The organism is Deltaproteobacteria bacterium HGW-Deltaproteobacteria-6, assembly GCA_002840435.1.
In the GTDB taxonomy this organism is placed as follows: domain Bacteria; phylum Desulfobacterota; class Syntrophia; order Syntrophales; family Smithellaceae; genus UBA8904.
The window spans coordinates 118,300-233,642 of sequence record PHAT01000001.1; the positions used below are offsets into that span (position 1 = coordinate 118,300).

Here is a 115,343-nt window from a genome sequence, read left to right on the forward strand (position 1 = left end):
ATTGGTGCCCGATGCAACCATCAGAACTGGAGTTCCCGGGGTAAGCTGTGACCACGCAGTACCATTATACCGATAGATGCCTTTTCCGGTAAAGGATGCATATAAGTTCGCACCTGAAATCACCATATTTGTCGGAGTGTCGGAGGTAATCCGCGCCCAGGTAGTGCCGTTATGCATATAGATGCCGCTTCCGGTATAGGATGCATACAAATTGGTGCCCGATGCAACCATCATAACTGGAGTTCCCGAGGTAAGCTGTGACCACGCAGTGCCGTTATGCATATAGATGCCATTTCCGGTAAAGGATGCGTATAGGTTTGAACCTGATGTCACCATCATAATCGGATTACCAGGAGAAAGGCGTGACCAGGTTGTACCGTTATATTGATAGATGCCGGCACCGGTAAACGTTGCATATAGCATGGATGATGTAGTGGATGTAGTGGTAACAATAACTGTCGCAGTTGCGCTAACGGAAACATTGCCTGCTGCATCTTTAGCCCAGGCATAAAGAGTTTTGCTTCCTGCACTGACAAAGGTATAGCTGGTCGGTGCTGGCAGGGTCCAACCTGCGCTCCCCGGAGACGGTACGGTAGGAGTCTCGGTCAGCAGATAACCTGTTACACCTACGTTGTCTGTTGCGATGAAGCTGGTAATGGGAACAACAAGCGTAATAGCTGTTGCCGGAACGACAAAAACTGTTACGGTAGGAGCCATTGAGTCTGCCACCGGGAAACTTGCCGGATCACCGGGTAAAGTCCTCGCGTTGATTTCTTGAATATTAGTAAAACCGTCACCATCGGAATCGAGATTTTGAATAGCTGTGTAACTGTAGCCGTTTAGTACATAGTCATTAGCGAAATCATTAAGATTTCCTGCGGTATTCGTACCTCCAGGATGACAGAGCCCACAGGTGTTTAGTGGGGTTGCCGATGTTCCATACTGATTGTTGAAGTCTGTTAAATAGCTCCTGAGAGCCAAGGCTGAGCTTGCCATTATGACTATCAACATTGTTACAAACAATGCTCCCCCGCTTACTTTCTTCATGTTATTTTCCTTTCTGTTTCTTGCTTTGGTTTATCTTTTTCTCTCATATCCACAATCCTTTATCTTGAACTTTGCTCTCGCTTAACTAAGCAAAGGATGTGCCAGAAAAGAAATAATAAGTGTATGCATATGATATTATTGTATAATTATGTAAATAATCCCGAAGCGAGGCAGGATGGAAAAACATAAAGTGTATGGATTATCCTTCGGAAATAATCATTACAATGGTGGAAGACAGCGGTAATATTGATATATTTTATGAATGGTTTTTCCTTCAATCCTTGCAATAAGCCAAACGGATTCAATTGGTATTGCACCAGCAGAGCATAGAGAGCGGTGCGGCACTTAGAGTTATAAACAAAAGTTGTGTTCAGGAAAATATAGGTGTGTCCCCATCGGTTGATGGGAAATCGAGATTGAGACGGTTTAAATCAATATAGATTTAAAAGATCAGCCTTCCGCAAGGAACGGCAGCGGTTTGTCCATCCGGTAAACCAGCGACTGGCAGGTTGCCAGAAGTTTTCCTGAATCATCCGTGGCGCGGATATCGTAGGCGGCGGTTCTTTTTGTTTTGTTGATTTCCCGGGCTTCGGCCGTCAGCTTGGCCCCTTTGGCCGGCGACGCCAGATAATTGATGTTCATGCTCAACGCGACGGCCATCGTGCCGTGTGAATTGGAGGCGACTTCAAAGGCCGCATCCATCAGAGAGAAGATTGCTCCGCCATGAGCCATACCGAACATGTTTTCCATGTCGGGGGTAAAACACATTTCAACTCTGGCGTAACCTTCCTCTACATCAACCAATGTCAATCCGAATTTTTTACCGAAGGGTTCCTGCTCAATCTGCGCGAATATCGCCTGTTTTACTTTTTCATCCATGGCGGTCTCCCGAAACAGAGTATTTAAATTGTATATATATGATTATTGACGTTCGTGTCAAAAAAGAAAAGGGCTTCTTTCAGGAAGCCTTTCATTAAATAATGCTGATGAATATTATCATTAATATAAATTTGTATTTATCGATAAAAGTTCGTATAAGGCATGTATTGCCGGGGCGGCAATACAAGAAGTGCTTTATGCCGATGAGAGAAGGAAATCATGAGTTCACTGATCATTAAATGGGAAAAAATTGTCAGAGGGTCCAGTCCCGTCATCAACGGATTGCTTTTGGCCATCGGCGTCGCCGTGATTGCCCGGTTGCTCCACTCGTTGATTCCCGGGCCGGTCAATAAGGCGGTCAGCGATATCGTTATCGCGGTTCTGCTGGGTCTTTTCATCCGCAACGTCGTTGGTGTTTCCGGGACCTGTGAATCCGGAATCAAGTTCGCCTTGACGCACGTATTGCGTCTGGGCATCATTCTGCTCGGCTTAAGACTGAGCCTGCAGGATATCGCTGATACCGGCGGTGCTGCGATGTTGCTGGTTTTCACCTGCATTGCCATTGCGCTCGCGACGGCCTATGTCGTCGGCCGTCTGTTCCGGATCCCGCCCCGTCTTGCCACACTTATCGGGGTGGGAACCGCCATCTGCGGCAATACAGCCATCATTGCGACGGCGCCAGTCATCGGGGCGAAGGAGGAAGAAGTCAGCTTTGCGGTAGCCGTTATCACACTCTTCGGACTGATTGCCGTTATTTTTTACCCGATCATCGGGCAGTACCTGGGCCTGAGCAACACAGCCTTCGGCTTGTGGGCGGGCACCGCCGTCAATGACACGTCCCAGGTCGTGGCAGTGGGGGCAGCGCACAGTCCGATTGCCTTAAGTGTTGCAACGGTCGTAAAACTGATGCGCAACACCATCATGGCGCCCCTGATCATCCTGGTGGGGCTGCTCTTGAGGCATCAGGTGCCCTCGGATGATTCTCCGCAATCGGTCATTCCAAGCGGTGGAATTCTCATTCCCTGGTTTGTTGTCGGCTTTCTGATGATGTCGCTTATCCGCACAACAGGCATCAGTGCCGGAGTATTACCGCGGAATGTCGCCGTGCCGGGCGCATTGCAGACGGCCGCGTCGGTGCTCAACACCTTTGATGCGATAGCCAAGTTCGCGATTCTTACGGCTCTGGCGGGTGTTGGTTTAGGCACACGGCTGCAGATTGTGCTCAGCATCGGCATGAAGCCTTTTACACTGGGTTTGTGCGTTTCAGCCGTGCTGTCGCTGGCGAGTCTGGGTCTTATTATGCTGTTCAGAATGGGATAAAGATCTCTTAGAGCGCTATGAACTGCGCAGTCCGTTCAGAAATCGATCAACAATTTCCATATAGAGGGATTGATATTCATCCTTTGCCAGAATAGTGTTTTGCAGTTTTTTCAATTGGATCATGCCATTGAAGGCGCTCCAGAGGATGATCGCCTGCCGTCTCGGATCAACCGCTTTAAAGTGTCCTTTGTCCATGCCTTCCCGGATCGCATCCGTAAGTGTGGCAATGCTCGCATTGCCGCGCTCATCGATCTCATTTTTCAACTCCGGGGGGAAAATAGTTGCGGGCGACGTCAGAAAATAATTAATGATATCGAAATAATTTTTATGTTCTTCGCTGAACCGGAGATAAGCCCGGGCGATCGAACTGATTTTATTCTCCGGTGTAGATTTTTTATTCACGGCCTGACTGATGGCCTGGTGGAGCAGCTCCAGCCCTTCCACCTGAAGCGCCGCAAAGAGCTCTTCTTTATCCTTAAAATAAAAATAAATGGCGCCGACGCTTAATTCAGAGCGTTTCGCAATCTGATTGATCGACGTGGCGTTCATTCCCTTTTCCAGAAGAAGCGCTCTGGCCGTATCCAGGATATGGTTTTTGCGTTGTTCTCTTTCTCTTTCCCGTCTTTCTTTCGCACCCATAGAGCTCTTCCCTGCTTTTTTGTCGACCTTTCAGCGATGAAATTTTCCGGTTACTATCATCTGAGCGCAATTAAATCAAAGAGTTCTTGTCATCAATATTTTGATTAACTAAAACGGTTCGATCTCATGACGCGCCATATCAAACCATGCTTGCTGCTTCTTGAAGGGGCACCAGGAAGCCCGGCAATAGCGAATCGGATCGTCGGGCGGTATTTTCATCCTGGGAGCAATGCCTTCCCGATGATTCCGTACCCAGGCTTCGGCTTCCTCCCGGGTATCCACGTATCCGGCGGAATAAGTTGTTTTTCCGCGACAGTGGACGAAGCCATAGAGGAGTTCAAATTTTTCTTTCATGTCAGACTGCCCGCGGAAGCCTCCGTCGAAAGCCCGGTTACCTCGCGCTTCGCCACTAGAATTCATCACCGATCCGCAGCAGGACTTTGATGGCCCGGCCCGTGTCGATTCTTTCCCGATAAACGACCGGCAGGCGCTCAAGCGGCTCGTCATCGGAGATGAGCAATCGCGCGTCCAGTTTTCCTTCCGCCATCCAATTCAGACACTGGATGTTTTCCTCGTGCGTATTGGAAATGGAAGCCGTCAAACGAATTTCCTTGAAGTTGATGAGATAGGGTGCGGTGATTTCTAAAGGCGAAAAAATCACACTCACCATGCAAACCTCTCCGTTATCCGCCGCCAGAATAAGCGCGCGGTCAATATTGGCCTTGACGCCGGAACATTCAAACGTCTTTTGAAATCCGCCCGGAGCCATGGAGAGGGCCTGCTGATCCGCATCTTTTTCCCGCGGGTCGAAGACATGGTCCGCGCCATAGCAAAGGGCGATGTCCCTCTTTTCCTTTACCGGCTCATAGAGCGCAATCGGGCCATAACCGAGAATCTTGAGGATTCTGACGGTGCAGAGTCCGATGGGGCCGCCTCCCATCACCAGAACGGACCCCGCCTGGTTTGCCGTGCAATGAACGGCGTGCAGGGCGGAGGCAAAGGTTTCCGCAAGAGCGGCATTGCGGGAATCGACGCCTTCGGGGATGGGAATCAGCATCTGCGGATAGACTTTGACATATTCGGCAAAACCGCCCGGTAAATCGCCGATCCCGGTGGTTCGCCTGTGAACCCGGCAAAGATGCGGTTTGCCGCCCCGGCAATTGGCGCATTGTCCGCAATAAGTGGGACGAATGCAGACTCTGGTCCCTATGGAAGGACCGCCGGCCTTTGCGCCTTTTTCGACGACCACACCGCTGATTTCATGTCCGATGATATAACCGTCGGCCAGAAGTCCGCCGGCCACTAAAGAATGATCGGAACCGCAAAACCCCGTATTGGCCACTTTGACCAATACCTCATCGGCCGTGAGCTGGTAATCGGGAACCTCTTCATAAACCAGTCCCTTGTCTTTTCGAAATACAACAGCTTTCATAATTTTCACTTTCCTAAAAGGACTTTCCTTTTCCGCCTTGCCCCTTGAACCTCGTGCCACCCGCAGGGTGGTGATCCTTCTTTTGTTTTAATCCTCGCATTCCAGCGTAATCTTTTCCACCTTGTTCAGATCTCTTTTGTAAAAGAAAGATCCGGCAAAAAACAACAGGGCGGAGACTACAAGAAAAACGGGCAGGATCGACATGGCTGTCTGGATACCATAGAGATCGGAGATCTTTCCGATCACAATGGGAGCCAGGGAGGCTCCGAAGAGATTCTGAACAACGACGCATACGGAGTAGGAGGTTGCCCGAAGCCCGGGATGGATCACCTCCTGTGTGGCGGTGATGGCGGCCGGGGCAAATGCGGAAGCCAGGATGCCCATTCCCAGCAGCGTCAGATATTGTGCCTGCCCTTGAAGGAAGGAAATAGCCGTAAAGATGCAGATGGCATTGAGGGCTGTCGTAATCGCAGGAAACAGCAGCCGTGCATTGACCCGTTTTTTAAACCACATATCGGCCAGCCATCCCCCCAGCGGCAGGCCGATGAGCGCCAGAATCATGAGCACACTCGTTTTCACGCCCGCCTCACTGATGGAGACGCCTGTCGTCCGGTGAAAATACGTGGGAAGCCAGAAGATGACCGCATTGTTGGCGAAGATACAGCCGATGAACCCGAGATTGGTAAAAATCAGAGAAGGGGTGTGAATAAATTCACGGAAAATGTCCATCTTGCTCATCTTGATCTTGCCCGGGCCGGTTTTGCAGGACTCGTCTGTTTTTATCAGTTCGACGGTTTTATAATCCTTGACGAAGAAAAAAAGGATGGCCACAACCGCCCCGGGAATGGCCACCAGGCCGAAGGCATGCCGCCAGCCCCAATGGGTGGCAATGAAACCGCCCAGGCCAATGCCGACGGCGATACCGAGAGGAATGGATATGTTCCACAAGCCCATCATGCGGGAACGTTTTTCCGGAGGGAACAACCCGGAGAGCATGGCCGTGCCGGCGGGGGCGTATCCGGCCTCTCCGATCCCGATGGCGGCGCGGGCCGCGAGCAACTGGGGAAAGGTTTTAGTGAAAGCGCAGACTACCGTCGCGGCAGTCCAGAGAAGGGCCATGACGCCAATGGTCTTTTTCCTGCTCCAGCGATCCACGAGGATCGAAACGGGAAAGACAAAGGCAACAATGGACCAGTAAACGACTGACATGAGCAGACCGGACTGCGTGTCCGTGAGGCCCCACTCTTTTTGGATAAAGGGAGCAAGGGAGGTTACGATCGTCCGATCCATGTAATCGAAGAAATACAGCAGAAACAGCAGCGTGAAGATGTAATAGGCGCTTCGCGTGGATAACTTGTATTCCTTTGGTGCTGTCACGTTATTCATAGGAACTCCTTGTCTTGTTTTCAGCAACAACCGGTCAAAGGCTGCTACTTAAAGCGACGATGTAAAAAAATGTACCTCAATTACATTTATATCCTCCAAGATTGGCCAGGGCTACACTGCCGGGGCTGATGATGGCCGGATCTACCTTAACATTGATGCAGGCCGTCTTGCCGGAAGCAAAAGCAGCTTCCAACGCCGGCCGGATATCTTCCGTTTTTTCGACACAGCAGCCGAAACCGCCCAGAACTTCCACCATTTTATGGTAATCGACCCAGCCCAGCTCGGTTCCGTTGGGAATGTTATGCCCCATGCGCAACTGCTGGCTGTGCATGATCATCCCCCAGGACTGATCGTTGGCGATGACCACGACAATGGGAAGCTTCTTGCGGATGGCCGTATGAAATTCCATAAAGTTAAAGCCGGCCGATCCGTCGCCCATGATGAGGAGAACACGTTTGTCCGGATGTTTTAATTTGGCGGCGTTGGCGTAAGGAATGCCGACGGCCAGACAGCCGTAAAGGCCGTAATCCAGGTAAGTCCCGCCTTTTTTGACGGTCCTGGTCATGCCCATCCAGGTGGATGTGTCGCCGCCGTCGGCAACGACAATGTCATCTTCCCGATCCATGAATTTATTGATCTCATTGGCCAGGCGCATGGGATGCATGGGCAGGGTCTCGCATTCCCACATGGCTTTGGCGTCTTTTTTGCCGCCGTCATGCGCGGCGCGGACGGTTTCCAGCCAGGGCTGATATTGCGCTTTCAGCGTGTCGCCGATTTTTTGTTCATCGAGGTCGCTGTTGATCTCTTTGAGGAATGATTTGATGTCGCTGACGATGCCGAGATCAATCGTCCGGTTGCGTCCTATCTCATCCGGGGCGATGTCCACCTGAATAAATTTGGCCGTCGCCGGGAAAATTTCGCCGAAGATATAGAAAAGGCTCAGGCGGCCGCCCAGGAAGAGCACCAGGTCGGTGGTCATGAGCGTGATCATGGCCGAACCGGGCCGGATGGCCAGAGAGCCTTCAAAGCAAAGAGGATGCGTGTCCGGGATGACGCCGCGGCCCGCGCCCGCCGTGTAAATCGGAATGCCGATTTTTTCCACGAATTCGATGATTTCCTTTTCGGCATCCGAATACCAAAGGCCGCTTCCGCCGATCACAATCGGATTCTTGGCCGCCTTGAGCAAATCGACGACCTTGCGGGTGTTTTCCCGGTCGACGGGCTTGGAGGCGAGCGTGGTGTGGGGTTTCTTGACCATGGACATATCAACCTTGGCGTTCAGAACGTTGCAGGGAAATTCCAGGTAAACGGGGCCCGGCCGGCCGCTCATCGCCGCGCGGAAAGCCATGTCAATATATTCGGGAATGCGCTCCGGGATATGGCAGACGAATGCTTTCTTCACCATGGGTTCGATGACGGGGAGCTGCGTCATGTCCTGAAGGTCCAGCTTTTCCGTGGATTCGGTTCCCACGCAGCCGGCAATCAGGATAACCGGCGCGTTGGAAAGACGCGCGCTCGCTATACCGGAGAGGGCATTGGTAAACCCCGGTCCCGCCGTGACCATCGCCACCGCCGGTTTGCGGTTCATCCGGGCTGAGGCTTCGGCCATGAAGACGGCCGCCTGTTCATGGCGCACGTCAAAAATCGTGATGGGTGTGTTTTCAAGATGCTGGTAAATGGGCGTAATATGCCCGCCGCTCAATGAATAAATGTAATCGACGCCCCGATCAACCAGAGCGTCAGCAACAAGCTTGCCGCCAATAACGTTACTCATAATATGTCCTCCTGAGACAAATTCATTTTTTATAGTTCCATGCACTGACCGCCATCGAGATTGATGGCCTGTCCTGTTATATATCGTGACGCGTCGGAAGCGAGATACGCAACGAGGTCTCCTGCATCGCGGGGAAGACCGATATATCCCAGGGGAATGGTCTTGCACATTTCCTTTTCCCGTTCTTCAATCGTCGTGCCGAAGAACGAGGCTTCCAGACCGAAACGCCATTTTTCCAGATCCGTCGCGATCTGTCCCGGGCAGATCGCATTGACGCGGATGCCGTTTCCTCCCAGTTCCTTGGCCATGGTTTTGGTCAGCATGATGACGCCTGCCTTGGCCACGGCATAAGCGCTGTTGAAAAGGGGAGGGACCTTGCCCGCCCGTGATGCCGTATTGATGATCGTGGCGGGTTTCCCGGCCATCAGGGGAATGACAGCCCGCGAGATGCGGAAGACGGAAAACAGATTCACGTCAATCGTCCGGATCCAGGCCGCTTCGTCATAACTCAGAACCGTGTTGGGCACGCCGAAGGATGCCCCCGCATTGTTGCAAAGAATGTCAATGTGGTCGAAGGTTCCTTTGATCGTTTCCACCATGGCGCCGATGGCATCGTTGTTGGTAATATCAACGGCTACCGCCAGTGTCCGGACGCCATACGTTTTGGCAAGCGCTGAAGCGATGGCCTCCATCTCTTCACCCGTGGCGGATTTCAGGGATTCGCCCGGAACGGGCGGTTTGCCCAGGTCGGCAATGATAATGTTGCAGCCGCAGGAGGCCAGTTTTTCCGCAATCGCGTAGCCGATGCCGGTTTTTTTACCGGAGCCGGTGACCATGGCTGTTTTTCCTTCCAGGTCTTTATAAATCATCGATGCCTCCTTTGTACCAGTTATGATGATCCAGATGGGCATACTTGGGCAAAAAGCGCGTCGGCAGAGCCAGTGCATCTTTCCGGAAAGGCGGCGCCAGTTGTTTGCCGTCCACCAGGAATTCCAGAACAGTGGGTTTGCGACTCTTCAAACAGGAATCGAAAGCCTCCCGGATATCTTCGGGCCGGCTGACCTGCATACTGTTGGCGCCCATCGCCTTGGCGACAGGAACAAAGCTTTTCGGCGTGGGGATATCGACGCCGACGAAACGGTTGTTGTAAAAGTCCACCTGGTTTTTGGCTTCCGCGCCCCACCACATGTTCCGGAAAACACAGGCCACGACGGGCAGGTTATGCTCCACCGCCGTGCTGACTTCGTGAAGGCTCATGCCCCAGGCGCCGTCGCCGATGATCGCAATGACCGGCGCTTTGGGTTTGGCAATCTGGGCCCCCAGGGCCGCGGGATACGCAAAACCCGTATTGCCGAAAGTGAGCGCCGCGATATGCCGTCGTGACTGGTTAAATTTGAGGTAACTGTTGGCTGTCGAGGCGACGTTTCCGATATCCGTGCTCACAATCGCATCGTCCGGAAGCGCTTTGGATATCTCCAGTAAAACGCGGCGGGGATTCATCGGATTGCCGTCGACCATGGCTAAATCAACAATCTCTTTTTCCCATTTCTTTTTTTCCCTCGCGACCGCGGCCAGGCGTTTGTCATCAGGCTTGCGTTTCCCGTCGGCGGATTTCAGGCGCTTCAGAATTTCCATCGTGGCTTCCTTTGCATCGCCGATGATGCCGACCTCAATGGGGTGGGTTCTCGCGATGTGCTTCGGATTGATGTCGATCTGAATAATTTTGGCATTATCCGGGAAGTAATTGATGTCGTACTGGGGCAGGGTCCCGAAGACGGAAAGTCTTGTCCCGATAGCCAGCATGACATCAGCCTTGGCCAGCGTCTTCATGGCTGCCTTGGAACCCATGTAGCCGATGGGGCCGACGGACAAGGGATGATTCCCGTAAAAGGCATCATTGTGCAGATAGGTGACCGCGACAGGCGCGGTCAGGTGCTCGGCAATCGCCTTGACAATATCCAGTGCATCGGCATCAACCACACCGCGCCCGGAAACAATGACGGGGTTCTTCGCTTTGGACAGAAGCTCGGCTGCGCGATCCAGCTGTTCATGAGAACCGCAGCCCCGGGCATCCACCCGGTATTGAGATGGTTTCAGAATCGTCTCTTCCAGCTCGCCATAGAAATAGTCACGGGGAATGTCATACAAAACAGCGCCCCGGTCCGCATAGGCAATGCGGAAGGCCGTTCTCAGGCAATCGGCGGCCCGTTTCGGATGAGGAACGCGGACGACGGCTTTGGTGATGGATTTGAAGACGGACATCTGGTCGCATTCCTGAAAGCCGTCCCAGCCGATGGTCGGCGTTCCGGCGGAAGGAGAGATGATCACCAGCGGCGTATGACCCATGTTGGCTGCCGCCACCGATGTGACCATATTGGTGATGCCGGGGCCGTTCTGACCTGTTACGACGCCGCACCGTCCCGACACGCGGCAATAGGCGTCTTCCATGTGCGCTGCGCTTTGTTCATGACGGACGGGAATGAATTTGATTCCCGCCGCGGGGAAGAGATCGAGCATATCCATAAATGCCGATCCCACGATGCCGCAAACATGATCCACGCCTTCGGCCAGCAGGGTTTCCACGATTGCTTCGCTGGGTGTCATCTTTACTTTTTTCATTTTTAAACCTCCCATGTATCAATTCGTAAGTTATTTTAAATTGAAAACGCTCTTCTGATTATTTTGCAAAACCGCCTGCGTTTCCCGGGCGATCATCTTTTCTTCATTTGTCGGAACCACAAAAACTTTTACCTTTGTCGAAGGTCGTGAGATTTCACCTTCGACGGCATTCTCCGTGTTTTTATTGTCATCCAGATAAATCCCCAGCCAGGAAAGAAAGGCACAGATCCGCAGACGCATCTGCGGCGAGTGTTCGCCGATCCCGGCGGTAAAAACCAGGACGTCGAGTCCGCCAGCGGCCGGAATCAGAGAACCGATCCCCCTGGCTACACTGTATGCGTATACGGTCAGAGCCAGCCGGGCCCGTTCATTGCCTGAGCCTGCCTCTTTTTCGAGGTCCCGAAAATCGGGGGAAATGCCGGAGATGCCGAAAACGCCGCTTTCACGATTCAGCATGTCCATCACCTGTGCCAGGGACTTTCCTTCCTTTTGGGCCAGGAAAGAAACGACCGCCGGATCAATATCACCGCACCTGGTTGCCATGACGAGACCGGAAAGAGGCGTAAAGCCCATGGATGTGTCGAACGATTTTCCCTGTGCCACGGCGCAGAGGCTGGAACCGGCGCCCAGATGGCAGGTAATGATTTTCAAATCTTCGATATTTTTTTCGAGAATTTCCGCCGTCCGGTACGCGACATACCGGTGGGAAATGCCGTGGAAGCCATATCGGCGCACATGGTCCTGTGCGTAATAACGATAAGGGATCGCGTAGGTATAGGCATAAGGCGGCATGGTCTGATGAAATGCCGTGTCGAAGACCGCTACCTGCGGTACACCCGGCATGAGTCTGGTGCAGACATCAATCCCCATCAGGTTCGGCGGATTATGCAGCGGCGCCATGTTTTTGGTGCCCTCAAGGGTTTGCCGTATGGCCGGATCGACGGCGACCGGGGTGCGGAAATGCTCCCCGCCGTGGACGACGCGATGACCGACGCCGCTGATTTCGTTGATATCCGTCAGGATGCCCCGCCTGCCGTCCACAAGATGGGTCAGAAGGGCATGCACCGCTTCATGATGATTGCGCAGAGGCATTTCACAAAGCAGGGTTTCGTGCCTCCGTGCATCATGTTGAAACACGGCATCGGCGAGGCCGATGCGGTCCGCCTGACCCCGGGCCAGAACCTCATTTGTTTCCATCTCGAAGAGTTTGTATTTGAGCGATGAGCTGCCGCAATTCAGGACCAGTATCTTCATGGCTTCACCCTGTCGGCGGGCCGGTGATGATGGCCGCCCTCGATATCATTTCGTACGCTGACAAAAATTTTGTAGAATAATGTCAGGATCATCAATCCAACCGCCCAAATGCCGAAGGTAATGGCGATTTCCGTTCCCGTCGGGTGATATTCGGTTATCGTATCGAGCGGCGACGGAATAAAACCGGTAACCACCAGACCAAGGCCTTTCTCAATCCAGAGCGAAATAAAAACGGCTATGCAGGCGACAGCCAGCAAGCCTTCCTTTCGGCGGATGGGCGGGATGATCAGCATCGCCAGAGCCGCAAAGGCCAATACGGCGGACGTCCACATCCAGGGCACAAGGTTCTGGTGGCCGTCAAGCCCGGCGAAGAGGTATTGGAAGTGCCGGGCGTGCTCCGGAATCTGACTGTAAAAGGCGGTGAACAATTCCACGAGGACAAAGAAGATGCTTGCCGCCAGCGCATAAGCCACGATTTTGGAAAGAGCCTGAATTGCTTTTTCTCCCGCGTCAAATCGTCCGAAACGCTTCAGGATCAGGCAGAAGATAATCAGCAGAGCGGGGCCGGAGGCAAAAGCGGAAGCCAGAAACCGGGGGGCCATAATCGCTGTCAGCCAGAAACTCCGTCCCGGAAGGCCGGCATAGATGAAAGCCGTTACCGTGTGGATGCTGACGGCCCAGGGAATGGAAAGGTAGATCAGCGGTTTGACCCAGCCGGGCGGCGGGACTTCCTTGCGGTTGCAAGACAGGATGACCCAGCCGGTAAAAATGTTGATCACCAGATAACCGGAGAGGACGATCATGTCCCAGAAAAGAATGGAGGTTGGCTGCGGATACAGGAGAACATTCATCACGCGGGAAGGCTGGCCGAGATCGACAAAGATAAAAAGCACGCACATGATGACAGCGGACACGGCTAGAAACTCGCCCAGCACGGTGATTCTGCCGAAAGCCTTGTAGTCATGAAGGTAGTAAGGCAAAACCAGCATGACGGCCGAAGCGGCAACGCCGACCAGGAAGGTGAACTGGGCGATATAAAGCCCCCAGGAGACGTCCCGGCTCATGCCCGTGACGCCCAGACCGTACTCCAACTGGCGCAGGTAGAAGAAAAATCCGACCGCGGCGACCATGACTAAAAAAACAATCCATGTCCAGTATCCGCGGTTGCCTTTCAAAGCTTTTTCCAGCATAGCAACCTCATAAGATATAATAAACCTGCGGGGCGGTTCCCAAGCCCGCTCTTCGGCGCAGGTTAAAACGTTTTTCCAGGAGAAGACGGATCTCGGATCGGGGGTTGTCCATATCCCCGAATACCAGCGATCTTTCTTTACAGGCCATGACGCAGGCAGGCTTTATGCCTTTGGCCAGCCTCTCTTCGCAGAAATTGCACTTTTCCACGACGCCTTTGGTGCGCGTCGGAAAGTCCGGATTGATTTTGGCAATAAACGGCCGGGGGTCCCGATAGTTCATGCTCCGCGCGCCATAGGGGCAGCCGGCCATGCAAAGCCTGCAGCCGATGCAGCGGTGATAGTCCATCATGACGATGCCGTCCGGCCTCCGGAAGGTGGCCTTTGTGGGGCAGACCCGCACACAGGGCGGGTTCGCGCAGTGGTTGCATAAAACGGGCAGCTGCATTTTCCGGATGGCCGCTCCATGATAGGCGTGGCTTTCATCGGGGAAGGCGGCGGTAAGGGGCGCGCTCCAGATCCATTTGACGGCATCCTTGGCATTGCCGAACTCGGGAACATTGTGCACCCTGTGGCAGGCGGTGATGCAATCCGTGCAATCCGGTCTGCATTGCGACGGGTCCACAGCCATGCCCCAGCGTTTGGCGGTGAGGGCCTGTCCGGAAGTCATCATCTTTTCTTTGGCCAGGGCAGGACAGATGCCCGCCGGTACAAGGAGGGACAGGGCGGATAACCCCGTTATTTTCAAAAAGTCTCTGCGGTTCGTCGTCATTTATTTACCTCCCCGGGAACAATATGGCAGCCAAAACAGGTCGGCCTGGCGCCCAGATAATTATGACAACGATCGCAGAACTGTTCTTTGTTGCTGTGACACTTCAGGCACGTGCCGGTCAGGCTTTTTTCAAACGTGCGGCCGTCTTTCGCCGTGTAAAGACGATTCCCCTCGCGGACGGCTTCATCACGCCAGGCATTAAGCAGTTTCATGTGGCTTTTGCGCATGGACGGCGTATCCTCCACGCAGCGCTTTTCCTGCAATTGGGCAATGGCGGGCGTATCCAGGCTGAGGGCCGGCGGTCGGGATGTTTTCCCTTTGCCGTACCAAAAGGGAAAGGTGATCAGCGCCGCAAAGATCACGAGTCCTAATGTTATCATGCACCACTTCTGTTGTTTCATTTTCCGTTACCCGTCGTCTGTAAAAATATTAACAGCCTGCCAGCGGTTCTCCGCGCAGGTCGATGGTCCTTGACTTCTCGCCCTTCATAACAAGAGCGTTGGCTAAAAGCTCATGAACGCCCATGACCGATACACCCGGCACCCAGTAGTCCATCAGCGTGGTCAGGGTGGCCCGGTCGATGGCGCACATGCAGGCCAGGCGATTGACGCCGTATTTCTGCACAACGGCTTTCACGGCCATGGCTCTCGGCATGCCGCCGCGCATCCGCATTTCCAGGTTTTCATCGTTGCCCAGACCAGCGCCTGCACCGCAGCAGAAGGTTTTTTCCCGAATGGTGTCTTCCGCCATTTCATGAAAATGGTTGCAGGCATGGTTGATGATATAACGGGGCTCTTCAAAAAGCCCCATGGCGCGGGCGGGGTTGCAGGAATCGTGAAAAGTAATTTTCAGGTGATCATTACGCCCCGGGTCGAGCTTCAGCTTGTTGTTCCGGATCAGGTCGGCGGTGAATTCGGCGATGTGAACCATTTTTGTGGAACGGGCGTTTTCAAAACGGGTGCCGGTAATGGGAGAGACGGGCTCTTCCAAAAAATCGGCGGGGCCGTTCATGGTGTCCATGTACTGGTGGATTACCCGCCACATGTGGCCGCATTCGCCACCCAGGATCCACTTGACGCCGAGCCGCTTCGCCTCGGCGTAGATCTTGGCATTGAGGCGCTTGACCATATCAGCGGAGGTGAACAAGCCGAAATTACCGCCTTCGGAGGCGTAGGTGCTGAATGTATAATTCAGGCCGATCTCGTGGAAGAGCATCAGGTAACCCATGCAGGTAAATGTTCCCGGATCGGCGAAGTAATCGCCCGACGGCGTGACAAAAAGAATGTCGGCCCCTTTTTTGTTGAGCGGAACGTCCACGCGGACTCCTGTACGGTCTTCAATATCGTCGGCCATGAATTCGAGCATGTCCTTGATGCCGCCCGGTTGGATGCCCAGATGGTTGCCGGTGCGGAAGCAGTTGGCGGCCGGTTCGATGACCCAGTTGATGTTGCACCCGACGAGGTTCAGGAGTTCGCGGCCCATCATAGTGATTTCCGCCTGATCAATGCCGTAGGGGCAGAAGACGGAACAGCGGCGGCACTCGGTGCACTGGTAGAAATAGTAAAACCATTCTTTCAGAACATCGACAGTGAGGTCGCGCGCCCCGGAAAGCCTGCCGAACCGCTTTCCCGCCGCCGTGAAATAACGACGATAGACGGACCGGAGGAGTTCGGCCCGCAGGACCGGCATGTTTTTGGGGTCGCCTGTGCCGATGTAGAAATGGCATTTGTCGGCGCAGGCGCCGCAACGGACGCAGATGTCCATGAACAGGCGGAAGGAGCGGTACTTTTCCAGTCGCTCCCGCAGGCCTTCGATGATGATGGTTTTCCAGTTATCCGGCAGTTTCCAGTCGAAATCGGTTGGCTGCCACACCCGCGGGTTCGGGAGATCCAGCAGCGTCAGGCTTTTTGCCCCGCCGCTGTAGCTCCAGGTTCCCGGCCGGAAATCAACGGGGGTTTCCATCCACGCAGTCGCGGGCGGCGCATAGTTGATTTTGATCAGTTCATCAGGTTTTGGAATCTTCACGTGCGCCACGGCTACTCCTTTTCCACGGGTAATCCCGCGGCCTTCATCTTATCGCGGAACTCATCTTCATATTCTTCATAAGTATGGACCGGGACAGGCCCGTTCCACGGATTGATATGTCTTAGACTCCGGCTGTTGTTGGCGAGATTGCGGGTCGGGCTGAGAAAGATGCCGCCCGCGTGCATGAGTTTGCTGAAGGGAAACCAGGCCAGCAGAACACAGATCAAAAACAAATGAATAAAAAAGACTACACCCACACTTTGCGGCGAGTAAGGAGACAGGGTCACCCATCCCATGACCAGCGCCTTAACCTGTTCGAGATCCGTGGGCTGAATATGACGCATCCAGAGGCCCGTTGCGGCAATGGCCGCAATCAGCAGCAGGGCAAAATAATCCGGGACCTGCGAAATATAACGAAGCTGCGCATTGACGATCCGTCTGACGAACAGAAAGATGACTGCCGCAAGCAGCAGGACATCGCTAAGATAGAGGGTCGGCACGGCCAGTTCAAAGAAACCATCCACCGCGGAGAGGGCCGCAATGCCGGGAAGAATCGGTTCGGTGAAGAAGCGCAGATGGCGCAGGATGATCACCAGCAGCGAACCATGAAAAATTAAACCGAAGAACCACAGCCAGCCGGTACTGCCGTAAACCGGCCGTCTGTCGATAATTTCCACATCGCTATTCCGGAAAAGAGACCGGAAAAGCAATATCTCCAGTGCCATTCTGCCGATGACTCCCGGAATGCCTGACGGATTTTCGAAAGGAGCAGACTTGATCCAGGGAAGAGATTTTTCCTGGCCGCACGTTGTAGGAATGCGGAAAGGAACCGGCGATTTGGCCCAAAGGAGAATCCGCCGGATGAACCCGATAACAAAGATGGCCAGGGCAACGCCGGGCACAACGGTGGTAAGTCCGCCGGTCCAGTCCGTCGCATACAGCGCCGCGGGCAGCGCCATAATGGCGATAACAATGATCAGGGAGATGCTGATGTTACTTTCTGCTTTCAATGCCATTCCCACTGAATAAAAGGTTTCTTGAGGTCGGTCATGGCATTGACAATCAGCTCCACAAGCCCGCCGTAGAAAATGCCCGACTTTTCCCATACACCATAATAGTTAAACAGCTCGCGATACTGCCCCTTGCAGTTGGAGCAGGGCGCACACACATACTTTTTGATCTCCGGTGATGGAACATCCCCGAAGGCCTCCAGGGTTTGTTTGAGTTTCATCCGTCCGGAAATCGAGGAGCGCCAGTCCGGAAAGTTGGTCGACTGGGTGACGGCAAATCCGCTTCCGCCGCCGCAGCAGTAGTTCTCAACGCCGTGGGGCGTCATTTCCCGGAACTGCGGAGCTATTTTTCGCAAAATTCTTCTCTGGGGTTCAACAATGCCCATCAGCCTCACCATGTTGCACGGATCATGCAGCGTGACGGGAAAATCATTCCGGCTGGGATCCAGTTTGATTTTGCCGCTCATGACGATTTCTTCCATCAGCGGGATGGAGCTTTCCCGGGGGATGTTGAGGTCTCTGGTCAGGATCCGGTCGGCAATGACAATCATAGCCTTGTGGGCATGTCCGCATTCGCCCAGGGAAATCTTCTTCACCCCCAGATTCTTGGCCGCCTGAGCGTGCAGCAAAGCGATGCGGGCAAACTGGACATCGTCGTACCAGACGCCGTAATTGACCGCGTCGTAGCCGGCGATTTCACTGGAGAGCGTCCAGTCGATGCCGGCTGCGTCAAACAGGATGGCAAAGGCCTCCAGGTTTTCCGGCCAGGCGATGAATTCGCCCGCATTATGCAGCAGCAATATGTCGGCGCCTTTTTTGTCCACGGGGATTTTAATTTTCTTCCCGGTTTTTTCTTCAATTTCTTCTTCGATAAATTCGAGGATATCCGTCAGCGCCGGAGGCGTCATGCCGGTGCTGGAGCCCACCTTGAGCTGCTGCACGGTGCCTTTTTCATGGATTTCTTTCGGGGCAATGCCCATTTGCTGGCTGAAAAGCTTGCGGATTTCCCGGCTGATCAGGGCATTGTCGACTCCCAGCGGGCAAACCTGGGCGCAGCGCCGGCAAAGGGTGCAGCGATAAGCGAGTTCCCCCAGGCGGGCAAGCGTCTGCCAGTTGAGATCGATATCGGTTCCCCTGAATTTTCTCAAAAGGGGATGGCTCTTTTTGATGTATTTGCCGATGATGCGGCGCAGGATTTCGGGACGCATGGTCGGGCGGTAAATTTCCTCGCGGCCGGAGGCGACATAGGCCGGGCACATATCGGAGCAAATCTGACATTTGACGCAATAATCGAGGCTGTGGACGAGCGGCTGCAAAAATGTCCAGTTATCACCGGAGGTGAACAGTTTGGCGAGGCCTGCCAGAAATTTTTCGATGAAAGCGCGTTCTTCTTCGTGACTTGCCGGGGGGGCAAGCCCGAGGATAGAAATGCCGTCCAGAGAAGCGTCCATGCGCGATCTTTGTTCAGGGGTCAGCGCCTTGATGGGTTTATCCAATTTGTCATAAGGCGCAGGCAGAGGCATCAGGTTCGCCGGGTTGATAACGGCGAGTTGATCTCCGGATTGGCTGAAATCAGAGATGGTCATCTTCTTTTTCATGGGTTGTCCTTTTTCTTTGGATTCGGAGAATCCAGCCGGGTTGCCGCTTCCGCCCAGGTGGCGCCTGATGGAATATGTTTTCCCTCCCAGGAAATCTTCTGGGACAGCAGGCCGGAAATCTGCTTTTCGAGTTTTGATCCCCGTCTGTTCGGTTCGTCATCCCAGCGGATGCGGTACAGGGCGAAAATTCGCGTTATATAATGCAGCGAGCGGGTGAACGGCAGATAGATGAGAAAGAGATCAAACAGAATAATGTGCAGCACTGTCATCGGATGAAGATGCGGCGGCGAAAGCGTGATGAGGCCCAGCCAGTAAGTCCGGTATTCGGCAAGCGTCGGATCGAGAACAATCCAGGCATACAGGCCGCTTAAATAAACGAGAAAGAAGAAGGCGTAGTTGAAAAAATTAAACGGCGTGGCGTAAGTCCTGAGCCCCCGATCAGCCAGGCGGACAATCGGCATGCCGATGCAGCCGAAGGTGCCGCCGATGAAGGCGATGCCGCCCGTTGCCAGCAGGAGATAGTAAAAGATCTGCCCCGCCGGCTGTTCCGACGCAGCCGAAATATTTATTCCGAAAACGATGGCGCAGGCGGCAAAGAAGCAGAGAATATGAAAGGTGATAATGAAAATGAAACCGAGGTGCCAAGGCAGCAGAACCGCCCAATAGAAGCGGTTGCGCTTGAAATATTCGCCCATGTAAAAATTATCTTTGAGCGCGTAGAAAAGGCTTCGCAAGCGGTGCTTGGGCCTGGGCTTTGTCCACCACTCGGGCTGTTCGTAGTATGAACCCCCGTACTGGTAATGTTCCTCATGAATCACCGGATAAAGATCCCAGCGGATATGAGGCGGCATGGCAAGCCATGCCCGGGCTTTAATGGTGTACATGGCGACGATGAAAACATACGCCACATATGTCAAAACGATGACCAGAGTTTCCATTTCATCCATTTCCTTTTATCTTACGGACTGTTCAGAACACCCGGCGCGCCGTAAAAATTCGCCTCGTGAGTCATGCCGGGGATTACACCGGGAAATGACTGGCGATTGGCAAAGCGGCAGGAGGTTCCGGCAACTTGTCTAAACGCAACCCGTAGGCTTCGAGAGGCCGGCCAGTTTGCAGGCTCCTTTGGCAGGTCCCGTGGGGAAAAGTTCGTAGAGCTTTTTCATGTCGATCCCCAGATCTTTGCAGATTTTCCGGATCATGGGGGCAATGCCGAACTGCTGATAGTAATTGCGCAGGTAATTGATCACTTTCCAATGTTCTTCGGTCAACTTGCCTTCGATATCTTCCACATGGGCATAAGCTTCTGCAAATTCTTCGTTCCACTTGTCGAGTTCCTGAAGAAACCCGTCTTCATCCACTTCATAAATTTTACCTGCCAATTCGATTTGCGGCATATTGAGAACCTCCTGAAAATATTTTTATTCAATCATCAATTTCTGTGTGCGAACGTCCCGATCTTGAGGGCGCGCCGGTATGCTTATTAAAATCCTCCTGCATCACGCTTCCGGAGGGAAGGAGAAATGATTTTACTTTGTCTTTCCGCCCGATGCTGTCTGGCTTTGCCAATGATCGCCTGCGCCCACCCGGCTGCGCCGAGCGCATGCAGATGCGTGAATCCGGCAAAAATATTATACCGGCACAGGCCTTCCCGCTTACCGTCCATCCCCGTTCCCCGGAGAACGCGGCACGCTGTGAAGCTTTCACTTTCGTGCAGGGTCAGGACCCGGCAGTAATGAAACTCATGCCCGGTGACCTTTGTGCCCACGGGGAAGAAGGGGTTTTGCCGATCAACTTCCAGGGTGATGTAGCCATGCCCCTGTGGCCGGTGCTCCATGCTGAAGGAAACCGGCAGCGCGCCGGACATGGGATAGTGTGCATCACCGATGGTCAGTGATTCTCCCAGGTAGATGAATCCTCCGCATTCCGCATAAATCGGCAGGCCCCGCTCAGCGGCTGCTTTCAGGGAAAGACGGAAGGACGCGTTTTCGGCAAGGCGCCCGGCTTGCGTTTCAGGGAAGCCTCCGCCGATGTATAAGGCATCCACGTCCGGGAGGCTCTTTTCCGCAAGCGCGCTGATCTCCACAATTTTGGCGCCCCGATCACTCAGGGCCTCCAGATTTTCGGAATAATAAAACTGAAAGGCGCTATCTTTGATCACGCCGATGGTGATTGGCTCATTACCCCTCTCGTCCTGTTCGGGATTGGGGAAGGCATCCACACTCCAGGGCGCCGCACTTTCGGCAACCGCCAGCAGGTTCGGAATGTCAAGGCAGTCTTCGGCAATCATTCCCGCTCTGTCCAGCGCATGCTGGGCAGCATCATGTTCCGGAGGAGGAATTAATCCCAGGTGCCTCTGCGTAAAGGGAAGATCGGTCATGCGCGGTACGGTGCCCAGAACCGGAAGACCGGCATATTCTTCGATGGCTTGACGGATGACAGTCGCATGGCGGCTGCCGCTCACCCGGCTGAGGATGACGCCCCGGATGTTGAGTTGGGGGTCAAGATTCCTGCAGCCCAGGACCATTGCCGCTGCAGTGCGCGTGACTTTATCGCAGTCGACAACCAGAATCACTGGCGCATTAAGAAGCTTGGCAAGCTCTCCCGTGCTGAACTCGCCTGCGGCATTAACGCCGTCGAAGAGTCCCCGGTTGCCTTCGATAATCGAAACAGCGCCTGCTGCCGCATGGCGTGAAAACGATCGGACGGTCTGTTCGGTGCCCATGAGAAATGTGTCCAGGTTGTAACAGGGCCGTGATGCCGCAAGCGCAAGCCACGCCGCATCAATATAGTCCGGTCCCTTCTTAAAAGGGACAACCGGGATGCCCCGCTTTTGCAGGGCAACGGTCAGAGCGACCGAAAGGGTTGTTTTTCCCGCGCCGCCCCGGAGGGCGGCCATAATCAGACGTGGACAGGATTGGTTCATCTTTCAATACCTGATTAAGAACAGGATTCCTCCTTCGGGAAGAATTCAGCCAGGATGAGGTAAGTAGAACTTCCGCTCGACCAGTATTTCAAAACTTCCTCATCGAGCAGCACTTTTACGGCATCCTGAACGGCGTGCCGGTCTTCATCGGGCAGCCATTTGGTGACGTCGCGGATGTAAAACATCTTCTTGTCACCCCTGGATTTTTCATGGAAAAGGTCTACGATCTTTTTCTTCAGCTCGTCACTCATGTTCACCCCCATTTGAACTGTGTCGATGTCCGGAATGTTTCCGTGGCCATATCAAAGTCATCGATATGCTTGTCCGTGAAGGGAATGCCGGTCAGCGTAAAGAACCTCTCCCAGCCAACGCGTTCGATCCATTCCCCGACGCGTTCGTGCTTGCGCGCATGGGTTGCATAGACCTCGATGATATTCTTGACCGCATCAACCACTTCAGGCCAGCGCGGCGGGTTGTTGGGGAGGAAGGGAATGGCCAGCTTGGAGAATTTGGGAGCGCTCCGGGCATTGGAAACTTTACCTCCGACCCAGATTGAAATTCCGTCGTTTTCGGGATCGGCAATCGGCAGGGCCGGACAAACGGTGTAGCAGTTGCCGCAATACATGCACTTCTCCGGATTGACGGTGACGGTTTTGTTCTTCATGTCGCCGCGAATCGCGCCCGTGGGGCAGGAGGCAACGGTGGAAGGAATTTCACAAATGTTCGGCACGCGTGTGTTATCCGGGATGGGAACGGTGCGGTGAATTCCCAGAATGGCGATGTCCGAGCAATGCACGGCGCCGCACATATTCAGGCAGCAGGCCAGGGCAATCCGTACGTGGTTGGGCAGGGTCGCCGTTACGAAATGTTCATAGATCTCATCCATCAGGGCCTTGACGGGACCGGATGCGTCGGTGGCCGGCGTGTGGCAGTGGACCCAGCCCTGGGTATGGACGATATTCGAGATGGCATGCCCTGTGCCGCCGACCGGGTAATTGCGTTTGGCCAGTTCCGCAATCAGGGGCTCGACTTTGTCCTTATCGTCCAGGAGGAATTCGATATTGTGGCGGCTGGTGAAGCGCAGATAGCCGTCGCAGAACTGATCCGCCATGTCGCAGATTTCCCGGATGTGTTCCGTAGAAACAAGCCTGGGGGAGCCTGCGCGCACAGTGTAGAGTGCCTCTCCCGATTCCGCGATGTGCATCAGCACACCCGGTTTGAGAATTTCATGATAACGCCACTTCCCGTAATTTCTTGCGATGACGGGCGGCAGCATGGTTTTATAATCAGGGGGTCCGATATCTGTTTTAGCCATTTTACTTTACCTCCTTTTTGATTTCTTCGGGCCAGAAGAAGACATAGGGATTGGTCCGCGGCGCCTTGACCATTTGCGGAACGGCCGGCAGGCCAACGGCCCTGAGGAATACCCTCATGCCCAGACGTTTGATTAACTCACCCAGGCGTTCCCGGGATTTGCCGTATTCATCCCACCAGTCCTGGATGCGTTCGATTAAATCCTTGAGTTCCGTGTAAGGCGGCTCCATCTTCATAAAAGGCACAATGACCCAGGAAAGAAGCGCTCCCTGTAAAATGGGCGCCTTGCCGCCGATGAGGATGGTTGCGCCTCTTTCTTTGCCGGGGCGCAGGGCTTTCGGCATGAGGTTGATGCAGTGCATGCAACGGGTGCAGTCTTCATCGTAAATCTTTAATTCTTTGCCGTTCCATTCCATGCACTTCGTCGGACAAAGGTCGCAGACTTCCTTTTGGATGTCGATGGCCGGCGCATAGGCCAGAACTTCCTTCTGATCAATTTGAATGTTGTCTTTCCAGGTGCCGATGATGGACAGGTCGGAGCGCGCGATGGATGCCACACAGTCATTGGAACAGGCAGCGACTTTAATCTTGAACTTGTAGGGGAACATGGGGCGGTGAATCTTATCCTGGTAACTCATGGTGATGTTATAGCAGATATCCAGGCTGTCGACGCAGGCCCATTCGCATCGGCCGGGTCCGACACAGGCGGAAGGCGTACGCAGGGCCGATCCGGAGCCGCCGAGGTCAAAACCCGCATCGGAAAGATCGTCAAAACAGGACTGGAGATGCTCGGTTCTTGTGCCCAGCAGAATGACATCTCCCGTTGCGCCGTGCATGTTGGTGAGGCCGCTGCCGTGCTTGTCCCAGACATCGCAGAGTTTGCGCAGCGCATCCGTTTTGTAGAACCAGCCGGTAGGATGATTAACGCGCATCGTGTGAAAAGCCTGGACATTCGGGAAAAGATCCGGACGATCTGAATAGCGCCCGATGACACCGGCGCCGTAACCCTTGACGCCGACAATACCTCCATGTTTCCAGTGGCCGATTTTATCCTTGTAGGATAGCTCCAGTTGATGGAGCAGGTCTTTGGCCATGGGATTTTTCTCCGCCGCTTGCTTCATGTCTTTCACAAAGCTGGGCCATTTGCCCCCTTCCAGTTCATCGAGCAGGGGTGTGTCTGATTTCGCCATGATATTTGCCTCCTTTTCTAACCATTCTTCCGGCTGGATGTCGGTTGAATGCATTATGTGTAGAATGCATCACTTTTACTGAATGGTACTCAGTTTATTAAAGCGTGTCAAGATATTTCTCTCTAATGAGAGTCTACGAGTGATTATTGTTGACTAATTCTCAGGAGTTTCCGGTCTCTATTTTTTTCTTCGCAATGTGTTTCAAACCGATCAATCATCACATTTACCAGAGGTCTAAAACCAATTACCGGCCAACTCAGATCTTGGACCAGTGATCCACAAACACAACGGTGGATAAGAAAATCCCCAAGGGGACATTGATAATGACCCGCAAGTGAAGGCCCAGAAAGGCTTCATGCCGAAGGTGAGCATTTCAGCAAAGCGGGTGGAAAGACCGATGCAGAGGAAGTGATACCGGTTTTGATATAATATTCCGTGCGGAGCGATGTCTTCAGCCAGTCCGGAATTTTAATAACATTGGAAATGATCAGTCCGACGATCAACGCCAGCAGGGGTGCCTCAATATTATAATCATTTATAAATTTTGTTCCGGCCACATAAAAGATCACGAGTGATCCGGCAAACAGGATGATGAAACCGGGAATAAAGTATTTTAATTTGTGTGCCATGAGCTTCATGGAGACGCAGAAGACCGCGCCGAGGACCAAAAAGATAGTGAGATACCCGCCGGCATTCTTTGCCAGGTCTGCGCCGACACTGCTGAAGTTCGCTATCTTACTTGGCAGAACCGCCCATCCCTTGATGGAGGTGCCCATCCAGAGGGCAACGATGGCCAGGATGACGATGCCGAGCCCCAGCCAAACCGGCCACCAGTCTTCTGTCTTCCAGAGTTTATCAAAACCACTGCCCTTCATTGCTGATACTCCTTTCCAGACGAAAAATGTCTTAAAGAGGGGGTGCTTACATCCGGGTTAAAGGTTCTGACGCATGGAGGAACGCTAAAATGGAAAGAACGACAAGAGCGCCATGACAAAATGGCATATATTTCATATTACAGGAGAGCATTTAAAAAAGCAATTTACTTTAACATTGGGTAGTGGGTCAGTTTTAAACTGACCCACTACCCAACATGCTTGGATAATATAATTTTTAATCAGCCGATATCGAAATTTCATGGATTGTTTACTTTGAGGTTGGAAAATCGCACCAAAGCCGCTATAGTCCATGCTGGATGTAGATAACGCAATTGATAAAGGTTTCCGGCAAGCGATGAATCCCAATCAGATGGAAAGAGAAAATTATAGAGACGGGGGGAAACCCTGCGCCCTTCTTTGGGATGAATCCTTCCTCTGGGGGCTGATGGCCCGGCGGGCGCTGACGGAAGCGGGATTGTCCTTTGACCTTGTCCGGTCGGGTGATATCCGGTCGGGCGTCCTTCCCCGTTATGCGATGCTCTTTGTTCCGGGCGGTTGGGCGCAGGCTAAGCTCGGTTCCCTGGGGGTGAAGGGACAGACTGAAATTCGTTCTTTTGTGGAGAACGGCGGCAGCTACCTGGGCATTTGCGGAGGAGCGGGGCTCGCGACTCAAAGCGACATCGGCCTTTTGCCTGTTTCGCGGAAATCCGCTCAGGAAAGGGTTCCCAGTTTCAGTGGACCCGTTCGCCTGGCGCTTGCTCCGCACGCTGCCTGGGAGAACATCACGTCACCTGTCTTTTCGGTCTGGTGGCCCTTTCAGTTTCACCTTGCGTCAAGAAGTGAAATTCGCGTTCTGGCGGTATATGAAGAGGCGCAGCCGGATGCCATGAGCGCCGATATCAAGGTGGGAGATGGGCAAATTACAGGCTGGTCTGGACTGGAAGAACGCTACGGGATATTATTGGATCCCCGGCGTTTGAAAGATGAGCCGGCTGTTGTGGAAGGTCGTTTGGGGCGGGGGAAGGTGATTCTGTCGCTTGTTCATTTCGATACCCCCGGAGATCGAAACGGCATCGCTGTCTTGCGCAATCTCTGGCGATACCTGATAACTGATCCCGAATGTCCAGTTTACGAAAGCACGCTGCCCGGGAAAAACCGGTTTGTTGCGGACGACTTCCCTGAATGTAATAAAATGCTTGCGGACTTTCGGTCCGCCATTGCCGGTTTGATGGCTATGGGCGAGAAAGATTCTCTCTGGCGTCGGCGTAATCCCTGGTTTCTTCAGTGGCGGCGGGGCATACGGGGAATGGAATATTCCACACTGGCCGTAATGATCGACGAAATTGCGGCGCAATTTCGCCATAATCAATCGGCTGCTCATAAAAAAGAAAAAGCTCTTCCCGTGCTTCCTGAGCAACTGCGGGAGGATATGTCGGTTATCAGGGAACGCATGATGCCTTTTGTGGAAAAAGCAAAATTACTTCTTGCCCGGGAGAAGTTATTTCTCACAACGGACTCTTTTTCGCCGGTAAACTGTCCGGATGGAGAGGTTAACCGCCTCAGGGAGGAACTGTTTGGCAGTTCGATTCGTTATGGGGGAGAGTTTAAGCAGGTTATTGACGCAGTTGACCAACTTCTTTATAAACTGATCAAAGTCTGCCGTTAACCCACCAATGAATTGTCCGCAGACAAAATGCCATTTAGGCTTTACCCGGGTAATTCCAAGCCTAATATTCATTGGTTACTGTTGTTGATTACAGGAAGGTTATCGGATAAAATTGTAAGATGAATATATTCAATCATATGCTTTTTGGTGCAAAGAAAAAATCAAATGGGAATGCTGCGGAAACTGTTATTATTTCAATAACGATTCCGCAATGCTGGAAGATTATTTTAAGGGCATAAACAGCCTCAGCTCCGTGCGGGGCTGTGCCAGAGGGGATGGTGGTATCTGCAAAGTCCATGATCGGTATTTTTTGCCTGTGCGCGGCTGTTCGGATTTTGTGCGCAGGCCTTAACCCATTTTCCAAATGTTAATCAATAATCATCAGAAACAGGGGCTGCCCAACGGCGCCTTCGACAATCAACCTTTAACGACAGAGAACGGCAAAACAAAATGGCAGATGTTAACAAGGACAATTTGAACGAGTCGCTTTCAGGGTATAAGCAAAGCATTAATCCGATAGTAAAGACAACCCTGACCTGGGACCGGGATCTGGTATTCACCGGGACCACACAGCAGGGATACGAGATTGAATTTGACGGCCAGGCACAGTGGGGATGCAAGCCAACGGAATCTCTTCTTCTGAGTCTGGCAGGCTGCATGGGGATTGATGTGGTGACGATTCTGACGAAGATGCGGATCGCGCTCACGGGATTCCGGATGGAGATTGCCGGTGAACGAAATCCGGCGCCGCCGCAGTATTACAGGGTGGTGGAGATGGTTTTACACATCGCCGGGGAAAACCTGGATCCGGGAAAAGTGGAACGCGCCATTGCCTTGTCCAAGGACAAGTACTGTTCCGTTTATAACTCTCTGCGTCCGGATATGGTTTTTAATGTGCGCTACGTTCTCGAGGAAAAGAATACTCAGAGGGCTCTATAAAAAAAGGGTGAGAAATGGCCGCGGGGATTACATCGGTGCAATCCCGGGAGACGCATTTTTACGCATCAGGAAATATTATACTCCCTGAATTTGCGATATAACGTCGGTCTGGATATCCCCATTTTTCGCGCGATCTCGGCTTTCTTAAGTTTGTTACTCAGCATCTTCTGAATAGCCTGACGCTCAAATTCCCTGGACGTCATAATCGGTTCCAAACGATGACCTGCCGATGTTGGCCTTATTTCTTCGGGAATAAGATCAGCGGTTAGCTCATCGGAACGGGCGAAATTCAACATTCTCTCCATTACATTTTGCAATTCACGGATGTTGCCCGGCCAGTTGTATTGCTGGAAGGCATCGATGACCTGAGGGCTCACTGTACATGGTTTCCTTTTGGAATATTGCGCATGTTTTTGAACAAAATTATCGACAAGCAAAGGAATATCATCCGGGCGTTCGCTCAATGGAAGCAAGTGAATGGAAAACACGCTCAGCCGGTAATACAGATCCTTCCTGAAAGTCCCTTTGCGGATCTCGCCCATGATATCCCTGTTGGTTGCGGCGATAATGCGAACATCTACCGGCCGGACCCGGCTTCCACCGATCCGGACGATCGATTTATCCTCGATCACCCGAAGCAGCACGGCTTGCAGTTCCAGCGGGGTTTCGGCTATTTCATCCAGAAAAATTGTGCCGCCGTCAGCCAGTTCAAATTTCCCCTGATTTCCGCCGCGGCGCGATCCCGTGTAGGCGCCTTCAGAATATCCAAACAGTTCACTGGTGATCAGATCCCGCGGAATGGCCGCGCAGTTGATGGCCACATACGGTCCGTTTTTCCGGTCGCCTGCGTTGTGAATGGCCTGGGCAAAAACGTCTTTTCCCGTCCCGCTTTCTCCCAGCAGCAGCACATTGGAACTGTTTTGCGAAACGACGCGCGCCTGTTCGAGTGTGGTCAGAAAACGCGGACTTCTCCCGCAAACATCCTCAAAAGAGAACTTTGCCTTGGCGCCGATCATCTTGGTCACCATCGTTTTTGCCCGTTTGATTTCATTGAGGATGATGATTTTTCCGATGGTCTTTCCATCCGCGTCTGAAATCGTATTGCAGGTCATGGTGTAGTCATAGCCTGTACTCCTCGTAAATATTCTGATCTCGGCATCCGTGAGGGTTTCGTAATCCCTGATGATGGAAAGAAATCGATGATTCTCCTTGCCGAAGACCTTGTGCACCGGTTGTCCCACAACATTGTTTTCATCGGGAAACAGCAGCTTTTTAGCATTATCATTGATGAGGGAAATGAGGCCCTGATTGTCGATGGTAATCAACGCTTCAGGAATGGAGGTAATGACGGTTTTTTGAAATCTGTAGGCGACTTGCAGTTCGCGGGCGGCTTTGCGCGTCTGCATTTCATTTTCGATGGCCGAAGCTGCGGCGATGACCATACCCAGTGTGTCCGGCGTTGCCCGGAAATAATGGCCCGTCAGACAGATTCCGCCGATAAGTTTGCCTTCAGGATCGTAGATCGGCGCACTCGAGTCCGTTTCGTTGTGGAAAAAACGATGGTAGTGCTGTGCGGCAAAAATCTGGATGGGTTTTTTCAGCCTGAGAACCGTGCCGACATTGTTATTTCCTGAGCTTTCCTCCGTCCACAGAGAGCCGACTACAAACTCGCCGCGGCGCGCGTGATTGACGGCATTTTCATCTCCGATGACTTCCAGCACATATCCGTCCTTGTCGTAAAGGGCGACCAGAAATCCGGAGCCCGCCAGGAATTTATGAAGGTTCTGCATGAAGGGGCGGCTGATGTCGATGAAAGATGCGTGATACCCCAGAAGTTTTTTCAGATCCGATCCGGCAAGGATTTCATGATGCGGGATGCGGATGGGATCGACCCCCAGTTTCTGGCACCGGACCCAGGAATCGAAAACCTCGGCTGTGATCACCTGGCGGTCAATATCAGTATTTCCCGTAATGAATTTCTCCCATTCCTTTTTTGTCGCCTGGAATTTATCGTAATAGTCGGGGCCTTGCTGCTCTCTGCGGCTGACAAAAGGTTTTCGTTCCAGACGGCCTTTTTCACTGTCGGAGGATGTGTTTCGGTTCGAAGCGTTATTTTTCATGGGGTCACCTTGTTTCCTTTACAGATGTTACATAATATTACACAAGACGTATCAAAAGATTACATATTCTATTACCACAGATTCGTCAATAAATAAAATAATCTTGTATATCAATGCGATAGAACAAGGCTCTATCTGGCATACATCATGCTCTGATCTATGGTGTAAATATAATTCGGAGGAGGACCATTGTGGATTTCAGATTATCAGATGATCAAATGATGTTGAGGGATACGGTACGGCGAATCGCGACGGAACAGTTCGCCCCGCACGCGGCGGGGATCGATGAAAAAGAAGAATTTCCCTGGGGGAATTTTAAAACCCTGTCGGAAAACGGTCTGCTGGGTATTCAGATTCCCGAAGCCTACGGCGGGACCGAAGCGGGAATGCTTTCCATGATTCTGACGGTGGAAGAAGTGGCCCGATGCTGTGCGGCAACGTCCGTCATGCTGACGACGCAGGCGCTCACCAGCGACCCGATTCTGATCGGCGGGACGGAAGAACAGAAAAAATCCTATCTCTACATGCTGGCTTCCGGCCAATGCCTGGGCGCCACGGGCATTACCGAGCCCGGAGCAGGCTCCGATGTGTCAGGGATGAAAACGATGGCAACCCGGGTGGACGGCGGCTATCTGCTCAACGGGTCAAAAATTTTCATTACCAACGGCGGGGTGTCGGAGATTATTGTTGTGGTCTGCTACACCGATAAGTCCAAGGGCAACAAGGGAATCAGCATGATGATCGTGGAAAAAGGCGACCAGGGTTTTTCAGTGGGCAAAGAGGAGCACAAGATGGGCATCCACGGTTCCGAAACACGCGAACTGGTTTTTGACAATGTTTTCTTGCCGGAAGACCGGCTGCTGGGCGGCGCGGAAGGCAACGGATTTAAAGTGCTGATGAAGACCTTTAACTATACCCGTCCGGCCGTTGGCGCTCAGGCCTTGGGCATTGCACAAGGCGCGCTGGATGCCGTAATCAGCTATACGAAAGAACGCTGCCAGTTCGGCCAGTCCCTGGCCTCATTTCAGGGCATGCGCTGGATGATCGCCGAAATGGCGCTGGCGGTGGAGACAGCCCGCACCATGGTTTATCGGGCGGCGTCGCTCATCGACACCGATCCGGGGTCGCCGGATATTCCGAAACTTTCCTCGATGGCCAAATGGTACGCCTCGGACGTGGCCATGAAAGTTACCACCGATGCCGTTCAATGCCTGGGCGGATACGGATATACCAGAGAGTATCCCGTCGAGCGCATGATGCGGGACGCCAAGATTACGCAGATTTATGAAGGGACCAACCAGGTGCAGCGCATCATTATTGCCAATCAGTTGCTGGCGTAAAAGGTTTTGGCGATCCAATATCAACCGTCACTTGACATAAGGAGAAAAAGATGAGTGAGAAAATTGTTGTAATAGGCGCCGGAACCATGGGTGCCGGAATCGCGCAGGTTGCGGCAGAAGGGGGATTCAATGTTGTTCTTGTCGACACAACCAGGGGATTTCTTGACCGTGGAATCGGCAATATCAATAACTTCATCAGCCGCAAAGTTGCTAAAGGCACGCTGACGCATGCACAGGGTGGTGAGATTCTGTCGCGGCTGACCGCGACGACGGATATGAATGAGGCGGTTAAAAACGCCGTGATGGTGGTGGAAGCGGTGTTTGAAAATCTTGAACTCAAACAGGATATTTTCAGAAAACTGGATGCTGTCTGTCCCGCCAGTGTCATCCTGGCTAGCAACACATCCACCATTCGCATTTCCAGCCTTGCTTCCGTTACCGCTCATCCTGAGCGGTTATCGGGACGCATTTTTTCAGCCCCGTCCCCGTGATGAAACTGGTGGAAGTCATCAGCAGTGATCAGACGGGCAGGGAGATAGAGAAAACCGCCATCGACATCTGCCGGAACTTCGGCAAGACGCCGATTGTGGTCAAGGATATACCCGGATTCATCGTTAATCGTTTCCTGTGCCTGATTTATAATGAATCCTGTAATATGATTTTAAACGGCTCCGCCTCCGCCGAAGATATTGACCAGGCCATGAAGCTTGGCTGTAACTGGCCTATGGGGCCCAATGAAATTATGGATCTGGCGGGTGTCGACGTTTGCGGCAATGCCATGAAGGCCATGTTTGAGATGACCGGCGAAGAGCGCTATAAGCCGTCCGGGCTGTTTAAAACAATGATCGATGGAAACCAGCTGGGCAGAAAGACCGGCAAAGGCTTCTATGACTATGGCAGGAAGTAACAACTGAGCACCGGAATACTAAAGCAGTTATAAGAAAAAGGAGAAAATCGAAATGGGAAAAAAAGAAGTGGTTTTTGTGGACGGCGTGCGTACCGCCTTTGGTAAGATTGGCGGAAGCTTAAAAGACTACACGGCCGAGGAACTTGCCGGCATCGGACTGAAGGGGCTTGTCGAAAAAACAAAAATCTGTGAACGCTCGCGTGTCGACAATGTTTATATGGGAATGGCTTTCCATCCCGCCTGTGCAATTAATCCTTCCCGCTGGGCGCTTTTGTATGCAGGCCTGCCCGAATCGACTTCGGCATCCGCCGTGGAGTTGCAGTGCGGCTCCGCCATCGACTCCATTAATCACGCGGCCTGGAAAATTCTTGCGGGCATGGCGGACATCGTCATTGCCGGCGGCATGGAATCGTTCAGCCAGCTGCCCCGGAAATATTCCACAAGCGTGGAACCTTACCGGCTCAATACCATCAAGCTTCTCGACTTCCAGCTTCAGCCCCCGTCCAAAGAAAAGACGACTTACCTTCCTTTCGACATGGGTTTAACGGCGGAAAATCTGGCGGACCTGTATAAAATATCCCGCGAAGAACAGGATGAATTTGCCTTCCGCAGCCAGGCGCTGGCCAGGAAGGCGATTGAGGCAGGATATTTTGCCGATGAGATCATCTCCGTCCCCGTGCCGCAGGGAAAGAAGAAGCCGCCGCTGGATTTCAAAGTGGACGAGTTCCCGCGGCTTACCCCCATGGACGGGCTTGCCGCTTTGCCTCCCGCGTTCAAAAAAGGCGGCTCCGTGACAGCCGGCAACTCCTCCGGATTAAACGACGGCAGCGCCTTTGTGTTGATGATGACGCGGGAAAAAGCGTTGGAGCTGGGCTATGAGCCGCAGGCGAGATGGGTCGGCAGCGCCGAGTGGGGCGTTGATCCGGGCATCATGGGCGTCGCACCGGCGTATGCATTGCCCATTGCCATGAAGAGAGCCGGCATTGAAAAGCTTTCGGATTTCGATGTGGTCGAATGCAACGAAGCCTTTGCGGCCCAGAACCTGGCCGTGATCCGGGAGCTGGAAAAGCAGACGGGGCAAAAGGTCATCATGGACAACTGGAATCCCAATGGCGGCGCCATCGCCTACGGTCACGCCAACGGAGCATCGGGCGCCCGCATTGCCATGCTCTGCATGAAGGAGCTGATTCGCAGGGGAGGGCGCTTTGGAACCTTTGGCGCCTGCTGCGGCGGCGGCCAGGGCGTTGTGACGATTATTGAGAATCTCAAAAGGTAAGACGAATATCCGCCGCAGCGGCTTTTGAATGCCCGGCTGATATTTTTAAAGACGTTTGTGAATTGACAGGGCAGGGAGAACAGCTCCGAAATATCTGCAGAGGCCAGAAGAAATATACAGTTTAATTTATTAAATATCACGATAGTGACTTGCCCGCTTATTTCATGGAGGTTAGCAATGCACGTAAAAGACTTATTCAATATCCGGGGAAAAATTGCCCTGGTGACGGGTGGTTCAGTTGGCCTGGGGGAGCAGATGGCCACAGCCCTTGCCGAGGCGGGGGCAAACGTCGTACTGTCCGCACGTAAGGTAGAACGTTGCGAAATAACCGCCGAACGGATCCGCACGGAATGCGGTGTCAAGACCATGGCTCTCCAATGCGATGTTGCCCGGGAGTCCGGTATTCAGGATATGGTCGACGCCGTTCTAAATGAATTCGGCCGAATCGATATTCTGATCAATAATGCCGGCACAAGTTGGGGCGGACCCGCAGTAGACTATCCGGTTAAAGGATGGGACAAGGTTATGGACGTCAACGTTAAAGGAACTTTTTTCAGCTGTCAGCATGCTGGCCGCGCCATGATCAAACAGGGAGGCGGCAAGATTATCAACATCGCTTCGGTTACCGGCCTGATCGGTTGCGAGCCGGAAAAGATGGATGCAGTGGCCTACCAGGCAAGTAAGGGAGCGGTCATTGCTCTGACCAGGGACCTTGCCGCCAAATGGGCAAGGCATAACATCAATGTTAACGCCATCGCGCCAGGCTGGTTTCCAACAGACATGACAGCCTGGGTAATGGAAGATCGTGGCGATCTTTTGATCAAAGGAATTCCAATGAGGCGATTTGGACGTGATGATGAATTAAAAGGCGCCGTCTTGTTTTTAGCCTCCGAAGCATCCAGTTATATCACGGGCCACACACTTTCCGTGGACGGAGGAGAAGCGATTATTTGAATTGCTTTCAATGGCAAAGGTAGTCACCGGTCTATCGATAACCTGCGGAGCCGGAAACCGATAAAAGATAAAATGGATGGTTTCGTTCTTTACGCGGGAAGAGTAAAAAAGGCGGCTACGGGTGAATTGGCAGGGAGAAACAGTTGCAGCGCGCAGGGATTACGAGAACGGTGTGTGCATTAATAAGAAGTGCCTGGACAGTCAGCCCAGGCACTTTTTTTGATCCATGGAGAACACTCCGGAGGTATTCTTAAAGCATTCTGACCCCGAGCACTCCTTCAGTCGATCCGATCTTTTTGACCAGGTCTTCGCTGATAGCGCTGTCGAGATCAATGATGTTATAGGCGACATTGCCTCTGCTTTTGTTAATCATGTCGGCTATGTTGATCTTATTGTCGGCCATGAAGTGCGTGATCTTTTCGATCATGCCCGGCGCGTTCTGATTCGAGATGGTCAGCCGCTGTTTGCCCGATCTGTCAAGAGAGCACTCGGGGAAGTTGACCGAATTTTTGATGTTCCCGTTCTCGAGGAAGTCCATGAGCTGCATGGCTGCCATGATGGCGCAGTTTTCTTCAGATTCTTCGGTGGAGGCTCCCAGATGCGGAATGGCGATGACCTTGTCCGTCTTGATGACCTCTTCATCGGGGAAATCTGTCACATAGCATCCCACGATACCGTCGGCGACAGCCTTCTTCAGGGACGGAGTATCCACAAGCCCGCCTCTGGCGAAGTTCAGGATGACCACACCCTTCTTCATGACCGCGAATTTATCGCTATTGATGAATCCCTTGGTGTCTTTATTTTGCGGAACATGCAGCGAGATGAAATCGCACTCGGACAGAAGTTTGTCCAGGCTTGCCGCCTTTTTGGTATTGCGGGACAGTCTCCAGGCTGCCTCGATGGACAGGAATGGATCATATCCCCAGACTTCCATACCCAGATTTTCGGCGGTATTGGCCACCATGGTGCCGATGGCTCCCAGACCCACCACGCCGAGCTTCTTGCCCAGGATTTCGGTGCCGCCGAACTTGGATTTGCCTTTTTCGATCAGGTCCGGTACCTTGTCGCCTTCACCCACCAGGCCTTTGGCCCAGCCGATCCCTTCCACCACTTTGCGGGAAGCCAGGAGCATGCCCAGAATCACCAGTTCCTTCACGCCGTTGGCGTTCGCACCCGGCGTATTGAACACCACAATGCCTTTCTCTGAGCATTTTTCGATGGGAATATTGTTCACGCCGGCGCCGGCGCGGGCAATTGCTTTCAGGCTCGACGGCAGGATCATTTCTTTCATTTCCTTGCTTCTTACGAGAATGCCGTCAGGATCGGGAATGTCAGTACGATACTCATACTTCTCAGTAAAAAGGCTGAGCCCCTTTTCCGAAATATTATTTAACAGATCAATCCGATACATAAAATACCTCCTATTCCTTTCCATATCTTTTTATTAGAGAGTACTCCGATAACATAGAATACTTACTTTGCGCCGTTAGTGTCCAAAACAAATTGTTCTTATGATATTTTTTGATAAGAACGACCGTTTTGAATGGCAAAGTATAGAATGGGCGTTTTTTTGTGTCAAGGAAATCTTGGCCGCAAAATGCGGGTGTGCGGTTTTATCTCACCGATTGAGATATAAGATCATTTTTTGAAATCATTGGTTTGTCTGTTTCAGAAAGAACACATCAATCGGGTAAAACATTATTGCCATCCGATGGGATCATACCCCCTCTCCTGCAGGCACCGGTTAACAAAATTTTTAAAAAGGGGGGTCGGTTCTGATGCCTTTATGACGCCTCTGACCAGACCGACAGCGGCGCCGGTGGCAGCACCGACACCAATGCCCCGGCCTAAATGGCCCGTTACGGCGCCCGCGGCGCCTCCGATGACGGAGCCTCCCGCCGCTCCAATGGCCGTGTCTTTGGCCGCCGCGATCCCGGCATCGGACTTGATATACTGATCGGCCAGGGCTTCGCACTCCGCAATATCCTTATGGGTCTGTGCTTCGCCTGCTTGCTGGAGGTGTGTGTTGGGATAAAGCACTGGCCCTGTGGTGCAGCCCGCTAAAAAGAGGATCAATATTACCACCGGCATTTTCTTCATTTTTCCCTGCCTCCTTATCCGACGCTCAAAGCTTCCTGATTTTTACCATAACGAAGGGGAAAAGGCCATGCGCACCATCACCAAAACATACTGGTTAAATTACCGGATGCTTCAGTTCAGTACTGATTTCATAAAGTCAATTCGTGACGTCTTCTTGAGAACAGGAAGGAGTGCTTGCCGGTTTCGGATTTTGATTCAAAAATGTATTTCATGAAACATCAATGCAACTGCTGGATACCGTGTGATTAAATAATAATTATTGATTTTATGAATTAGAAGATTATACTGAATAAAGATATCTAAATATAAGTGCCTTAATATAATTATATTATTAATTGGAAAGGAGATGTTATTTAATAAGTAAATATATGTTATTTACATAAATCAATTAAAAAGGTTTGGTTATGGACATAAATGAGCTGAAACGTCATAACTTATTAAGATTAAGTAAGCAACGCAATGTGGATGAACCTGCCCGTCTGGCCAGAGTGCTTGGTGTGTCAACGCAGCACGCATCTCAATTATTGCTTGGCAAAAGTTCGATCGGGCAAAGGACGATTCAACGGCTGTGTTTGATCTGGAGTATAGATGAAACTGAATTTGTTTCAGCCGGGAATGAAAATACGGAAATAAAAGGGCCGGCGCCGTCATGGGAAATGAAGATGATTGTGGAAGCGATGAATAAACGGATGGACGACCAGGAAACCCGGATCACAGAGCTGGTGAAAGATATGGAACGGTATCGGAGCGATAATCAAAAGACTACGGAAATCATAAACCTCCTGAGTGCCGCTGTGGCAGGCATAAACAGCATGCTCGATAATATCAACGGCGTCGTTGCAAATATGGAATCACGATTGATTGACGCGATAGAAAGTGGTGATCTTAAAGCGAGGCATTGAAAACCCGAAGTGTAAGTCCCGCGTTGGTAGCTTGTTATATCTATTTTTTATTCCACTCGCATTTCTTTTCAGTCCAGGCGTCTGTGTCTTCTTCGAATTTAAAAAGCTTGCCGTCCTTTTTGCGAATGTATCGAAATTCGTTTATGCGTGCACCCTGGGTAACAACAATGTATTTTCCACCGGTACCCTCTGAAGTAATCTCTTCCCATTGAGCCTCAAATTCCGACGGTCCTCCGCCCTTTACCCGACGCACTTCCCGTTCTTTTATCAGCTTTACGGTGATAGGGCCGCTGCCGTTCTGGTAGAGAACATACCCCTTATCAGGCTTGTCAGTCTGGAACACAAACTGAAGCTTGAGAGGCGTCTTGACGCCAATTGATTTAAGGCATCTAAAATCGTTTTCAGCCGCCGCGGCGGAAGTACAAACCAGGATTACCATCAAGACGCCAAACAGTTTATTCATTTTCCCTCCGGCACGATTTGTTGCGGAACAATTTTTTTCGTGCAGAGAGTATATGAAGAAAAGATGTTATTCGTCAATTTAATATTGATTGCCGATTGACAGAAGGTTGGTTCTGAAATTTCTGTGGATATCAGGGATATCAAAAAAAAGGTTCCCTTTCGGGAACCCTTGATTCTGGTGGGCCGTGCGGGGATTGAACCCGCGGCCAACGGATTAAAAGTCCGCTGCTCTACCGCTGAGCTAACGGCCCACTGTTTCTGGCGTTATTTAAGAACAAGGCTCTCTAACAGCTAGTCAGGTGTGTGTCAAGAAGAAACTGAATTATTTTTCAAACGGATTTTCCATCTGAATGGTCTCTTCACGCCCGGCGCCGACGGATACAAGCGCCAGATCGGCTCCCGATAATTCTTTCAAGCGCTGGAGGTATTTCTGTGCGTTGGCGGGAAGGTCGCTGATTTTTTGCGCGCCGGCAATATCTTCCTTCCATCCGTCAAGTTCTTCATAAACCGGAACGCAGGATGAAAAAATGTTCATGCTGGCGGGAGCGGCCTCGGTAAATTCACCCTGGTCCGACTGGTAGCCGACGCAGATTTTGAGCTTGTCCAAACCCGTTAAAACATCCAGCTTTGTGATGGCAAGCCAAGCAATTCCGGATACTCGAACGGCTTGACGCACCAGAACCATATCCAGCCAGCCGCAGCGACGCTTGCGGCCCGTGGTTGCGCCGAATTCCTGGCCGACTTTCTGCAGATGTTCGCCGATGCCGTCTTTTAATTCCGTCGGGAAAGGGCCTTCTCCGACGCGGGTCGTGTAAGCTTTGCAGATGCCTACCACGGCGGAAATCGTATTGGGACCGATCCCGCTGCCGCAGGCGGCGTTGCCGGAAACCGTATTGGATGAGGTAACGTAAGGATAGGTTCCGTGATCAATATCCAAATGGCAGCCCTGTGCGCCCTCGAAGAGGACTTTCTTGCCTTTTTTAATTTCATGATCCAGAATCAGTGATGTGTCCGCGACGTAGGGTTTAATCTTTTCAGCGAAAGCCAGATATTCATCGGCAATGGCTTCCGGATCCAGCGGTTCAGCACCGAAATAATTTTTCAGCAGGAAATTTTTTTCTTCAAGGCTTTGGATCAATTTCTCCCGGAACAGATTTGTTTCATAAAGGTCGCACACGCGGATGCCCGTGCGGGCGACCTTGTCTTCGTAAGCCGGGCCGATGCCACGACCGGTTGTGCCGATTTTTTTGCCCGCGCTGCGGGCTTCACGTGCCTGATCGATGCTGCGGTGATAGGGCATAATGACATGCGTTTTTTCACTGATATAAAGCTTTGTTGAAGCGGGCAACAGACCGCCTTCGTTCAGCTCATCAATTTCCTGAAGAAAAACTTTCGGGTCAAAGACAACGCCGTTGCCGATAATGCAGATCTTATGGTCATGCAAAATCCCCGAAGGAATTAAATGCAGAATCGTTTTTCTGCCGCGAACGACAAGCGTGTGACCGGCGTTGTTGCCGCCCTGGAAGCGGGCGACAACATCCGCTTCACTTGTGTAAAGATCAACAATTTTTCCTTTTCCTTCATCACCCCATTGAGTGCCTACAACCGCAACATTGGCCATAATTCATTTCCTACATTTTTATGGGTTTGATGGACAATACATGCGGTAATTTACGCAGTATCTCCAGTACATCGGTTCCTACAGCGGAGTCCGTATTCAGAATAACCAGCGCCTTTTTCGCCTGAGCGTCGCGGCTCAGATGCAGACGGGCGATGTTGACATTATGGTTGCCCAGCGTGGTTCCAAGATTGCCGATGACGCCCGGCTGATCGTCGTTGGAAACAGCCAACAGATAACCTTCGGGTATGATTTCCAAGGAGAATTCATTGACCCGGACGATGCGCAAATCATTTTTACCGAAAACTGCGCCGGCAGTGCGGCTGGTTTCCTTTGAGGTCTTGATGGTCACCTCAATCATGTTGTTGAAGTCTTTGGTTTCAGAGCTCTTCACTTCGACAATCTTGATCCCTCTTTCTTTGGCGATAATCGGCGCGTTGATATAGTTGACGGTTTCATAGAGAATCGATTCCAGAAGTCCCTTGATCAGTGAAATAGTAATGGGCGCTACGTTGTGATTGATAATTTCACCGCTGTATTCAATGGTCACTTCCTGAACTGCGCCGGTCAGTAACTGTGCCTGGAAGGTGCCCAGCTTTTCCGCCAGATCCAGGTAGGGATGAATAACAGCCATAACGTCCGCGCTCACCGAGGGGAAGTTGACCGCGCCTTTAATTTCGCCGGTAACGAAGTAAGCGGCAATCTGATGGGCGATGGCAATGGCCACATTGGTCTGCGCCTCATCGGTTGAGGCGCCCAGATGCGGTGTGCAGATGACATTGTCCAGTCCAATCAGATCCATGTTTTTGGTCGGTTCTTCTTCAAAAACGTCAAGGGCCGCCCCTGCTACTTTGCCGGACTGCAATGCGTCGTAAAGCGCTTTTTCATTGACGATGCCGCCACGGGCGCAGTGAATCAGGAAAACACCCTGCTTCATTCTGGCAAAAGAATCGGCATTGACCAGATCTTTTGTTTCCGGCATCAGGGGCGAATGGATGGTAATGAAATCGGCATTGGCATAGAGTTCATCCATGCTGACCAGCTTTACACCCATTTGTTCCGCCACTTCCGGAGAAATAAACGGATCACAGGCAATGACGTTCATCTTCAGTCCCATGGCGCGGTCGGCCACGGCGGCGCCGACACGCCCGAGGCCGATGATGCCCAGGGTTTTGTTGCAATACTCGTTGCCCATGAATTTGCTTTTTTCCCAAAGGCCTGCTTTCATGGATGCCGTGGCTTGGGGGATTTTGCGGGCCAGTGACAGCATCATGGCAACAGCGTGTTCGCCGGTGGTGACGGTGTTGCCGCCCGGCGTGTTCATGACAACGATGCCGCGTTTACTGGCGGCGGGAATGTCGATGTTGTCGACTCCCGCGCCGGCGCGGCCGATGGCGGAAAGTTTCACGGCCGCTTCGATAATTTCGGCCGTGACTTTCGTGGATGAACGAACGATCAGCGCATCATAATCTTTAATGACCGCTTTTAATTCATCCGGCTTCATGCCGGTTTTTACATCCACTTTGATGCCCGGCGCATTCCCCAGAATCTCTGCGACTTCGGAAGCCATGGAATCACTGACTAACACTCGTTTCATAACATTTTCCAAAATGTTTTAAGTTAAAGGTTTTTCACCTTTTCATTGAAGACTTTTTCGAGCTCGGCCAGCGCCACTTTGAGATCAGACTCTTCAATGGTGGGGCCGCACCAGAAACGGTAACCGGCGGGTGCATCCTTGTAAGAGTTGATATCGTGTGCGATATTTTTCTTGCTCAGGTCTGACGTAATGCTTTTCAGGAATTTGCCCTTTTCATCGGCGCCCATCGCCTGCACTTTGGGATGCGTTACGGAAAGGCAAACGGACGTGTTGGAGCGTACTTTAGGATCATCGGCCAGAAATTCAACCCAGTCTGTTTTTGCAACCCAGTCTTCGACCACTTTCAGGTTGGTCTGGCTTCTTTTGATCAAGCCGTCAAGCCCGATTTTACCCGCCCAATCCAGAGCATCCAGATAATCTTCCACACAGATCATCGACGGTGTGTTGATGACGTCGCCATCGAAGATCGCCTTATTGATTTTGTCGCCTTTTTTCAGGCGGAATATTTTCGGCATCGGCCAGGGCGGTGTGTAGGATTCGAGACGCGCAACGGCTCTGGGGCTCATCACCATCATGCCGTGTGCGGCTTCGCCACCCAGACATTTCTGCCATGAGAAGGTTAGAATATCGATTTTGCTCCAATCGATTTCCATGGCAAACGCGGCGCTGGTCGCATCGCACAGGGACAATCCTTCACGATCGGCGGGAATCCAGTTGTAGTCGGGAACTTTCACGCCGCTCGTGGTGCCGTTGGCGACAAATACCACATCGCTTTTCCAGTCGACTTTGCTGAGGTCAGGAATCTTGCCGTAGTCGGCCTTAATGATCGTGGGATTGAGTTTAAGCTGCTTATTGACATCCGTTGCCCAGCCTTCGGAAAAACTTTCCCAGACCAATACGGTAACCGGTTTGGGGCCTAACAGTGACCACATGGCACATTCAAAAGCGCCGGTATCGGAAGCCGGCAGAATGCCCACAAGGTAATCTGACGGAATGTTTAATATTTTTCGTGTTTCATTTGTTGCTTTGACGATTCTTTCTTTTCCCAACGCGGAACGGTGTGAGCGGCCGGTAGGCGCGCTCTTCAGCGCGTCGATATTCCACGCTGGCCTCTTGCTGCAAGGGCCGGAACTAAAATTGGGGTTTGACATAAGTAACCATCCTTAAAATAAATTTTCTAAATTTTGGCACTTTCATACCAGTATTAAGCTCTTTTCTCAAGAAATTTAAACTGTAATGACCATCGAATGACCGACGGTCGAGACGGATACAACCTATATATTCGATAAATCAACATAATAACAAATTTTGACTTAAATCAATTACAATATTGGAGATTTGTTTTATGAAAATATTAAAAAATGGCATGATGAAATATTAATATTCGTGCATATAATCATCAATAGTCCGGTTCCGAAACGAAAGGAGAAAAATATGCCTGAAAAATTAGCACAAATTGGAGATCTGACCCAAGCTTTTGTACTCAAAGATATGGCTGTCTGGCAGGAGCATTCCGTTGTCAGCCGGGAAATTATCCGGAAACCGTCCGGGACGATAACGGTTTTTGCGTTCGACAAGGGTGAGGGATTGAGCGAACACACGGCGCCATTTGACGCGGTTGTGCATATCCTGGAAGGTGAAGCTGAAATTCGAATTGAAGGCAAACCCTATTTGGTCAAAGCAGGAGAAATGATCATTATGCCGGCTGCCAAGCCGCACGCGCTTCATGCCGTAACAAAATTTAAGATGTTATTGATCATGATCAAATAAAAAGGAGGGATGATATGAAATTTGAAATCACGCCAAACGTTCACTGGGTCGGTAAGATTGACTGGGAACTTCGCAAATTTCATGGCGAGGAGTACTCCACGCATCGCGGTTCGTCTTACAACGCCTATCTGGTCAAAGATGAAAAGATCGCGCTGATTGACACCGTCTGGCGGCCCTTTGCGAAAGAATTTGTTGATAACCTGGCGAAGGAAATGGATCTGAACAAAATCGATTACGTGATTGCCAATCACGCAGAGATGGATCACTCAGGGGCGCTGCCGGAATTGATGCGCCGTATTCCCGATAAGCCGGTTTACTGCACGGCCAACGCCGTGAAGTCCCTCCGGGGACATTACCATCAGAACTGGAATTTTCAGGTGGTAAAAACCGGCGACAGACTAAGTCTGGGCGGGAAGGAACTGATCTTTATCGAAGCGCCCATGCTGCACTGGCCGGATACCATGATGGAGTATCTCACAGGCGACGCGATATTATTTTCCAATGACGCGTTTGGCCAGCATATTGCGAGCGAGCATATGTTCAATGATCTGGTCATACCGTCCGAACTTTTCGAAGAGGCGACAAAATATTACGCCAATATCCTCACACCGTTTTCACCGCTCGTGACGAAGAAGATCAATGAAGTGGTCGCATTGAATCTTCCGCTGAATGCCATCTGTCCAAGCCATGGCGTGATCTGGCGGGTTAATCCGCTGCAGATTGCGCAGAAATATCTCCAGTGGGCGGCGGACTACCGGGAAAACCAGATTACGATCATTTACGACACCATGTGGGACGGCACACGGACCCTGGCGGAAAACATCGCCAAAGGCATCAAGCAGGAAGACGACAAGGTGACGGTGAAGCTCTACAACATCGCCCGCAGTGACATCAATGATGTGGTGACTGAAGTCTTTAAGTCCAAAGCGATTCTGCTGGGTTCACCGACCATCAACAAAGGGATTCTTAACGCGATGGCGGCGCTTCTGGAAATGATCACCGGGTTGAAATTCAAAAACAAAAAGGCAGCGGCGTTCGGCTGTTATGGCTGGAGCGGCGAGAGTGTCAGGCTTTTAAGTGATCACCTGGTTCACGCGGGGTTTGAAGTCGTTGGTGGCGGTCTGAAAACCATGTGGCAACCGGGCGAGGAGGAACAGTTGCAGGCGCTGGCTTTCGGGAAGGACTTTGCGGGAAAGGTGTGAACATCAGGTTCTGAATGCTGAAAGATATAAATGCAGGGGCGGGGGCTTGCCATTCTTTTGTGGTGGCAAGACCCCGCCCCTTTGATTGCGGAACATTGATCTTTGAAAAATTATTTAATGCAAACCCGGCGAACTTGTTTGAAATCCGTGATGCCTTTGAGCGATTTTTGGATTCCGTCCTGGAGAAGCGTTGTCATGCCTTCCTCCATGGATTTGGCTCGAAGAACTTCCACAGGTTCTTTTTTCATGATCAGCTTTTTGATCGTATCGGTGGCTATGACCAGTTCGTGAATGCCCATTCTGCCTTTGTAGCCGCTCTTATCGCAGGCATCGCATCCTTTGGAGCGGTAAAGTTTAAAATCAGCGTTATACGAAACGCCGAGTTTAGCGAAATCTTCAGCGCCGTATGCCAGAACAATTTCATCGTATTCCTCTTTTGACGGATGATATTCTTCTTTGCAGCTTTTGCAGAGCGTACGAACAAGGCGCTGGGCGAGAATACCCAGCAAAGCATCGGCGAAGTTCAGCGGATCGATGCCCATGTCCAGCAGACGGACGATGGTTTCCGGAGCGCTGTTGGTATGCAGTGTGCTGAAAACAAGATGCCCGGTAAGTGACGCTTCGACGCCCGTTTTTGCCGTTTCATAATCGCGCATTTCACCAACCATGATGACATCAGGGTCGGCACGAAGGAAAGCGCGCATGGCTGCCGCAAAATCAAAACCGATTTTGGCTTGCACCTGCACCTGGCGCAGTCCGTATTGTGTGATTTCCACCGGGTCTTCAGCGGTCCAGATTTTTCTATCCGGCGTGTTAATATGGTGGAGAGCTGAATGGAGCGTAGTTGTTTTACCGGAACCGGTCGGACCGACGACTAAAATCATTCCATAGGGTTTGGTGATCACATCCACCATTCCGTCATAATTGCGTTTCAGGAGACCCATGCCGTCCAGAGGGAGCATGGTGTCACTTTTGGCCAGAAGGCGCATGACGATGTCTTCCACACCGCCCTGAGTGGGAATGGTGGCTACGCGCAGCTCCAGGTCATCGCCGGAGGCTCGCCGGAATTTGATTTTGCCGTCCTGCGGTTTTCTTTTTTCGGTAATATCCAGGTTCGACATGATCTTGACACGCGAGATCAGCGCCTGCCGGTAACTGAAAGGAAGCGCCTGGTAGATGGCACAGTCACCGTCAACGCGGAAACGGATTTCCACATTTTTTTTACCGATATTGGGTTCGATATGAATATCAGACACCCGTCGGGCGGAAGCATCGTTAATAATCTTATTGACAAGCTGCATGATGACGCTGTCGGATTCCATGACCGCTTCGCCGCCTTCATCATCCGCCACACCCTGATCCTGGTCATCCATCTGCCCCAGCAGTTCCGTGAAAGAATGCTCGTCTTCGGGGGAATGAAAAAAGAGGTTAATGTATTTTAAAATATCTTCAGGCAGGGCGACGTCATACTTCACTTTTTTTGTTTTCAAAAGGTTTTCAATGGTGTCTCTTTTCAGGACATTGTTGGGATCATCGACAATGACGTGAATATTGGTGTCAATTTTTTCCAGAGGCACCCACAGTTCACGCTGGAGGTAGTCTTTCTTCAGGTTCAGAATTAAATCGCCGGGGATAATTATTTTATCGTTATAATCAATAAACCGGCAGCGGTAAAATTCTTCAAAGGAGTGGCCGATATCGTCCTTGGAAATTTTGTACTTCCGCATCAGATATCGCTCGACGGATTCCTTTTCATTGCGCGCCTCCTCCCAGGCCGCTTCCAGTTCTTCCTCTTTGAGCAGACCGCGGGTAATCAGAAAATCGAAGCGTGTCTTACGGCGGCGTTCCAAACGTTGCTGATTATAAAAGGCAACGCCTAAAACTTCGACGATTTCCATAACCAGTCCGACTTCTTCTTCGGTGAATTTGCTGTCTCCCTTTTTTTTGTTGAGGATCTGGATAACGCCCATGAGCTGATCTTCGTAAAAAATCGGAGCGGCAAAAATCTGTTTGGTTTTGAACCCCGATTTTTTATCCCAGCTGGAATCGAAAGTCAGCTCAAAATCAATGGCCTTGAGTTCCGCCTGATTGTAGGCATCCTTGATATTAACAACATTGAAGGTATTGGCGACATATCCGGCAATGCTTTGATTGCTGATCGGGACGCGAATTTCCTTAAGCTGAGAACCCGCCATGAACATGGAATATATTTCGTTGCGGGGTTTGTCGACAACATAAAGTGTAATGGAGTATGCGTTGAATAAGTTCAGGATGCCGTCTTTTAAATCAACCAGTATCTGCCGGAAGTTCTTGGCCGCATGGATGCGGTTGGTGATTTCCTGAAGACTTTTACGCAATCGCAGCTTTTCATCCATGCTGGTTATTGTGTCGGTTTTATCCAGAGGACTCATGTGGAAGATTCTCCGTAATTCTTTATTCTATGTTGAAAACGCCGTTATCTTAGCAAGCACTTAAATGAATGTCAATCAAACTGATATTTGCGTTATGTGCCCGAAAAACTTGCGATAAACCTGTCAATCAATCAGCCGGCGGTTACAATTTTCGAAAAATCAGCAATTTTATGAAACAGCGCCGATATCTCCGAAAGAAGTGATAAACGATTGAAACGGATTTTTTCATCTTTGTCCATAACCATAACGTGATCAAAAAATGCATCCACGGAAGGACGCAGTGCGGCAAGTTTGTTCAATGCGGCGTTGAAGTCTTTTTCAGCGATGCCTTTTTCTACACGCAGTTTAATATTTTCCAGTGCCGAAAATAATTTGATTTCCGCGTCATGGGAAAGCAGGTTGACGTCAACCTGACCCTCGTGAAAGTCCTTGAGAATATTATCCACCCGTTTGAAGGCGACCGAGACAGGTTCAAATTCCGGATTCTGCCGGAAAGCCGCGAGCGCCTGGATTCTTTCGATAACCGAGACAAGATCGTCGATGTCCGTGGACAGAACCGCGTCCACTGTATCGTAAGCACAACCCTGGGCGATCAGTTGATTTTGCAAACGGCCCCTGAAAAAATCCAGAACGTCTCTTCTAATATCTTCGGCCGGTTTTTTGAGAACGTCTTTCATTGCCGCCAGACTCTCATCAACCAGAAAGTTAAGACTCAGAGCATAGCGGCGCGATAAAATAATATTAATAACACCCAGCGCCTGACGACGCAGAGCATAGGGGTCCGCTGTTCCGGTTGGAGGCATTCCCACGGCGAAAAAGCCGACAATGGTATCGATTTTATCGGCAATGCCGACAATGGCGCCTTCATCCGTCCGGGGCAGGTCGCCGCCGGCGACAATCGGTAAATAATGTTCATAGATGGCGTTGGCAATCTCTGGTTTTTCGCCGGCTAACAGCGCGTACTCGCGGCCCATAATGCCCTGGAGCTCCGAAAATTCACCCACCATGAGTGATTCCAGATCAGCCTTGGCTAAAAGCGCGGCACGGTCCACATTCTTCTTGACGGCCGGCTTGACTTTGGCGGCAATCTTGACCGCCAGCTTGCGGAAGCGCATCACTTTCTTATGCGACGTTCCCAGCAGCGTGTGAAAGACGACTTTCTTAAGAGATTCCACCCTGTCTTCCAGAGGAACTTTCTTGTCTTCCTCAAAGAAAAACGAAGCGTCGGCCAGGCGCGCCCGCAGCACTCTTTCATTTCCGCTGGCTACCACAGCGATGTCACGGGCTTGGGTGTTGCTGACTGCGATGAAGTAGGGCAACAGTTTGCCCTCGTCATTGATGACGGGAAAATATTTCTGATGGGAGATCATCGTGGTGGTGAGAACTTCTTTAGGGATATTTAAATATTTTTCATCGAAGTGCCCGCGCACAATGACCGGATATTCGACAATGAAGCTGATGGTTTCCAGCAGGTCTTCCGTATAGAAAAGTTTTCCGCCGATTTCAGCTGCCGCCTTCCGGGCTTCTTCGAGAATTAATTTTTTTCTTTCAGCGGGATCAACGATCACGAAATTTTCTCTGGCTTTGTTCAGATAATCTTCAAATCCTGAAACAGCAAAAGGAGCGGGACTCATGAAACGATGACCGCAGGAGGTATTTCCGCTTTCAATATCTTCAATTTTCAGGGGAACAATTTTGCCGCCGTAAAGAGCCAGCAGCCAGTGAACAGGGCGGGCAAAACGCAAGTCGTAAGCAGCCCAGCGCATGGATTTTCGAAAAGGGATGGTGACAAGAAAGTTTTTGAGAATGTCCGGAAGCAGTGTCTCAGTCGGCTGGCCTGCGATGGTTTTACGTGAACCCAGATACTCGCCCTTGTCGGTGACGATGGTTTCCAACTGAGAGACTTCCATGCCCTGGCCCCTGGCGAATCCCAGCGCGGCTTTTGTCGGTTGGCCGCTTTCATCAAACGCCGCCTTTTTGGACGGTCCCAGCTTCTCGATAGTCTGATCTTCCTGTTTCGGCGCTAAATCCGTGATCGTGAGCAGCAGACGTCTCGGCGTGGCCAGGCAGCGGACGCCTTCAAAGGCGATGCGTTTTTCCGTAAGTGTTTTGCGGATGATGTCATCCATATCAATGACGGCCTTGGATAAAAACGCGGCGGGAATTTCTTCGGTACCAATTTCAAACAGCAGTTCGTTACTCATTTTGTCTCCAGATATTTTATGAGTTCTTTAAAAGGGGATATCCCAGTTCTTCACGTTGTTTCATGTAGAGTTCTGCGCTCAGGCGCGCCAGATTTCTGACCCGGCCGATGTAGCTTGTGCGTTCGGCCACGCTGATTGCGCCGCGGGCGTTGAGCAGATTGAACGTGTGCGAGCATTTCAAACAGTAGTCATAGGCGGGCAGCGCCAGATTTTTTTCGGCGATGCGTAAGGCCTCTTCCTCATACATGTCAAAGAGTTTGCGCAGCATGGGAATGTCGGCTACTTCAAAGTTATAGGTGGAAAACTCCACTTCGCCCTTGTGGTGGACATCGCCGTACTTGACTTTATCGGTCCACTGCAAATCATAGACATTGTTGATGCCCTGAATATACATGGCGATGCGTTCCGTTCCATAAGTCAGTTCCGCGCAGACGGGGTTGCAGTCGAAGCCTCCTACCTGCTGGAAATACGTGAACTGCGAGATTTCCATGCCGTCCAGCCAGACTTCCCATCCCAGTCCCCAGGCGCCCAGTGTCGGAGATTCCCAGTCGTCCTCAACGAAACGGATGTCGTGTTCCAGCGGATCAATGCCGAAGCTTTTAAGCGAGTTGAGGTAAAGCTCCTGGATATTGACAGGCGAGGGTTTCATGATCACCTGATATTGGTAATAGTGTTGAAGCCGGTTGGGATTTTCGCCGTAACGGCCGTCGGTCGGCCGCCTTGACGGCTGCACATAAGCCACGTTCCATGGTTCCGGTCCCAGCGCGCGAAGGCAGGTAGCGGGATGAAACGTTCCCGCGCCGACTTCCATATCATAAGGCTGCTGGATGACGCAGCCCTGAGAATGCCAGTATTGTTCAAGTGCAAATATTAATTCCTGAAAAGTCACAATGTCCTCCTTAAAGGGTTGCCAGAAAGAAGCTCAGACCCGTCAAGCGGATCCGCCTCTCAAATAATCCTAGGCTACCTAGCACGAAAGGGCGATGGGGTCAATATTAAAGGGCAAAAGACCACACAGCTTTCGGTGTATTCCGGCGTTTCAATGAGTCTTGACGAATGTGAAGATAAGACGCCACCGTTTTTTTATTGACATCGCTAGGCAACTTTTCTATGAATGAGCAAGTGCGGCAAGAAATAAAAAAAATCCTTGAAGACAATCAAAGGGTAAACATGTTTAATTTTATATTTCACAATCCCACCCGGGTTTTATTTGGTAAAGGCAGCGTTAATCAGATTTCCGGCGAAATACCGAAAGACGCCAGAGTCCTGATTACCTATGGCGGAGATAGCGCCAGACGCTATGGCGTACTGGAACAGGTGAAGGCTGTTTTGTCCGGTTATGACATCACCGAATTCGGCGGTATCGAACCGAATCCGGAATATGAAACGCTTCTGCAAGGGGTGTCCATTGCCCGCGAGAGGAAGATTGATTTTCTGCTGGCGATCGGCGGCGGTTCTGTGATTGACGGAACCAAGTTCATGTCAGCCGCCATTCCTTTCAATCTTGATCCGTATCTTTTGCTGGATAATGCGGGAAGCGCCATTACAAAGTCTTTGCCTGTTGGTGCCGTGACGACACTACCGGCCAGCGGTTCGGAAATGAATAACCGGGCGATTATTACGCGCAAAGCGGTTATGATGAAACGGGGCATCATGAATCCATTTTTGTTTCCCCAGTTTGCCGTGCTGGATCCCACGTTCACGTATACGCTGCCGGCAAGGCAAATCGGCAACGGGGTGGTGGATACCTTTGTTCATGTGCTGGAGCAGTACATGACCTACCCGGTTTCCGGGCATGTTCAGGATCGCCTGGCGGAAGGACTGCTGCTGCTTCTTCTTGAAGAGGGACCCAAGGCGCTTGCGGAACCTGAAAATTATGATGTGCGCGCCAATCTCATGTGGGCTGCCACCCTGGGGCTCAACGGTCTCATTGGTGCGGGCGTTCCTCAGGACTGGTCCGCTCATCGATTGGGGTATGAGTTGACGGTTTTATACGGGATGGATCATGCCCGGACACTGGCGGTACTGGTGCCGGCCATGCTCAAAGTCCGTGCACGTGGAAAAAGGCAAAAACTGTTGCAGTATGCAGAGCGCGTCTGGGGAATCGATTCGGGAAATGAATTGTCGCGAATGGATGCTGCGATTGATAAAACCCGCCTGTTTTTTGAGAGCATGGGTTTGCCGACATCTCTCAGCGGTTATGGTGTTGTGAATGTTGACATTGAACAAGTGATGGAGTTGCTTGCGGCGCATGGCATGGTCAACATGGGTGAAAACAGGGATGTCACACTGGACATGATGCGTGAAATACTGAGACGCTGTTCATAAATAAGCGGACGCGTTTGAAGTAATCCATCAAAGCGTTTTCGATAATGCATGGTATTCTTCCGGACATTGGCATTGCTGTTCTGGCTGCGACGCTATGAGGATTCATCTTCCAGCCATGCCGGCAGCGATCGGTTCATCTTCCGTGTTCTGATCGGTTTGGGTTTTTTTGCGCTGCTGGGCTATCCCCCTCAGCGGCGGTATCGCAAAAGCAGCTAAAGATTCATCAGGCTGCCGCGCATCATCAACATGCAAACTCGGAAATGATGTTCTGATCGTATTTGCTGTTAAAAAGATATTGACACACCCTGCGGAATTGATTATAGTTTCGCGGACTAAAACATATTTGTAAACATTGTATTTTATTGATTTTCAAGGGTGATTGACTTTTCTTTGTATCTTAAGAGAGCCGATTGTAAGTACAAAATATTCGGAAAAGGAGAAAAAAATGAAAAAAATTATTTCATTGGTTGCAATTCTGCTCGTGACGTTTGTTGTCTCAACAGGATACGCGCAAGTAAAGGCAGGATCGGTTAATATTACACCCACTATCGGTGGTTATTGGTTTGAAGGAAACCAGGACTTGAATCAAAATGTGAGTTATGGCCTGCGCGCCGGATACTTTTTTACCAAGTATGTTGGACTGGAAGGTTTTGTCCATTATGTTCCAACAAGAGTCAATACTGATCCCGGTGGGAACATCAATTTTTTTGGTTATGGAGCTGAAGCAATTGTCAATATTCTGCCGGACGGCAAGTTAGTGCCTTTCTTAGCCGTTGGCGCCGGTGGTGTCAACTATTCCGAGTCTGCAGAGAAAATCAATGAAAGCAGAAGAGATAAGATTGCCGTAGATTACGGCGCCGGACTGAAGTATTTCCTGACGGAGAATATTGCGCTGCGCGGCGATGTTCGCCACGTCATTCCTTTCGATGCCATCCATAGCGATATGCTCTATACGGTAGGTGTAACTTTTGCTTTTGGCGGTGCGAAGAAGGTTGTTCAGGCGCCTGCAGCGGTTGTTGAGGAGGCGAAGCCCCAGGCAGCCGCGGCTCCGGTGGTTGAATCAAAACCCGCGCCGGCGGCTCCTGTGTCAGCTCCGGCGGTTGTCGAAGAAGTAAAACGCCCCGCAGCGGCAGCTCCGGAAATTATTGAGAAGGGCAGAACAACCCTGAATGTATTATTTGATACCAATAAGGCGATCATCAAGAAAAATTCCTTCAAGGACGTAGATAATCTGGTTTCCGTTATGAAACAGTATCCGGAACTCAATGTAGTGATCGAGGGACATACGGATAATGTGGGCAGCGCCGCTTACAATAAGAAACTTTCCCAGAAGCGCGCCAATGCCGTAAAGGCCTACATGGTCAAAAAGGGTATTGATGCCAAACGATTGACGGCAGAAGGTTTCGGTTTGGAGAAGCCCATTGCTGATAATAAGACAAAAGCAGGGAAAGCCAAGAACCGCCGTGTGGAAGCGGCAACTGCTGAATATGCCGTTAAAAAGTAATAAGGCTTTAGGCTAACAGACTTTTCAGTTGAACCCCCGCGGTGCGCCGCGGGGGTTTTGTTTTACTTAAAATCCTGCGGTCTGATAAAAGCTTTCAGCCGATAGTCTGCTTGCCTGTCGTGATTGCTTTGCGCAAAAGAGCGCCGGACGGCGCCGGGGACGGCAGCGGAAGCCGGATCTGATTGCCTGCATGGGCTTGATCGATGCTGTTTCCGCTTTCATCCAGAAGGATTCGCGTATCGATTTTAATTGTTTCATGAGCAAGCAACAACTCCACGGCTTCTCCCGCTTTCAGATGGTTGCGGACGGAAATGAGCATTTCTTTCCGGACTTCATCATAGCCTGAAACAATTCCCGCTGGTTCATGCGTCTGAATATTTTTAATGTGAGGGCTGCATTCGTTTATTTTTTCTTCAGCAAAAGCAAAGCCGGTTGTATAGCCGCGATGAGATATTTTGTGGAGCTCCTCCCGCCATTGCGGGTCGCAGTGGTATTTTTCTTTTTGTCGGATTAATGTGTCGAGCGCCTGCCGATAGGTTCGGGTAACAACCGCCACATAATAAGATGATTTCATCCGGCCTTCAATTTTTACGCTGGTGATGCCGGATGCCAAGACATCGGACAGATATTCGATCAGACATAAGTCTTTTGAACTCAGCAAATAGCTGAAGCGTTCATCTTCTTCCAGAATGACAGGGTCGCCGGGGCGCGTTGCTTCCGATAGCCTGTATTCCCAGCGGCAGGGCTGGGTGCAATCTCCCTGGTTGGCGCTGCGCCTGTTGCGCCAGGCCGAAAGATAACAGCGTCCGGAATAAGCCATGCACATGGCGCCATGGACGAATATTTCCAGTTCCATGCCGGGGACCGCCGCGGCAATTTCCCCAATTTCACGTAAATTAAGCTCCCTCGCCAGAATGATCCTCTGGATGCCCTGATCCTGCCAGAAACGAACGGCTTCGATATTGGTCGTATTGGCCTGTGTACTGAGATGCAGGGTGGTCTGCGGGGCGATTTGACGGATTAATCGAACCAAACCGGGATCGCTGACAATCAGAGCGTCCACACCCGCCGCCGTTAATCCGGGGATAATTCTTCGCGCAGTTTCCAGATCGGTGTTGCGGGCGAATGTATTGAGGGCGCCGTAAACCTTGACGCCTTGAGCGTGCGCTTCGGCAATGCCTGCCGCCAGATCATCGAAAGACATTTCGGCCTGCGCCGCGCGCAAACTCAAACCCGGAACGCCGACATAAACAGCATCGGCGCCATAGAGCAAGGCGGTGCGTAATTTTTCCGGATTGCCGGCGGGGATGAGTAATTCCGGTCGGCGCATATGAACCTCCGTTAAGGGCAATACCTGCGCACCTGTTCCATGACTTTCAGGGATTTGACTTCTTTGCCCAGCACGTGAGTAATGAAACCGCAGAGGATATTACGGGATTCGCAGGCAAGGCTCTCCGGCATGCTGACCATTTTCATTTTTTCAATGTCCATGTCTTTTCCCAAAAGCAGTGTACGGACGGTGCCGGCGGAGACGCTTTGATCGTATCGCTCCGGCCGGGCGCACGCGGCGCAGGTAATGCCGCCTTCTTTCGGAAAAAAGTAGTAAATCTTGCCGTTGGTCACGGGCGTTTTACAGTTTACGCAGGCTGTGAGCGACGGTTCGAATCCGGTAATTTTCAAAAGGCGCATTTCAAAAAACCGTATCGCCGCGTCTGAAACGTTTTCCCGCACCAGCAAAGTCAGAAAATCCGCCAGCAGCATAAACAGATCATCGTTGGATTTTCCTTCCGGACTGAAGTGATCGGTCAGATCAATGAAATAGGAGGCGGTCAGGGTTTTTTCCAGATCCTGACGGATGGGTGAATAATGATCGATAATGTCGCAGGATTCAATAAAGGCCAGAGCGTCGCGATTTTTTCGCGAGAAAATAATATTGGTCAGCGAAAACGGTTCGAAGACGTTGGCAAAACGTTTTTTGCTTCTTTTGGCGCCTTTGGCGATTCCCTTGATCTTGCCGAACTCTCGGCTGTAAAAGGTGATGATGAGGTCCGATTCACCGTAGCTTAAACTTTTCAAAACAAAACCGGCGGCTTTATGGCTTTCTCTGGTGCTCATGATTTTGACGCAAGTCCGTCGTATTTAATATCGCCGCCCACGATGGTCAGGACCGCCCGTCCTTTCATCGGGCGCCCGTGAAACGGCGAGTTCTTCCCGCGTGATTGGAAGGCTTTAACATCCACGGTCCAGGGCAGTTCAGGGTTGATGACGGTGATGTCCGCGTCAGAGCCCGGCGCGAGCGTTCCTTTGCGCAGATTTAGAATGCGCGAGGGATTGCAGCTCATGACAGCAATAAGTGCAGGCCAGGTCAAAACGCCGTCATGCACCAGATTCAAGCTCAGCCCCAGAGACGTTTCCAGACCGCTGATTCCGTTTAGCGCGTATTCGAATTCCACTTCCTTATCCGTGCGTCCGTGCGGCGCATGATCGCAGGCGATGGCGTCGAGCGTGCCGTCAGCGAGGCCTTCTTTAATGGCGGCCGCATCAGCCGGGCTGCGAAGCGGCGGACTGACTTTGTAGTTGGTATTATAATCCTGGAGCGATTCATCGGTTAAGATGAAATAGTGCGGGGCGGTTTCCGCCGTTACGTTCAGGCCTCTTGCTTTAGCGTCGCGAATCAGACGCACCGCACCTTTCGTGCTGACATGTGCGATGTGAATCCGTGTGCGGGTATATTCGGCAATCAGAATGTCGCGCGCCACCATGACATCTTCGGCAATGGCGGGGATACCCGGCAGCCCGAGGATGGTAGAAAAATAGCCTTCGTTCATCAGGCCGCCTGCGGAAAGATTTTTGTCTTCACAGTGTTGAATAACCGGCAGGTTCAGGGAACAGGCGTATTCCATCGTCCTGCGCATCAGAGCCGCATCCATGACGGGTTTTCCGTCGTCGGACAACGCGATGATTCCCGCTTCCTGAAGGTCCCAGAATTCCGTTAACTGCTTGCCGTCCGATCCCACACTGATCGCGCCAATAGGATAAACATTGGCCAGATTTGCTTCGGCAGCTTTGCGGCGGATGAATTCGGTGATGGAGCGATTGTCGTTAACCGGTTGGGTGTTGGGCATGCAGGCAATCGACGTGAAACCGCCGGCTACGGCCGCGGCCGAGCCCGTGGCAATGGTTTCTTTATATTCCAGGCCCGGTTCGCGCAGATGCGTGTGCATGTCGATTAAACCGGGCGCAACAATCATTCCGGCAAGGTCGATGACTTTTGCGTCCGGTCCGGCCTTAATATTTGCACCGCAGCCGGTAATTTTTCCTTCTTCAATCAAAATATCCGTCAGGCCGTCTATTTTCTGAGCCGGGTCAATCACCCGGGCGCCTTTTAATAACAGTTTCATTCGTTTCCTCCGGTAAGCAGATAAAGCAGGGCCATTCTGACAGCGACGCCCTTATTGACTTGATCGAGAATGACGGAGCAGGCGGGATCATCGGCAATGTCAGGGGAAATTTCCACACCGCGGTTGATGGGGCCCGGGTGCATGACGATAGCGTCATTCTTAGCCAGTTTGATGTTCTTGCGGTTCAGGCAGTAGTGCTGGGCATATTCCCGAAGCGAAGGAAAGATGTTTTGCTTCTGCCGTTCCAGTTGAATGCGCAGCATCATCACGACGTCCGCATCCGGAATCGCATCTTCCAGTCTGGTATAAGCCTTGACGCCCATCTGTTCGACATCGCGGGGCAGCATGGTGGCAGGTCCGGCAATGACCACCCGGGCGCCCATTTTGGATAAACCATAAATATTAGAACGTGCCACCCGGCTGTGCAGAATGTCACCCACGATGGCCACTTTTAAACCGTCGATTCTGCCTTTTTTTTCTTTAATCGTCATCATGTCGAGCAGGGCCTGAGTGGGATGCTCATGCGCGCCGTCACCGGCATTGATGATCGATTGCGAGACAAGCGAGGCCAGGAGATGGGGAGCGCCGGCAGCGCTGTGCCGGATGACAATAATGTCCGGGTTCATGGCTTCAAGCGTGCGGGCCGTGTCGATCAGTGTTTCTCCCTTAACGACGGAACTGGTCGATGCGGAAATATTTATGGTATCGGCGCTGAGTCGCTTTCCTGCGATTTCAAAGGATGTGCGGGTGCGCGTACTGGCTTCATAAAACAGGTTGATCACGCTTTTACCGCGCAATGTGGGTACTTTTTTAATGTCTCGTGTCGATATTTCCAGGAAGGATTCGGCTGTTTCCAAAATCAGGTTGATCTCGTCAACGGTCATTTCCTGGATGCCGAGGATGTCTTTTTTTCCAAGTTTCATCATAGGTTTGCCTTGTGGGTATTTTAAAAATTACGTTTCTTCTTCAATAACAACTTCGTCTTTACCGCTTTTTTCCAGGAGATCGACGCTGACTGCTTCCCACAGGGAAGAAGGGAGATTTTTCCCGACATAGTCGGCGCGAATGGGCAGCTCACGATGTCCGCGGTCGATTAAAACGGCCAGTTGAATCATTTTGGGGCGGCCGAAGTCTATTAAAGCATCCATGGCGGCGCGGATGGTTCGGCCGGTAAAAAGAACATCATCCACCAGGATGACTTTTTTATCCGTGAGATCGAAGGGAATTTTTGTCTTTCCCAGAGGCGCTTTCTTTTTTGATTTGGTGATATCGTCACGGTAGAGTGTGATATCCAGAATGCCCAGAGGGATTTCCCGATCCTCAATGGCCGATATTTTTTTCTGAAGCCTTTCGGCCAGATAAATACCGCCGGTGCGGATGCCGACCAGCACAAGGTCATCCATGCCTTTGTTTTTTTCCAGAATTTCATAAGCGATCCGCGTCAGACATCGTTCAATGCCGTCGCTGTCCATCACGATTTTGGTGCTCGTCTTTTTAGTCATATTCTGTTCCTTACCGTTTAGGAAGTTACCGTCTTTAGCGAAGATAAAATCATTTGAGCCGGTCGGAGCCGAGGCTACTCAACGATACGTCAACGGGCATAAAAAAAGCCTTTCCCCTTGCGGAGAAAGGCCTGAATAAACTTTGTGCTCACTTTTTTCATCTTGGATTGTCCTTTTTCAATCTCGCCGGATCAAATTAAAAGGTTACGTTATGAGCGCTCATTACAACACCGCTTGTTTCATGTCAAGGTAAAAAAGTCGAAAATACTTTCCTTTAAAAATCATAAATGATATAGGTCTGCGACCTGGAGGAAGATAACTATGGCGATTAATCGCGAACCTCAGGTTTTTTTGTTTTTAAGCAAAATCCTGGGGAGAAGTATTGTGGGCGCCACGGGCGAAACGTTAGGCCGTGTTTATGATTTAACCGCTGAATTTGTTGAGCCTTATCCCGTTGTGACCGGTATAATCTTTCGTTCCGCCCGAAAAAAGAATCCGGTCGTCCTTCCCTGGAAGGATGTTGTGGATATGGATCAAACCATATCGGTTGCTGTGGAATCCACCCGGGAGTTATCTGCGCTCCATTTAAGGGAGGGGGAAGTCCTGCTTAAAGATGCCTTGCTGGATAAGCAGGTGGTTGATACGGACGGCGCCAAGATCAGACGGGTAAATGATCTCCAGTTTTTAAAAACAAGGCATGGTCTGCATCTGGTTCATGTGGATGTGGGCTTTCGCGGTTTGATTCGTCGTGTCGGGTTAATCAGAGTTTTCGACGCCGTTTTTCAGGGGCTGTTTGATTACAAACTGACCAATCATTTTATTCCTTGGAAGTTTACCCAGCCGCTCAGTTCGCCTGATCTTTTGCAGTTAAACATAGCGCAAAACCGTTTGAGTCAAATTCATCCGGCCGACCTGGCGGATATTCTGGAAGAGCTTGACATTAAACAGCGTTCCGCAGTGTTTCAGGCTCTTGATGTCGAAACAGCGGCGGAAACACTGGAAGAAACGGACCCTAAAATTCAGGTCAGTTTGATTAATGATCTCAACTCGGAGAAAGCTTCCGATATTATTGAGGAAATGTCTCTTTCTGAGGCTGCCGACCTCATCGGAGATCTGCCGAAATCCAAGGCGGAAGGCATCTTGAATGAAATGGAAAAGGATATTGCCGATGACGTCAAGGAACTAATGGCCCATCCGGAGCAGGAAGCAGGCGGCATGATGACAACATCTTACCTGAGTTTCAGTCCGCAAACGACGGTTCGGGAAGCGCTGGAGGAATTTCGCCGGGAGGCGGCCGATGTAGATCTCGTCTACTATGTTTATGTAACGGATGAAGATGAGCGTCTCCTGGGGGTGATCAGCCTGAGGGATTTGATTCTAGCCGATGCGGATCAAATATTGGAAGACATCATGGATGAACGTGTTGTGTCGGTAAAACTCGATGATAAACATGATGTCATTGCCGAACAGTTTGCTAAATATGCCGTAACCGCCATACCGGTTGTGGATGAACAGGAAAAGATGCACGGCACCATTATTTTTAAGAATCTTCTGGAAGTTGTGGCGCCGCACTTGGGCAAATGAATCCTGACCTGCTGTTGATAGTGATTTATGGAAAAAATTAAATTTTTCTGGAAAAAAATATTGCAAACCGGTTTATGGAAGCTGGGGCTGTTTTTTGCCTTGATTGGTCCGGGCATTATTACATCCAATGTCGATAATGATGCCGGTGGAATCACCACCTATTCTCTGGCCGGCGCTCACTATGGGTTAAGCCTTATCTGGATTCTGATTCCCGTGACCGTGGCGTTGATCATCATTCAGGAAATGTGCGCCCGGATGGGAGTGGTTTCCGGTAAGGGGCTTTCCGATCTGATCCGGGAACGTTTCGGCGCCAAGATCACTTTTTACCTGATGATTATTCTGCTTTTTGCCAATCTGGGAAACACGCTCTGCGAGTTTGCCGGTATTGCCGCCAGTATGGAAATATTCGGCGTCAGCAAATACATTTCCGTGCCGGCAGGCGCTGTTTTTGTCTGGTGGCTGGTAGTTAAGGGCAATTACAAGTCTGTGGAAAAAGTATTTCTTGTGGCTTGTGTATTTTATCTTTCCTATATTGTATCGGGATTTATGATTCATCCCGACTGGTCGGCTATCAGCAAGGCGGCGATAACACCCAGTTTGAATTTTGATGCAGGCATGCTGACAATGGCTATCGGCATCATCGGAACAACCATTGCGCCCTGGATGCAGTTCTACCTGCAGTCGTCGATTGTGGACAAAGGTCTGAAGGCGGAGAGTTATAAGTATTCCCGGATGGATGTTATCTTCGGCTCCATCACCGTCAATGTTGTCGCTTTTTTTATTATCATGCTTTGCGCCGTGACTTTATTTCAAAACGGGCTCAAGATTGAAACGGCAAAAGACGCCGCGCTGGCGCTGGCGCCGCTGGCTGGATCCTATGCTTCCATGCTGTTTGCTTTCGGTTTGCTCAATGCTTCGCTGTTTGCCGCCTCGATCCTTCCGCTTTCCACGGCCTATACCATTTGTGAGGCTTTCGGCTGGGAATCCAGCCTGAATACGAAATTTGTCGAAGCACCGCAGTTTTACGGCCTTTACTCGCTGATGATCTTTTTAGGCGCGGGTATTATTTTGCTGCCGGGTGTGCCGCTCATTTCCATCATGTTTTATTCTCAGGTGATCAACGGTATTTTGCTGCCGTTTGTCCTGATTTTCATGCTGCTCTTGATTAATGACAAACGGATTATGGGAGATTTTGTCAATGGCCGGCTGATGAATGTTGTTTCCTGGGTGACCGTCATGATTCTAATAGGCTTGTCGGTTGTGATGGTCGTATCGGCTATCTGGGAATAATCGTCCGTACCCGTATTGATTTAGTTCAGTGCAGCAGATTTCCCAGGCGGTCCCAGCGGATTTTCTTCAGAAGATTGTCCTGTTCTTCACTGTTCCATGACCAGTAAATAACGAGCGCTTTGCCTTCCACATCTCTTAAGTCCACAAAACCCCAGAAGCGGCTGTCGGCGCTTTCATCGCGGTTGTCGCCCATCACAAAAAGCGACCCCTTCGGAACGACGACCGGTCCAAAGTTATCGCGCGGCTGCATCATCGCCGGGTAGGTGACATGGTCGGAATAAATGCCGAAAGCGTCTTTGTAGGGCCGGTCATTGATAAAGATATTTTTATTCTTAATCTCGATTTTATCGCCACTGACGCCGATAACGCGCTTGATATAATCTTTAGAACGGTCATGAGGGTAAATAAATACGATAATATCCCCTTTTTGGGGATCGGTGACGGGGATTAAAATTCTTCTGATCACCGGTATTTTAACGCCGTATATGAATTTGTTGACCAGCAGATGATCGCCGACAAGCAGTGCCGGCACCATCGACCGGGAAGGAATTTTATAAGCCTGGATGATAAAAGTACGAATAACAACGGCGATTAAAATAGCGATGATAATCGCTTCAATGTATTCCTGAACTTTTGATTTATCTGTTTCCTTATTTGCCTTCTTCGACTTTTCCTGAACGATGTTTTTTGAATGATTATTTTCCGTCATAACGGGGGGCGAACTCCTAAGAGTAAATATTCAATAGAGAAACAAAAATCATAATCAGGGCGAGAAAACCTTTTACCATTTTCTGCCCGATCATGGCGAAGAAAGCACGGTTGGATGCCTGATGGGGACTTCTTAATTTTGTTTGACGGAGCAATTCTACGATCAGCAGCCCCGCCAGTCCTCCGAGGAAAAACCCTCCCCAGATGCCGATACCCCAGAGAACGGGTGTTAAAAGAATCATGCCCGCCACGGCGCCTATGGCCGAGGCCCAGAGGGATTTCCTGATCACAGGGGCTTTATGCGCGTCCGTCAATCTTGCCAGAAAATCAAGAGATTCGGCGAGAATGGCAAAGATGAGTAGGAGCAGAAGGACTTTCCAGCCGACTTGTGCAAAGCCGGTTAAAAGGGCGTAGAGCAACACGTCCAGGAATATAATGATTGTTCCGGGCAATCCGAACAGGGTCAGATAAATTCCGACGAACAATATTAAAATAAAAAAAACAAATCCTACCGCTGCCAGGGACGACAATGTGATTACTTCCTCTTCATTCTCGAAGGTTGCAGCTTTTCAAAAAGCATCACGCTGGTGCACGCGATATAAACTGTGGAATACGTGCCAACGACGGTGCCGACCAACATGGCAAAAGCAAAATCACGAATGACCGGTCCGCCGAAAATATACAGGGCTAAAACCGTGAAGAAAACAGTCAGAGACGTCAAGATGGTTCTGCTGAGTGTTTCATTGATGGCCAGATTAATGATGTCGCCCAGCTTCTGCCTGGGATTCCGTTTTACAATTTCACGAATTCTGTCGAGTGTTACAATCGTGTCATTAATCGAAAAACCGATAACAAAGATGAGGACCGCGAGAATGTTGATGGTGAATTCCATGTTCATCACAGAAACCGCCCCGATCACAATCAGGGTGTCATGAACCAATGCGAGAATTCCACCTGCCGCATAACGGAACTCAAAGCGCCAGGTGACATAAATCAGAATAGCCAGCCAGGAAAAAATAACAGCAATAATGGCCTTTCGCGTAAAATCCGCACTGACTTTAGATCCGACGACTTCCACCCGCCGGATTTCATAATCCTTGTTGAAAGCGGCAGTGAGCGGTTGTTCCACATTGGCGGCCAGTATCTTTTGATCGGAGAAAGATTCCGATGTGCGAATCAAAAATTCATTGACGCCGAACTGTTGAATCGTGCTGTTTGCCAGCTTCGTTGATTGGAGAGACGCACGAATTTGATCGGCGGTTATATTCTTTGAAAATTTAACCTGAATGATTGAGCCGCCGGCGAAGTCAATACCAAGATTAAAACCGCCATGAAAGATAATCGATCCAATGCCGATAATGATCAGGATGGCTGATAGAACCATCGCATACTTCATTTTTCCGACAAAATCTACGTTAACACCTGGTTTTATCAACTCCATGCTCATACTATATCTCCTGCGTGCGCTTGAATTTTAAATACTAATTTTTTTAATGTTATAGTTCTGTGTGACATAATCGAAGATAACCCTGGTAACAAAAATGGCGGTAAAAAGACTGGCCAGCAGGCCAATGATTGTTGTTACCGCGAATCCTTTGATCGGGCCTGTTCCGAAAAACATCAAAACAAGGGCAGCGATGATGCCTGTAATATGCGTGTCAATGATGGTAATAAAAGCCCTGTCGTAACCCATATCGAGAGCCATGCGAGGTGTTTTTCCCGTCCGCAACTCTTCACGGATTCTTTCAAAAATCAGAATGTTCGCATCCACGGCTACGCCGACCGTGAGGAGCATGCCGGCAATGCCCGGTAATGTCAGGGTTGCCCGGAAAGCTGCAAGAGCCGCCAAAATCAGAAATATATTGATAATGAGGGCAATATCGGCAACCGCGCCGGAAAGACGGTAATAAACAACCATGAAGAGAATAACCAGAAGCGAACCGATGATGGTTGCCAGAACACCCTGCCGGATCGAATCGCTGCCCAACGACGGACCGACCGTTCTTTCTTCCAGAATGTTGACCGGGGCGGGCAGGGCGCCGGCGCGCAGGACAATAGCCAGATCGCGCGCTTCATCCATGGTAAAGTTGCCGGTAATCTGCGCCTGGCCGCCGGAAATTCTTTCCTGGATGACCGGTGCCGAATGGACAACGCCGTCGAGAACAATCGCCAGATGTTTACGGACGTTTTCATTGGTAATGCGGTCGAAGTCCGCAGCGCCCTGAGCGTTGAATTTGATGGAGACGTGAGGTTCGCCGAAACGGTCGGAAATCTGGACCTTGGCGGTTTCCAGAGACGCTCCGGTCAGGAGCGTTTTGTTTTTTAATAAATAGGGCACCTGGCCCCTCTGACCGCTGGATTTGTCTGTACGCGAACCGTAAGCGATGACTGATCCCTCGGGAACGCTCCCGCGAAGAGCTTCATCCAGAGAATGTTCTTCATCGACGATTTTGAATTCCAGAAGCGCCGTTTTACCGATCAGATTTTTCGCTCTTTCCGGATCTTTGACCCCGGGGAGCTGAATCAATATCCGGTTGTCGCCTTCCGGTATAATTTCAGGTTCCGCGACGCCGAACTGGTCCACGCGGTTGCGGATTGTTTCCAGGGAATGTTCGATGGTCAATTTTTTCAGATCGACCGCTCTTTTGTCATTGATTCTTAATGTTACCAATTGTCCTCCGTCGCGAGGAGTGGTTGAGGCTATTTCCAGATCAGGAAACTGGTCTTTCAATACTTTTTCCAGAGTCGTTTTGCCTGCCGATTCGGTCAGTTCCAGTGAAATTGTGGCACCCTTGGATTTTTCCACATTCCGGAAACGGACTTTGCTTTCCATCAACGATTCTTTCAAATCATTGGATGTTCGCTCCATCATGGATTCCAGAGCTTTGTCCGTATCAATTTCCATCAGAAGATGCATGCCGCCCTGCAAATCCAGGCCCAGATGAATCTTCTCCTTGGGCAGATATTGATCCAATGGCGACGGAATATTACTGACGAAGGTCGGTATCAAAAAGTATAAAGCAGCAAGGCACACAACTGCAGTGATCGCTATCCTGATTTTTAAAGATTTGAACATGAAATGCCCCTTTCTATACTATACGATTACTTTGTCGTCGCCGGAGTGGGAGAACCCGATTTCTGAAGAACAGCGCCGACCGCACTTCGGGAAACTTTGATTCTGACCTTGTCGGCAATTTCCAGAGTGACGACCGCATCGGCCAGGCCGGTGACTTTGCCGTAAATGCCGCCGCTGGTTATAACCGTATCCCCGTAAGCGAGATTATCCAACATGGCTTTAAGTTCTTTTTGCTTCTTCTGCTGGGGGCGGATCATTAAGAAATAAAAGATACCGAAGATCACCACCATCATGACGATAAAACTCCAATCACCGACGCCGCCTGCTCCCGCTGCCGGTGCTCCCTGATTGCCACCCATTGCGTATGCTGTTGATATCAATTTTAGTTCCTCCTTGTAAGTTGCCTTTTATCAGAATATTTTATTATTTCACCCTATTTTATTAAAGAAAATCTTTTTTAAATTCTAAAAAACGATTTTCACGTATAGCCGCCCGTATTTTTTCCATAAGAAGCATATAATGGCGAATGTTATGAATCGTATTCAATATCATCGCCAGTATCTCACCGGCAACATAGAGGTGCCTTAAATATGCCCGGGAATAATTCCGGCAGGTGTAGCAATCGCATGTTTCATCAATGGGTTTATGATCTTCCCGCCAGCGGGCGTTTTTTATAACAATCTTTTCGGAATTTGTAAACAATAATCCGTGCCGGGCGCATCGGGTCGGCATGACGCAGTCAAACATATCGATGCCGCATGAAACGCCGTAAACAATATCCGCCGGTGTGCCGACTCCCATCAGATAACGGGGTTTCGAGGCAGGCAGCAGCGGGGCAATTTCGTCCGTAATGGCATACATCAATTCCTTGGGTTCGCCTACGCTCACACCGCCTAACGCGTAGCCGTCAAAATCGACCGGGACGATTTGTTCGACCGCCTGACGGCGCAGGTCCAGATATGTGCCGCCCTGGACAATGCCGAAAAGCGCCTGGTCAGAGTTTGTTTTTGCCTCTTTGCATAATTTTGCCCATTTCGTGGTGAGCGCCAGAGAATCCTGCGTTTGTTTGAGCGTGGCGGGGTAGGGTGTGCACTCATCGAGGCACATCATAATGTCCGAGCCCAGCGCTTCCTGGATTTCGACGGCTTTTTGCGGAGTCAGGAGGTGTTTGGAGCCATCGATGTGGGACCGGAATATCACGCCGTCCGGCATAATTTTGCGCAGGGCACCCAGAGAGTAAACCTGAAATCCACCGCTGTCCGTAAGGATCGGCCCCGGCCAGTTCATGAAGGAATGGAGACCGCCCAGCTTGCGTACCGTTTCATGGCCGGGACGCAGATACAAATGGTACGTGTTGCCCAGGATAATCTGAGCGCCGCAGTTTTGAAGATCTTCAGGGCGCAGGGATTTGACGGTGCCTTGCGTACCGACCGGCATAAACGCGGGTGTGTCCACGGTGCCGTGGGAGGTGATCATTTTTCCCAGGCGTGCGGAAGTTTGGATATCTTTCTTGATCAATTCAAATGAAAAAGACATGGACCCATCCTATAAAATCAGCATGCAATCGCCGTAACTGTAAAATAAATAGCGTTTATCAATGGCCCGGGCGTAGGCTTCCCTGATAAAATCCGTGCCGGCAAAGGCGCAGACCAGCAAAAATAAAGATGACTGGGGCAGATGAAAATTAGTCAAGAGCCCATTCACTATTTTGAATGAATAGCCCGGATAAATATAAAGACAGGTTTCACCGGATTGAGGCGAAACCGTTCTATCTTTATCGGCCGCGCTTTCCAGGGTTCGGGTTGACGTTGTGCCTACGGCAATGACCCGCCGGGCATTATTGATTTTCTCCGCCGTACCGGGGCTTATTTCAAAAAATTCCGTTTGCATGATGTGATCTTCGACAGTTTCTGCTTCGATAGGTAAAAAGGTGCCAATGCCGACATGCAGCGTTATCGGAGCGATCTGGATGCCTTTGGCTTGCAGGGCGGCGAGGACGTCTGCTGAAAAATGAAGACCGGCGGTCGGGGCGGCAATGGAGCCCGCGGATTTTGCATATATGGTTTGATAGCGTTCGCGGTCATCCGTGTTGTCCGGTGCCACGCTTTTTTTTCGTTTGATGTAAGGAGGCAGCGGGGCGCGCCCAAAGCGCGCCAGGTAATTTTCAAAGCCGTCGGCTGCGCTGAACCGCATCAGCCATTTTTTTTCGTTGACTCTGGCGATGATCTTTGCCTCGCAGGAGTGTCCGAGATCGATTGTGTCATTTTCACTGAGCCTTTTTCCGGGGCGTGCCAGCACTTCCCACAGCTCAGAACCGTCTTTTTTCTCTTTGCAGGTCAGAAGCAGTATTTCGAGAATCGCCCCGGTGGATTTTTTGCCGTAAATTCTGGCTGGAATGACGCGGGAGTCGTTGATAACCAGCACATCGCCCCGTTCAAGACATTCCGGCAATAAGGAGAATTGGCCGTCCTCAATGGCCTTTTCCCGGCGGTGAAGCCTCATCATGCGAGAGGCATCCCTTTGCGGACGGGCGTGTTGCGCGATCAGCTCCTCGGGCAGACTATATGAAAAATCCGTTAACTTCATCGTTGCTCCGGCAAAAGTGAAAAAGTTTAGGCAAATAATCAGAATAAGATGCGGCTGTCAATCAAAACCGTCAGCGCCGCCCGAAATAAAGCAGGATCAGACCGGCAATAACGGCGCAAATGCCGAGAATCCGCAGCGTGGAATCCGGCAGAGTCGTGATTTTAAGCAGATAGGGTTTCAATTTTTCGGGAAAAACCAGGTAGGGAAGGCCTTCAACAATAAAAACCATGCCCATTACACAAAGGAAATAATCCATGGAGCTATATCCTCTTTTCCTTGGCGTCGTTCCAGAGCGCGTCCATATCGCTTTGCGTCGCGTCCGCGGGCGATTGGCCGCGGGTGGACAGCTGCTTCGTGATATAGGCAAAACGCCGTAAAAATTTATCAATAGCGCCTGTTGCCGCCGTTTCGGCGTCCACGGAAAGAAAGCGGCTGAGATTCACCAGGGTGAAAAAGATGTCGCCCACTTCTTCTTCTATTGCTTGCGCATCAGCTTTTTGCCGCGCCTGGGCAAGTTCTTCAAGCTCTTCGTGCAGTTTTTTCAGGACATCATCGGTATTTTGCCAGTCAAAACCGCAGCCGGCGGCAACGGTCGTGATTTTTTGCGCTCTTTTCAACGCGGGCAGCGAACGCGGGATGTTACCGAAGAGATCATTGTCCAGAGCCTTGCCGCCTCGCTCTTTCTTTTTAATTTCCTGCCAGTTTTCTTTTACTTCCCGGACGGAGTTGACTTTGACATCTCCGAAAACATGCGGATGGCGACGGATCATTTTTTCTTTAATGGCCGCCATCACGTCGGCCAGCGAAAATTCTCCGGATTCGGACGCGATTTCAGTGATAAACAGGATTTGAAACAACAGATCTCCCAGCTCTTCCTGAATGTGCCCTGGATTGTTTTCGGCAAGGGCGTCTTGCACTTCATAGGATTCGTCCAGAAGATATCTGCCGATGTCCTGCTTGGTCTGCTTCTGGTCCCAGGGGCACCCGTCCGGCGCTCGCAGTTTTTTAATCAGCGCGATCAGTTCCTGCAATTCTTCTTGAGCATTGTTTGTGGAATTCATTTTATATCATCATCCTCATTTACGAGTCGGGCAGGTAATTAGCACAATAAGGAAATGCTGACAATAATTTATCTATAGAAATCGTTTGGATTTTTCCCGTGCCATAGGACAGGCGCCATTTGCCGAATAACCCTGTTGACATGAAAGGCAGACTTTCTTATAGTTCGTCCATGTTGAAAACCGCTCACCTCTATAAAGGCATTATTTTTATAATGCTTTCGGAATTATTTTTTACCATAGCAACCATCTTTTCCAAGCTGCTCACCAACTCATCGGATGTATCCGCACTGGAAGTAACGTTTTCCCGTTTTTTTCTGGGATTGATTGTTGCCGCGGTAATTGTTTACAAGAATTCGCTGTCGCTTGTGCCGAATAAATTATCCCTGCTGATCTGGCGGGGCGTGCTCAACACCGTTGCCGTCATTTTATTTTTCCTGGCGTCGCAATACACGACGATCACGAACACCCACATGCTCAATATGACCTATCCCTTTTTTATCTTTCTTTTCGCACCGCTTTTTTTCCGTGAGGAAAAAATATCGCCTTTTATGTACTTGATTTTGATTGCCGCCCTTGCCGGCATCTGGCTGGTGATCAATCCCGATCTGAATGCCGTCAACAAGGGGGATGTTTTCGGCTTGCTGTCGGGGATCGTTTCAGCCTTCGCCATTATCACGCTGAACATGGCCCGGAAAAACGATTCAACGCCGGTCATTCTTTTTTATCTAATGTCCATCGGGACGGTGTTGAACGGTCTGGCGATGCTGCCGGTTTTTGTCTGGCCGCAAGGCGGTCAGTGGTTGCTTTTGCTGGCATCGGCTGCGGTGGGTGTTCTGGGTCAGATTTGCATTACCTACGGTTATAAATTCATTACCGCACGCGCCGGATCGCTGATTTCCTCATCCCGGATTTTCTATGCCGTTGTGCTGGGCATGATGATTTTCAGCGAAGACCTGACGCTGCGTATCGCCATGGGTGGTTTGCTGATTCTTCTTTCGATTGTGGCTGTAACCTGGCTTCACAAACCGGATAACGACGTTCAATCAAACCCGTAACGGACAAAACAGCATGAATGTCCTTCTGTCGAAAACATACAAGTGGTTTGAAAAGTCTGCCGGTAAAGAACGGCTCAGTCCAACGCATTTATGTCAATGCATTGGGCGAAAGTCATCAATCCTGGTGATGATTCCGGGCGTTCTTTTTTTTTAGTTTACCCTGAACAACGGACTGTCTTTCCCGAAGTCGATAATAAACGGCGTCTGGGGATGCCCCAGCCTGCCTGAAATTTCCGTTGTTTTGTCCTTCGAATACCGTCCCAGCTTGGTCACCGTTACCGTGCCGTCTTTTTCACGATCCACCTCACTGCCATTGGCAATTCCCTGCAGCAACGTATGCGTGTATAAACCATTGCCCTGATAGCCGTCGAGCGCAGTCTGCACGCTTCCCGCCGATGCAAAAATGTGCAACCCCATTTTTTTTGCCAATACGGACATCCGGGCATCGTACAGGCCGCTTACGATGGTGTCGACCCCTCCGGCATGGCAGGTATCAAAGACAAACAGCTGAGACAGAGATTTTATCTTCTTCGAGATTTCAACAATTTCATTGGAACTGATCAGGCTGGCCGTATTTAAGATCTTCCCGTCAAAACTGCTGGTAACGATGTAGTACTGACCCTGCAGCAACAGACCATGAGAAGCGTCAAAAAATATGAAGCGGTCTCCATGTTTTATCTTCTTGGACAGGCTGTCAATTGTGGACAGGATGTTTTGTTTACTGGCCTGCTGATTCACGAGTCTGATCAGATGAATATTTTCAGGCTTGTAAAGAGTGCGAGCCTTTGCGGACAGCCGGTTTGAAAAATCCGCGGCATCCTTGGCGGCATACTTGAGATTGATGGAGGCGTCACGATATTTGTCGATGCCAACAGACAGAATGTATAAATGGGGCTCGTCTTGTTTTACCGTGGATGTAAACTTGGCTGTTTCCAAAAAGCTCTGTACGGTATTTGAGGCATTAAAAGCCGTCAGGCTGATTTCATTCTCTCCTGCGATCGTTTCAACTTCAACACAATTTTCAACGAGGTTGCCTTTCGGCGAAGCAAGTTGATTCTCGGATAATTTCTTCTCCTTAACCACCAGCGAACGCATGTCCTGATAGACCGTTCTGCTATTGAGTGAGGCCAGCTGCATCTTTGCCGTAGTTTCGTTTTTGACCACTTCGCGGTAAAACCCGTCGGATTTGATCAGCTTGCCGTTCTGGAAGATCCGGATTTCGCCGATTCCACCGCCTGCACTTTTGACGTGGTAGCAGATTTTTGCAGAAGGCAGGTTGGTTTCCCCGGGCAATGAACCGAAGCTGACTCTCGGCGGCGGGTTTCTGATGGCATCGCTCAGCGTCAACGTAACCAGGTCTACAATATTTTCCCCGTTGAGTTTTGCCGTCACAATATCGGGACGGTAAAAGAGGTCATAAAACTGGTCAATCCCGTACACCTTGGTATTGACAAGAATGTTTAATGATTTATGACCGTTTTGCGATGAATTGTAATAGCCTTCCTGGGTGACAACGATCCACTCGCCGTCATTCAAATCAACAAACTTGATAAATTCTTTCCCGGTATCGCCGTTCCATAAGCGTATCGTGCCGTCCGCTCCGCCGGATATAACCATATTTCGTGCGCTGGAGAAAGCGATGGATTTGACTTCACCCGTGTGTCCGGCAAGTGTCTGGAGTTCCCGTCCCGTGGCAACATCCCAGATTTTCACCATATTGTCCCGGGCCGCCGACACGATGCGTCCGCCGTCGGATGAAAACGCCAGAGCGTTAATTCTCCCTTTGTGTCCTGAAAAAGTTTTTATCTTTTGAGCCGTGGAAACGTCCCACAGACTGATGGCGCTGCCCCAGTTTCCAGAAAGCAGATATTTACCGTCGGGTGAAAAGATAACCGTGCTGATGCGATTATCGAAAGCACGTAAATTCAAGGCCATTTTTTCAGCCATTCTCACAACGACTGCAGGAGGAGCATCCGCTGCAACGGGCGCGGCTGGAGCAGCTGGAGCGGGACGTGCGGCACCGCCTCGTCCTCTTCCGCCTGCGAATCGCGCGTTCTCTCTGGCAGCTTGATAGTCAGCTGCCGGCTTGTTCTCTTTAAAAGGTCCGACTTCGGTTGCCGTGGATACATCCCAAAGCTTGATTTTACCATCCCAGCTTCCGGAAACCACGTATTTGCCGTCCGGTGAAAAACTTACAGAGTTCACCCAGGCTGTGTGTCCGGTGAATTTAAGTATTTCCTGTCCGGAGGCTATGTCCCAAAGCCTGATGATTTTATCACTGCCCGAGGTCAGCACAGTGCGGCCGTCGGGAGAGAAGGCTACTGAATCCAGCAGGTCATCTTTAGTATTTCCAATAAACGACTTTATTGCTTTTCCTGTTTCCACATCCCAGAGGATAGCTTTGTGGTTTGCACAGCCGGTGAGGACAAATTTGTCATCCGGCGAGAATGTGACGGAAAAAATGGCATCCTTAACATCTGCAAATGTGCGGATTTCTCTGCCTGTTGATGCATCCCAAAGCCTGAGCGATGTTCCACCTGCCGAAACAATCATCTTGCCGTTACGGGAATAATTCAGAGTTTCAATTTCATTATGTCCCGGCGGCGCATAAATTTTAGCGGTGATGTCTGTAGCCGCAGGACCCGGACTTTCATCGACAGCTTTTGTTGTCCGTTCCTGCCCGCCGGCGTCAGGTGATTGTCCCATTCTTCCGACAACAGTCCTGATGGTGGGAGACAGACGAAATATGGACAAGACGATTCTGTCACCGGGGCTGGATCCGGAAACGGCGTGCTCCAGTTCACTGGTGCTTTTAATGGGCTGATAATTAAAGCCCACAATGATGTCATTGGGTTTTATGCCCATTTGCTCCGCGGTGCCGCCTTTTGTTACGCCGGCAACCAGGACACCATCCTCCAGGCTTGTTAATCTTGAAAGCATCCTTTTATAGCCGCCTTCCAGCGTCTTTGACTGTAGCCCGAGCCAGGCCTGTTCATCGGCAAGTACATTACCGGGAATAGAAATGGATACGGCCAGGAGACAGGTGATCAGCGCGCAGATAGATATAAACGAAGTTAAAGAAAAAGACGGATTTATTGATCCGATCTTAGAGCCATCTCTTTTATTATTTAAAGCCATCATTCCTGAACCTCCTGAGTATTTGAATCGGGTACAATCTTTTTTGAATCTAAAGGTTGACTTTTGTTTTCTCTGTTTACAATCCGGCAACCAGACCGCACCATCTAAATTATTTAAATAGCATAAATACCGGGAAAACAATATTAATGATTATGCCGCAAAACCTTAACTGTTTTCCGTTGAAGAGGGTTGCAGATTACAGTTGTATTAAATTCAATGATTACGGAATGGGAGCGGCAAATGCTTATGCTTTTACCGGTCAAAAAAAGCAGGATTTTGCTTTATGTATTTTTGTGCGTGGATCAGGCTTGATCAATGCTATTTGCCCATGTTTCATGGGCTTTTTGTTATTTCTTTCCGGAGTTGACGGTTCACAGTATCGCTAATGGTTATTTCACGATAAAGACATCCCTTTGCCTGTCCTGAAAATAAATGTGGTTATATTGCGATCCGTTGATCCGGTCGAAAAAAGCCTCGCCGCTCTGCCGGCATTCCGGGCAGCAGGAATTAGGCAGAATCACCGCGAAGATCTTCTTGCCCGTATCGGCGGCAGATTCAATCATAACCAGACCACCGCAATCGTTGCAGACGCGGACGGTTTCAATTTGTTTTTCCGTGATGTCATCGGTGTCGTAATAGATATGCTTTTCACGGCGGATATACGCGGCGGAGCCGGTAATTTGTTTTTTTAGATTCTTCTTTTTCTTCCACAGCGTCATCACATTCTTCACCTCTTCTTCGATGAGCCTGGTTACTTCCGGCGATTGACGGATGCGTTGGGCGTCGTAATCCGGTTCCCTTACCTGGCTGTAGTCCAGGCCGGCCATGGCCAGGATAATGCCGACATTGACGTAGGGAAGAGCTTTTTCAATCGAGTAACCGCCTTCCAGGACGGCAATGTGGGGTGCGAGTTTTTCATTTAAGAGTGCATATCCCTGGGCGCTGAAGTTCATATTGGTGATCGGATCGCTGTAGTGATTGTCCTGTCCGGCAGAATTGATGATAATGTCGGGCTTGAATTCATCCAGGATCGGAAGAATGACGTTGTCGAGAGCAAACAGAAAACCTTCGTCCGATGTGCGGGGGGGCAGGGGGATATTGATGGTTGCACCCAGTGCATTGGGACCGCCGAAGTCATCGATAAAACCTGTCCCCGGATACAGCGTCCGCCCGTCCTGGTGCATGGAGATACACAGGACATCGGGATCGTTCCAGTAGATATCCTGGGTGCCGTCACCGTGATGACAGTCCGTATCCACGACGGCAATTCTCTTGACACCGAATTTATGACGGATATATTCGATCATTACAGCTTCGATATTGATATTGCAGAAGCCGCGAGCGCCGTGGGCAACGAGCATGGAATGATGACCGGGCGGCCGAACCAGGGCAAAGGCGTTGTCGACGGCGCCTGTCAGAACTTTTTCGGCGGCGGTGATCGCGCCTCCGGCTGAAATCAGGTGGGAATTCGTTGTGAGGTTTTGCGGGTTCGGAACACAAATATGGCAGCGGTTGATATCGGCATAAGTGGCGATACCCGGTTTATATTCTGCAATATTGGGAAAATCCAACAGGCCTTCTTCAAAAACCTGATCCTGTGTATAGAGCAGTCTTTCTTCGCGCTCCGGGTGGTTGGCGGATATGGCCCAGTCAAATGCCGGGAAAAATATGAGACCTGTTTTATTTTCTTTTTTAGGCATGTTTTTACCTTTCAGTGCTGGCAGAGATCAGTCCGGGTTTTATCTGAACTTTAACGCGGATATTTTTTCCCGTTGTGTAAAAGTCTCGAATCATATTAAATTCCTGTGATTCGGTCACTTCCATGATAATATCCGCAGGCATGGCGCCCATCCGGGCGGCTTTTTCCCGGAGGGTTTTTCGGCCGACCTCGACTACATCGTCAAGCGAAAAATTGTGGGGAATGCTTTGCACACAGCCTTCTTCGCTGATGATGAGTTCTCTTTTTTCCGTATCCGCCAGGATCGTTATTTCAGCTGTTGTTCGGGCAATGGCCACGCCTAAGGCATTGGACACTTCGGAATGTTCAGGGATGGAGTAGGGATAGCCCAGTTTTTTGGCAATGAAGGGGGCTACCGCAGCGGGGCCCCCCGCAACGTAGATTATTTTGGGTTGAATAATCTTTCCTTCCAGAAGCTCATGGATGGTATATACCGGTTTATTGTTGATCTCAGCCAGGATCTGACGGACATTGTCCGCAATCATGGTGGACATTTTCTCAACAATGGCATGCGCCGCATCCTGAACACTCAAGTGAAGTTTTTTGGCGATTACTGCAATCGCGTTATGGGCTTTTTGTTGATCGCCGAAAGTTACAATTCCTTCCACGATCATGGCATCCGTTGGTGTGGGGAATGGTCCGTCCAGTGCTGCGGCCGGTCCTTCCCTTTGCGGTCCGATCAAAATATCGCCTTTTTCAATTTTTATGACACTGTCGCCGCCCACACCGATGGATTTTGTGTAAAGGCCACGAATAAGTGTTTTGCGTCCGTTGATGGCCACGCCGGATGGTTCCAGGAGAGGAACTCCGTCGGCAAAGACGGAAATGTCCGTTGTGGTGCCGCCGATGTCCAGAGCCACTGCGTCTTCTTTTATGCAGGCCGTTGCCAGTACACCCATAATACCGGCCGCCGGACCGGAGTGAATCGTCTGTACGGGACAGTCCAGTGATTTATCAATCAGGATCGTTCCGCCATCCGCTTTCAAAATATAGACGGGAATATTCGGACCGATCGTCGCGGCGAACTTCTGAACATCCTGCACGAATCCCCGATAAATATCGTGGATAGCGGCATTTAAATACGTTGTGGCAATGCGGCGCGGAAAATTCAGTTGTCCGGACAGCGTATGACCCAGAGAAACGTGCCTGGAATTATTCTGCAGCAATTCGGCTGTATCCAGCTCCTGCTGCGGATTACGGCTGGAAAATTTGCCGACAATTCCAATATGCCCGATTTGGCATGCTGAAATTTCGTTGCTGATATCTTCAATTTCCCGGCAGTTCACGTTTTTAATGGGGATACCGCGGTGATTGACGTAGCCCTGGGCGAAATAAACGTCTTTACCCAGATTCAAAGTGGCCGGCGAGAGACCGGGGCCGCTCAGCAAAACCATCGCCACGCGGTTGGTTTTATGCTGGACAATTGCGTTGGTCGAGATGGTCGTGCTCAAGACGATCCTCTCAATATTATTGATATTATCGTTTGAAATCAGCCGATCGGCTGCTTCCATAAGCGAAGACATGATATTCGCTTGATTCGTGAGCACCTTAGCTTTCTTGATCAGTTGGAAATTTTGAACCAGAACGGCGTCTGTATGGGTTCCGCCGACGTCAATACCAAGTATCATTGCAGCGTCCTTTAATATCAATTTTTCTCACTTATATATGTTTAAATATTTCTTGACAAGGCAAAAAAAAAGCGTAATGTCACCCATCGTAAAGCTAGTGTGTTCACACACTAAAATTTTTGAAAGGAGGATTTGTCTAATGAAGAAGGTATTGGCCATTTTTGTTAGCGTGCTTTTATTGGCTTCTTTATCAATCGCAGCAGTAGGCTGCAAGCAGGCACCGAAAGAAGAAGCCCCCAAGGTTGAAGCACCCGCAGCACCGGCAGCACCGGCAGCAGCACCCGCAGCACCGGCAGCACCCGAAGCAGCACCGGCAGCACCGGCAGCACCCGCAGCACCGGCAGCACCCGCAGCACCGGCCCCTGCAACGGCAAAATAATTATATAATCAATTGCAGGATTATAGGACCGGGTAACCTTTGTTAACGCACAGGTTACCCGGTTTTTTTGTGTCTTGACATGCCTGTCTTTAATGTTTAAGTATAGATACATATTTAAAATTAATGAAAAAAATTTTAAGGAGGTGCCGTATGGCGGAAAAAGATTGGGATTTGGTAAAGGGATTGATGATTGGCGGACTGATCGGCGCGGCCATTGGAATTTTGTTCGCTCCTAAAAGTGGCAAAGAAACACGCCAGGACATTGCCGAAAAAGCCGATGAACTTTTAGCTAAAGCAAAGGAAGAGTATGAAAAAGCAGCGGAAAAAAGTAAAGCAGTCTATGATGCAGCCATAATCCGTCTGAAAGACGCCGAAGGAATCGCCAGGGAAAAAGTGGAAGAAATTGAGGAAAAAGTTAGTGAGTTGGCTCATCAAAGCGCCGAGACGCTTGCGGATAATAAAAATCGTTTAAAGAAAGCGTTTGATGCTGGAATGGAAGCATATCGGGAAGAGAAAAAATAATCCGGTCTAAATTATCCGCCATTAGTAATGCTTTTTGCATTTGTGGCTTAAAAACCGTTTGGGAGAAGAATTATGTATCTGGAAATCGGTTTAATTATTTTCGGCATTGCGCTTTTGCTGCTGGTGCTTTTCTGCGTCCCGATTCTGCTGAAACTATGGCGCGCCGCAAGTGATGTCACCATCACGCTTCAGACATTGAATGAGCGATTGCCGGCAATCTTGAAAAACATGGAAGAGATTTCTGCGAATATCAACAATTCTACGACGGCGATCAACAGCGAAGTTCAAAAATATGCCGCTACCTCCGAGAGACTTCGGACGGTGATGTCGGATCTTGTCGGGGGTATCGAATTAATTTCTCCTCTGGCGATGAGATCCCCTGTGTTCCGGAAAGTGACGGATGCCATTGCTATGGCTAAAGGGGTGCGCGTGTTTCTGAATGTGCTGACCGGCAGGCAAAAGGTTTAAGAATGGCAAAGATGACTTTTTCCAGCAAGTGGGGGCGTGTTGCAGTTTCCAAAAAGCCTCAGGGATCCGAAGCGCCAAAATCCGTGGAAGATACCGTGCGGGAGATGAAAAACGCCGCCAAGACCCCTGGCAGCGAGGACTACCGGGAAAAGTCTTTGAGTATTCACGGGCTGGTATGCGCCCGTTGCGCCAGGGAATTTTCAGGTGTGAACCGCCAGCTTTTAACCGTTCATCATAAAGACGGCAATCACCATAATAACCCCGCCGACGGCAGTAACTGGGAAAATCTGTGCGTTTACTGCCATGAGGATGTTCACAGCAGGGAAGTGTTGGCGGAATATGTGGGGAATAATACGCCTGGCCGGGAAGCCAGTCTGGTATACGGAGAAGCCCCGACGTCGTCTTCGGAGTCATCCGGTCTCATGGCGCAAAAATTAATGCAAGCGCTGAAAAAGAAAAAATAAGGTTTCAACGAAGAAGAATATTTGAGTCGGCGTTTTCTTTTACCAGCTTATCGCCCACAGACATTCCGCAGTAGACGCAGCTGTAATCATATTTTTCACCCTCGGATAAAACGAGCAGCAGTCTTTTCCGCACCGGCACAGCCCGCCTGCATTGTGGACAAAATAATTCCGTGGCATCAAAATCCCGATAGGATGATTTCATTCTTTGTCATCCCTGTCTGGAATCTTTTCCCAATTCGTAAGCCAGACGGTCGCTTCACTGTCACTGGGCGCCCGCCAGTCGCCGCGGGGCGAAAGCGACCCTCCCGAACCCACTTTTGGACTGTTGGGAACACAGGAGCGCTTATACTGAGATGTTTTAAAAAATCTGTTTAGATAGACATGCAGCCATTTTTTGATTTCTTTAAGACTGTAACTGTTTTGTTTTTCCGGCGGCACATCCGGCCATGAACCTTGAGTTTTATCTCTCCATGCCAGGTAGGCAAGGAAGGCCACCTTGGTTGGCAAATACCCGAAACGGGTTATGTAGAAGTTGTTAAAGTCCTGTATTTCATAGGGGCCGATGGTCGCTTCCGTTTTTTGCAGCGGCTGATCATTTTCTTCTCCGGGGATGAGCTCTGGTGAAATTTCCGTTGCCAGAACAGCCAGAAGGATGTTGGACACTGTCTCTGAAAACTGATGGGTATGCGCCACCCAGCGGATTAAATACTGAATCAGTGTTTTAGGCACACTGGCATTGACGTTATAATGCGACATATGGTCGCCGATTCCATAAGTGCTCCAACCCAGCGCCAGCTCGCTCAAATCACCCGTGCCGACGACCAATGCGTTTTTCATGTTGGCCAGCCGGAAGAGATGCGCCGAACGCTGGCCCGCCTGGACATTTTCAAAGGCGATATCGTAAACTTTTCTTCCGCGGACAAAAGGATGATCAATATCTTTGAGCATCTGGAGGCAGGCGGGTTTGATATCGACTTCATTTCCCTCTACGCCCAAGGCCCGCATCAGATGGACGGCATTGCGATACGTTTTGTCGGTGGTCCCGAAAGCGGGCATCGTATAGGCTTTAACATGAGTGCGGGGCAAACCCAGCAGATCCATGGTTCTGGCCGCCACAATGAGCGCGTGCGTGGAATCTAGGCCCCCGGAAACGCCGATCACCAGATTGGGAATGCCGGAGGATTTGAGCCTTTGAGCCAAACCCTGAACCTGGATATTGTAGGCTTCATAACAGCGCGAGTCTCTCTTGCCTTGATCGGCGGGGATGTAGGGAAAACGGGGAATTTCGCGATCGGGTAATAAACGTCCCTGCGGGCAGTCCACTTCAAATTCAATATGACGAAATGCGGCAAGATGATTCTTATGATCCGCCGCATTCTGCCCGAAGGTCGTGAGCCGCATCCGATCCTGAACCAGCCGGTCCAGATCAACATCGCCGCAAATCATTTGGGCTGATGTCGAAAAACGTTTGGATTCCGAAAGCAGATTACCGTTTTCATAAATCATGGCGTGACCGTCCCAGGCCATGTCCGTTGTCGATTCGCCGAATCCCGCGGCGGCATAAAGATAAGCTGACACGCAACGTGCCGACTGGTTTGCGGCCAGTTGATGCCGGTATTCGGATTTGCCGATCGTGATATTAGAGGCGGATAAATTGCTAATGAAGGTTGCGCCTGCCATTGCTGCAAAACTTGACGGCGGAACAGGCACCCAGACATCTTCACAGATTTCGAAGAATAAACTGAAATTCTTTACATTGGCGGCTTTAAAGATCAGATTTGCGCCGAAAGGAATATTCTTTTGTCCGGCAAGAGAAATAGTCGAAGCAAGGGCCGCCGAGGCCGGTGAAAATTGTCTGGCCTCGTAATATTCACGGTAATTTGGCAGATAAGATTTGACGGCAACCCCGAGAATTTTCCCCCGGTAAAAAACAACCGCACAGTTAAACAAACGGCTATCCACTTGCAGCGGCGCGCCCACAGCAAGAATAATACTCAACTTCGCGGACGCTTCGGAAATGGCGGCCAGGGATTCTTCAACGCTTTTGAGCAGCGCGTCCTGGTGAAATAAGTCTTCGTTGGAATAGGCGGACAGCCCCAGCTCCGGGAAGAGGGCCAGCACCGCTTTTTGCTGCGCCGCTTTTTTCGCCAGCTCAATTGTTTTTTGAGTATTAAAAGATACATCGGCGACCTTGACTTCAGGAATACAGACGGCGGCACGGATGAATCCTTGATGGTAAAGGTTAAAAAACGTTTTGGCGGCCATTTGTCTATCCTTTCTCGACATAGGCGTAAGCGCTGTGGTTATGGATGCTTTCAAAATTCTCCGCTTCAATGCTATACCAGGTAAAATTATCATCCGAATTTAATTTTACCGCCACGCCGCGAACAAGATCTTCCACAAATTTTGGATTTTCGTAAGCTTTTTCGGTAACAAATTTTTCATCCACGCGCTTCAAGAGGGAATATACCTCACCACTGGCTGAGTCTTCCACTATTTTTATCAAGTCTTCAATCCAGAAAAATTTTTTAAAACGTACTTTAACCGTTACAATACTGCGTTGATTATGTGCGCCAAAGGCGCTGATTTCCTTGGAACAGGGGCACAGTGTGGTCACCGGCACGACTACGCCCACTAAAAAGTCGGTTTGCTCACCATTGTTTTCGCCGGTAAAGAGGCAACGGTATTCCATCATGCTTTTAGCTTTAGAGATAGGCGCTACCTTTTTCAGAAAATAGGGGAATTCAATTTCCATATGAGCAGACTGTGCGCGGAGCTTCTGGCGCATCTTTTCCAGAATAGACTGAAAAGTTTTGATATTAATTTGACCGCGGAAGTCATTGAGTACTTCCACAAACCGGCTCATATGCGTGCCCTTAAAATGATGCGGCAGGTTGACATACATATTGATGGTGGCATTTACCGGCTGAGTGCCGCGAACGCGGTCCAGCACAATGATCGGGTATTTGATGTTTTTCACTCCGACCTTTTTAATATCAATATTGCGAGAATCTTTCTGGTTTTGAATATCAATCATATAAAACAGATTCCATGGTGCAGTGGTTCATGCCTCTGCGCGTCACACGCGGTTCAACAAGGCTTTACCACTTTTTATTCTTCTCTATAGCTGACTGCCGCATTTTCCGATTCCCACACTTTCACGGAAAGTACCCTGACCTCGGCCTCTTTTACTTTATTTTGCATTTCCTGATAAACATAGTAAGCAATATTTTCCGAAGAAGGATTTTTTCCTTCAAAAATGGAAAGTTCGTTCAGATTCTGGTGATCCATCTTGTCGAGAATATCTTTGAGCCATTTTTTGACGAGTCGAAAATCAATAAGAATCCCTTCCGAATTTAAATCCGGAGCGCCGACAGTGATTTCCACTTTGAAATTATGCCCGTGTAATTCCTCGCACTTCCCGCCAATTTCCGCGAGCCAGTGAGCCGCAGAAAATGATTTAATAATTGTCACTTCAAACATGTTTTCCAGCCTTTGTTTTTGCGGTGCGTGCCATCGAGTAGCCTTGTGTAACCTTCAGGTTATTACTGTATTTGGTATTAGAGTATCAGGCACTTGTTCCGCGAATTACGTTTCTTTTATATGCTACTCATAGATTTCCTACCATATTTTCCGGTAAGGGAAAACAGTTTAAATAGAATAGAGCAAATTGACTATGAACTGGTGAAAATAACCTGTTTTTTAGTCTGCCTTTTGATTATTTAAGGAGAATGATATTTCGTAAACTTAGATAAGTTTATGAAATTAATAATTTAAAATAAAATAGTTCCATATGGCACAGCCATTGCTATCAAAAGACCGCAAGATAGCAGGCAGCGTTTATTTAAAAATGCTGGGAGGGTGAAGAGGAGAAATTAGTATTGAAAAAATGAGTTAATTGTGCAAGAAATAGAGCAACAAAAGCAACCCAACAGAAAAACAATTTTAGATGAGGAGGAATGTTATGTTAAAAGTATTTAGTAAAAAAGAAGGACAGAAAGGTTTCACGTTGATTGAGTTGATGATCGTCGTCGCGATCATTGGTATTCTGGCAGCCATCGCTATCCCGCAGTTTGCATCATACAGAACCCGAGGGTACAACACAAAAGCCAAGGCAGAATTAAAGAGCGCATATACCGCCTGCCAGGCTTATTTTGCTGATCAGCCGACCGCAACCAGTTGTTCCAGTGTAACACAGGGAGGATTCAACAATTCTGCTGACGTAACAATTACTATTACCACGACCGGTCCGGCAGCCAGCTGGAATGCAACAGGATATCATTCTGGCGGCAATTCCACATATACCGTGGATCCAGGCGGTAAGATTTAATTTTAACAAACGTTGATTAACGGTAATGTTTTTAAAAAGAGAGGCTGAGGGTTAACCGAGGCCTCTTTTTTGTTTTCAGTTGTAAATGAGAATCAGAAATAGATATGATGAAAATTAACTTGCGATATCGGGAACTCTTGATTTCTCTTTTGTTGACAGGCATGGTGTTGCTTGTTTATGGGCAGGTGGCCCATTTTGATTTTAATAATATTGATGATCAGTTATATGTCACACAGAATTACCATATCCAGAATGGTATAAGCATTGGTGGCATTGTCACGGTTTTCACGTCAAGTCAGATTGCAAACTGGCATCCGTTAACGTTACTGTCGCTGATGATCGACCATGAAGTCTATGGTTTAAATGCCGGCGGCTATCATTTAACTAATCTTCTGTTTCACATTATCAATACGCTATTATTATTTTTTCTTTTAAGCAAAATGACCGGTACTGTCTATCGGAGCCTTCTTGTAGCCGCCTTGTTTGGTTTACATCCCATGCATGTGGAATCGGTTGTCTGGATATCAGAGCGGAAAGATGTTTTAAGCGCTTTTTTCTGGTTATTAACGATATGGGCCTATGCTGTATATGTCAAAAATCCCGGGATTAAGAATTATATTCCCGTTTTTGTCTTTTTTGCTCTGGGATTAATGTCCAAACCGATGGTCGTGACATTGCCGTTTGTGTTACTTTTGCTTGATTACTGGCCTTTGAACCGATTGAAGGTCAAGAAAGTTCTTCTTCTCGAAAAAATTCCTTTATTCATTTTAACGATATTATCCTGTGTTATTACCTATCTGGTGCAAAAACAGGCCGGAGCGGTGGGCACAATAGAAAATTTCCCACTGGATGTCCGCATTTATAATGCGATTGTTTCCTACTATCGATATCTAGAAAAAGCGCTTCTGCCCTTAAATCTGTCGGTTTATTATCCGCATCCGGGGATGTGGCCGATAGAGCAAGTCGTACTCGCAGGTAGCGTAATTGTCTTGTTGAGTATTTTAATCTGGAAGAAAAAGGAATGTTGCCCGTATCTTCCCGTGGGTTGGTTATGGTATCTTGGGACACTGGTACCAGTCATTGGCATTGTTCAGGTTGGCAGCCAGTCCATGGCAGATCGATATTCTTACATACCGCTCATCGGCCTTTTTATCATGGTGGTTTGGGGCGTTCCTGATTTGATTAAAAATCGGCCATATAAACAAATCGTTCTTGGTTTCATCACTGGCCTGATGATTATTGTCTTCTCTTTTCTGAGTTGGCAACGATGCCAGTTATGGGGAGATAACGTAGCTTTATGGACGGATGCTTTAAGCAACTATAAGATTGCCTTTGCCTATAACCTCAGAGGGTTAAGTTATATTGAAAAAGGAAATTACTCACGGGCTATTGAAGATTACAGCGCTGCTCTGGCTATACAGCCTGATGCGGAATTCTACAGTAATCGGGCTACTGCCTATGGAGCATTGAAGCAATATGGACAAGCATTCGATGATATTAATCATGCGCTGAAAATTAAGCCTGCTTATGCAGATGCATATTACAATCGGGGATTGTTTTATTATGAACTCGGAAAGTTTGATCTGGCTGTTCTGGATTTCACATCTGCGGTAAGCATTAAGCCCGATATGTATGATGCCTTTGTGAGTCGAGGCGTTGCTTTTGGTTCCCAGAAACAGTATGAAAAAGCACTTGCCGATTTCAATCAGGCGCTGAATATTCATCCTAATTTTTTGCAAGCCCATTATAATCGAGGCATCGTTTATAATATTTATCAGCAATATAATCTTGCTATTAACGATTTCACAAAAGTCTTGCGAATAAAACCGGATTATGCGGAAGCTCATAACTATATTGGAATGGCCTTGTCAAAGACGGGAAGGTATGAGGAAGCAATGAGCCACTTTAAAGAGGCCTTGCAGATCAAACCTGATTATATGGATGCCGCCAGGAATTTAAGGGACGTTAAAGCCAGAATGAGAAAATGAGCAAACATCCATTAAATATTTCACCTTGCTTTACATTGTTTTAATATAGTAGCTTTTTTTACAAACAAGAAAAATTAAGGAGATTTAATTGAAAGAGGAATCAGCTCAACCAAGGCCTGTGACGATCATAGTATTATGCATATTCATTGCGGGACTGCTTTTGATTGCCCTGCGCGTGATCTCTTACGGATATATCCCATTTGATGATGCAATGCGCCATGCAGCCAAGGCTGTTTCCGGAAAGAACTGGAGTGAGATACTCATTCTTCGGCCGGAGATAACCATGGACAGCCATGTCGGCTGGCATAAGATACTGGAATTTATTTATCAAATGACAGGATGCTCGGTTGATAATCTTGTTGTGTTTTCAATTGTGTTTCTCTTTATTTTGTTTTGCATTGTCCCGATCTTTTTTTTGAAAAGGCCGGAGGCATGGTTGATTACTCTGTTCGCTGTCTGGGTTGCGAATTATTCAGACCTGATGCGCACATTCTTAGGAAGACCATACATCTTTACGATGGCCGTCGTGGTGTTTCTGGGATTTATGTGGCCGCGTTTCAGGTCAAAACACATACCGTGGCCCTCACTTATTATTTTAACTATCCTGATTGCCCTGGCTACGTGGATCCATTGCCTGTGGTACATGTTTGCCCTGCCTGTTTTGTGTTTTTTTATTGCCCGTGAATGGCGCGCCGGTTTTGTTGTATCTCTGTGTACGATTGCGGGTGTCATAATCGGTATGCTCCTGACCGGAAATCCCATCCAGTTTATTTTACAAACTGTCGGCCATTTTTTTCACAGTTTGGGGGACCACACGTTAACTAGGCAGCTTGTTTCCGAATTCCAGCCTTTCGCCGGGGATCAGATGGTGGTCGTTGCGGTTCTGGGCATGCTGGGTTGGCGTGCTCTTCGCAATTCATGGGATGTTAAAGCAATTTATACCCCCATATTTATTCTTGCTGTTACAAGCTGGGTTTTGGGCTTTTTTGTGCTCCGGGTCTGGGTCGATTGGGGAATCCCCGCCGTTTGCATATGGATTGCACTGGAGTTTGAAGAGTATCTGAACACCGCAATGGAATCTTCTTCATGGAAACGCGTAGGACTGACTCTGGCTATAGCTTGTGTCTTATTCATTTCCATAACCAATGATTACGGCAGCCGCTGGACACAATCCATGTCTGTGCAGTATCTTTCCGCGGACAATCCTGAACAAAAAAAATGGCTTCCGGAAAAGGGCGGAATCATTTACAACGATGACATGACGATTTTCTATCAGACATTTTATGCGAATCCTCACGCCCAATGGCGTTACATCCTGGGATTTGAACCGACAATGATGCCTCCTGAAGATCTGGCCATCTTAAGAAAAATTCAATGGAACTACGGGGCCGCCGAAGCATACGAACCATGGGTCAAGAAAATGCGGCCGGAAGACAGACTGATATTAAGAAGACATTCCATGCCTGCAATCAAAGAACTGGAGTGGAATTTAGCCGCGACAGGGATATGGATAGGCCGTTTGCCGAAAAAATGATGATGACGATGAGACAAGTTTATCGAAATATATTGTATTTGATAATGCAGTAAAGAGCTCGAAAACCGTCCTTCCAATTAATTTTTTTGCCTTCATCGTAAGTACGGCCGTAATAGGAGATCCCGACCTCATAGATACGGCACTTTTTCTTCGATATCTTAGCCGTAATTTCCGGTTCAAAACCGAATCTGTTTTCTTCAATGGTGATCGACTGAACGATTTCCCGCCGGAAAGCTTTATAACAGGTTTCGACGTCAGTCAGGTTAAGATTAGTAAACATGTTCGATGTTAAAGTAATCAATCCGTTGCCGACGCGATGCCAAAAATATACAACCCGGTGCGCTTCTCCACCCATAAAACGTGAACCAAAAACGACATCGGCCTTGTCATTGATAATCGGCTCGATCATCTTGGGATATTCAGCAGGATCATACTCCAAATCGGCATCCTGAATAATGATCACATCGCCTGTGGCAATCCGGATCCCCTCCCGCAGGGCGGCTCCTTTACCCTGATTTTTTGATTGATAAACAATCTGGCTTACTTTGGCTGCAATTTTGCTTTGCAGGATTTGCCTTGTCCCGTCAGTTGAATAATCATCCACGATAATTATTTCTTTGTCCGGATAAGGAGCGTTCAATACAGCGTCAATAAGTTTTTCGATGGTTTCGGCTTCATTATAACAGGGTATTACAACGGAAAGTTTCATGCTTTGTCATCCATGATGTTTAAATAGATTTAGATATTGAATTAAATGACACAGAGTAGTGTCGTAAGTCAAAGAAAAAAGATGATTTATTGTGAGAAATGTTCTTGACACAAAAACATCCCCCGCAATACAGTGACCCATCGTAAATGCACCATGATTGTGTGAAGGATTCAATATTGAAGAACTTATCAGTCAGAAATGAATGGTTCATTAAAGTTATTCTCCTTTCGATAATTTTTCTTTTTATCTTAACAGCCTTTTTGTTGGCGCTTATGCCGCCCATTGCCCGTGATGCCCTTATCCATCATCTGGCTATTCCCAAACTTTGGATAAGGCACGGCGGTTTTTATGAAATGCCGTGGGCTGAATATTCTTATTATCCCATGAATGTTGATTTACTCTATTGGATACCGCTTTATTTCGGAAATGACATCATTCCCAATTTTATTCATCTGGGCTTCGGATTAAGCACGGCTGCAATCATTTACTGCTACCTCCGGTGGAGATTCAATGCAATCGCCGGGTTGCTTGGGTTTTTAATCTTTATCAGCACACCGGTCATCAGCAAATTGTCAACAATGGCGTACGTTGATCTTGGGTTGGTATTTTTTGTGACCGTCAGCGTTCTGGCATTCATACGATGGCGTGCTGGTGAATATAAAAAATATTCATGGTTGTTGATCTCTTCCGTTGCTATGGGGCTGGCTTTGGGCACCAAATACAATGGTCTTGTTGCCTGGTTTTTTATGACATTGAGCATCGTCTTCATTTGTTCGAGAGATACAGGCAATTCCGGGAGGGCAGTGGGGTATGGATTAATATTTTTTATTATTTCATTGGCTGTTTTTTCTCCCTGGTTAGTGAAAAACACCGTCCTGACCGGTAATCCTTTATATCCATTGTTTCCCGGCCTTTTCAACAGTCATTCAACAGACGGCGGCGGTTCTAATGCCGCAGCTTTCGGTCATATGAATTATGGCATGTTCAAGATGCGGGAAATGCTCTATGGGGAAAATTTATGGGACATTTTATTGATACCTTTCCGCATGTTCTATCAGGGGCAGGATGATGTCCCGCGCTATTTTGATGGAGTTTTGAACCCCGTATTGATTATTTTCGTTCCTTTTGCTTTTATGAAAAAAGATATGAAAATCGAGAATCTGTTTTTCTTGCTGTTTTCCATTTTTTTTATCCTGATCGCTCTTTTTCTGGATCAGATCAGAATCCGCTATGTTTTGCCGGTTATTCCTTTTCTTGCCATTCTGTCCGTAACGGGTCTGGTAAACATCTTTGTATGGCTGACCGCACGAAAAAACATATTGCGGGAAATGTGTATGGCAGGACTGGTCATCATTTTATTAATCCTGTTCAGCATCAATGTTACATATATACAGAAATATTTCCAAAAAATTGAGCCTGTAAAGTATCTTATCAAAAAGGAATCGAGAGATGATTTTATTGCGCGTCACGTTTCCAGTTACCCGGCGATAATGTACATCAATAGAAATACCCCTGAAGATTCCAAAATCAGACTAATATTATTAGCTGGCCGGGGATATTATCTCAACAGAACTTACCAGGAAGATCGCTCGCTGGGGATGGGGATGGATTTGATCCGCGGCATGGTCGATAGTTCCGGTGATGAAATATTATTTCGACGGTACCTTGCTTCTCTCAACTGTACGCATCTTCTTGTCCGCTATGACCTGTTTCAACAATTTTTACAGGACAATTACGATATGAAAAAAATTGAACAACTGAAAAAACAGATGAGCCGTTCCTTAAAAACGGTTTATGATGATCATCGATATATAGTATTCAGTGTGCTGCGCCAATAACGCAAGCAGGACGCCATGCTGTTGTAAAAAACAAATCAACATTCATCAGGCGCTTGAGGAGAGGAGTGATTGAGGCCAATGAGTTCCCTGACAAGTTTTCAGAAGAAAATTGTCGTTATCGTGGTTTTGATTATTTTGATCCTTGCCGGATACTGGCAGGTGCAAGACTTTGAATTTGTCAATTACGACGATACCATTTATGTGACGCAGAATTTCAAAACTCAAACTGGAATGACCTGGGCGAATATTAAAGGGACTTTCACAGACTTTAGTATGGCAAACTGGCATCCTTTAACGATGTTGTCGCACATGATGGATTGGCAGTTGTTCGGTGTAAAGGCCGGCGGGCATCACTGGAGCAGCCTTATTATCCATATTTTCAATACGGTTTTACTGTTTTTGCTTTTGAACAGTCTGACGGGATCGGTTTGGAGGAGCGCAACAGTTGCAGCTCTGTTTGCTATTCATCCAATCAATGTTGAATCTGTAGCCTGGATTGCAGAACGGAAGAATGTTTTGAGCACTTTCTTCTGGATGCTGACCATGATGTTTTATGTCCGATATGTGAAACGACCGGTTTGGGAAAGGTACCTGCCGGTATTGTTGTGCTTTGCTTTGGGGTTGATGTCAAAGCCAATGCTGGTGACACTCCCTTTTACGTTGCTTCTGCTTGATTATTGGCCTTTACATCGGACGTATTTTAATACGCTGGGTGAAGGTCCTGAAAAATCGTGTGAGATAAAAGGCATGAAGCAAAAAGTATCTTTTCTAATAGCTGAAAAAATACCATTATTTGTCTTATCCATCGTTTTTAGCTGCATAACATTATATGCCCAGCATAATGATGGGACATTATCAGATCTCGATATGGTACCTATAACAGATCGGATCAGTAATGCCATTGTTTCCTATAGCTTGTATATTAAGAAACTATTATGGCCAATGGATTTAGCCGTCCTTTATCCATTAGAGCATATACCGATATGGCAGGTAACGTTCGCCGGCCTGTTTCTATTGATCGTGACCACACTGGTTATTAAATATGTGCGTAAATACCCGTTTATGGCGGTAGGCTGGCTCTGGTATATGGGGACTTTGATTCCTGTTATCGGGATTGTTCAAGCAGGTGTCCAGTCTATGGCAGACCGTTACGCTTATGTTCCTTTTATTGGGCTCTTCGTATTAATTGTATGGGGATTGTTCAGCGTTTCGGCCAGAAAGTGTTCAAAAAAATTGCTTTTAGTAACTATAGCTGCCGGAATTATTGGTTTGACGACAATGACATATGGGCAGATTCAATATTGGGAAAATAATTATACCCTTTATCATCGAGCACTGGAAGTGGCTAAACCAAATTATATACCGCATAAGAATCTGGGTATTCATTTGATTAATCAAAATAGGCCTGAAGAAGCTGTTCAGCATTTACGTAAGGCAATGGAATTTAAGAAAAATGATCCGACACTTTATAATAGCATGGGTGTAGCTTTGTTGATGATGAATGACAGCAGTGGTGCAGAAAAGGCATTCAAAACGGCTTTGACGTTTAATCCAAATAATGCACGGGCGCACAACAATTTAGGTATGGCTTTAATGAATCAGGGAAACTTTGATGAAGCTTTAAAGCATTTTCAAGAGGCAGTAAAGTTAGAACCTCTATTCGCAAACGCCCATTATCGATTGTCCATTATTTTTAAACAAAAAGGAATAAGCGATAAAGCTCTTTACCATTACCATGAAGCAATACGTATTAATCCCAGATTTTCAGAAATGAAATGAATTTAAGGGAATAAAGACCAGCATATGTTAATTTTCGAGGATAAAATCTCTGTCGCTTGTGGCGGCTGAACCAAGGTTCCCATCGAAGAAATCCAGCTGTCTTGAATAACCTGTCCGTGAATTATGAACCCAATCATAATATCCATAGGATGCTTTTAATAATTCCATAAATATATAGATATAATAATATCTTATATGCATTACTCCGGAATATTAATTTGCCTTGACTTTAGTTTCTGTTTGGTTTAATAACGATCATGACCTTTAGTCAGTAGTTGACTTAAACCCATAAGGTAAGGCGGGCTTAAGGTTATCCCTCGGGGTTCAGAGTTTCCCCCCTGAGTGTCAGGAATTGATGCCTGGGTGTGTCCGCGGGGCAAAATCAATTTCAATAATTATTTTTGACTTCTCTTCAAAGTGGAAAGGGAGCCACGGAATGCCTGAAGTCTTTACTTTCATATTTTTCGTTTCATGGCTTCATGAGCGAAAATTAGCATCAAGAGTAAAAGCTTCGTCAAGCTGGTTCAATTGCCTGTTTTTTTATCAAGAATTACATCGTTTTTATCATCACCATAAAAATAATGAAATAAACAAAAAACTCCTCGCTGTATTTTCTACGGCGACGTGTTTTGTGCTGCCGGAAATACAATGGAGAAAGGAAGTGATAAGCTCACCATTATAACTTAAGATGACAAATGAATCGGTGATTGCACGACTCATGAAATATTGAATGAAGTATGAAAGTTAAATGGGGCGTAGCTTGGCCTCAAACAATTTATGAATCGCAAAACAAACTAGCGGCTCATAAGAAAATGAAGGAGGAGAATAATGTCATTAAAGATCAAAAAAGCGGCTGTTTTAGGTGCGGGAGTCATGGGCGCGAACATTGCAGCTCATCTGACAAATGCCGGTATCGAGTGTTATTTGCTCGATATCATTCCATTCGAGTTGACGGATGCTGACAAGAAGAAAGGCCTGACGGAAAAAAGCCCGGCATGGCGCAATCGTTTCGCTGCAAACGGTCTGGCTGGAGCTACAAAATCGAAACCCGCCAGTTTCTTTACCAAGAAAAATGCATCCATGATCAAAATCGGCAACTTTGAGGATAATTTGAAGTGGCTGGCCGATGTCGATTGGGTTTGCGAAGTTGTTGTGGAGAACCTTAAAATCAAGCAGGAACTTTTTGCCAAGGTAGAAAAAGTTGTTAAACCGAACTGCATCGTTTCAACAAATACCTCCGGTATTCCCATAAAAGACATCAGCGCAAAATTCAGCGCCAATCTGAAAAAGCATTTTCTGGGAACCCATTTCTTCAATCCTCCCCGCTACATGAAATTGATGGAAATTATTCCCGGAGTGGAAACGGATAAAGAAATTGTCGACTTTATGTGCAAATTCAGCGAGCAGACCCTGGGCAAGGGCGTTGTTGTTTGTAAAGACAGCCCGAACTTTATCGGTAACCGCATTGGCTCGTTTGATTTAGGCAATGCCCAGCGCATTATGTGGGAGAGAAAATATAAAATTGATGAAGTGGACGCCATTGTCGGTAAGGCTGTCGGCCGTCCGGGCACTGCGATCTTCGGCACAATCGATCTGGTTGGACTGGATATCGGCTCGCATGTACGGGATAATCTTTATAAGGCCGTTCCTGATGATGAAAGCCGCGATATGTTCCTCCCGCTGCCTTTCTCTGAGAAGATGCTCGAAAACAAATGGCTTGGCAATAAAACCAAACAGGGTTTCTATAAGAAAACCAAAGATGCCAAGGGCAAAAACGTCAAGTTAATGATTGATCTCGAGACCATGGAATATGTTCCCGCCGGCAAACCAAAGTTTGATTCCATCAGTGCCGCAAAGAAGAAGGAAACTGTCGCTGAGTCGATGAAGACGGTTTTCTTTGCTGACGACAGAGCCGGAGAATTTATTCGCGAATACTTCTGCAAAAACTTCATCTATTCGGCAAACCGGATTGGTGAAATCTGCGACAACGTCATGGCCATCGATAACGCCATGAAATGGGGCTACAATCAGAAGTTGGGTCCTTTCGAGTCCTGGGATGCCGTGGGCGTCAAAGAAGCCATTGACGTCATGAAGAAGATGAAGCTGAAAGTTCCCAAGAAGATCGACGAAATGCTGAAAAAAGGGTGCGAGTCTTTCTATACCTCCAAACCCGATGGTAAGTATTACTATGACTTTGAGAAGAAAGGTTATGTGAAGATCGAAGAAAATCCCCGCATCATCATTCTGCCTTCTCTCAAAGAACGCAGCAAGGTCGTGAAAGAAAATGGCAGTGCCAGCCTGATCGACATCGGCGATGGCGTGGTTTGCCTGGAATTCCATACCAAGATGAACTCTATTGACGACGGTCTGACCGTTATGCTTCATGAAGCTTGCGATATTGTTGAGAAAGATTTTGCCGGAATGGTTGTTGCCAACCATGATGAACGTGCTTTCTCCGCTGGCGCCAATGTATTCCAGGTACTCACCGCCGCACAGATGGGTCAGTGGGATCTGATTGAAAAAGGCATTGAAGACTTACAGAACGGCAACATGAGAATGAAATACCTCGATAAGCCCGTCGTGACAGCTCCGGCCGGTCTGGCGTTGGGCGGCGGCTGCGAAATGGCCATACACGGCGCGCGTTGTCTGCCGAACGGTGAAACCTACATGGGCCTTGTGGAAGTTGGTGTCGGCTTGATTCCCGCAGGCGGCGGCTGCAAAGAACTTCTGGTTCGCCTGACGGAGGGGATTCCGAGTGGCGTTGTGGAAATGGGTCTGAATATGCAGTATCACATGGGCAAGTGTTTCGAAAATATCGCAATGGCCAAAGTTTCGACCAGTGCTGCGGAAGCCATGGAGCTGGGTTATATTCGCAAATCGGAAACCATCAATATGAGCCGCGATGAGCAGATATTTGAAGCCAAACAACTTGTTCTGTCTCTGGTTATGGCAGGTTACAAACCGCCAAAACCCGCTTTGATTCCGGTCATGGGTGAGAATATGCGCGGTTTCGTCGAAGGCATTATCATGAACATGAGATATGGCAACTTCATTTCCGATTATGATCTGGTTGTATGCAGGAAGATAGCCCAGGTTCTTTCCGGCGGCGACTGTGCCGAAGGAACATTTGTATCGGAGCAGGAGATTCTGGATCTGGAAAAAGAAGCTTTTGTAAGTCTGGTTGGCGAGACAAAGACTCAGGAACGCATTATGTATATGCTGACCAAGGGCAAGCCGCTGCGTAACTAATATTTATGAAATAACAGGCGCGGCGTTTATTTGATTTGCGTTTCGCGCTTTCATTACATGAAGGAGGAAAATCATGAGTGATGCTGTAATTGTTGAAGCCGTAAGAAGTCCAGGCGGCCGTTATAAAAAAGGTGGTCTTGCAAATACAAGGTCGGATGCCTATGGGATTCAAGTACTCAAAGGTTTGATGGCCAGATTGCCGCAAGTGGATCCCGGGGAAATTGATGATTTAATTGTCGGTTGTTCGTTCCCGGAGCACGAGCAGGGCATGAATATGGGAAGAATTTTAGCGATGGGAGCAGGGCTTCCTATTTCCTGTTCAGGCATGACCGTTAATCGTTTTTGCTCATCCGGTGTTCAGGCTATTGCTGACGCCACGGCTAAAATTCGTGCTGGTTGGTCGGAGATCATCATTGCCGGCGGTTGTGAAACCATGAGCCATATTCCGATGGGTGGATCAGCGATGCGTCCGAATCCGGATTGGAAGTTTGACGGCAGTATGCCCAACGTTTATATCAACATGGGCAATACGGCGGAAAATGTAGCCATGAATCATAATGTTTCACGGGCAGACATGGATAAGTTTGCTGTGGAAAGCAATCGCCGGGCTTATGAAGCCATTCAGTCCGGAAAATTCAAGGAAGAAATCATTCCTATTAACGCTTTCAAATACAAGATTAAAAACGGCAAACGTATTCGCGAGACAGTCGTCTTTGATATGGATGACGGCGTCCGTTGGCCGACAACCGTTGAGGATCTCGGCAAACTGAAATCCCCGTTCAAATTGGGCGGTGGTTGTACAGCGGGTAACTCTTCCCAAATGACGGACGGCGCTGCTTTTTGTATGATTATGACCGCCGAAAAAGCAAAAGCATTAAAACTGAAACCCATTGCCAAAATGACCCATTATGCAGTCGCCGGATGTCTGGCGGAAGAAATGGGTGTTGGTCCTGCTTATGCAATTCCCAAGGTTTTAAAAATGGCCGGTTTGACGACGAAGGACGTTGATGTTTTTGAAATTAACGAAGCCTTTGCTTCGCAGGCGATTTATTCCTGCCGCGAAGTCGGCATTGAAGACCGTTATTGGGCAGGCGACATTAACCCCAACGGCGGTGCGATTGCTCTGGGACATCCGCTGGGATGCACCGGCGCCAAGCTGACGGCCCAACTGCTGCATGAGTTGAAACGTCGCGGTGGAAAACGTGGTATTGTTTCCATGTGTATCGGCGGCGGTATGGGCGCAGCCGGTCTTTATGAAATGTTGTAATTAGAAACCCCTCCAGCGCCAAGCTGAAAGCGTCGCCAGAACCCTTCCGCCATGATGGATACACAAATGGCGGAAGGGTCGGCGGCAACGCTTCCTTTCTTGGTTTTATCGTGATTGAAATAAGGAAGTCTTTTTGCTTGAAATGCGGCAATCTTTAAGCTATAGCAAACGGCACTTGGGCGGTTAACTCAGCGGGAGAGTGCTACCTTCACACGGTAGAAGTCGCTGGTTCAATCCCAGCACCGCCTACCATGAATATTCATGGGATTAGCGATTTATCGTTAATCCCATTTTTATTTTAAATCATTCAATAAATCGTTCATGAAAAAATCTGCCATCATTTTGTGGACATGATTTTATATTTACTATATAAAATAGATAATTGGAGTCCTTCAGAATGTTTAAAACTAAAAAAGTCATTGTTGTAATGCCCGCGTATAACGCAGCTCAAACATTGAAAAAGACTTATGATGAGGTTATGGCCCAGGAGATTGTCGATCTGGTTATCCTGGTGGACGATGCAAGTGGCGACGAAACATCATCTATTGCCGCCCGACTTCCCAATACGAGGGTTCATGTCCACGAAAAAAACCGTGGATATGGCGGTAATCAGAAGACCTGTTACAGGATGGCTCTGGAAGAGGGAGCGGATATCATCATTATGGTTCATCCCGATTATCAATACACGCCAAAACTGATTCCGGCCATGGCATCCATGATCGGGAACGGACTTTATCACTGTGTTCTCGGATCGAGAATTCTGGGCGGACATGCGGTGAGATCCGGGATGCCGCTGTGGAAGTACATTGCCAATCGTTTTCTTACCTTATCTGAAAATGTGATGCTGGGAGCGAAGCTTTCGGAATATCATACGGGATATCGCGCCTTTTCCCGGGAGTTGCTTGAAAAGTTGCCTTTGGAATCTAATTCCGATGATTTTGTTTTCGATAATCAAATGCTGGCCCAGATTGTCTGGTTTGGTTATACGATTGCCGAGGTCAGTTGCCCGACGAAATACTTTGCCGAAGCGTCATCGATCAACTTTATGCGCAGCGTTAAATATGGGATAGGATGCCTGGCAACAGCGATGAGCTTTCGTCTGTCAAAATGGGGACTTATCCGGACGTCTCTCTTCCCGGAGATCCACGCATGATGTCGAAAAACGAAAATCGTTTCGATGATTTCTTTGAAAATGAAAAATATGCCTCCCTGAAAAATTACCTGTACAATTATCTTATTAGAAAGCGCGCCGTTGAAAAAGTAATGCAAAACGAGAAGAAGGAACTCGTTTTGGAAATCGGCAGCGGCATTTCTCCCGTTCTGACCTCGTGGGACCGTATTGTATATTCCGATTTATCTTCGTCAGCACTCAGGATGTTGAAGCAAATTCACGGGAAGGGCCAATATGTCGTGGCGGATGCCATGAATCTACCCTTCGAAGCGAATTCATTTTCTCATGTCATCTCCTCTGAAGTCCTGGAACATCTTGAAGACGACCGGAAATCATTAAGAGAGATAGCCAGGGTAACAAAGCCCGACGGCGTATTGATCGTAACGTTTCCCCACCGTCATTTTTATTTTGCACATGATGACCGTTTTGTTCATCATTACCGGCGCTATGAAGTTTCAGAGATGATATCCCGTCTGGAAGAAGCCGGATTTTATCCCGTTTACGTGCGAAAGGTTCTGGGACCTTTAGAGAAGTTGACCATGTTGTCTGTTACCCTTTGCATTTCCGCCTTGCAGAATTTGAGTCAGAAAAAGCGCTTAAAAAAAATGCAAGTTCCGCCCCCGGATATCCTGATCAGCCTCTTCAAGTGGCTCAATAAACTTTATGCCGGTTTCGCATGGATTGATGCGCTGATCATGCCCCGGGCTTTATCAACGGTTTTGTTAATCAAGGCAAAGAAAAAACAAATATTATAAACGCCTTGGATTTATATGGATGAGGGGCTTGTCCAATGTACGAAGCTTACAGAGAGATTCAGCGACGATTAAGTCATATTCTTCATCGTGGCCAGATAGGTTCGGCATAGGTAGCGATAGGCTTCAATGCCGTCTTTTGCGGCTGCTTTATCCTTATCTGTAACATCGCGGGTGATTGTGGCGGGGTTTCCCGCGACAATTTTTCCGGCGGGAATGCGCATGCCCTTGGGAACCAGCGAGCCTACCGAGACAAAAACATCTTCTTCGCAAACAGCATTAAAAAGGACGATGGCGCCGATGCCGATCATGCATCGGTCATGGATGTGGACGTCATGCAGAATTACACCGTGAGCTACAGTGACGTCATCTCCGATGATGGACTGAGATCCCGGATAGACGTGAATGACAGCATTGTCCTGAACGCTGGAACGGTCACCGATAATGACCGGACCGAAGTCTGCGCGGATGGAAACACCGGGCGCGATCAGACATTCATGTCCGATGCGAACATCGCCAATCAAAACGGCGGCCGGATGAACGAAAGAATCGGAGGGAACCTGCGGCCTTTTACCATCAAATTCATAAAGCGCCATAAACGTTCACCTAATAGGTCAATGAAATGTTAACGGAGCCGCCCCTGCCAAAAATGTCATGCAGATGGACATACCCTTTAAGTTTTTTCTTATCATTGATCACGGCCAGTGAGGTAATTTCCTTTTTCTGCATAAACTCCACCGTTTCCGCCAGCGAAGCTTTTTCGCCGATGGTCTTGGGATTGGGCGTCATGACATCGTCTATCGTCAGCCCGGTGAAAGACAGGCCTTTGCTGACCATCCGTCGCACATCACCATCCGTGAGGATGCCGAGCAGGTTGTCTTTTTTGTCCGTGATCAGAACAAAGCCGACATTCTTCTCGTCAATTTCCGAAATGGCCTGCCGGATACCGGTTTTGCTGAACACGCGCGGGATTCTGTCTCCCACTATCATGGCGTCGCTCACTTTTGCTTTGAGTCTTGTGCCCAGAGAGCCGCCGGGATGAAACTTGTAAAAGTCCTGTTCACGGAATTTCCGTTTATCGATCAGCGCGATAGCCAGGGCGTCGCCCATGGCCAGGGCGGCAGTGGAACTGGAGGTCGGCGCAAGACCGAAAGGGCAGGCTTCTTTTTCCACGGATACGTCAATGACGATGTCGCTGTTTTTGGCCAGTGTCGAAGAGAGTACGCCGGTAAAGGAAATGATAGGCGCTCCAATATGCTTAACCGAACTGATGATGGGTATCAGTTCGCGTGTTTCACCGCTGTTGGAAATTGCCAGGAGAACGTCTTTTCTCGTTACAATGCCCAGATCCCCGTGAATGCCTTCTGCGGGATGGAGAAAGAGCGCCTGTGTCCCCGTGCTGGTCAGTGTGGCGACGATTTTTCGACCGATTAATCCGGACTTGCCGATGCCCGTGATAATAACGCGTCCCTTGCATTTAAAGATCAAATCGACCGCGCTGGTAAAATTTCCATCGATCTTATCGACCAGACTCAAAATACTCTGTGCTTCAATTTTCAGAACTTCTTTGGCGCGTTCTATAGCCGCTCTATTATTGCTCATGTTTTTGTCCTGTGCTTTTTTCATTTTCTTCGCCTGTCTGCATACGGTGCAGCAAAACTAGCAAAAAACTCCGGACAAAACAAGAATCAATTGATGAATTCTATTGGACAGAACAAATAAAATTAATCATGGCTTAGCGCTGATTTATCTGCTAAAGAAAAATCGCATTTTGACCGGAAGAGAACGAAAGCATGAAAGCAATTTTTATATCCGATGCTCACTTGAGACGCTCTGCGGACGAGCGATACGGACAGTTTATCAAATTTCTGGCCGATCTGGGGGAATGTAAGGTAAGATCGATCGTCGATGCCGAAGCATTGGAACGCAAACAAACGCCGATTGATGACCTCTACATTCTTGGCGATTTTTTTGATTTCTGGTTTTGCCGGAAGGATCATATCCATCCCGAATTTCAGCTGGTGATCAGTAAACTGGTCGCGTTGCAAAAGAGCGGCGTTCGCATCCATTTATGTGAAGGGAACCATGATTTTTTCATGAAAGAATATTTTCATGATGTCTTAGGGATGGAAGTATTTGAGGAATGGGCCGATATTAAGCTGGATGGCATCAATACATTGGTTGCCCACGGCGATACGGTGGACCGGTCAAATTATTTCTATATTCTGCTGCGGAAGGCATTACGCGCGCGCGCCTTTTATCATTTGCAGCGTTTTGTCCCGTCATCCATTCTCTGGGCAATTGCCGGTATCAGCTCCCATACCAGCAAAACGATGACCGTTGATGATGGAACGGCGCTTGTGGAAAAAATGTTTTCTTTTGCCGCGGGAAAGTTGCGGGAAGAATACGGCGCCGTGATCCTGGGACATTGCCATAAACCTGTGCTGCGTAATTTCGATTTGAATGGCAAAAAGAAGACTTTTGTCACTTTGGGCGACTGGACCAGTCACTACTCGTTTCTCTATTACGAAGACGGAAAATTCTTCATGAGTTACTACCGGCCGCGGTAATCATCCGGCTCCCTTCATTTTTAACCGTGTTTGATCAATGAATTGCTGGACATATTGTTTTCTTTATGCTAGGAAACCCGATCTTTTTTACAAAAAAGACATTTTGTGTATTTCGGGAACGAGATTAAAGCGTTTCCCCAAAATTACGAAAAAGAAGGAAAATTATTATGAATTTTGGCGGAATATATCCCGAATGTTCCATGCGTGACGCTCGATTTGTTGTTGTGCCCGTGCCCTACGATTTGACTTCGACATATCAGCCCGGCAGCCGCCGGGGGCCGGCGGCCATCATCGAAGCTTCAACCAACATGGAGCTTTATGATGAAGAACTGAAGAAAGAAACATATCTGGCCGGCATCCATACAGCCGCGCCGGTCAGCGTGGACGCCCGCGGGCCGAAGCATATGATCAGCGCCGTGCGGAAAAAAATCAGCCGTATCGTCTCATTAAACAAGATTCCGGTGATGCTGGGCGGAGAGCACAGCATCACGCTGGGCGCCGTTCAGGCTGTTGCCGAGCAATATCCCAAATTGACCGTTCTGCAACTGGATGCCCACGCCGATTTGCGTGACAGCTATCAGGGTACGCCTTATAATCACGCCTGTGTAGCCAGACGAATCACCGAGATTTGTTCTCTGGTCCAGGTGGGCATTCGGAGCATGAGCAAGGAAGAGGGGGATTATCTGCCGACTAGTGAAGTCAAGTCCTACAGCGCTGATTATGTTTCGGAAAACAAGAACTGGGCGCAAACAGTTTCTAAGGATCTGCGCGGCGATGTTTTTATTACTATCGATTTAGATGTATTCGATCCGTCGATCATGTCCGCGACCGGTACGCCTGAGCCGGGCGGTCTCTCCTGGCGCGATGTTTTGCAGTTACTGCGTCTGGTTTCCGGTAAATGCAGTATCCGGGGGTTTGACGTTGTTGAATTAGCCCCTTTGCCGGGAGTTGTTGCTCCTGATTTCATGGCGGCTAAACTGATTTATCGTTTAATGGGCTATATAACAAAATAGCTGTGTACGTTTAATTATTTTACCATGGAGATAGAAAATTGAATCCCAGTGTACCCCAAAAAATATTTTTTACCAAAGGTGTCGGCACCCACAAAGAAGAGCTGCATTCATTTGAATTGGCTCTGCGGGATGCCGGTATTGAAAAGTGCAATCTGGTGCAGGTATCCAGCATTTTCCCCCCCGGCTGCAAAGTGATTTCCATGGCACAAGGCGTCAAAGAACTGCAACCGGGAGCGATCACATATTGTGTGATGAGCCGTTGCTGCAGCAACGAACCACGCCGGTTGCTTGCGTCGTCGGTGGGGCTGGCCATTCCCGCTGATAAAAAAGCCTATGGTTACATCAGCGAGCATCACGCCTTTGGCAGAACGGAAAAAGAGGCGGGCGATTACGCGGAAGATCTGGCCGCCGCGATGCTGGCTTCGACGCTGGGTATTGATTTTGATATTGATGAAAGCTGGGACGAGAAAAAAGAAATATTCAAAATCAGCGGCAAAATCGTCAGCACGCGCAACATTACGCAGTCGACCATTGTTAAAAACAATTGGTTTACAACAGTTGTCGCAGCCGCAGTTTTCATTTTCTAGGCGTTAGCCGGAAACGGCCAAATAACTCCTTGACAAACATAGGAGATAATGGTCTAAGGTCCGAATCTTAGATGTCGTCATATCGCGGGGTGGAGCAGCTTGGTAGCTCGTTGGGCTCATAACCCAAAGGTCAGAGGTTCAAATCCTCTCCCCGCTACCAAATAATTGTAAAGGGGTTGGCACGTGGCTAACCCCTTTATTTTTGCATGATGCTCTGCGCTCTCCCACTGCAAAATGTTGTCATGATAGATACATCCAACGTGCACGCAAACCATGATATATAAATAATGATTCTGTCGTATCCCGTGCTCTTGTATGCCATGTGAAGGGGTGTGATAACTAAGTACCGGAAATTGCGATAAGTGACTTACACGATGATTAACAGATGCTTTACAGATGGTTTACGATGGTTCTTAATCAAATGAGTTTTGATTATATTATTCAAAGAAAATTAACTCTCATTTTTTTTGAGTTTATTTTGAATATCTATTTCAATAAAGGAAAACCAGTCCCGAAGATTTAAATACACAAATAACCAATCAATGATAACCAGTGATAACATGCCAGCGGCTAAAGATGGAGCAATGATTTTAATCGCGTATGTGGGGCAAAATCCAATCGTAATTTGAGCAATAGATGTTATAAAGCAAACGATGACGCTGACGACCAAAAGGTATCCTATGTCTTTTAATCCCTGAAAATAGTCAATTTTATGTGGGCCACTGCATTGTTCCTTATAGCGTTTTTGATACTCCTCATGTAGATAAATATCATCTTTCAGGCGTACCAATAAAAAAGCTTTCATTGCGAGCAACAAACTACCCACTGTTAAAAACGCTGTAAAAAAGGCAAATTGAAGGCGGTCGTCATAAATATCAATAAATTTTTCACTATCTAAGCAGTAAAATATTATTATCCATGTAAAGAATGAAACAAAAATGGATATTGCATATGGAAATAGTTTTTTCATGAATTTGGATTTATCCACTTATCTTTTTCAGTAATATTGAATAGACGTTTGACGACGGGTGCATTATCGATACTTCCTTTTACATTACTTGAGTCAAATTCTGTGAGCAGAACAAATTCGTTGAAGTCAAAATGGTCAAGGGTTTCAGGTTCATTATGAAGTTTAAAAGGTCTATCAAAATTATCGTCTGTAACGCCCACACCATGTAGGTCTTGTACCACATCTGCTGTCCCCAGAGCAATCACATCATTTAATATTTCAATACGATGTTCGTATCCTTTAAATGTTAAAGTGTGACGTCGCGTCTTTGCCTTCTCAGCTAACACTCTGAATAATGGTTGATTTGGAATATATTCTTTAAATTGAACCGTAATATTTTTCACGCGTGTGAACTCTTTCATAAACTCTTTGAATGTTTTCCGCAAAAGAACAACTTCAAACTTCAAATATTCATCGTATTTATTTCTAATCGATTTTGGTATTTCATATTGACTGATTTCGGCTTTTTTACATGCTTGATCTATTAAAATATGCTTCAGGTCTCTATATTTACGTTTCAATGTATCACCAAAACTATGTATGGAAGTCGATCCATGATAATATTGAAAATAACCACGCAAATTTTCAGTATTTAGAATGAAAAAATTAAAATGAGCTAACTCTCCATCATTGATGGCTTCTGGACTTATCATAATTTTACCCGGCTTTCTTACGAGCTTGGTAAATGCTTTAATATCCTTTGAAGTCAAAACAATGCCCCGCAGCCATTTTTCACTTTGATCAACATAGATAAAACGCTTATAAATAGGTGTCCCTGATGTGTTACGACAATAATTATAAAAATCTGTTATCGATATACCTTTACCCAATGTTAATTCAAAAGCCATAACTTTCACATCCATGCCATTACCTCCAGATCAATAAAGTAGTTGAACCTCCAAAATAAAAAAAGACCAGCCGGATCATGCCGTGCTGGTCTTTGAAGTAATCGGTTGCTGCATGGGTACATTTCCTTTGAGGAACGTTTTTTTACTGCCATGCTGATTATGATGTTTAATGGTGGAAAACTTGAGAGTTTATACGCCTTTATTTTGCGAAGTTCAAGAAATAATATATTAAAAAATCACTTTGTTATTCGTCGGCTCCATGCCCAGTTTCCGCTCACTGAAATAAATATTTCAGATTTGAATCCACGGGCGGAAAAAGCATTTTCTACTTTATCTGATAAATTATTGCGTATTTGTTCTACACTTTCCCCATTAAATTCCCCTGCAGTGGTTGTCGTCGGTAACCTAACAATACTTCCATCATTGGCCGTGATATCTCTTTTGAAACCGATCTTAACAAGATCATCGTAGGCTTTTTGATAATCTTCATAACCGCAATTCACTAAATCAAAAGTACAAATAGCAAAATAACTCATCTGTCACCTCCCATTTATGATTTTGATTGGTTCTTTAAAAACGAACAGCATGCACTATTTCGCCTATTCATACAGACGAACGTCAAAACAATGAAGACTCGCAAGCTTCTGAATACCGCCATTTAACCATAATATGCATTGCTCTTTATCATGGCCGTCGTCATTAAGACCTGCAATTGAATAGAGGGGGCCTTGCATTTCAGTTATATAAATATTAGCTGCCGCAGGGTTTGGATGGTTGTATTTCGCATCCTCCGATTCTTCTGCCCAAGATTCCAATGCATTTAGTATGTGATCTATCGTCATACATGTGACTACGCATTCATGATCATTCAACTTTGGAAGCATATTAATGAGTTTTTGAAGAGTTCTTAATGTGGATTGTGCAGTCATATAAATAAAATCCTCCTTTACCACGTTAGTTTTTTTACCCTGAATGCTCCTTATGCCTCATCCAATTATCGATATAAAACTTTGCCAGGTCCCTGGACTTGATGATCAGAAGGTTTTCTGCGTTCTTTTGCTCTGCTGCCTTGGTAAAGTTGAATGATCCGGTGATAACGGTTTCCGCATCGATAATCATAACCTTATTGTGGGCGATGGCGTGCGCGGAATCAATGGAAGTGGGGATGCCAGCGTTCTTTAGAAACATGACAGAGGAGTACCCTTCCCGGTCCTGGCTTTTATCCAGGATAACTTTGACGATGATGCCACGCTTATGAGCACGCACCAGGGCCTGGGCGATTGGTGCAGAGGTGAATGAGTATGCCTGGACAAGGATCTCCGATCTGGCCGCATCCAATTCTTTAACGATTGCCGCTGTGCAGTTTCCGCCAGGTGAAAAACAAACATCAATATTGGATATGCTTTTTGCAGAAGTGGGTTCCGCGCTGGAGCAGATGGGGATGAATAGACAGATAATGACCGTAAGAAATATCAAGCGACGCTTCATCTATAATTCCTTAGCCAAGTATTTCTTCTGGAATACGTCATCGCTCATTTTTGCATATTGAAAGGCTTCAATTAATCCGCATATTGCGGGGATAAATGTCCAACAGAACAATAAATATAAAAGTCCGGACCCAGGTTTATCCAAATAAAATTTATGAACTCCAGCGCCGCCTAATAATAGAGACAATATGATTGCAGTACTTCTATTCTTTGATGATTTACTCATGATGTCTTGTAATGGATGTCCACAATGTGGACATGATACGGCTTTTGAAGACACCTTGCTATTGCATGCTGGACAGTTGATTAAAGACATATTTTCCATATTTTTTTCCTTTCTCTAGGGCGTTGTAATTTATTGTAGTGTAACATATCAAATAAGACATAATTCGCGACGTATTTTTTATTTGCGCCGTTGGATGGTGATGCTTTGTATATTTTAAGCGGCTGGATCGCTGCTTTTAATTTTTGGTTTTTAAAAATAATGAAGGTGAAGATTGTTTAAAATCAATGTAAATTATATTGCCTTCTTTTCTGTAACAGCAGTGACGCTTCCGTCGTCTCCATGCGGGGCCTCATAAGTAGATTTCAGTCGATTATTTTCAGTGCGAAGTGCCCGGTTTTCTGATTGTAAAGATTCAAACTTGTTCTTCATGTCTGGAATATCTGCACAAAGCTTTTCCAAATTAGAAATTCTGTTTTGTACTCCTTCGTTTTCTTGTAATGATTCCTGTAGTTTTTTATTTAGCTCTTCCTTTGCCTTTCTATCATCGATAGATAAATCAAAAGCGTGTAAGTTTTCGATGATTGCTTTTTTATGCACCTTGTCATCGAAAATTTTCTTTAGGGTGAAGCAAGCATCTAAAAGTTCTTTATCCCAGGGGGATATAATTGGTGGAAGTTCTTCACCTGATGGTTCTTTCAATGTTAGCTTTCTGACATTTTCTGGTTTCATAACACCATCGCCCGTCATAATCCAAACAAAATCATATCCGAATAAATGCTCAATAGTATAAGCAATTGGGATTGATATTTTAGTGACACCGTTTTCAATTGCAGATAGCGCAGGCCTAGAAATACCTAATTTTTTGGCAAATTCTGCCTGTGTTATATTTTCGTTAGCTCTGATTTGAGCCACTCTGTAGCCAGTTGTTGCATACTTATTCATAATAGATGTCATAAACAAACATTCCTCTTGACAATATGTCAGTATCTGACATATAAATGACCCATGAACGCAAATCAAATAACTAAAATCAACAAAAAAGGGGCGCGCTACATCAGCGCGCTACTGCTTATCCACGGCATCCGACAAGATGAAATCGCCGATAAGGTCGGCGTTTCGCGTCCTCTCGTTTCCCAGGTAGTGACCAGAAAGCGTGGCGGAACAAAAAAAAATGGGCCGAAAATCCGTTTAGTCCGCCAGGCCGTGGCCGAAGCCCTGGGCATGCCGGTGGAAGAACTTTGGCCGGACACCAAGGCCGCATAAAACACAAAGGAGCCGCGCAAATGACACACAGCGTTATTATAAACCGATCCAGCATTTCCACCTACCTTGAAGAAATAGCACCCTACATTGAGGATATGTCGAGCAGCGAACTATGGGACGGGTTTATTCCCTTAGCCTTTGAAGTGGAGATCGATCCCACACCTGGGGCAAACGGAGACCTTTCTGCCGTCTGGGTCCCTACGAATCGTTACAAAGATCTTCTTGCGACAGTTCGGGCAGGTCAGATCACATTCTCCGACCTCATTATCACTCTTTACGATGAGTTCTCCTGCCGAAAACCATTTGATCGTGCCCATATGCGTAAACTCCGCAAAGAAAAATTTAAATCCACGGGTAGAGGGACCATTCAATTTTACCCGCGTTTAAGGCCCAAAGCGGATTAATTTTCAAATGCGGTTTGATCATATCAAAAACAGGAAGGTTTGCAATGGCTAAAATCAAACAAAAAATAGACATCAACCAAGCATCTCTTTTCGACATTCTGAAAAATTACCAGGAAGAAAGTATCAGCGCGCGTCCTGCGGGCAGTTTCGATATTGACCGCCAATTCCGCGAAGCCATCAGCCAGGTGCTAAAAAATTGCCCACTGTCACGCTGGCAAGTGGCAGCACGGATGTCAGAATTGACCGGTCATGAAATAACCAAAACCATGCTGGATAGCTGGACGGCAGAGTCTAAAGAGGCTCACCGCTTTCCGGCTATTTATTTACCAGCCTTCTGTGAGGCAGTCGGATGCAGCGAACCTTTAATGATGTTGGGTAAACTTGTGGGTGTGTTTGTTCTTCCGGGGCCTGAAGCGCTGCGGGCCGAGATTCAGCGCATTGAAGAAGAAATCAACCGTAAGCAGAATGAGAAGCGCAAGCGGTTACTGTTCTTGAAAGAGATGGAAACAAAATAACAGGAGGTGAAGGAATGGCGGCAAAGAGTTGTCGAAAAATTGAAGTACTGGTCGCGGCGGACGCGATCCTTGGATTTATCGGCGCGGCGAAAGAGCCGGTCATGATCTCTGATATGGCGCGGGCAACCGGACTCAGCGTGGATAGTTGTTTCCGGCAGATCGGTACGATGGAAGAACTGCGCTGGGTCACTAAGATTGGCGCGGGGTACATCCTCGGCGGGCGCATTTCCGAACTTCGCGCACGGAAAGTTGCAGCACTGGAGGCGCAGCGCGACGCTATTAATAAACAATTACAGGAATTGGAGGAGGAGTAAATGTCTAAGAGAGAAGCAGAGCTTGTGGCAAAGGCGCAGGATGAATCAGCACGCACAACTGAAGTTATGAGACGGGATCAGGAGAAAAGCGCCGAACAGGTACAGCGCGATAAAGAAGCGGCCATCGCCAATATTTACGAGATGGCCGGAAAAATTAAAGCTACAAACTTTTTCAAGTCACAGGCTGAATTTTTTAACCTGGTAATGCTTAAAAAAGTGAAAGACTCAAAGGAATATCGCGAGCGCTTCGGAATTACGTGGGAACAATTCTGCGAGAGTGTCGGGATTAACAGACGCACAATGGATCGTGCACTGGAAGACCTCGCGCCATTCCGGCAAGAATTTTTGGACACTTTGTCCAATTTCTCCGGAGTCACATATAATAAAATCAAGTATTTAGGAATGGCTGCCAATGAAAAATTGGTCAACTTGTCCGAAAATGCCATCACTTTTAACGGCGAAACCATCCCGGTTGATGCCGAGCATGCCGACGAAATCCAGTCCCTCCTGGAAACCCTCGAAGAAGACCATAAACAAGCAGCAGCCGAAGCCGCCGAGACCATCAAAACAAAAGAGCGCCTGATCAGGGATAAGGACAAGGTCATGGATAAGCTGGCGCGCGATATCGCCCGTCTGGAAAGAACGGTCGGTAAGTCCGAACTCACGGAAGAGGAGCAGGATGCCTGCAATTTGCTGCATCAGGTGCAGCTCGACATCCAGACATGGTTCTCTGACATCAAGAAGAAAATCGAACCACACAAGGCCCCGGAAATTGCGCTTCGTCAATATTACTATCTGCTGATCTTTTTTTCGAAGCTGGCGATGGAAGAACGGCTGGCCCTGCAAGCCCATTACGACGGCGCGGAAGAGGTGCCCTGGGAAATAACAGAAATGGAGATCCCGCCCACGGAAGTGATGATCGATAACCTGCCGCTCACGGCGGGCAAGGACATGGGCAAAAAGGTTGTGGCAAAGATCGAAGAACGGAAAGCGAAGAAGGGAGGAAAGTAATGATCAAATGGAATGCAACCCAAGACGACATGGAGCTTATACAGAAGATTGCAAAGCGCGGATTTTGTCGGAAGCTTTATGCTGATGCGCTGGCGCTCAGCATGGATATTGCGGCCACTCACTTAAACGGATGTCCGCTGAAACTCAAAGAATGGTTGAAGGCGGATGACTTCAACTTTTTCCACGATATTTATGGAATCTACAACAATCTCGACAGAAAAACAGGGCGGTTGAAAAACTGTTTTCTTCCGCGCTTCGCAGCACCAACAAAGAAAAGTTTGGCGGCATAAAAATACTGGATTCCGGCGCAGGCCGGAATGACAAAGGAAAAATCATGGCAGTCTCTGAAAGCATACTGAATCACGTTGCAGCGACATTGCGCGGACTGAATGCATCCGACGCAACACGGAAAACAAGGGAACTGGCGGCGCATTACGGTGTCACAACGGCCACCATCAATCGGTATGCGGCGGCGCGGGGGATTCGATTTCGGAAGGAGCGCAAAACAAAAGGTCAGTCCGGAGCGACCCGAGACATTCTGCTGAATGCCTCCACGCTAATGCTGACATCCAGGCGCATATCCAATGAAATTCCCCTGCCCGCTTGCGACGCTAAAATGATTCTGGAGGATTCAGGGATTGAGACCGGCGGCGTGTCGACAAGCTGGTTTTTGTCACGGCTTCGGCAGGAGCAGATCAGCGCCAAGGATATGCTCCGGCCATCGCCGCATGTTCGCCTGCTTTCCAAGCATCCAAATCACGTCTGGCAATTCGACGTGACCAACTGCCTCCAATACCGTCTTGATACAAAAAAAGGTCTCGATGAGCGCGACACCGAAATGACTATGTACAAAAATAAAATCGTCAAAACCGCAAAACTAATCAAAATGGAATTGCTCCGATATGCCGTTGTGGACCATTGCAGCGGAGCATTCTATTTTCATTATTTTTACGCATCGGGCGAACGCGCGGCGGACGGATCAGAGTTTCTCTTCCGCGCCATGCGCCCGAAAGACGAAATGATTAAAAAAACGTGGAACGGCCAGTCCGGCGAAAAGCTCGGCAAGTTCCGTTTTCATGGCGTACCCTTTATGCTTGTATCCGACAAAGGATCAATCCTGACGGCGAAGGCGAACCAGGCATTGATGGACGCGCTGCGTGTTGATGTTCAGCTTCACATGCCCGGCAACCCACGCGCAAAAGGCGCGATTGAAGGTCTGATGCACTACATCAATCGGTTTGAAGCACGTCTAAAATTTCAGCGGCCAGCCGATCTGGAGGAACTGAATAGATGGGCGCTGGATTGGTGCATCTATGCCAACGGCGCAATCAAGATGCGCAACGTCGCGCCGCGCTCGGTTTTATGGTCCTACATTACAGCCGAGCAACTGCGCCTGTGTCCGGAAGAGTCGCTTTATCGCCTGCTCATTAAAGAACCAACCATCACACGATTAGCAAAAGGCGACCGGACGATCAGCGTGGATGGCCGATTCTACCAGGTGCCCGATTCCCAAGCGGCAGGCCAGACCGTCAGTGTTGTCCGGCATCCCTATGAATACCCGAATGTCGAAGTCCATTTTAACGGCAACATCTGGCTGTGCCAGCCGATTGACGTGGATGTCTATGGTCGCATGACCAACGGCGTGGAATACGGCACTTATAAGGGGATCAAGCACACCGAGACGCAGCAGGCCAAAACAGAAATGGAAAAGAAGTCCCTTGAAATGGGCCTTACCTGGAAGGGCACAGGCGACAAGCGCATGGCCGTCGCGCCTCCGGTCGGCTTTGTATCGCCGCTCACCGTATTCGGCCACCAGGCGGATAAGGTCGGAAATGTCGAATTCATCGAACGCAAAGGCACGCCGCTGGAGATCAAGACAGCGAACGCGCCTATTAATCCGGTTATCGAATCGAGTGCATCGGAAATACCGCGCCCACTGGCAGCGCGGCGCATTTCCTTCACTGAATTTCTGAAACAGTTACGCGCCGAGATTGGCATCATCACACCGGCGATGAACGCCGATCTGCGCGCCAACTATGAGAATGGCATTGAGGTCAAAAAAGCAGAGGAGGTGATCCAGCAGATTCAGGACGGCACATGGCAGCAAGATGTTGGCTGCATCATGCAGTCAACAGGTTAATTAAAACGGAGGTGAAGCGAAGTGGGAAGACCGAAGAGTGACGAAGTACAACCCTACAACATGGCATTTAAACCAATCGTATTAAAAGAATTGTGCGTGGATACCGGCATCAGTCAGACGCGGATCGGCAAGGCTACCGGGCTTAGCCGGGTATCGATCAATCTTGCGCTGAACCGTGGATATATGCCTGTCGGCACGCCAAACTTCAAGGCATTGGTTGAAGCCGAGATCGCAAAAGTCAGCAGAGCCGCGCAGTGGCTCATGGAGCGGCAAATGAAAGTCGAGGACATTTGGAAGCCGCTCGGCAAGGATCTGCGGCACGTATCACCAGCAGCAGATAATCAGAAGATGTGGGCAACAAGAAAAACACCGGCAATGGTACCGGGCAACCCCGAACAACTAATCAATAACATGGAGGCAGAGATGATCAATCCCGAAGCAATGAAGCATTTTAAAATTTTCAGGAATCCCTTTATCGATGACATTCAAAAGGACAGCGACATTTACATGAGCGAAGAACACCGCTACATCTACGAGGCAATGACCGACGCGGCAAAGCATGGCGGCTTTCTGGCGGTGATCGGCGAAGTCGGCAGCGGCAAGAGCGTTATGCGCCGGAAGGTCGTTGAACAGTTGAAAAAGGATGGTGACACCATCGTCATTTTTCCACAGATGATCGACAAAACCCGCGTCAACGCGGCCAGCATTTGCGATGCCATCATCATGGACCTTTCCGAGGCCCGGCCCAGCATGAAGCTGGAAGCAAAAACGAGACAGGTGCACAAACTCCTTCTGGAGCGTGCAAAACAGGGCTTCCGCTCCGTCCTGATTATCGAAGAGGCACACGACCTGCACACCAATACATTGAAGTACCTGAAGAGATTCTACGAACTGGAAGACGGTTTCCGCAAACTGCTGGGCATTATCCTGATCGGCCAAACTGAACTGAAAAACCTCTTTAACGAGCAGGCGCACATTGAAATGCGCGAGGTGATCAGGCGCATCCAGACAGCGGAAATAAAGGGGCTGAACGGCAACACAAGAGATTATCTGACCATGAAGCTCAAACGGATCAACGTCAAAGTAGATGACATTTTCGAGGAGGGCGCGTTCAAGGCAATGAGCCTTCGGCTCACCACGAAAGACGCCCATAGCAAAAGCATCAGCCACGCCTATCCATTGATGATCAACAACTACGCCGCGCGGGCCATGAATCTGGCCTATGAGATGGGCGAAAAGAAAGTGACCGAAGCCGTCGTGATGGCGCTATAGGAGGCGATGATGCTTTTAATTATAACGCTGGTTGTTATTTTGATTGTCGGTATTTTCTGGGGCATGGGCATCAAAACCATGCTGGACCGGTATAAACGCTACAAGTATCTTTATAGGTTGCTTGAGGAAGGAGGATATATGGGGGCACTGCCACGGCTAAAAAAGAAGGTCGAACTGAAGTATCGGAAGGGCTCCACGGACGATGGGCAAAACTGTCGGTACTGCACGTCGTACGTGAAGGACTTTGAGGTCATCGGGATCGGCGGCATAAAACTAGATGTCGAGCCGCGCTGTCAGATCATCGGCCTAGAAAACTCGCGGCGCTATCGTGTTCGTCCGGACTATACCTGCAACGCTCAGGTCCGGGATGATGCCAAATGCTGGTGGATAAAACGAGGAGCATCCAATGCTTAAAAGAATTCAAACTTATATTTTACAGGACCCCTGGGACGAAGCGATAAAGCAGCAACAGCGGCGACTGGACCGCGCGACTATCCTGGTAATCATTGTGGCAGTGGTCTATTTCAGCCCGGTCATCCTGCATATATTTACGAGGTGAAGAAATGGCAAACAAGAACAAAGCACAGCGGTGGAAAAAGACAGAGCCGTGTCGAAACGCAACCACTAAAGCACAGCCCTCACTCTTTGCGGGGAACGCGGGCAAGCATACCAACGGCGATGTTCAATGCCGGATATGGGGTTGCCGAATCAACACGGCTGCATGCAGCATACAACAAAGTCGCGAGCCGGACAACTGCTTTGGCTGCGCACAATTCAAATCGTAGGGCGCGTTCCCTGAACGCGCAGAAAGGAGCAACATCATGAATTTAGGCGACATCGAAAAATTGACCAAAGTATTTGCGGATGCCAGACAGGTTGTGACGGATCGCGTACGCGCTCTGGAAGATGAAATTCAGGCCATAAAACGTCGCAGGATGCCCGGCATTAAGAGCGCCGTCAATACGGTCATAGAACAACAGAAGGCTTTGAAAGAAGCCGTGGAAGAAAGCACGGGCCTTTTTGTTCGCCCGAAAACAATGATCATGAACGGCATTAAAGTGGGCTATCAAAAAGAAAAGGGGTCTGTATCCTGGGAAGACGCCGCTCAGGTCGTGAAGTTGATCAAAAAGCACCTTCCGGATCAGGCGGACGTTCTGATCAAGACCACGGAAAAGCCGATTAAAAGTGCGTTGGAAAACCTGCCCGCTGCTGATCTCAAAAAGATAGGTGTCACAGTCAACGCCGGTGGCGACCAGGTTGTGATCAAGTCAACCGACGACGAAATCGATAAACTGGTGGATGCGCTCCTGAAGGAAGATGAACCGAAGACGGCAGCAGAGGAGGCGGCATGAAAATATATTTAGCTTCGCGATATATACGCATCGAAGAGATGAGGAAAGTTGCTGACACGTTGCGCAACGTGGGCCATGAAATTACATCACGATGGATCAATGGTAATCATCAGATAAGTGATGACGGTCTATCAGCCGAGGCAAAGGAAGAAGAGCGGTCTCGGTTTGCAACTGAAGATTACTGCGATTTAACAGCTGCTGATTGCTGCATTAACTTCACAGAAAAACCACGCTCCACGAATTCCCGTGGCGGTAGACATGTGGAATTTGGAATGGCAGTTCAAGCCGGGATACGTCTAATTGTCGTAGGCCCCAGAGAAAATGTTTTCCATTACCTGCCGTTTATAGAGTGGTATCCCGATTTTCAAATCTTTATGGAGAAATGTGATCTTATGGAGAAGTCTGATGCGCTTAGTTTGCCCTAGTTGCGGAGCCACGGCCAGCGCGGAAGCCTGGACGAATGATACGGCGATCCGCTACACTTTTGAAACCCTGGTGCAGTTACCTTCTCCGGTGCTGCGCCGGGCGCTCAGTTACATGGGACTGTTTCGCCAGGGTACGAAAGCCCTGCCCTGGCGGCGCGCCCTGATCATTGTCCGCAGCCTTAAAGAACTCATTGAGGAAGAAACAGTCCACTGGCAAGGAGGCGAAACACGGCCCTGTAACGCGGAAATATGGGGCAAGGCCATCGAGGCCACAATCGCCAGCGGACCGAAGGGCCTCAAAAATCATAACTACATGAGAAAGTGCGCCTGGGATCTGGCGGCGGACCTGGCGGTGAAGGTTGAACATGATCGGGAAGCGGCACGCAAAAATCGCCGTCCTGATGACTGCACCGATCCCGACGCCTTGTCCAACGAAACGCGGCAGAAAATCGAAAGAATGAAAAAGCAATTGGGGGTGACATCATGAAAATGATCGGGGTGAAAATTCAACGGCCTGTCCGGAAGATTGAACCGCTCCAGATAAAAATGATTCATACCGCTGTGTCCCGCCTGAACCTTGACGATGACATATACCGGACAATACTCTACAGGTTTTCCGGGAAAGAATCCTGCAAGGATATGACATACCTTGAAGCATCCCGGACAATTGATTATTTTAAAACCCTGGGCTTCAAAATTCCGCGAAGGAAAAAATACACGAAGGGCACACCGGCAAGGCAGGATTACAGATCTGTGCCAAGAAAGGAACGCCCGTCTAATGTTTTCGTGCTGCCCAGCCGCGAGCAATTGGACATGATCGACGCCCTTGCCGGTCAGGTTAAATGGAGAGTAGAGGACGGTTTCAATCATTGGGTGAAAAAGTATTATAAGATTGACCGGATCAAATCAGAAATGGAAGCCTCGGACGTTATCGAGGGATTGAAAAAACTGCTGGATCATCAGATTGGAGCATAGCATGGCCGCTGATTGGCTCGCTGAAATCGCTGCTGAAATACCGATGGAAAGTCTGCCCGAGGAATATCAGATCGTTGCGGAGCTATTCGGTAAGGCAGGCGCATTGCAACTAGCCAAACACTCGGGCGGCATGCGGATATATGTGCCGAAGCTGGACACGCTTATTCGCAACCATCGGGATGCGCGTATTCGTGCCGAGTTCAACGGCTTCAATCACCGGGATCTGGCCCGCAAATACGAACTGTCTGAAAGCTGGATCAGGGAAGTAGTTCAGCGCCGTCCGCAGGACGTGCAAACCGATCTTTTCGCGGAGGAAAAATAAACAATTTTTCACGTACTCTCGCGCGCGCGCGAGGGTAGCCCTCTCAAGTGTTTTGCCCAAGTAAAATTCTCAAGCACCGTGGTTTCAATCCTTTTCACAATCCCTTATCGTCGCAGCTACTTCATCTCCTGCTTCGCCTGACCGGTTGCGAACACACCCTGACGCCATACAGGGTCGCAACCGGCAGGCATTAGCCGGATGAAGAAATCTCGCAGGAGGGATTGACATGGCATCGAGGGACATCAAAGACTGCACACCATCATTGCAGGCAAAAATCAAAGCATTCATGATTGCGACGCTCAGCGCGGGCATACCCGTCATGATCACCTGCACCGCGCGAACGGTTAAAGAACAATGCGCTCTCTACGCCCAGGGACGTGAGCCGATATTTGACGTTAACGAATTGCGCGCAATGTCTGGTCTGCCAAGGATCACCGTCGAACAGAACAAAAACAAAGTCACCTGGACACTTCAATCAAAGCACATCATCGATCTGGACGACGGCAATGCCGACAACGATAAATCACGCGCTTTCGATATTGCGATCGCACCCGGCGGCAAACCCGTATGGGACGTCAAAGTTGATGTCAACCAGGATCACATTTCAGATTACGAACAAGCCGGAAAAATCGGCGAAGCATGCGGGCTGCGCTGGGGCGGAAGATTCAAAAACCCGGACATGCCGCACTTCGAGGACGTATAACCTTTTTTTGAGCGATGCCCTGGGAGAGCGGGCGCGGTTGCTGGTTGCCCGGAAACACTCCCAGGGCGGTTTAAAGGATCGATGAAAATGAGAAAAACACTTTTGATTATCTTGATTATCCTTGCCGCCGCGCCGGTAATTGCGGGCGATTGCGATCAGCGGTTTAGCATTTACAGGGCTGAAGTCGATGGCCACACTGTCTATCACGTCAGGGAATATGACGATTATTTTAAAGTTGGCTTTACATGCTTCGAGACAAGCGACATCAGGCAAGCAAAAACATATCGCGCCCAAAGCGTTGCATCCTGCCAGGCGGCAAAGGACGCTGAGCAATACCAGCGGAAATTAAACAATGCAAAATGGGAATTGGTGGAATGACCAGAGCGGTTTAAGGAGAAACAATGGACCTCACAAGATACAATGCCATCAAGGATCAGATGAAAACAGGCGATCTGCTGCAATGGCGTTCTCATTCCGTTGTTGGCGCGCTGATCCGCTGGAAGACTGATTCCAACGTCAATCACTCCTCTCTCGTGATCCGGCTGGCTGAATATGAAGGTCTGGAGCGCCGCCGTTATACCACCGAAGCCCTGGAGCATGGAACGGTCCTCAATTTTTTATCCCGCAGATTAGAACAGTTTGACGGTGAAGTCTGGTGGTACCCGTTAGCCGCCGCTTGGAACAATAATCGGCAGGATATTGGTGAGAGGGCTCTTTCACTGGTGGGCATCCCTTACGATTATCAATCCATTTTTCATCAACTATTCGGGAAAGTGTCGGCGGACGCCAGACGCCTGTTCTGTTCGGAGTACTGCTATCTGGCTTACGGATTCACAGGAAAAGCTCCGGCTCCGGCTGACATGCCAGCGCTTGGGATTTTTGAACAACCGATCAAATTGTAGGAGGACACGATGAAAAGCGATTTTCTAAAATTGAACATCATTGACCTGGCACGTGGTGCCGTCGTGGCAACAGGGGCGGCAATCCTGGCGGCGATAGTTCCCATTCTGGAAACCGGCAGCATACCTGGTGTCAGCACATTAAAAGGCATCGCAGTAACCGGCCTGGCAGCCGGAGGCGCTTATCTGCTGAAAAACCTTTTTACCAACTCAAAAGACCAGCTTGTAAGGGGTGAAACAGTTA

115 protein-coding genes, 3 tRNA genes and 1 pseudogene (2 of these 119 only partly in view) are annotated in these 115,343 nt (G+C 48.9%); 53 read left to right on the top strand and 66 right to left on the bottom strand.

Annotation, left to right across the window (positions count from 1 at the left end; translation table 11 throughout):
• Together CVU71_00490 and CVU71_00495 are read right to left on the bottom strand one after the other, a co-directional pair.
• Window positions 1-1,047: pseudogene (locus CVU71_00490) on the bottom strand (hypothetical protein); it reaches 69 nt to the left of the window's first position.
• A gap of 450 nt (window positions 1,048-1,497) precedes the next feature.
• Entirely contained in the window at window positions 1,498-1,926 is a 429-nt protein-coding gene (locus CVU71_00495) for a thioesterase (GenBank protein PKN20311.1), read from the bottom strand.
• A 219-nt stretch (window positions 1,927-2,145) separates the two neighbouring features.
• Here CVU71_00495 and CVU71_00500 point away from each other — a divergent pair, with 219 nt between their 5' ends.
• On the top strand, window positions 2,146-3,246 hold the full coding sequence (locus CVU71_00500; GenBank protein ID PKN20312.1) for a hypothetical protein: 1,101 nt from the start codon (window positions 2,146-2,148) through the stop codon (window positions 3,244-3,246).
• Between the two features lie 15 nt (window positions 3,247-3,261).
• On the opposite strand, the gene CVU71_00505 is transcribed toward CVU71_00500, so the two are convergent.
• From CVU71_00505 to CVU71_00605, 21 genes are all read right to left on the bottom strand, one after another.
• On the bottom strand, window positions 3,262-3,885 hold the full coding sequence (locus CVU71_00505; protein PKN20313.1) for a hypothetical protein: 624 nt from the start codon (window positions 3,883-3,885) through the stop codon (window positions 3,262-3,264).
• Between the two features lie 108 nt (window positions 3,886-3,993).
• Window positions 3,994-4,239, bottom strand: coding sequence for a hypothetical protein (locus tag CVU71_00510; protein PKN20314.1), 246 nt, complete (start codon window positions 4,237-4,239; stop codon window positions 3,994-3,996).
• 55 nt (window positions 4,240-4,294) lie between these two features.
• Complete coding sequence (locus CVU71_00515; GenBank protein PKN20315.1) at window positions 4,295-5,317, bottom strand: hypothetical protein; 1,023 nt, start codon at window positions 5,315-5,317, stop codon at window positions 4,295-4,297.
• Window positions 5,318-5,404: 87 nt separating this feature from the next.
• Window positions 5,405-6,703 (bottom strand): MFS transporter, encoded by a 1,299-nt coding sequence (locus tag CVU71_00520; protein ID PKN20316.1) that lies wholly within the window; start codon window positions 6,701-6,703, stop codon window positions 5,405-5,407.
• Window positions 6,704-6,779: 76 nt separating this feature from the next.
• Window positions 6,780-8,477 carry an acetolactate synthase gene (locus tag CVU71_00525; GenBank protein ID PKN20317.1) on the bottom strand — a complete coding sequence of 566 codons (1,698 nt, stop codon included), beginning with the start codon at window positions 8,475-8,477 and terminating at the stop codon, window positions 6,780-6,782.
• A 29-nt stretch (window positions 8,478-8,506) separates the two neighbouring features.
• Entirely contained in the window at window positions 8,507-9,343 is an 837-nt protein-coding gene (locus CVU71_00530; GenBank protein ID PKN21017.1) for an NAD(P)-dependent oxidoreductase, read from the bottom strand.
• A complete protein-coding gene (xsc, locus tag CVU71_00535) occupies window positions 9,336-11,096 on the bottom strand; it encodes a sulfoacetaldehyde acetyltransferase (GenBank protein ID PKN20318.1) in 1,761 nt (586 codons plus the stop codon). The genes CVU71_00530 and xsc overlap by 8 nt, the downstream gene beginning before the upstream one ends.
• Before the next feature lie 30 nt (window positions 11,097-11,126).
• Window positions 11,127-12,350 (bottom strand): acetate kinase, encoded by a 1,224-nt coding sequence (locus tag CVU71_00540; GenBank protein ID PKN20319.1) that lies wholly within the window; start codon window positions 12,348-12,350, stop codon window positions 11,127-11,129.
• Window positions 12,347-13,540, bottom strand: a complete 1,194-nt coding sequence (locus CVU71_00545) for a menaquinol oxidoreductase (GenBank protein PKN20320.1) — start codon at window positions 13,538-13,540, stop codon at window positions 12,347-12,349. The genes CVU71_00540 and CVU71_00545 overlap by 4 nt, the downstream gene beginning before the upstream one ends.
• 7 nt (window positions 13,541-13,547) lie before the next feature.
• The gene (locus CVU71_00550) at window positions 13,548-14,309 is read right to left on the bottom strand and encodes a 4Fe-4S ferredoxin (GenBank protein PKN20321.1); all 762 of its coding nucleotides are present in this window, start codon (window positions 14,307-14,309) and stop codon (window positions 13,548-13,550) included.
• Window positions 14,306-14,710: a menaquinol oxidoreductase gene (locus CVU71_00555; GenBank protein ID PKN20322.1), complete on the bottom strand. Its 405-nt coding sequence runs from the start codon at window positions 14,708-14,710 to the stop codon at window positions 14,306-14,308. Before CVU71_00555 ends, CVU71_00550 begins: the two co-directional genes overlap by 4 nt.
• 28 nt (window positions 14,711-14,738) lie before the next feature.
• Window positions 14,739-16,271: a menaquinol oxidoreductase gene (locus CVU71_00560; protein PKN21018.1), complete on the bottom strand. Its 1,533-nt coding sequence runs from the start codon at window positions 16,269-16,271 to the stop codon at window positions 14,739-14,741.
• 74 nt (window positions 16,272-16,345) lie between these two features.
• Window positions 16,346-17,350 carry a menaquinol oxidoreductase gene (locus CVU71_00565; GenBank protein PKN20323.1) on the bottom strand — a complete coding sequence of 335 codons (1,005 nt, stop codon included), beginning with the start codon at window positions 17,348-17,350 and terminating at the stop codon, window positions 16,346-16,348.
• Window positions 17,341-18,930 carry a 4Fe-4S ferredoxin gene (locus CVU71_00570; GenBank protein ID PKN21019.1) on the bottom strand — a complete coding sequence of 530 codons (1,590 nt, stop codon included), beginning with the start codon at window positions 18,928-18,930 and terminating at the stop codon, window positions 17,341-17,343. The genes CVU71_00565 and CVU71_00570 overlap by 10 nt, the downstream gene beginning before the upstream one ends.
• Before the next feature lie 8 nt (window positions 18,931-18,938).
• A complete protein-coding gene (locus CVU71_00575; protein ID PKN20324.1) occupies window positions 18,939-19,880 on the bottom strand; it encodes a hypothetical protein in 942 nt (313 codons plus the stop codon).
• A 138-nt stretch (window positions 19,881-20,018) separates the two neighbouring features.
• Window positions 20,019-20,339: a sulfurtransferase TusE gene (locus CVU71_00580; protein PKN20325.1), complete on the bottom strand. Its 321-nt coding sequence runs from the start codon at window positions 20,337-20,339 to the stop codon at window positions 20,019-20,021.
• 86 nt (window positions 20,340-20,425) lie between these two features.
• Window positions 20,426-21,868 (bottom strand): cobyrinic acid a,c-diamide synthase, encoded by a 1,443-nt coding sequence (locus tag CVU71_00585; protein ID PKN20326.1) that lies wholly within the window; start codon window positions 21,866-21,868, stop codon window positions 20,426-20,428.
• Between the two features lie 14 nt (window positions 21,869-21,882).
• Window positions 21,883-22,131: a dissimilatory sulfite reductase-asociated protein DsvD gene (locus tag CVU71_00590; GenBank protein ID PKN20327.1), complete on the bottom strand. Its 249-nt coding sequence runs from the start codon at window positions 22,129-22,131 to the stop codon at window positions 21,883-21,885.
• The gene (gene dsrB / locus CVU71_00595; protein ID PKN20328.1) at window positions 22,122-23,183 is read right to left on the bottom strand and encodes a dissimilatory-type sulfite reductase subunit beta; all 1,062 of its coding nucleotides are present in this window, start codon (window positions 23,181-23,183) and stop codon (window positions 22,122-22,124) included. Before dsrB ends, CVU71_00590 begins: the two co-directional genes overlap by 10 nt.
• Window position 23,184: 1 nt before the next feature.
• Window positions 23,185-24,372, bottom strand: a complete 1,188-nt coding sequence (dsrA, locus tag CVU71_00600) for a dissimilatory-type sulfite reductase subunit alpha (GenBank protein ID PKN20329.1) — start codon at window positions 24,370-24,372, stop codon at window positions 23,185-23,187.
• Between the two features lie 353 nt (window positions 24,373-24,725).
• Window positions 24,726-25,247: a hypothetical protein gene (locus tag CVU71_00605; protein ID PKN20330.1), complete on the bottom strand. Its 522-nt coding sequence runs from the start codon at window positions 25,245-25,247 to the stop codon at window positions 24,726-24,728.
• 310 nt (window positions 25,248-25,557) lie between these two features.
• On the opposite strand from CVU71_00605, the gene CVU71_00610 reads away from it, so the two are divergent.
• The gene (locus tag CVU71_00610; GenBank protein ID PKN20331.1) at window positions 25,558-26,913 is read left to right on the top strand and encodes a hypothetical protein; all 1,356 of its coding nucleotides are present in this window, start codon (window positions 25,558-25,560) and stop codon (window positions 26,911-26,913) included.
• 450 nt (window positions 26,914-27,363) lie between these two features.
• On the top strand, window positions 27,364-27,852 hold the full coding sequence (locus CVU71_00615) for a peroxiredoxin (GenBank protein PKN20332.1): 489 nt from the start codon (window positions 27,364-27,366) through the stop codon (window positions 27,850-27,852).
• Window positions 27,853-27,917: 65 nt separating this feature from the next.
• Here the strand turns inward: CVU71_00615 and CVU71_00620 are convergent, their stop codons facing one another.
• A complete protein-coding gene (locus CVU71_00620) occupies window positions 27,918-29,972 on the bottom strand; it encodes a sigma-54-dependent Fis family transcriptional regulator (protein ID PKN20333.1) in 2,055 nt (684 codons plus the stop codon).
• Window positions 29,973-30,163: 191 nt separating this feature from the next.
• On the opposite strand from CVU71_00620, the gene CVU71_00625 reads away from it, so the two are divergent.
• The 5 genes from CVU71_00625 to CVU71_00645 all read left to right on the top strand — a co-directional run bounded on the left by CVU71_00625 (window position 30,164) and on the right by CVU71_00645 (window position 34,449).
• Window positions 30,164-31,312, top strand: coding sequence for an acyl-CoA dehydrogenase (locus tag CVU71_00625; protein ID PKN20334.1), 1,149 nt, complete (start codon window positions 30,164-30,166; stop codon window positions 31,310-31,312).
• A 50-nt stretch (window positions 31,313-31,362) separates the two neighbouring features.
• Window positions 31,363-31,803, top strand: a complete 441-nt coding sequence (locus CVU71_00630) for a hypothetical protein (GenBank protein PKN20335.1) — start codon at window positions 31,363-31,365, stop codon at window positions 31,801-31,803.
• Entirely contained in the window at window positions 31,803-32,219 is a 417-nt protein-coding gene (locus tag CVU71_00635; GenBank protein ID PKN21020.1) for a hypothetical protein, read from the top strand. Before CVU71_00630 ends, CVU71_00635 begins: the two co-directional genes overlap by 1 nt.
• Window positions 32,220-32,271: 52 nt before the next feature.
• Window positions 32,272-33,495, top strand: coding sequence for an acetyl-CoA C-acyltransferase (locus tag CVU71_00640; GenBank protein PKN20336.1), 1,224 nt, complete (start codon window positions 32,272-32,274; stop codon window positions 33,493-33,495).
• Window positions 33,496-33,672: 177 nt separating this feature from the next.
• Window positions 33,673-34,449, top strand: coding sequence for a gluconate 5-dehydrogenase (locus CVU71_00645; protein PKN20337.1), 777 nt, complete (start codon window positions 33,673-33,675; stop codon window positions 34,447-34,449).
• A gap of 250 nt (window positions 34,450-34,699) precedes the next feature.
• On the opposite strand, the gene CVU71_00650 is transcribed toward CVU71_00645, so the two are convergent.
• Both CVU71_00650 and CVU71_00655 read right to left on the bottom strand, forming a co-directional pair.
• Complete coding sequence (locus CVU71_00650) at window positions 34,700-35,860, bottom strand: 3-phosphoglycerate dehydrogenase (protein ID PKN20338.1); 1,161 nt, start codon at window positions 35,858-35,860, stop codon at window positions 34,700-34,702.
• A gap of 287 nt (window positions 35,861-36,147) precedes the next feature.
• Window positions 36,148-36,549 (bottom strand): cell envelope biogenesis protein OmpA, encoded by a 402-nt coding sequence (locus tag CVU71_00655; protein ID PKN20339.1) that lies wholly within the window; start codon window positions 36,547-36,549, stop codon window positions 36,148-36,150.
• A gap of 404 nt (window positions 36,550-36,953) precedes the next feature.
• On the opposite strand from CVU71_00655, the gene CVU71_00660 reads away from it, so the two are divergent.
• Window positions 36,954-37,451: a hypothetical protein gene (locus CVU71_00660; GenBank protein PKN20340.1), complete on the top strand. Its 498-nt coding sequence runs from the start codon at window positions 36,954-36,956 to the stop codon at window positions 37,449-37,451.
• Window positions 37,452-37,491: 40 nt separating this feature from the next.
• Here the strand turns inward: CVU71_00660 and CVU71_00665 are convergent, their stop codons facing one another.
• The 6 genes from CVU71_00665 to CVU71_00690 form a co-directional block, all read right to left on the bottom strand.
• Complete coding sequence (locus tag CVU71_00665; GenBank protein PKN20341.1) at window positions 37,492-37,914, bottom strand: hypothetical protein; 423 nt, start codon at window positions 37,912-37,914, stop codon at window positions 37,492-37,494.
• Window positions 37,911-38,123: a hypothetical protein gene (locus tag CVU71_00670; GenBank protein ID PKN20342.1), complete on the bottom strand. Its 213-nt coding sequence runs from the start codon at window positions 38,121-38,123 to the stop codon at window positions 37,911-37,913. Before CVU71_00670 ends, CVU71_00665 begins: the two co-directional genes overlap by 4 nt.
• Window positions 38,090-38,164 (bottom strand) — tRNA-Lys (locus CVU71_00675). Before CVU71_00675 ends, CVU71_00670 begins: the two co-directional genes overlap by 34 nt.
• 71 nt (window positions 38,165-38,235) lie before the next feature.
• Window positions 38,236-39,534, bottom strand: a complete 1,299-nt coding sequence (locus CVU71_00680) for an adenylosuccinate synthase (GenBank protein PKN20343.1) — start codon at window positions 39,532-39,534, stop codon at window positions 38,236-38,238.
• Between the two features lie 10 nt (window positions 39,535-39,544).
• The gene (locus CVU71_00685; GenBank protein PKN21021.1) at window positions 39,545-41,128 is read right to left on the bottom strand and encodes a phosphoglycerate dehydrogenase; all 1,584 of its coding nucleotides are present in this window, start codon (window positions 41,126-41,128) and stop codon (window positions 39,545-39,547) included.
• Window positions 41,129-41,151: 23 nt separating this feature from the next.
• Entirely contained in the window at window positions 41,152-42,279 is a 1,128-nt protein-coding gene (locus tag CVU71_00690) for a phosphoserine transaminase (GenBank protein ID PKN20344.1), read from the bottom strand.
• A 283-nt stretch (window positions 42,280-42,562) separates the two neighbouring features.
• Between CVU71_00690 and CVU71_00695 the strand changes: the two genes are divergently transcribed.
• Window positions 42,563-42,898 (top strand): cupin domain-containing protein, encoded by a 336-nt coding sequence (locus tag CVU71_00695; GenBank protein PKN20345.1) that lies wholly within the window; start codon window positions 42,563-42,565, stop codon window positions 42,896-42,898.
• 14 nt (window positions 42,899-42,912) lie between these two features.
• Entirely contained in the window at window positions 42,913-44,100 is a 1,188-nt protein-coding gene (locus CVU71_00700; GenBank protein PKN20346.1) for an MBL fold hydrolase, read from the top strand.
• A gap of 110 nt (window positions 44,101-44,210) precedes the next feature.
• Here CVU71_00700 and CVU71_00705 read toward each other — a convergent pair whose 3' ends face one another.
• The 3 genes from CVU71_00705 to glyQ all read right to left on the bottom strand — a co-directional run bounded on the left by CVU71_00705 (window position 44,211) and on the right by glyQ (window position 49,604).
• Complete coding sequence (locus CVU71_00705) at window positions 44,211-46,511, bottom strand: pilus assembly protein (GenBank protein ID PKN20347.1); 2,301 nt, start codon at window positions 46,509-46,511, stop codon at window positions 44,211-44,213.
• 131 nt (window positions 46,512-46,642) lie between these two features.
• On the bottom strand, window positions 46,643-48,715 hold the full coding sequence (locus CVU71_00710; protein PKN20348.1) for a glycine--tRNA ligase subunit beta: 2,073 nt from the start codon (window positions 48,713-48,715) through the stop codon (window positions 46,643-46,645).
• Window positions 48,716-48,731: 16 nt separating this feature from the next.
• A complete protein-coding gene (glyQ, locus tag CVU71_00715; GenBank protein PKN20349.1) occupies window positions 48,732-49,604 on the bottom strand; it encodes a glycine--tRNA ligase subunit alpha in 873 nt (290 codons plus the stop codon).
• A gap of 281 nt (window positions 49,605-49,885) precedes the next feature.
• Here glyQ and CVU71_00720 point away from each other — a divergent pair, with 281 nt between their 5' ends.
• Together CVU71_00720 and CVU71_00725 are read left to right on the top strand one after the other, a co-directional pair.
• Window positions 49,886-51,043, top strand: coding sequence for an NADH-dependent alcohol dehydrogenase (locus CVU71_00720; GenBank protein ID PKN21022.1), 1,158 nt, complete (start codon window positions 49,886-49,888; stop codon window positions 51,041-51,043).
• 445 nt (window positions 51,044-51,488) lie between these two features.
• A complete protein-coding gene (locus CVU71_00725) occupies window positions 51,489-52,547 on the top strand; it encodes a hypothetical protein (protein ID PKN20350.1) in 1,059 nt (352 codons plus the stop codon).
• Window positions 52,548-52,641: 94 nt separating this feature from the next.
• Here the strand turns inward: CVU71_00725 and CVU71_00730 are convergent, their stop codons facing one another.
• The 5 genes from CVU71_00730 to CVU71_00750 are packed head-to-tail and all read right to left on the bottom strand — an operon-like array spanning window position 52,642 to window position 57,450.
• A complete protein-coding gene (locus tag CVU71_00730; protein PKN20351.1) occupies window positions 52,642-53,877 on the bottom strand; it encodes a peptidase U32 in 1,236 nt (411 codons plus the stop codon).
• An 11-nt stretch (window positions 53,878-53,888) separates the two neighbouring features.
• On the bottom strand, window positions 53,889-54,662 hold the full coding sequence (gene recO / locus CVU71_00735; protein ID PKN20352.1) for a DNA repair protein RecO: 774 nt from the start codon (window positions 54,660-54,662) through the stop codon (window positions 53,889-53,891).
• Entirely contained in the window at window positions 54,659-55,948 is a 1,290-nt protein-coding gene (locus tag CVU71_00740) for a dihydroorotase (protein PKN20353.1), read from the bottom strand. Before CVU71_00740 ends, recO begins: the two co-directional genes overlap by 4 nt.
• On the bottom strand, window positions 55,945-56,871 hold the full coding sequence (locus CVU71_00745) for an aspartate carbamoyltransferase (GenBank protein PKN21023.1): 927 nt from the start codon (window positions 56,869-56,871) through the stop codon (window positions 55,945-55,947). The genes CVU71_00740 and CVU71_00745 overlap by 4 nt, the downstream gene beginning before the upstream one ends.
• Window positions 56,872-56,901: 30 nt before the next feature.
• Window positions 56,902-57,450 carry a bifunctional pyr operon transcriptional regulator/uracil phosphoribosyltransferase PyrR gene (locus CVU71_00750; protein ID PKN20354.1) on the bottom strand — a complete coding sequence of 183 codons (549 nt, stop codon included), beginning with the start codon at window positions 57,448-57,450 and terminating at the stop codon, window positions 56,902-56,904.
• A 321-nt stretch (window positions 57,451-57,771) separates the two neighbouring features.
• Here CVU71_00750 and CVU71_00755 point away from each other — a divergent pair, with 321 nt between their 5' ends.
• Window positions 57,772-59,034 carry a hypothetical protein gene (locus CVU71_00755; GenBank protein ID PKN20355.1) on the top strand — a complete coding sequence of 421 codons (1,263 nt, stop codon included), beginning with the start codon at window positions 57,772-57,774 and terminating at the stop codon, window positions 59,032-59,034.
• A 27-nt stretch (window positions 59,035-59,061) separates the two neighbouring features.
• Window positions 59,062-60,324, top strand: a complete 1,263-nt coding sequence (locus CVU71_00760; protein PKN20356.1) for an Mn transporter — start codon at window positions 59,062-59,064, stop codon at window positions 60,322-60,324.
• A gap of 25 nt (window positions 60,325-60,349) precedes the next feature.
• Here CVU71_00760 and lepB read toward each other — a convergent pair whose 3' ends face one another.
• The 9 genes from lepB to CVU71_00805 all read right to left on the bottom strand — a co-directional run bounded on the left by lepB (window position 60,350) and on the right by CVU71_00805 (window position 67,755).
• The gene (gene lepB, locus CVU71_00765; protein ID PKN20357.1) at window positions 60,350-61,033 is read right to left on the bottom strand and encodes a signal peptidase I; all 684 of its coding nucleotides are present in this window, start codon (window positions 61,031-61,033) and stop codon (window positions 60,350-60,352) included.
• A 16-nt stretch (window positions 61,034-61,049) separates the two neighbouring features.
• The gene (locus tag CVU71_00770; GenBank protein PKN20358.1) at window positions 61,050-61,568 is read right to left on the bottom strand and encodes a hypothetical protein; all 519 of its coding nucleotides are present in this window, start codon (window positions 61,566-61,568) and stop codon (window positions 61,050-61,052) included.
• Window positions 61,568-62,473, bottom strand: coding sequence for a protein translocase subunit SecF (gene secF, locus CVU71_00775; GenBank protein PKN21024.1), 906 nt, complete (start codon window positions 62,471-62,473; stop codon window positions 61,568-61,570). Before secF ends, CVU71_00770 begins: the two co-directional genes overlap by 1 nt.
• Window positions 62,474-62,506: 33 nt before the next feature.
• Entirely contained in the window at window positions 62,507-64,108 is a 1,602-nt protein-coding gene (gene secD, locus CVU71_00780; protein ID PKN20359.1) for a protein translocase subunit SecD, read from the bottom strand.
• Between the two features lie 26 nt (window positions 64,109-64,134).
• Window positions 64,135-64,467 carry a preprotein translocase subunit YajC gene (gene yajC / locus CVU71_00785; GenBank protein ID PKN20360.1) on the bottom strand — a complete coding sequence of 111 codons (333 nt, stop codon included), beginning with the start codon at window positions 64,465-64,467 and terminating at the stop codon, window positions 64,135-64,137.
• A gap of 82 nt (window positions 64,468-64,549) precedes the next feature.
• The gene (locus CVU71_00790) at window positions 64,550-65,644 is read right to left on the bottom strand and encodes a tRNA guanosine(34) transglycosylase Tgt (GenBank protein PKN20361.1); all 1,095 of its coding nucleotides are present in this window, start codon (window positions 65,642-65,644) and stop codon (window positions 64,550-64,552) included.
• 9 nt (window positions 65,645-65,653) lie between these two features.
• Window positions 65,654-66,694, bottom strand: a complete 1,041-nt coding sequence (locus CVU71_00795) for a tRNA preQ1(34) S-adenosylmethionine ribosyltransferase-isomerase QueA (GenBank protein PKN20362.1) — start codon at window positions 66,692-66,694, stop codon at window positions 65,654-65,656.
• A 70-nt stretch (window positions 66,695-66,764) separates the two neighbouring features.
• Window positions 66,765-66,950 (bottom strand): DUF2065 domain-containing protein, encoded by a 186-nt coding sequence (locus tag CVU71_00800; GenBank protein ID PKN20363.1) that lies wholly within the window; start codon window positions 66,948-66,950, stop codon window positions 66,765-66,767.
• 4 nt (window positions 66,951-66,954) lie between these two features.
• Complete coding sequence (locus tag CVU71_00805; protein PKN20364.1) at window positions 66,955-67,755, bottom strand: nucleoside triphosphate pyrophosphohydrolase; 801 nt, start codon at window positions 67,753-67,755, stop codon at window positions 66,955-66,957.
• A 140-nt stretch (window positions 67,756-67,895) separates the two neighbouring features.
• Here CVU71_00805 and CVU71_00810 point away from each other — a divergent pair, with 140 nt between their 5' ends.
• Window positions 67,896-68,810: a hypothetical protein gene (locus CVU71_00810; GenBank protein ID PKN20365.1), complete on the top strand. Its 915-nt coding sequence runs from the start codon at window positions 67,896-67,898 to the stop codon at window positions 68,808-68,810.
• 150 nt (window positions 68,811-68,960) lie between these two features.
• Here the strand turns inward: CVU71_00810 and CVU71_00815 are convergent, their stop codons facing one another.
• Window positions 68,961-71,951 carry a hypothetical protein gene (locus CVU71_00815; protein ID PKN20366.1) on the bottom strand — a complete coding sequence of 997 codons (2,991 nt, stop codon included), beginning with the start codon at window positions 71,949-71,951 and terminating at the stop codon, window positions 68,961-68,963.
• A 143-nt stretch (window positions 71,952-72,094) separates the two neighbouring features.
• Here CVU71_00815 and CVU71_00820 point away from each other — a divergent pair, with 143 nt between their 5' ends.
• Complete coding sequence (locus tag CVU71_00820) at window positions 72,095-72,334, top strand: hypothetical protein (GenBank protein PKN20367.1); 240 nt, start codon at window positions 72,095-72,097, stop codon at window positions 72,332-72,334.
• Between the two features lie 3 nt (window positions 72,335-72,337).
• Here the strand turns inward: CVU71_00820 and CVU71_00825 are convergent, their stop codons facing one another.
• Window positions 72,338-73,648: a histone deacetylase gene (locus tag CVU71_00825; GenBank protein PKN20368.1), complete on the bottom strand. Its 1,311-nt coding sequence runs from the start codon at window positions 73,646-73,648 to the stop codon at window positions 72,338-72,340.
• A gap of 4 nt (window positions 73,649-73,652) precedes the next feature.
• The gene (locus tag CVU71_00830; protein PKN20369.1) at window positions 73,653-75,314 is read right to left on the bottom strand and encodes a hydantoinase; all 1,662 of its coding nucleotides are present in this window, start codon (window positions 75,312-75,314) and stop codon (window positions 73,653-73,655) included.
• A gap of 139 nt (window positions 75,315-75,453) precedes the next feature.
• Between CVU71_00830 and CVU71_00835 the strand changes: the two genes are divergently transcribed.
• From CVU71_00835 to CVU71_00850, 4 genes are all read left to right on the top strand, one after another.
• Entirely contained in the window at window positions 75,454-75,693 is a 240-nt protein-coding gene (locus CVU71_00835; GenBank protein ID PKN20370.1) for a hypothetical protein, read from the top strand.
• A 150-nt stretch (window positions 75,694-75,843) separates the two neighbouring features.
• A complete protein-coding gene (locus CVU71_00840; GenBank protein ID PKN20371.1) occupies window positions 75,844-76,215 on the top strand; it encodes a hypothetical protein in 372 nt (123 codons plus the stop codon).
• A 72-nt stretch (window positions 76,216-76,287) separates the two neighbouring features.
• Window positions 76,288-76,683 carry a hypothetical protein gene (locus CVU71_00845; GenBank protein PKN20372.1) on the top strand — a complete coding sequence of 132 codons (396 nt, stop codon included), beginning with the start codon at window positions 76,288-76,290 and terminating at the stop codon, window positions 76,681-76,683.
• A gap of 104 nt (window positions 76,684-76,787) precedes the next feature.
• The gene (locus CVU71_00850; GenBank protein PKN21025.1) at window positions 76,788-77,147 is read left to right on the top strand and encodes a hypothetical protein; all 360 of its coding nucleotides are present in this window, start codon (window positions 76,788-76,790) and stop codon (window positions 77,145-77,147) included.
• 4 nt (window positions 77,148-77,151) lie between these two features.
• Here the strand turns inward: CVU71_00850 and CVU71_00855 are convergent, their stop codons facing one another.
• The 4 genes from CVU71_00855 to queD form a co-directional block, all read right to left on the bottom strand.
• The gene (locus tag CVU71_00855; protein PKN20373.1) at window positions 77,152-77,349 is read right to left on the bottom strand and encodes a cytoplasmic protein; all 198 of its coding nucleotides are present in this window, start codon (window positions 77,347-77,349) and stop codon (window positions 77,152-77,154) included.
• Window positions 77,346-79,433, bottom strand: a complete 2,088-nt coding sequence (locus CVU71_00860; protein ID PKN20374.1) for an NAD(+) synthase — start codon at window positions 79,431-79,433, stop codon at window positions 77,346-77,348. Before CVU71_00860 ends, CVU71_00855 begins: the two co-directional genes overlap by 4 nt.
• The gene (locus tag CVU71_00865; GenBank protein ID PKN20375.1) at window positions 79,417-80,184 is read right to left on the bottom strand and encodes a GTP cyclohydrolase I FolE2; all 768 of its coding nucleotides are present in this window, start codon (window positions 80,182-80,184) and stop codon (window positions 79,417-79,419) included. The genes CVU71_00860 and CVU71_00865 overlap by 17 nt, the downstream gene beginning before the upstream one ends.
• A 74-nt stretch (window positions 80,185-80,258) precedes the next feature.
• Entirely contained in the window at window positions 80,259-80,630 is a 372-nt protein-coding gene (gene queD, locus CVU71_00870; protein PKN20376.1) for a 6-carboxytetrahydropterin synthase QueD, read from the bottom strand.
• Between the two features lie 481 nt (window positions 80,631-81,111).
• Here queD and CVU71_00875 point away from each other — a divergent pair, with 481 nt between their 5' ends.
• The 3 genes from CVU71_00875 to CVU71_00885 all read left to right on the top strand — a co-directional run bounded on the left by CVU71_00875 (window position 81,112) and on the right by CVU71_00885 (window position 84,999).
• The gene (locus CVU71_00875) at window positions 81,112-81,477 is read left to right on the top strand and encodes a pilus assembly protein (GenBank protein ID PKN20377.1); all 366 of its coding nucleotides are present in this window, start codon (window positions 81,112-81,114) and stop codon (window positions 81,475-81,477) included.
• 104 nt (window positions 81,478-81,581) lie between these two features.
• On the top strand, window positions 81,582-83,465 hold the full coding sequence (locus CVU71_00880; protein PKN20378.1) for a hypothetical protein: 1,884 nt from the start codon (window positions 81,582-81,584) through the stop codon (window positions 83,463-83,465).
• Between the two features lie 88 nt (window positions 83,466-83,553).
• Window positions 83,554-84,999, top strand: coding sequence for a hypothetical protein (locus CVU71_00885; protein PKN20379.1), 1,446 nt, complete (start codon window positions 83,554-83,556; stop codon window positions 84,997-84,999).
• 19 nt (window positions 85,000-85,018) lie between these two features.
• On the opposite strand, the gene CVU71_00890 is transcribed toward CVU71_00885, so the two are convergent.
• The gene (locus CVU71_00890; protein PKN20380.1) at window positions 85,019-85,708 is read right to left on the bottom strand and encodes a glycosyl transferase; all 690 of its coding nucleotides are present in this window, start codon (window positions 85,706-85,708) and stop codon (window positions 85,019-85,021) included.
• Window positions 85,709-85,854: 146 nt separating this feature from the next.
• Between CVU71_00890 and CVU71_00895 the strand changes: the two genes are divergently transcribed.
• The 7 genes from CVU71_00895 to CVU71_00925 all read left to right on the top strand — a co-directional run bounded on the left by CVU71_00895 (window position 85,855) and on the right by CVU71_00925 (window position 95,767).
• Entirely contained in the window at window positions 85,855-87,546 is a 1,692-nt protein-coding gene (locus CVU71_00895; GenBank protein PKN20381.1) for a hypothetical protein, read from the top strand.
• A gap of 78 nt (window positions 87,547-87,624) precedes the next feature.
• On the top strand, window positions 87,625-89,325 hold the full coding sequence (locus CVU71_00900; GenBank protein PKN20382.1) for a hypothetical protein: 1,701 nt from the start codon (window positions 87,625-87,627) through the stop codon (window positions 89,323-89,325).
• Between the two features lie 828 nt (window positions 89,326-90,153).
• Window positions 90,154-92,574, top strand: coding sequence for a 3-hydroxyacyl-CoA dehydrogenase (locus CVU71_00905; protein PKN20383.1), 2,421 nt, complete (start codon window positions 90,154-90,156; stop codon window positions 92,572-92,574).
• 73 nt (window positions 92,575-92,647) lie between these two features.
• Window positions 92,648-93,841 (top strand): acetyl-CoA C-acyltransferase, encoded by a 1,194-nt coding sequence (locus CVU71_00910; GenBank protein ID PKN20384.1) that lies wholly within the window; start codon window positions 92,648-92,650, stop codon window positions 93,839-93,841.
• A 177-nt stretch (window positions 93,842-94,018) separates the two neighbouring features.
• Window positions 94,019-94,093, top strand: a tRNA-Val gene (locus CVU71_00915).
• 145 nt (window positions 94,094-94,238) lie between these two features.
• Complete coding sequence (locus CVU71_00920) at window positions 94,239-94,994, top strand: glycosyl transferase family 2 (GenBank protein PKN20385.1); 756 nt, start codon at window positions 94,239-94,241, stop codon at window positions 94,992-94,994.
• Window positions 94,913-95,767, top strand: coding sequence for a hypothetical protein (locus CVU71_00925; GenBank protein PKN20386.1), 855 nt, complete (start codon window positions 94,913-94,915; stop codon window positions 95,765-95,767). The genes CVU71_00920 and CVU71_00925 overlap by 82 nt, the downstream gene beginning before the upstream one ends.
• A 68-nt stretch (window positions 95,768-95,835) precedes the next feature.
• Here CVU71_00925 and CVU71_00930 read toward each other — a convergent pair whose 3' ends face one another.
• Complete coding sequence (locus CVU71_00930) at window positions 95,836-96,360, bottom strand: gamma carbonic anhydrase family protein (protein PKN20387.1); 525 nt, start codon at window positions 96,358-96,360, stop codon at window positions 95,836-95,838.
• Between the two features lie 10 nt (window positions 96,361-96,370).
• Complete coding sequence (locus tag CVU71_00935) at window positions 96,371-97,390, bottom strand: KpsF/GutQ family sugar-phosphate isomerase (GenBank protein PKN20388.1); 1,020 nt, start codon at window positions 97,388-97,390, stop codon at window positions 96,371-96,373.
• A 167-nt stretch (window positions 97,391-97,557) separates the two neighbouring features.
• Between CVU71_00935 and CVU71_00940 the strand changes: the two genes are divergently transcribed.
• The 4 genes from CVU71_00940 to CVU71_00955 all read left to right on the top strand — a co-directional run bounded on the left by CVU71_00940 (window position 97,558) and on the right by CVU71_00955 (window position 100,094).
• A complete protein-coding gene (locus CVU71_00940) occupies window positions 97,558-98,334 on the top strand; it encodes a hypothetical protein (protein ID PKN20389.1) in 777 nt (258 codons plus the stop codon).
• Between the two features lie 167 nt (window positions 98,335-98,501).
• Window positions 98,502-99,347 (top strand): agmatinase, encoded by an 846-nt coding sequence (speB, locus tag CVU71_00945; GenBank protein ID PKN20390.1) that lies wholly within the window; start codon window positions 98,502-98,504, stop codon window positions 99,345-99,347.
• A 38-nt stretch (window positions 99,348-99,385) separates the two neighbouring features.
• The gene (locus CVU71_00950) at window positions 99,386-99,934 is read left to right on the top strand and encodes an arginine decarboxylase, pyruvoyl-dependent (protein ID PKN20391.1); all 549 of its coding nucleotides are present in this window, start codon (window positions 99,386-99,388) and stop codon (window positions 99,932-99,934) included.
• Window positions 99,935-100,017: 83 nt separating this feature from the next.
• Window positions 100,018-100,094: transfer RNA gene (locus CVU71_00955), tRNA-Met, on the top strand.
• Window positions 100,095-100,385: 291 nt separating this feature from the next.
• Here the strand turns inward: CVU71_00955 and CVU71_00960 are convergent.
• From CVU71_00960 to CVU71_00990, 7 genes are all read right to left on the bottom strand, one after another.
• Complete coding sequence (locus CVU71_00960; GenBank protein PKN20392.1) at window positions 100,386-100,904, bottom strand: hypothetical protein; 519 nt, start codon at window positions 100,902-100,904, stop codon at window positions 100,386-100,388.
• Complete coding sequence (locus CVU71_00965) at window positions 100,901-101,806, bottom strand: hypothetical protein (GenBank protein PKN20393.1); 906 nt, start codon at window positions 101,804-101,806, stop codon at window positions 100,901-100,903. The genes CVU71_00960 and CVU71_00965 overlap by 4 nt, the downstream gene beginning before the upstream one ends.
• A gap of 221 nt (window positions 101,807-102,027) precedes the next feature.
• Window positions 102,028-102,327, bottom strand: a complete 300-nt coding sequence (locus tag CVU71_00970) for a hypothetical protein (GenBank protein PKN20394.1) — start codon at window positions 102,325-102,327, stop codon at window positions 102,028-102,030.
• Window positions 102,328-102,390: 63 nt separating this feature from the next.
• The gene (locus CVU71_00975; GenBank protein PKN20395.1) at window positions 102,391-102,720 is read right to left on the bottom strand and encodes a hypothetical protein; all 330 of its coding nucleotides are present in this window, start codon (window positions 102,718-102,720) and stop codon (window positions 102,391-102,393) included.
• Window positions 102,721-102,754: 34 nt separating this feature from the next.
• Entirely contained in the window at window positions 102,755-103,279 is a 525-nt protein-coding gene (locus CVU71_00980; protein PKN20396.1) for a phospholipase D family protein, read from the bottom strand.
• A complete protein-coding gene (locus CVU71_00985) occupies window positions 103,280-103,594 on the bottom strand; it encodes a hypothetical protein (GenBank protein ID PKN21026.1) in 315 nt (104 codons plus the stop codon). It abuts the gene before it with no gap.
• A 201-nt stretch (window positions 103,595-103,795) separates the two neighbouring features.
• A complete protein-coding gene (locus CVU71_00990) occupies window positions 103,796-104,458 on the bottom strand; it encodes a hypothetical protein (protein ID PKN20397.1) in 663 nt (220 codons plus the stop codon).
• Between the two features lie 51 nt (window positions 104,459-104,509).
• Here CVU71_00990 and CVU71_00995 point away from each other — a divergent pair, with 51 nt between their 5' ends.
• The 18 genes from CVU71_00995 to CVU71_01080 all read left to right on the top strand — a co-directional run.
• Window positions 104,510-104,767, top strand: a complete 258-nt coding sequence (locus CVU71_00995; GenBank protein PKN20398.1) for a hypothetical protein — start codon at window positions 104,510-104,512, stop codon at window positions 104,765-104,767.
• A gap of 20 nt (window positions 104,768-104,787) precedes the next feature.
• The gene (locus CVU71_01000; protein PKN20399.1) at window positions 104,788-105,171 is read left to right on the top strand and encodes a hypothetical protein; all 384 of its coding nucleotides are present in this window, start codon (window positions 104,788-104,790) and stop codon (window positions 105,169-105,171) included.
• Between the two features lie 44 nt (window positions 105,172-105,215).
• A complete protein-coding gene (locus tag CVU71_01005) occupies window positions 105,216-105,686 on the top strand; it encodes a hypothetical protein (GenBank protein PKN20400.1) in 471 nt (156 codons plus the stop codon).
• Window positions 105,687-105,700: 14 nt separating this feature from the next.
• Complete coding sequence (locus tag CVU71_01010; GenBank protein ID PKN20401.1) at window positions 105,701-106,000, top strand: hypothetical protein; 300 nt, start codon at window positions 105,701-105,703, stop codon at window positions 105,998-106,000.
• On the top strand, window positions 106,001-107,011 hold the full coding sequence (locus CVU71_01015) for a hypothetical protein (protein ID PKN20402.1): 1,011 nt from the start codon (window positions 106,001-106,003) through the stop codon (window positions 107,009-107,011).
• The gene (locus tag CVU71_01020; protein PKN20403.1) at window positions 107,011-107,301 is read left to right on the top strand and encodes a hypothetical protein; all 291 of its coding nucleotides are present in this window, start codon (window positions 107,011-107,013) and stop codon (window positions 107,299-107,301) included. The genes CVU71_01015 and CVU71_01020 overlap by 1 nt, the downstream gene beginning before the upstream one ends.
• Window positions 107,302-107,345: 44 nt before the next feature.
• Window positions 107,346-109,151, top strand: coding sequence for a hypothetical protein (locus tag CVU71_01025; protein ID PKN20404.1), 1,806 nt, complete (start codon window positions 107,346-107,348; stop codon window positions 109,149-109,151).
• 423 nt (window positions 109,152-109,574) lie between these two features.
• The gene (locus tag CVU71_01030) at window positions 109,575-110,423 is read left to right on the top strand and encodes a type II secretory protein ExeA (protein ID PKN21027.1); all 849 of its coding nucleotides are present in this window, start codon (window positions 109,575-109,577) and stop codon (window positions 110,421-110,423) included.
• A 9-nt stretch (window positions 110,424-110,432) separates the two neighbouring features.
• Window positions 110,433-110,837 carry a hypothetical protein gene (locus CVU71_01035; GenBank protein ID PKN20405.1) on the top strand — a complete coding sequence of 135 codons (405 nt, stop codon included), beginning with the start codon at window positions 110,433-110,435 and terminating at the stop codon, window positions 110,835-110,837.
• A 407-nt stretch (window positions 110,838-111,244) separates the two neighbouring features.
• Window positions 111,245-111,775 carry a hypothetical protein gene (locus CVU71_01040; protein PKN20406.1) on the top strand — a complete coding sequence of 177 codons (531 nt, stop codon included), beginning with the start codon at window positions 111,245-111,247 and terminating at the stop codon, window positions 111,773-111,775.
• The gene (locus CVU71_01045) at window positions 111,772-112,200 is read left to right on the top strand and encodes a hypothetical protein (protein ID PKN20407.1); all 429 of its coding nucleotides are present in this window, start codon (window positions 111,772-111,774) and stop codon (window positions 112,198-112,200) included. Before CVU71_01040 ends, CVU71_01045 begins: the two co-directional genes overlap by 4 nt.
• Window positions 112,181-112,687 carry a hypothetical protein gene (locus CVU71_01050; GenBank protein ID PKN20408.1) on the top strand — a complete coding sequence of 169 codons (507 nt, stop codon included), beginning with the start codon at window positions 112,181-112,183 and terminating at the stop codon, window positions 112,685-112,687. Before CVU71_01045 ends, CVU71_01050 begins: the two co-directional genes overlap by 20 nt.
• Window positions 112,684-113,175, top strand: coding sequence for a hypothetical protein (locus CVU71_01055; protein PKN20409.1), 492 nt, complete (start codon window positions 112,684-112,686; stop codon window positions 113,173-113,175). The genes CVU71_01050 and CVU71_01055 overlap by 4 nt, the downstream gene beginning before the upstream one ends.
• 1 nt (window position 113,176) lies before the next feature.
• Entirely contained in the window at window positions 113,177-113,497 is a 321-nt protein-coding gene (locus CVU71_01060; protein PKN20410.1) for a hypothetical protein, read from the top strand.
• Between the two features lie 226 nt (window positions 113,498-113,723).
• Window positions 113,724-114,200, top strand: a complete 477-nt coding sequence (locus CVU71_01065) for a cell wall biosynthesis protein (GenBank protein ID PKN20411.1) — start codon at window positions 113,724-113,726, stop codon at window positions 114,198-114,200.
• Window positions 114,201-114,287: 87 nt separating this feature from the next.
• The gene (locus tag CVU71_01070) at window positions 114,288-114,578 is read left to right on the top strand and encodes a hypothetical protein (protein ID PKN20412.1); all 291 of its coding nucleotides are present in this window, start codon (window positions 114,288-114,290) and stop codon (window positions 114,576-114,578) included.
• 23 nt (window positions 114,579-114,601) lie between these two features.
• Complete coding sequence (locus tag CVU71_01075) at window positions 114,602-115,102, top strand: hypothetical protein (protein PKN20413.1); 501 nt, start codon at window positions 114,602-114,604, stop codon at window positions 115,100-115,102.
• 9 nt (window positions 115,103-115,111) lie between these two features.
• A protein-coding gene (locus CVU71_01080; protein ID PKN20414.1) for a hypothetical protein crosses the window boundary here: on the top strand, window positions 115,112-115,343 show its 5' portion. The gene runs 8 nt beyond the window's last position; only the first 232 of its 240 coding nucleotides appear in the window; the start codon lies at window positions 115,112-115,114; its stop codon lies beyond the right edge, outside the window.

Bases quoted from the DNA above. Each gene is read 5' to 3' on its own strand.
- CVU71_00495 (PKN20311.1), bottom strand. From the start codon at position 1,926: ATGGATGAAAAAGTAAAACAGGCGATATTCGCGCAGATTGAGCAGGAA.
- CVU71_00500 (PKN20312.1), top strand. From the start codon at position 2,146: ATGAGTTCACTGATCATTAAATGGGAAAAAATTGTCAGAGGGTCCAGT.
- CVU71_00505 (PKN20313.1), bottom strand. From the start codon at position 3,885: ATGGGTGCGAAAGAAAGACGGGAAAGAGAAAGAGAACAACGCAAAAAC.
- CVU71_00510 (PKN20314.1), bottom strand. From the start codon at position 4,239: ATGAAAGAAAAATTTGAACTCCTCTATGGCTTCGTCCACTGTCGCGGA.
- CVU71_00515 (PKN20315.1), bottom strand. From the start codon at position 5,317: ATGAAAGCTGTTGTATTTCGAAAAGACAAGGGACTGGTTTATGAAGAG.
- CVU71_00520 (PKN20316.1), bottom strand. From the start codon at position 6,703: ATGAATAACGTGACAGCACCAAAGGAATACAAGTTATCCACGCGAAGC.
- CVU71_00525 (PKN20317.1), bottom strand. From the start codon at position 8,477: ATGAGTAACGTTATTGGCGGCAAGCTTGTTGCTGACGCTCTGGTTGAT.
- xsc (PKN20318.1), bottom strand. From the start codon at position 11,096: ATGAAAAAAGTAAAGATGACACCCAGCGAAGCAATCGTGGAAACCCTG.
- CVU71_00540 (PKN20319.1), bottom strand. From the start codon at position 12,350: ATGAAGATACTGGTCCTGAATTGCGGCAGCTCATCGCTCAAATACAAA.
- CVU71_00545 (PKN20320.1), bottom strand. From the start codon at position 13,540: ATGCTGGAAAAAGCTTTGAAAGGCAACCGCGGATACTGGACATGGATT.
- CVU71_00550 (PKN20321.1), bottom strand. From the start codon at position 14,309: ATGACGACGAACCGCAGAGACTTTTTGAAAATAACGGGGTTATCCGCC.
- CVU71_00555 (PKN20322.1), bottom strand. From the start codon at position 14,710: ATGAAACAACAGAAGTGGTGCATGATAACATTAGGACTCGTGATCTTT.
- CVU71_00560 (PKN21018.1), bottom strand. From the start codon at position 16,271: ATGGAAACCCCCGTTGATTTCCGGCCGGGAACCTGGAGCTACAGCGGC.
- CVU71_00565 (PKN20323.1), bottom strand. From the start codon at position 17,350: ATGGCATTGAAAGCAGAAAGTAACATCAGCATCTCCCTGATCATTGTT.
- CVU71_00570 (PKN21019.1), bottom strand. From the start codon at position 18,930: ATGACCATCTCTGATTTCAGCCAATCCGGAGATCAACTCGCCGTTATC.
- CVU71_00575 (PKN20324.1), bottom strand. From the start codon at position 19,880: ATGGAAACTCTGGTCATCGTTTTGACATATGTGGCGTATGTTTTCATC.
- CVU71_00580 (PKN20325.1), bottom strand. From the start codon at position 20,339: ATGCCGCAAATCGAATTGGCAGGTAAAATTTATGAAGTGGATGAAGAC.
- CVU71_00585 (PKN20326.1), bottom strand. From the start codon at position 21,868: ATGAACCAATCCTGTCCACGTCTGATTATGGCCGCCCTCCGGGGCGGC.
- CVU71_00590 (PKN20327.1), bottom strand. From the start codon at position 22,131: ATGGGGGTGAACATGAGTGACGAGCTGAAGAAAAAGATCGTAGACCTT.
- dsrB (PKN20328.1), bottom strand. From the start codon at position 23,183: ATGGCTAAAACAGATATCGGACCCCCTGATTATAAAACCATGCTGCCG.
- dsrA (PKN20329.1), bottom strand. From the start codon at position 24,372: ATGGCGAAATCAGACACACCCCTGCTCGATGAACTGGAAGGGGGCAAA.
- CVU71_00605 (PKN20330.1), bottom strand. From the start codon at position 25,247: ATGAAGGGCAGTGGTTTTGATAAACTCTGGAAGACAGAAGACTGGTGG.
- CVU71_00610 (PKN20331.1), top strand. From the start codon at position 25,558: ATGCTGGATGTAGATAACGCAATTGATAAAGGTTTCCGGCAAGCGATG.
- CVU71_00615 (PKN20332.1), top strand. From the start codon at position 27,364: ATGGCAGATGTTAACAAGGACAATTTGAACGAGTCGCTTTCAGGGTAT.
- CVU71_00620 (PKN20333.1), bottom strand. From the start codon at position 29,972: ATGAAAAATAACGCTTCGAACCGAAACACATCCTCCGACAGTGAAAAA.
- CVU71_00630 (PKN20335.1), top strand. From the start codon at position 31,363: ATGAGTGAGAAAATTGTTGTAATAGGCGCCGGAACCATGGGTGCCGGA.
- CVU71_00635 (PKN21020.1), top strand. From the start codon at position 31,803: ATGAAACTGGTGGAAGTCATCAGCAGTGATCAGACGGGCAGGGAGATA.
- CVU71_00640 (PKN20336.1), top strand. From the start codon at position 32,272: ATGGGAAAAAAAGAAGTGGTTTTTGTGGACGGCGTGCGTACCGCCTTT.
- CVU71_00645 (PKN20337.1), top strand. From the start codon at position 33,673: ATGCACGTAAAAGACTTATTCAATATCCGGGGAAAAATTGCCCTGGTG.
- CVU71_00650 (PKN20338.1), bottom strand. From the start codon at position 35,860: ATGTATCGGATTGATCTGTTAAATAATATTTCGGAAAAGGGGCTCAGC.
- CVU71_00655 (PKN20339.1), bottom strand. From the start codon at position 36,549: ATGAAGAAAATGCCGGTGGTAATATTGATCCTCTTTTTAGCGGGCTGC.
- CVU71_00660 (PKN20340.1), top strand. From the start codon at position 36,954: ATGGACATAAATGAGCTGAAACGTCATAACTTATTAAGATTAAGTAAG.
- CVU71_00665 (PKN20341.1), bottom strand. From the start codon at position 37,914: ATGAATAAACTGTTTGGCGTCTTGATGGTAATCCTGGTTTGTACTTCC.
- CVU71_00680 (PKN20343.1), bottom strand. From the start codon at position 39,534: ATGGCCAATGTTGCGGTTGTAGGCACTCAATGGGGTGATGAAGGAAAA.
- CVU71_00685 (PKN21021.1), bottom strand. From the start codon at position 41,128: ATGAAACGAGTGTTAGTCAGTGATTCCATGGCTTCCGAAGTCGCAGAG.
- CVU71_00690 (PKN20344.1), bottom strand. From the start codon at position 42,279: ATGTCAAACCCCAATTTTAGTTCCGGCCCTTGCAGCAAGAGGCCAGCG.
- CVU71_00695 (PKN20345.1), top strand. From the start codon at position 42,563: ATGCCTGAAAAATTAGCACAAATTGGAGATCTGACCCAAGCTTTTGTA.
- CVU71_00700 (PKN20346.1), top strand. From the start codon at position 42,913: ATGAAATTTGAAATCACGCCAAACGTTCACTGGGTCGGTAAGATTGAC.
- CVU71_00705 (PKN20347.1), bottom strand. From the start codon at position 46,511: ATGAGTCCTCTGGATAAAACCGACACAATAACCAGCATGGATGAAAAG.
- CVU71_00710 (PKN20348.1), bottom strand. From the start codon at position 48,715: ATGAGTAACGAACTGCTGTTTGAAATTGGTACCGAAGAAATTCCCGCC.
- CVU71_00720 (PKN21022.1), top strand. From the start codon at position 49,886: ATGTTTAATTTTATATTTCACAATCCCACCCGGGTTTTATTTGGTAAA.
- CVU71_00725 (PKN20350.1), top strand. From the start codon at position 51,489: ATGAAAAAAATTATTTCATTGGTTGCAATTCTGCTCGTGACGTTTGTT.
- CVU71_00730 (PKN20351.1), bottom strand. From the start codon at position 53,877: ATGCGCCGACCGGAATTACTCATCCCCGCCGGCAATCCGGAAAAATTA.
- recO (PKN20352.1), bottom strand. From the start codon at position 54,662: ATGAGCACCAGAGAAAGCCATAAAGCCGCCGGTTTTGTTTTGAAAAGT.
- CVU71_00740 (PKN20353.1), bottom strand. From the start codon at position 55,948: ATGAAACTGTTATTAAAAGGCGCCCGGGTGATTGACCCGGCTCAGAAA.
- CVU71_00745 (PKN21023.1), bottom strand. From the start codon at position 56,871: ATGAAACTTGGAAAAAAAGACATCCTCGGCATCCAGGAAATGACCGTT.
- CVU71_00750 (PKN20354.1), bottom strand. From the start codon at position 57,450: ATGACTAAAAAGACGAGCACCAAAATCGTGATGGACAGCGACGGCATT.
- CVU71_00755 (PKN20355.1), top strand. From the start codon at position 57,772: ATGGCGATTAATCGCGAACCTCAGGTTTTTTTGTTTTTAAGCAAAATC.
- CVU71_00760 (PKN20356.1), top strand. From the start codon at position 59,062: ATGGAAAAAATTAAATTTTTCTGGAAAAAAATATTGCAAACCGGTTTA.
- lepB (PKN20357.1), bottom strand. From the start codon at position 61,033: ATGACGGAAAATAATCATTCAAAAAACATCGTTCAGGAAAAGTCGAAG.
- secF (PKN21024.1), bottom strand. From the start codon at position 62,473: ATGGAGTTGATAAAACCAGGTGTTAACGTAGATTTTGTCGGAAAAATG.
- secD (PKN20359.1), bottom strand. From the start codon at position 64,108: ATGTTCAAATCTTTAAAAATCAGGATAGCGATCACTGCAGTTGTGTGC.
- yajC (PKN20360.1), bottom strand. From the start codon at position 64,467: ATGGGTGGCAATCAGGGAGCACCGGCAGCGGGAGCAGGCGGCGTCGGT.
- CVU71_00790 (PKN20361.1), bottom strand. From the start codon at position 65,644: ATGTCTTTTTCATTTGAATTGATCAAGAAAGATATCCAAACTTCCGCA.
- CVU71_00795 (PKN20362.1), bottom strand. From the start codon at position 66,694: ATGAAGTTAACGGATTTTTCATATAGTCTGCCCGAGGAGCTGATCGCG.
- CVU71_00800 (PKN20363.1), bottom strand. From the start codon at position 66,950: ATGGATTATTTCCTTTGTGTAATGGGCATGGTTTTTATTGTTGAAGGC.
- CVU71_00805 (PKN20364.1), bottom strand. From the start codon at position 67,755: ATGAATTCCACAAACAATGCTCAAGAAGAATTGCAGGAACTGATCGCG.
- CVU71_00810 (PKN20365.1), top strand. From the start codon at position 67,896: ATGAAAGGCAGACTTTCTTATAGTTCGTCCATGTTGAAAACCGCTCAC.
- CVU71_00815 (PKN20366.1), bottom strand. From the start codon at position 71,951: ATGATGGCTTTAAATAATAAAAGAGATGGCTCTAAGATCGGATCAATA.
- CVU71_00820 (PKN20367.1), top strand. From the start codon at position 72,095: ATGATTATGCCGCAAAACCTTAACTGTTTTCCGTTGAAGAGGGTTGCA.
- CVU71_00825 (PKN20368.1), bottom strand. From the start codon at position 73,648: ATGCCTAAAAAAGAAAATAAAACAGGTCTCATATTTTTCCCGGCATTT.
- CVU71_00830 (PKN20369.1), bottom strand. From the start codon at position 75,314: ATGATACTTGGTATTGACGTCGGCGGAACCCATACAGACGCCGTTCTG.
- CVU71_00835 (PKN20370.1), top strand. From the start codon at position 75,454: ATGAAGAAGGTATTGGCCATTTTTGTTAGCGTGCTTTTATTGGCTTCT.
- CVU71_00840 (PKN20371.1), top strand. From the start codon at position 75,844: ATGGCGGAAAAAGATTGGGATTTGGTAAAGGGATTGATGATTGGCGGA.
- CVU71_00845 (PKN20372.1), top strand. From the start codon at position 76,288: ATGTATCTGGAAATCGGTTTAATTATTTTCGGCATTGCGCTTTTGCTG.
- CVU71_00850 (PKN21025.1), top strand. From the start codon at position 76,788: ATGAAAAACGCCGCCAAGACCCCTGGCAGCGAGGACTACCGGGAAAAG.
- CVU71_00855 (PKN20373.1), bottom strand. From the start codon at position 77,349: ATGAAATCATCCTATCGGGATTTTGATGCCACGGAATTATTTTGTCCA.
- CVU71_00860 (PKN20374.1), bottom strand. From the start codon at position 79,433: ATGTCGAGAAAGGATAGACAAATGGCCGCCAAAACGTTTTTTAACCTT.
- CVU71_00865 (PKN20375.1), bottom strand. From the start codon at position 80,184: ATGATTGATATTCAAAACCAGAAAGATTCTCGCAATATTGATATTAAA.
- queD (PKN20376.1), bottom strand. From the start codon at position 80,630: ATGTTTGAAGTGACAATTATTAAATCATTTTCTGCGGCTCACTGGCTC.
- CVU71_00875 (PKN20377.1), top strand. From the start codon at position 81,112: ATGTTAAAAGTATTTAGTAAAAAAGAAGGACAGAAAGGTTTCACGTTG.
- CVU71_00880 (PKN20378.1), top strand. From the start codon at position 81,582: ATGATGAAAATTAACTTGCGATATCGGGAACTCTTGATTTCTCTTTTG.
- CVU71_00890 (PKN20380.1), bottom strand. From the start codon at position 85,708: ATGAAACTTTCCGTTGTAATACCCTGTTATAATGAAGCCGAAACCATC.
- CVU71_00895 (PKN20381.1), top strand. From the start codon at position 85,855: ATGCACCATGATTGTGTGAAGGATTCAATATTGAAGAACTTATCAGTC.
- CVU71_00900 (PKN20382.1), top strand. From the start codon at position 87,625: ATGAGTTCCCTGACAAGTTTTCAGAAGAAAATTGTCGTTATCGTGGTT.
- CVU71_00905 (PKN20383.1), top strand. From the start codon at position 90,154: ATGTCATTAAAGATCAAAAAAGCGGCTGTTTTAGGTGCGGGAGTCATG.
- CVU71_00910 (PKN20384.1), top strand. From the start codon at position 92,648: ATGAGTGATGCTGTAATTGTTGAAGCCGTAAGAAGTCCAGGCGGCCGT.
- CVU71_00920 (PKN20385.1), top strand. From the start codon at position 94,239: ATGTTTAAAACTAAAAAAGTCATTGTTGTAATGCCCGCGTATAACGCA.
- CVU71_00925 (PKN20386.1), top strand. From the start codon at position 94,913: ATGCCTGGCAACAGCGATGAGCTTTCGTCTGTCAAAATGGGGACTTAT.
- CVU71_00930 (PKN20387.1), bottom strand. From the start codon at position 96,360: ATGGCGCTTTATGAATTTGATGGTAAAAGGCCGCAGGTTCCCTCCGAT.
- CVU71_00935 (PKN20388.1), bottom strand. From the start codon at position 97,390: ATGAAAAAAGCACAGGACAAAAACATGAGCAATAATAGAGCGGCTATA.
- CVU71_00940 (PKN20389.1), top strand. From the start codon at position 97,558: ATGAAAGCAATTTTTATATCCGATGCTCACTTGAGACGCTCTGCGGAC.
- speB (PKN20390.1), top strand. From the start codon at position 98,502: ATGAATTTTGGCGGAATATATCCCGAATGTTCCATGCGTGACGCTCGA.
- CVU71_00960 (PKN20392.1), bottom strand. From the start codon at position 100,904: ATGAAAAAACTATTTCCATATGCAATATCCATTTTTGTTTCATTCTTT.
- CVU71_00965 (PKN20393.1), bottom strand. From the start codon at position 101,806: ATGGATGTGAAAGTTATGGCTTTTGAATTAACATTGGGTAAAGGTATA.
- CVU71_00970 (PKN20394.1), bottom strand. From the start codon at position 102,327: ATGAGTTATTTTGCTATTTGTACTTTTGATTTAGTGAATTGCGGTTAT.
- CVU71_00975 (PKN20395.1), bottom strand. From the start codon at position 102,720: ATGACTGCACAATCCACATTAAGAACTCTTCAAAAACTCATTAATATG.
- CVU71_00980 (PKN20396.1), bottom strand. From the start codon at position 103,279: ATGAAGCGTCGCTTGATATTTCTTACGGTCATTATCTGTCTATTCATC.
- CVU71_00985 (PKN21026.1), bottom strand. From the start codon at position 103,594: ATGTCTTTAATCAACTGTCCAGCATGCAATAGCAAGGTGTCTTCAAAA.
- CVU71_00990 (PKN20397.1), bottom strand. From the start codon at position 104,458: ATGACATCTATTATGAATAAGTATGCAACAACTGGCTACAGAGTGGCT.
- CVU71_00995 (PKN20398.1), top strand. From the start codon at position 104,510: ATGAACGCAAATCAAATAACTAAAATCAACAAAAAAGGGGCGCGCTAC.
- CVU71_01000 (PKN20399.1), top strand. From the start codon at position 104,788: ATGACACACAGCGTTATTATAAACCGATCCAGCATTTCCACCTACCTT.
- CVU71_01005 (PKN20400.1), top strand. From the start codon at position 105,216: ATGGCTAAAATCAAACAAAAAATAGACATCAACCAAGCATCTCTTTTC.
- CVU71_01010 (PKN20401.1), top strand. From the start codon at position 105,701: ATGGCGGCAAAGAGTTGTCGAAAAATTGAAGTACTGGTCGCGGCGGAC.
- CVU71_01015 (PKN20402.1), top strand. From the start codon at position 106,001: ATGTCTAAGAGAGAAGCAGAGCTTGTGGCAAAGGCGCAGGATGAATCA.
- CVU71_01020 (PKN20403.1), top strand. From the start codon at position 107,011: ATGATCAAATGGAATGCAACCCAAGACGACATGGAGCTTATACAGAAG.
- CVU71_01025 (PKN20404.1), top strand. From the start codon at position 107,346: ATGGCAGTCTCTGAAAGCATACTGAATCACGTTGCAGCGACATTGCGC.
- CVU71_01030 (PKN21027.1), top strand. From the start codon at position 109,575: ATGATCAATCCCGAAGCAATGAAGCATTTTAAAATTTTCAGGAATCCC.
- CVU71_01035 (PKN20405.1), top strand. From the start codon at position 110,433: ATGCTTTTAATTATAACGCTGGTTGTTATTTTGATTGTCGGTATTTTC.
- CVU71_01040 (PKN20406.1), top strand. From the start codon at position 111,245: ATGAATTTAGGCGACATCGAAAAATTGACCAAAGTATTTGCGGATGCC.
- CVU71_01045 (PKN20407.1), top strand. From the start codon at position 111,772: ATGAAAATATATTTAGCTTCGCGATATATACGCATCGAAGAGATGAGG.
- CVU71_01050 (PKN20408.1), top strand. From the start codon at position 112,181: ATGCGCTTAGTTTGCCCTAGTTGCGGAGCCACGGCCAGCGCGGAAGCC.
- CVU71_01055 (PKN20409.1), top strand. From the start codon at position 112,684: ATGAAAATGATCGGGGTGAAAATTCAACGGCCTGTCCGGAAGATTGAA.
- CVU71_01060 (PKN20410.1), top strand. From the start codon at position 113,177: ATGGCCGCTGATTGGCTCGCTGAAATCGCTGCTGAAATACCGATGGAA.
- CVU71_01065 (PKN20411.1), top strand. From the start codon at position 113,724: ATGGCATCGAGGGACATCAAAGACTGCACACCATCATTGCAGGCAAAA.
- CVU71_01070 (PKN20412.1), top strand. From the start codon at position 114,288: ATGAGAAAAACACTTTTGATTATCTTGATTATCCTTGCCGCCGCGCCG.
- CVU71_01075 (PKN20413.1), top strand. From the start codon at position 114,602: ATGGACCTCACAAGATACAATGCCATCAAGGATCAGATGAAAACAGGC.